Source organism: Virgibacillus litoralis (assembly GCF_017873675.1).
GTDB lineage: Bacteria > Bacillota > Bacilli > Bacillales > Amphibacillaceae > Lentibacillus > Lentibacillus litoralis.
Window position 1 is genome coordinate 57,672 of the sequence record NZ_JAGGKK010000004.1, and the last position, 115,343, is coordinate 173,014.

Genomic DNA, 115,343 nt, shown 5'->3' on the forward strand with positions numbered 1-115,343 from the left:
CTTTCATAAAGCAGCACACTATCTAGGAATAGATACCATAGTCGTACCCGTCAATAACACAACATTTAAAGTTGACACCAATGAAATGGAAAAGTAACATCAAATACAATCATGCTAATAGGATCGAGTGTCAATTATTCACACGGTGTTAGCGACCCCATTCCTGAATTGAGCTTGCTGGCCGAAAAATATGAAGTTTGGCTGCATGTTGATGCATGTATTGGTGGATTTTTATTAGCTTATTATAAAAAACTGGGACACCCTGTTATTGATTTTGATTTCAACCTTACTGGTGTTTCGTCCCTATCGGTTGACCTGCACAAGTATGCTTTCACACCAAAAGGAGCTTCGGTGATTTTATATCGGGATAAACAATTACGAAAATATCAATATTATACCTGCACCAATTGGAGTGGCTACCCCGTTGTTAATACAACCATTCAGTCGACCAAATCCGGTGGTCCTCTAGCTGCTTGCTGGGCAACATTTAAGTATATTGGTGACGATGGTTATAAAAAATTAGCCGAAACGATATGGCATGCGAAGCAGGAAATCACCCAGCATTTTACGATGCTAGATGATTTATATATTTTAGGAGATCCTGAAGCAAGCCTGTTAGCAATTGGTTCTGATACGATTGATATTTTTCAGTTGGCAGACGAGATGAAAAAATCAGGATGGTATATTCAAGTTCAGCCAGGTGATAGCAAGACACAGCCTTCCATCCACTTAACAATCACGCCTGTTAACCGAATAGATGATTTTTTCCAAGGGCTGAAGGAGGCAATTAATCAAGTAAAGTCCCATCCAAGAAAATCCCTGAAACATGACGTTTCCTCCCTGCTTAAGGATACCGATATAACTAATGAAACTATGGCAACCCTCTTGCATGCTGCAGGTGTAAAAGCAGACGGAAGTCTCCCAAGTGAAATGGCATCCATCAATGAACTACTCCATTTATTACCCCATGAAATTACAAGTGAAGCTTTCCTCTATATAACAAATGAATTATTCACACCAAATAAAACGTTTACTAAAGGAATCGAATAGCATGAATCGTTGGGTCCACCTTACCGGCTATTCGCTTCTCATATTCAGCTCACAAGTTTTATGGGTTACGTTCTCCCCCATTACAACTGATGTTGCAAAGGATATGGGTACAAGTGTAGGTAATGTGGGTACTTTAGCGGCATTATTCCCAATCATTTATATTATTGTTGCACTTCCGGCAGGGAGATGGCTTGACTCGCATTTTAGAATTGCATTAACTTTTGGGGCACTAACAATAGGGTTTGGCGCGCTTGCAAGGTTAGCTGACCCTACAAGTTATTTCTGGCAGCTTGGAATTCAGGTTGTTATGTCAATTGGTCAACCTTTCATCATTAATGCAATTTCAGCATATGCAAGCAGGTACTTCCCGGAGAAAAACCGTTCAATGGCAATATCTATTTCAAGTGTCGCTTTATTTTTTGGTGTGATATTTGCCATGTTATTTAGTCCAATATTATATGTTAATGGCGGGCTTACATTAGTTTTAACAATATTTGCAATCCCATCAGTACTAAGTATGGTTTGGGTATTGTATACACTAGCTGGCACAAAGACCTTTACAGTTACGATTAAAAAAGAAGATACACCCAAGCTTTCTGTTCTGCTGCGTGATAAATTCTTATGGACACTCAGTGGATTGCTGGCAATGGGGCTAGGAGTATTCGATGCATTAAGCACCTGGGTGGAGCCTATTTTTGAACAATATGGTATAACTGGAACAACTAGTGGTCCATTAATGGCATTAATGATTTTATCTGGAATAATAGGTTCTATTTTTATGCCTTCGTGGGTAGCCAAAAAAGATACTAAAAGAGCCTTCATAATAATGGCAGTAATCTTAAATGCAGCAACATTTTCAGCAATAATTATCTGGCAATGGGTACCATGGATTGCATTCTGGCTAATCGCTGACGGGTTTTTCCTGCTTGCTGGATTTCCAATTATAATGGATTGGACAGAGAAACAATTCAAGTCAAGCCAACAGGGTACAGCAATAGGTTTCGTAATGCTCACAAATCATGCTGGAGGCATTTTATTAATATACCTTGTAAAAGTACTTTTGTCGCCACCTTCATTAGCTTTAGGATTATTGGTTTTCATAAGTATATTGGGAATGTTATTAGCAGTAAAATTGCCAAAACGGCAGAAGCCAATGACAGATTTTCTTGAAAATAGCAAAAAGTAATTTAAAAAAATGAGGCTGCCATTTTCACTAATGGATAGCCTCTTTCACTTCATACTCACCAGTATTCGCCTGTGAACGAATGGTTTCTTCTATTGTCGTTTGGATACTCGCGGCAAGCTCCCCATGCTTTATGTCCTGATAATGACTTGGATAAATTGGTTCAGTGATAGTCATCGTGATTGTCGATGGCTTTATTTTCCCCTTATCCTCCTCCATCATTTGGTAGGTTCCATTTATTGCTACTGGAACAATCGGAACTTTTGCTTTTGTTGCCAGCCGTAAACTGCCCGATTTAAATTCATTCAGATTGCTTCCCCTGCTTCTTGTACCCTCGGGAAAAACAACAATCGAATGTCCACTTTTAAGATGTGTAATTCCTTGGTTAATTGCCTTAACTGCCTGGCGACGGTCACTTCGATCAATGAAAACACAATGAATCAATTCCATCCATGTGCTTACTATTGGAAGCTTTTTCGTCTCTTTTTTTGCAATAAATCCAATCGGCTTCCCTAAATAACCAATTAAAGCTAAGATATCAAATAATCCCTGATGATTGGCAACAAACAATACAGCTTCATCAGGCAGTTTTTCCTGCCCGTAAACATGAACGTCCGACTTCGTTTTTTGTATCACTTTTTGTGAAACCATCTTCGGTCCAGCAAATATTTTTTCTTTATTTAACTGATTACTCGATTGTGATGCGAGCTTTTTAGACCTGCGCAGTTTAAAGCCGCTCCCAATCACAATGAATATAGCATATATGTATATTTTAAAGCTACGTACCATTTATAATCCCCCTCATATCAACAACTTAATTATACCGTCGAATTACGGAAGCGCAAGGGGCAACTGCAAAATACAAAAGCGCAAGCGCCTGTTCAGCGCCGTATGGACTGCGCTCAGCTCTGCGGGTGGGTCGACGTTGCCACGCAAAGCGGCGGTCTTAGTCGATCTTCCTTTTCCCTGAGATTAGATGAACTTTACTTATCGCCAATGATGGCGAAAGTAAAGATGAATCTTATGCTTGGAAAGCGAAAAGGATACACGAAGAGCGTAAGCTGCCCCACAGGACGTGGGGTAGTTCGACGTTGCCACAGGATGTGGTGGTTTTAGTCGAACTTCCTTTATTTCTTATCGTAAACACGGGGAGGGAAGTCCACTAGGCGCTAGGCGCTGGCCGGTGAGAACGCCACGTCCTGTGGCGTCACCGGCACTAGTACGTCCTGTACGTCGGAGCTGGACATGGCTGATTCGGGAGTCCAGTTATTCACAGCACTCAAAATTTATAGTTTCCTAAACAAAAAAAAGAGACCGACCAAAGTCAGTCTCTCATAAGCTATTTACTTACCAATAAATTGTTGTGTCCAATAGTTTCCTTGCTCTACATATCCTACTCCAATGTGCGTGAAGTCAGAATTCATAATATTTTTACGGTGACCTTCACTGTTCATCCAGCCATTCACTACTTCTTGTGGAGTGCGTTGACCTTTTGCAATGTTTTCACCAGCTGTTTGATATGAAATCCCAAATTGTTTCATCATATCAAAAGGAGAACCGTAAGTTGGACTATTGTGTGAGAAGTAGTTGTTTGTCGACATATCACTAGATTTCTCACGCGCAACCTTACTTAATTCTGTATCAACCTTAAGTGCTTCAAGGCCCTGGGCAGTACGCTCTTTATTTGTTAGTTCAACCACTTGTTGTTCAAATTCATTTAACTGTTGTGATTGTGTTTGTTCTTGTTTCTCTGGTTGTTTAGTAGTTTCTTGCTGTTTTGGTGCTGGAGCTTCTGTTTGCTCAGTTGGTTGCTCTTGTTTCTCAGGTTGTGCTTGTTCTTGCTTATCTGGCTGTTCAGGTTGTTCTTGCTTTTGTTCTTGTTTGTTTTCCTGCGGTTGTTCTTTTTTAGGTTCAGGTTTTTCTTGTTTTTGCTCTTCTTTATTTGATTGTTCGTCTTGCTGTTTTTGTTGCTTTTCTATTTTATTCCATTCAACTTGGAAATCCTTAAAGTAGTTGTTTAATAGATTATTTAAGTTCTCTTTTGAGAATTGCTGTCCATTAATAGAGTAAAATACTTTATTTGATTTATCCTCCGATTGACCTGCGCTTGCAGATGCATCTGCAGAGGTTTGAAAAGCTCCACCGAATAGTAATGCTGCGGATAATGTTGTTACAATTATTTTGTTAAACATGTGTTTTACACCTCTCCTGTGGTTTTTTGTGTTGCAAAATAATCATACCACGTGTTTCTTGTAATAATTTTGGAAGCTATTGCCATACTGACTGAAAAGACTTCTATTTTTATAAACAATCCTATGATTATAGATTTAAAGATAGGTTACTTCCTAGATTATTAGGAAAAAGTTAAAACTACAGGAAAAAATTACTTATTAATCCCTATTGACACCCTTGAAATCCAAGCTGTTATATTACAAAGGACAACATTTTGTAATCGTATTGTTACTTGATTTATTTTACAGTTTTCTCTGTTGTACTGGCTTTTAAAGGCAATATATGTAAGTTCTTTATCTACCCCCAAAAACTATGATAAAGTATAGAAATGATATAGAGAAAAACTGTCATCATTGGAGGAGCTTATATGTTATCTAATGCAGAGATTGGAATCGATTTAGGTACTGCAAATATACTTATTTATTCAAAGACTAAAGGGATTGTCTTGAACGAGCCATCTGTTGTGGCTATTGATATGAATACGAAACAGGTCGTAGCTGTCGGATCAGAAGCAAAAGAAATGGTAGGTAAAACCCCACAGAACATCGTCCCAATAAGACCATTAAGAGATGGTGTTATCGCTGACTATGATGTGACTGCACAAATGCTTAAAGAATTTTTGAAAAAAGTAAGCAAAAAAATGGGGCTATCCATGCGTAAACCAACTGTTGTTGTATGCACTCCATCAGGAAGTACAACAGTAGAACGACGCGCCATTCATAATGCCGTTACAAGCTATGGTGCAAAGCATGTTCATTTAATAGAGGAACCGGTTGCTGCTGCAATTGGGGCTGATTTACCTGTTGATGAACCAATAGCAAATGTTATTGTTGACATTGGCGGCGGCACATCTGAAGTTGGCATCATTTCATTTGGTGGTGTTGTTTCATGTAATTCCATCCGCATCGGTGGAGACAAGATGGACGAAGAAATAACCCATTTCATTCGAAAAAAATACAATATTTTAATCGGTGAGCGTACTGCCGAAAATATTAAAATGGATATCGGCCATGCACATGAGGAACATACCGAGGAAAAAATGGAAGTACGTGGTCGAGACATGGTAACCGGTTTACCGAAAACCGTAACTGTTTCTTCAAAAGAAGTATATTCTGCATTAAAAGAATCTCTTCAGCAAATCCTGGAAACAATTCGTGCAACACTGGAAGAATGTCCACCAGAATTAAGCGGGGATATTGTTGACCGCGGAATTGTGCTAACCGGAGGCGGTGCCCTACTAAATGGTATGAAAGATTGGTTAGCAGACGAAATAATTGTACCTGTCCATATTGCACCAAATCCACTGGAATCAGTTGCAATTGGAACAGGACGTGCACTCAAAATGATAACAAAATTACAAAAAGCAGCAAAATAATGCTAATAAAAGCCGTGTACCAGCAATGGGCACGGTTTTTTTTGAGCAATTAAGAGAGTCGATTTACCCTCCCCTCCTTCTGTCGATTCACGTGGCTCTTCTGTTGATTCATGCCCCGCTTCTGTTGATTCGCGCCCCCCTTCTGTTGATTCATGCTCCTCTTCTGCTGATTCACGCCTTTCTTCTGTTGATTCATCCCCCTCTTCTGCTGATTCACGCCTTTCTTCTGTTGATTCATCCCCCTCTCCTGCTGATTCATGCCCTCCTTCTGTTGATTCGAGCACTTCTTCTGCAGATTCACTCCCTCCTTCTGTTGATTCAACCTCCTCTTCTGCTGATTCTCGCCCTCCTTCTGTTGATTCGAGCACTTTTTCTGCAGATTCTCGCGCCTTTTCTGACACTTTTCCATCAAAATACTAGATAACTATTTACAAATTTTTCTGAATATAATACTATATAGATAGTGAATCATGTAAAAACGTCTCCGCGTTTATGACACATGATCGTAAAGCACGAATTAAATGATGCTGCCTAATCTGTTTACAGTTCTATTCCAGTTCTTATTCAACAGGTAAAAGCCAGTTCGAATTGACTTACAGGGTAGTCTGTAGTCATTTTGGAGTGGCTTATTTTATTTAAGGAAGGAGTGAGCAAATGGCTGGAGCGCTTGAAAATATCAAGGTTCTGGATTTGTCACGTGTGCTTGCTGGCCCATACTGTACAATGATTCTTGGTGACCTTGGTGCAGAGGTTATAAAAGTAGAAGCACCCGGCGGAAGTGACGAAACGCGCAAATGGGGTCCTCCCTTTCAGAATGGTGTTAGCGCTTATTACCTTAGTGCCAATCGCAACAAAAAAAGTATAACTGTCGATTTAAAGTCGGATGAAGGTATTGACGTTATTAAAAAGCTCGTAAATGAAAGCGATGTCATCATTAATAACTTTAAATCCGGGAAAATGAAGCAATTTGGTTTGGACTACGAAACACTCGCAAAAATTAACCCTGGTATTGTATTTTGCTCCATTACAGGATTTGGTGAAACCGGACCCTACCAGGATATGCCGGGATATGACTTTATTATTCAGGCGATGAGTGGTCTTATGAGCATTACTGGTGATAAAGAATCAGGTCCGCAAAAAATGGGGGTAGCAATTACTGATATTTTAACAGGGTTATATGCTTGTATAGGAATTCAGGGCGCACTGCTCGAGCGTACACAATCAGGTGAAGGACAAAAATTGGACATTTCTCTTTATGACTCTGCCGTCAGTGCTCTCGTAAATATTGGCAGTAATTACTTAATGGCTGAAAAAATTCCAACTGCGCTTGGGAATCATCATGCTAATATTGTGCCCTACCAGACTTTTAAAACAACTGATGGTGAAATGGTCATTGCAGTTGGGAACGACAACCAGTTCAAGAGACTTTGCGATATCTTAGGGAAACCGGAATATGCATCAGATAAGCGATTTCAAACAAATCCTGATCGTGTTGAAAACCGGCAAGATCTGGTTCCATTGTTACAGGATGTTTTTTCAACCAAACCAACAGCATACTGGCAGGAAAATTGCGAAAAAAATAATATCCCATGTGGACCTATCCAGACAATTGATCAAGTAGCAAATGACCCGCAGCTTCATGAACGGGATATGTTTATTAATAGTGTTCATCCGACTGCAGGAGCTATTCGAATGATTGGGAGTCCGCTGAAATTTTCGCGAACACCTTTTCAGCTGAAACACCACCCACCAGATGCTGGTGAACATACTGATGAAATCTTAACTCAATTAGGAATATCAAAAACGAACAATTAGGAGATGATTAGATGGATTTTAATTTTTCAGAAGAACAAACAATGCTGCGTACTACGGTAAGAAACTTTGTTGATAAAGAGATAATGCCTAATATTGCTGACTGGGACCGCGAAGGAAAATTCGATCCCTCGATCATGAAAAAGCTGGCCGACCTTGGATTAATGGGTGTTTGTATTCCAGAAAGATACGGCGGCAGTGGGATGGATTATAATTCACTGGCAATTGTCTGTGAGGAACTGGAGCGTGGCGATACAGCATTTCGCACTTCAGTTTCCGTCCATACCGGTCTTAACAGTATGTCCTTACTTCAATGGGGTACTGAACAACAAAAAGAAAAGTACTTAATTCCGCAAGCAAAAGGTGAACAGGTTGGCGCATTTGGGTTAACCGAACCTGGTGCTGGATCAGATGTTTCCGCATTACAGTCCACTGCTGTTAAAGATGGCGATCATTATATTTTAAACGGCCAAAAAACATGGATTTCCTTATGTGATACGGCTGATAATTTTCTGGTTTTTGCATATACCGACAAGGAAAGCAAGCATCATGGCATTTCTGCATTTATTGTTGAGCGAACATGGGAAGGTTTTTTCTCAAAAGCTACGAAAGGAAAGTTAGGTATTCGTGCAGGTAACACTGGGGAGCTTTTTTTTGACAATGTAAAGGTTCCAAAAGAAAACTTACTCGGTGAAGAAGGAGAAGGATTCAAAATAGCAATGGCATCACTTGATAACGGGCGATTTACTGTTGCTGCTGGTGCAGTCGGGCAAATAAGAGCATGTCTTGAGGCAAGTGTGAAATATTGCCATGAACGCGAAACATTTGGAAAACCAATCGGAAAACATCAGCTTGTTCAACGCATGATTGCCAATATGGAAGCAGGACTGCAAATGAGCAGCCTACTCGTTTATCGGGCAGGTGAGTTGAAAAACGAAGGAAAACGAAACACGCGCGAAACGTCAATTGCAAAATGGCAGGCATGTGATTTCGCCAACAAAGCAGCTGACGACGCCGTTCAGGTTCACGGGGCATACGGCTATTCAGATGAGTATCCTGTTGAACGTTACCTGCGTAACTCGAAAGCACCAGTTATTTATGAAGGAACCCGGGAAGTCCATACTCTAATGCAGGCAGATTATGTATTGGGTTATCGGCAGGATAAGCAGTTAAATAAGATGTTGCCAGCCTGGGAAGGAAAATAGTCTAAGGAGGGTCTCACATATGTTCGAAAATGAAACAAAAAGTATTTTTATTAATGGTAAATGGCGAAATGTAAATTCACAGCAAACGGATACTATATACAACCCCGCTACCCTAGAGCCCATAACAAAGGTGGCTTATGGTGGAGCAAACGAAACTGAAGAGGCAATCACTGCTGCATCAGAGGCGTTTCAGCTATGGCGTGAAATGACAGGTCGTGAACGGTCACGCATATTATACAAAGCGCATGAACTTATGCTTGAAGAAGTCGACCGATTAGGGGAAATTTTAACGACGGAGCAAGGTAAACCGATTAAAGAAGCAAAAGGTGAAGTTAAAGGAGCAGCAAGCTTTTTACTATGGTATGCCGAAGAAGCAAGTCGTGCATATGGAGAATGGATTCCTTCTTCTAATAAATCCAAGCGTCTGCTCGTTATTCCGCAACCTGTTGGCGTGGTCGGCGCCATCACACCGTGGAATTTCCCGGCATCCATGATAACCAGAAAAATAGCACCTGCATTAGCTGCTGGCTGTACAATTGTGCTTAAGCCAGCTCCAGAAACACCATTATCAGCCATCGAAATTGTCAAAATACTTGAGCGCGCAGGCATGCCAAATGGTGTTGTAAATTTAGTGACTGGAGATGCAGAAGCAATCGGGAATACGATGCTTACGAGTAAAGCAGTTCGTTTGATAACATTCACTGGTTCAACAGAAGTCGGAAAACATTTAATGCGGGAAAGTGCTGATCATGTTAAAAAACTATCACTTGAGCTTGGCGGTCATGCACCGATTATCGTTTTTGACGATGCAGATATTGATAAAGCAACTACCCTTGCATTAGCAAGCAAATTCCGAAATAATGGCCAAACGTGTATTTGCGCTAATCGGATATATGTTCATGACTCCGTTAAAGAAAGCTTTACACAAAAGCTTACTGAAAAAGTCGAAAAGCTCAAAATAGGTTACGGCCTTGCTGACGATACGGATCTTGGTCCATTAATTAATCAGCAAGCCTCCGTAAAGGTTCAGAAACATCTTGATGATGCGATTGAAAAAGGTGCAGCTATTGTTACAGGCGGTAATAAATGGTCCGGCGATATGGAAGGTTATTTCTATCAGCCTACTGTTCTATCAAACATTTCAGATGATATGCTCATTATGAACGAAGAAACATTTGGCCCTGTTATGCCAATTCAAACGTTCACGGATGAGGTAACCGCAATTCAAAATGCAAATAACACAGATTACGGATTAGCCGCCTATATTTTCACAGAAACGACAAGCCGTGCGATCCGGGTTTCTGAAAAGCTTGAATATGGAATTGTTGGTGTAAATGATGTATTTCCAGCAGTAGCTGAAGCCCCATTTGGCGGTATCAAGCAATCAGGTGTTGGGAAAGAAGGCGGACACTACGGTATGGATGAATTTTTGGAGAAGAAATATGTATCAATGGGGATAGAATAAAGTTGTACCCCCACCTTCCTTTGGTGGGGGTACTTTAGTTACCCAGGTAGTGCTCATACTGCTTATATAAATCATTTAATGCAGATGCCAGTGCATTCCCGGCTTTACCTAAGTAATGTTCTTTTACTTCCTCAACAGGCATTTCAATTCCATCCTGTAAGCTATGCCCTCTAAGTAATTGCTGCACAAATTGCCTTCCATGTTCCGTTGCCAGTGTACAATTAGCTGCTACAATCACGCCGTATTTTTTGTCAATTTCAGCAGTGATGGTCAATGTTTCATACATATTTTTTGCAGCCATTCCGGATGGCAACCTGGCATGGCCTGCTATAAAGACTGTATTCATAACAATTCAGATCCCTTCGAAATTATAAATCTGGCCCGCGATAACCTAATTGCCTCGAAATGGTCTGGGCAGATTGTTTTGTTTTATTTTTTAGTAGTTTTAGGTTGTCTCCTTGAAAATGACTTGATAACCCGCTAACAGCTAACGCGGCGATAACTTGGTTACGAGAATCGTAAATTGGATAGGAAATCCCTGTCGTATCTGCATCCTGCTCCCCAATACTGTATGCATATCCATCCTGGTAGATTGTTTCCAGTTGCTGCATTAATTGCTGTTTATCGATTGGAGTATGATCACCTAATCGGTATAGTTCTGAATCACTTAATATTTTTTCCTGCTGTTCACGTGGCATATTAGCAAGCAGCATCTTAGGACCAGACCCCACATACAGTGGTGAGCTTTTTCCAATTCTAGTATACAATCGCAAAGCTCTTGCACTGTCTACTTTTTCTATGTACGTCGCTTCATCCTGACTTGAGATAACCAAATGAATTACTTCATTAATTTCTTGTGCGAGTTCTTCCATATATGGTAAAGCAATCGTTCTTATCTCCAGTTGGTCTGACACAATTTGTCCCAATTCAAGTAATTTTAATCCCAATCGGTAGCGACCATCATGTTCGTTTTCCTTTGTTTTATATAAAAAATCACTGGATTCCAAAGCGGATAACAATCTGTATGCGGTTGGTTTTGGGATATCAGCCTTATTGGCAATCTCTTTCAATGTTAATTCTGGTGTTTCCACTGTAAAGTAATTTAGTAGTTTCAATGCCTTTATCACACTTTGATTCATGACCGAAGTCTCCTTGCTGCATCCTAATTTAATATATCGTATAAAGCAGTGAGGTTGCCTCATTTGATGTAGGACAACCTCAACAAACCTGTTAAATATTTACATGCTCTTTTTCTGTATTGCCTGTTTCAAGTATGTTCACATCTCTTTTTGCCATTTCCTTCATGTAAGTTTCACCAGGGACACATTGCTCTGGAGGGTATACACCTCGTTTAGAAATTGTACCATTACCAATCATTTGTGCAACTACCGAAATTGTATTGGCTGTAGCACGAGCCATTGCTGTTACATTACTTACTCTATCTTTATATGTCGTCATTTCGTACTCATATGTCTTTGGTCTTCCATCTTTTTCACCGGAAACTTTTATCCGTAATAATACTGCATCGTCCTTTTCCTTTAGATCGACAATTGGATCGAGAACTTTTAGCAATACCTCTCTTGGGTTAATTTGCTGTCCGTTGACATCTACCTGATAATCCATTCGTGTCAAATTAAGATCAACAAGTAATTTAAACTTCTCTGCATGCCCTGGATAACGGATTGTTTTGTATTCCAGCGTTTTTAAGTTCGGGTATGAGATTGATAATGTAGATGTCCCGCCAGATGTATGGAAAGCCTCCAATGGGCCGAATTTTTCAAAATATACACGTTCAACCTCAGTCAACGATGAAATTTCCTGCTTCACTCCATTTCGAACAATAAGGGATGGATCTGTATAATGATCAAATACACCTTCCATGGAAAATACATGATTATATTCAAATGGCGGCTCTGGTTTAAGCGGTATTCCACCTACATATAATTTTATTTCCTCTAATTTATCTAACTTACTTGCGCCATGACCAGATAGAATGTTAATCATACCTGGAGCAACCCCCAAGTCAGGTATTAAAGTCACTCCCGCAGCTTTTGCATCCTCTTTCATTGCCAAAACTTTATCAGTCATGTGGCCAATGTGACCACCCAAATCTACTGAATTTACTCCAACCTGGATTGCTGTTTTTGCAACAATTTCATTAAACGAATAAAACAAGGCGTTTATGATCACATCAAACTGGCGCATATAGTTAGCCAATTCTTGTTCATCGCTGGCATTTACCTGATAAGCTGTCAGTTTAGTAGATTTTAATTGATCACAAACCTGCTGAGCTCTCTCCAAATCAATATCCGCTAATCCTACAGCAGTTACACCTTCACTTCCTACTAAGTCTCGTGCAGCTTCTTTCCCCATTAATCCAGATCCTAATACACCTATTTTCATACATCCTTCACACTCCCTGTATAAGATTTTATATAGTTAATACCCACCTTATATAACCATTTCTGATCAGTCGCCTTCGCTTTTCTTTGTCTAGCTACGGCTTCTAGCGACTAGTGGACTTCCTTCTCCTCCTTACGATAAGTCAACGTCGATTCGCTTACGCTCTTCGCATTTCCTTTATCTCAGGGAAAAGGAAGATCGACTAAGACCGCCGCTTTGCACGGCAACGTCGACCCACCCGCGATGTGCGGGCGCATTCCATACGTCGCTGATCAGTCGCCTTCGCTTTTCTTCCTACTCAACGTCTATTTGAGCGCGCTGCAGTTTTCCACTAAAGTCCACATAGACTGCTTTCCATTCGGTGAATACATCGAGCGCTTGAACGCCAGAGTCACGGTGTCCGTTTCCTGTTCCTTTTGTCCCACCGAATGGCAAATGAATCTCCGCTCCTGTTGTACCAGCATTGACATATACGATTCCTGTATCAAGATCACGTTGTGCTTTAAATACGCGATTGACATCTCCTGTGAAGATTGAGCTTGATAACCCAAATTCCACGCCATTATTAACCTCGATTGCTTCTTCAAAACTTTTTACGGGTACTAATGAAACAACTGGCCCAAAGATTTCTTCTTGTGAAATACGCATATCAGCCGTGGCATCTGTGAACAATGTTGGAGCAAAATAGTGACCCTTTGCATGTTCACCTTCATCCATGACATAACCTCCAGCCAGCATTTTCGCTCCTTCATCTTTGCCTATCTGAATATATTTTTTAATTTTTTCAAGACCTGCTTTATTAATGATCGGTCCTACTTTTATTGACTCATCAAGACCATCACCGATTGTTAACTTTTCCATTTCAACAAGCAGACGCTCTTCCAGTCTTTCTTTAACATCCTCATGAACAATTACGCGGCTGCAAGCTGTGCAGCGCTGACCACTTGTTCCGAAAGCACTCCATAAAATACCTTCGACAGCAAGGTTAAGGTCCGCATCATCCATGACAATTACAGCATTCTTCCCACCCATTTCAAGTGAAACTTTTTTCAGCTGTTCCCCGCATTTACTTGCAATGCTTCGTCCAGTATCATTTGATCCGGTAAATGAAATAACACGAATATCATCATGGTTAACCATTGCATCACCAACTGCAGATCCCTTTCCAAAGACGACGTTTACAACACCTTTAGGTAACCCTGCCTCTTCAAAAATCTTTGCGAGCTCAAAAGCCATAATTGGTGTTTCTGTCGCCGGCTTCCAAACAACTGCATTACCAGAGACAATCGCAGGAAATGACTTCCAGGTGGCAATGGCAATTGGAAAGTTCCATGGTGTGATAATTCCAACAACACCAACCGGACAACGCTGACTCATCGCAAATTTATCCTTTAGTTCTGCAGGAGTCGTCTGTCCAAACATCCGACGGCCTTCTCCAGCCATGTAAAATGCCATATCAATTCCTTCTTGCACTTCGCCTCGTGCTTCTTCAATTACTTTTCCATTCTCCATTGTCAGTAATTGTGATAACCGTTCTTTACGTTCTTTCATGATGCTTCCAACACGGAACAGCACCTCCGCACGTTGTGGTGCCGGAACTTGTGCCCATTCCTTTTGAGCCTTTTTTGCAGCTTTAACAGCAGTGTTCACATCCTCACTGCCTGATAAAGGTACGTTAACAACTGTTTCTCCATTTGCCGGATTAATAACCTCAGTCGATTCTTTAACATCAATCCACTCACCATTGATAAAGTTTTTAAGTCTTTCTGCCTTAAGTAATGTTTCAGCCATAATAAATACCTCCTAAAAATTGGTGTGTAATCTATTTTGCAGCACGATCACGAATTTGCGTAATCGTGGATGAAACTGAAATCTGTTCTTTGTCAGTCAAAATCTCAATCACTGCTGGTCTGTTTTTTTCTAAGGCCAATTCAAAAGCTTCAGCAAACGCCTCTATTGTTGTAACCTGATAACCGTCAGCACCAACACTAATTGCTAAATTCTTAAAGGAAACAGTCCCTAAATCAGTACCAACCACTTTCTTCGGGTAATGAATTTCCTGGTGCATGCGAATGGTTCCATACATGTTATTATTAAAAACAAGACATATGACTGGAATATTATTTCTAACTGCTGTTTCCAGCTCCTGAACGGTCATCATAAAACCACCATCACCAGATAAAGAAACAACTGTTTTTTCCGGAAAGGCCAATTTCGCCCCAAGTGCTGCTGGCATTCCATACCCCATCGCTCCAGATGTTGGCCCTACATACGTATGTTTTTCGGTAAATGGATAAAATGCATGCAGCCAACCTGCAAAATTACCAGCATCATTTGTTAATAAAGCATCTTTGGGCAACTTTTTTTCCATCAACGCAATAATATGTTTATTAATCACATCATTATGAGAAACATTTAAACTACTAACCTCCTCATGTGCTTGACGACGTTCTTTCACCCAATTACCCCATGCACAGTTGACAGCTATATTACCTAACACTTGTAATGCTTCGCCGACATCAGCTACGATTCCTGCATCTGGTGCGTAAACCTTACCGATTGTGTCATAACTTATATCAATATGGATAAGTTGTTTGTCTGCTGTAATAATCTGATAGTCCTGTGTCGTTACTTCTGAAAGGCGGGTGCCGAGCGCAATAATCAGATCTGCCTGCTCTACTGTTTGCAGCACTTTTTTATTGGTCCCAAGCCCAAGATGCCCCACATATAATGGATGATTATTAGGGAAAACATCTTGCCTTCTAAATGCTGCCAATACAGGAATTGTATACTTTTCTGCAAAAGCTACCAGAACTTCTTCCGCCTGCGAGCTTTTCACTCCACCTCCAGCTATAATCAATGGTTTTTTTGCTGATGAAAGTAATTCTTCAACACGATTAATCTCATGTTGTGCTGGTACTGGTGATGGATTAACGGTTACAGGTCCAAATTGCATTGAAGCTTCAACAGGGAGAACATCCTCCGGCAGCGAAATAACTACTGGTCCCGGTCTTCCTGTTTGAGCAATTCGAAATGCCCGTTGAACAATCTCAGGCATGCGCTTTGCATCATTAACCTCGACTGCCCACTTGGCAATATGCTGAAAATAACGGTCTAGATCAACTTCCTGAAATCCCTCTCTGCCTCTAAACTTGCTATGTACCTGTCCCAGAAATACAACCATTGGAGTTGAGTCCTGGTATGCAGTGTGAACTCCAATTGATAGGTTAGCTGCTCCAACGCCACGTGTAGCAAGCACAATACCAGGTTTTAAGGTTGATTTTGCATACCCTTCAGCCATAAATGCTGCTCCACTTTCATGTCTTGCGGCTATAACACGTATGCTCTCTTCATCATGTAATGCATCTAACACAGGCAAATAACTTTCACCAGGAACGCAGAACACATTTGAAATACCCTCTATTTTCAGGCATTCCACAATCGCTTGAGCTGCTGTTTGGGTTTTCGTTTGTCGGATTGCATCTCCCGTACTTTTCACTTTTGGGTCACCTCCTTAAAATCTAATCTTTGAATCCTTCCAATTACATCATCTAAACGTTCGATAGTAACTGTTAGCGCCACTCTGATAAAGCCTTCACCACGTGAGCCGAACGCGTTTCCAGGTGTTACGATAACTCCTGCTTCCTCAAGCAACTTGTTAGCAAAAGACATCGACGAAAAGCCATCAGGAACCTTTGCCCAAAGGAAAATGGTGCCGTTCGGCTTTTCTGCATAGATACCAAGTTCCTGCAAGGCTTTGTGTAATTTTTCCATTCGTTCCTGATAAATCTTGTTATTCTTGGCTACTTCGGAAAAATCACTCTTCAACGCAGTGGCAGCAGCTTTTTGTATAGGGAGAAACTGACACGTATCAATGTTGCTTTTAAACGTTGATAACGCCTTAATAATTTCTTTATTTCCAACCATGTATCCAATACGCCAGCCAGTCATATTAAAACTTTTTGACAACGACCCGAATTCAACAGCATTTTCTTTAGCACCATAAACCTGCATCACACTAGGCGACTTGTAGCCGTTGTAGGTAACCATGTCATAGGCAGCATCATGAACGAGCAAAAGGTTATTTTTTTCAGCAAATGTAATCGCTTTCAAAAATGTGTTATAACCTACAGTTGCTGCTGTTGGGTTACTTGGGTAATTTAAAAGCATTAATTTTGCCCGTTTTACTGCAGCACTCTCAACCTGGTCATATAATGGAATATAGTCATTGTGTATATCCAATGGTAGTGAGACACTTTCTCCTCCTGCTAAATGAACAGCTGTCCGATAAACAGGATAACCAGGATTCGGAACTAATACAGTGTCATTATGGTTTAGGGTAGCTTGCATTAGGTTTGCTATTCCTTCCTTTGAACCGATTACAGCCATAACCTCCGTGTCTGGATCTAGGTCAACATTATACTGCTTCTTATAAAAATCAGCCACTGCCTCTTTGTACTCAACGCATCCGCTATATGTCGAATAACGGTGATTATCAGAAATCCTGGACTCCTCAGTCAATCTATCAATCACAAAATTTGGTGTCGGCAGATCAGGCGCACCAATCCCTAAATCAATTACATCTACTCCACTTGCTTCCATTTCCTTTTTCTTTCGTTGAAATTCAGAAAATAAATAGGGCGGCAAATTCTTTACTTTGTCAGAAACAAAGCTCATTCTTTCCCCTCCATATTTCATATAGTAAAACGTTATTTCATATCTAATTTAAGTATAAATCAGTATTTTAAAATTTGCAATTGTTTTTAATATACAGAATTTAAATGATTCAAAAGTCTTGTTCATTTTTCAATCCGATAATTAATAGATATAAGTTTGAAACCCCCATATTCATTGTTATTATGAAGGTAGGAACAAAAAGTGCAAGCGCCTGTTCAGCGCGTATGGACTAGACTGACTCAAAATTTTATTGTTTCCTAGACAGTTAGAAAACTTGGCTTATCACCAAGCTTTAACTGCTGAAAAATTCCTGAACAAATGAGGTATGATAATATGAACACGGAGAAAACGTATGCGACCAATTTAGACCAAAAAGATAACTTAAAAGATTTTCGTAAGGAGTTCTACACATCAAATGGAAGAATTTATTTTGATGGTAATTCATTGGGACTCTTATCAAAGCGAGCTGAGCAAGCGGTAGATGACGCAGTTAACGCGTGGAAAAAATACGCGATAGATGGATGGACTGAGGGAGAACATCCCTGGTTTTATTTATCCGAAAAATTAGGATCCATGACCGCTCCTTTAGTTGGCGCTAAAAAGGATGAAGTAATTGTTACAGGCTCCACAACGACAAATATGCATCAGCTTGTTGCAAGCTTTTATAAACCGAATAACAAGAAAACTAAAATACTTGCAGATGAGTTGAATTTCCCATCTGATATATATGCCCTGAAAAGTCAATTGAAACTAAAAGGGTACGATCCAGATGAACACCTTATTCAAGTGAAAAGCAGTAATGGTAATACACTTGAGACAGAAGATATCATAAAAGCCATGGCTGATGATGTAGCTTTAATTGTACTGCCAGGAGTTCTCTACCGAAGCGGGCAAATTCTTGATATGGAAAGGCTAACGCAGGAAGCACATAAGCGCAATATTATAATCGGCTTTGATTTGTGTCATTCAATCGGAGCGATACCACACCAACTATCCGAGTGGGACGTTGATTTTGCATTCTGGTGTACCTATAAACATTTAAATGCTGGTCCGGGAAGTGTTGCCGGTCTATATGTTAATCAAAAACATTTCGGCAATGAACCAGGACTTGCTGGCTGGTTCAGTTCTGCAAAAGAAAAACAATTCGATATGGAGCATACTTTGACACCAGCTAATGACGCAGGCGCCTATCAAATTGGTACACCACACTTATTAAGTGCTGCTCCATTACTTGGATCTCTGGAAATGTTTAATGAAGCAGGCATTAAACAGATTCGTCAAAAATCGCTTGAGCTTACAAATTATTTAATGGAACTAATCGACAGTGAATTATCCGATTATAATTTTACAGTAGCTAATCCGGCAGATGAGGTTACACGTGGCGGCCATGTTTTCCTTGAGCACAAAGAAGCTGCGCGGATCTGCAAAGCATTGAAAGCCGATGGCGTCGTACCGGATTTTCGGACACCAAATGGTATTCGCCTTGCTCCGGTTGCTTTATATAATACATTTGAAGAAGTGTGGGAAACTGTTCATATTCTCAAACAGATTATGAAGGAAGAACGCTATAAAAGGTATGAAAACAAACGGGGGGTTATCGCATAATGACGGAATCAAAGTGGATTGATATCTCACAGCCTTTAACAAATGAGATGGCACACTTTCCAGGAGACACGCCATTAGACTATTCACTTACCTATTCAATAGAACAAACTGGATCAGTGAATGTCGGGCAAATGACAGGAAGCTTACACACGGGAACACATATTGATGCACCTTTTCACTATGATTCAAAGGGAATAACAATAGATGATCTTGACATAAATCTAGCGATCGGAAAAGCAAAAGTAATTGATGTTAGTGATGTTGAAAAAATTACAGCCGAAACATTGCAGGGTTTTGATTTCAACGGTATCTCGAGAGTGTTGCTGCATACCTCTCTGCCAAATAATCCAAACCGCTTCCCAGATAAAATGCCGGATTTAGACCCTGGTGCAGCTCCTCTTTTAAAGGAAAAAGGCGTAAAGCTAATCGGTGTGGATATGCCTTCAGTTGATGCTCCAGATAGTAAAGATTTGGCCACACATCATGCATTATATAATAATGGGATTTTTATTTTGGAAAATCTCATGCTCGACCATGTAGTACCAGGAGATTACGAGCTAATTGCTATCCCACTCGCTATTACAGGTGCTGATGCTAGTCCAGTCCGCGCTGTATTAAGGTCACTTAGTTAAAGGAGGAGATTTTTTGAGCGATAACAAGTTCACAAATGAAGAGGGAATTCATACTGATTTTATGGAAGATATGAACTATGGTGATTACTTGCAGCTAACACAGTTACTGTCTAGCCAGAAACGTTTATCCGGTCATCATGATGAAATGTTATTTATCATCATTCATCATGTGAGTGAGCTCTGGCTTAAATTAATTATTCACGAAACAAAAGCTGCTGTCACCTCGATCCAGAAAAATGACCTGCAATCCTCGTTTAAAATGCTTGCACGTGTTTCTAAAATACAGGAACAAATTATCCAGGCTTGGGATGTGCTATCAACATTAACGCCTGCCGAATACATGGAATTCCGTGACAAACTTGGCAATGCATCCGGTTTCCAATCCTATCAATATCGTTTGGTTGAATTTGTACTAGGCTATAAAACACCACATGTCCTTAAGATTTACAAAAAGGAACCAGAGATCCATGCAATATTGGAAGATGCCTACTATAAACCGGGGCTTTATGACGTTTCAATTCAGGCATTAGCACGTAATGGTTTTGATATTAATCCAGAAGTACTTAATCGCGATTTTTCCGAAACATATGAAAAAGATAATTCAGTTGAACAGGCCTGGATGGAAGTATATCAAAATGTATCCGACCATTGGGAGCTCTATCAGCTTGCAGAAAAATTGGTCGATGTTGAAGATTGGTTCCAGCAATGGCGCTTTCGCCATATGAAAACGGTCGAACGAATTATTGGACATAAAACGGGAACAGGCGGTTCTTCCGGAGTCGGTTACCTAAAACAAGTATTGGATCACTACTTCTTTCCTGAATTGTGGGATTTAAGAACTAAAATATAAATCTTTATCTATTTTTTTATTGCGCAAAGATTAAATAATGATATAATACTGTACAACATTAAAGAAAAGGGAGGCAAAAAATGAATTCAGAAAGAGATCAATGGTCATCCAGACTTGGCTTTATTTTATCATCAACAGGCGCGGCAATAGGTCTTGGGGCAATATGGAAATTCCCCTATATGACCGGAATGAATGGTGGCGGCGCCTTTTTTCTACTTTTTATTGCGTTTACAGTTATCATCGGCCTTCCTTTATTAATTTCTGAATTTATAATAGGACGAGGGGCACAAAAAGAAGCTATTAGCGCTTTTAAAAAACTTGCACCTAAAAGTGGCTGGTCAATAATTGGTCGTTTGGGCGTATTTGGATCATTTGTCCTTATGTCGTTTTACAGTGTCGTAGGTGGATGGGTACTTATTTATAGTGCATTATCCATCCCCGGTTTAATAATCAAAGAGAACGCCAACTATGAGCAATTATTTGGTATGATTACAGGAAATCCTTTGATAACGATTCTAGGTTTAGGATTATTTTTAATCATAAATATTGTTGTTATTACATTTGGTATCAAAGGCGGTATTGAAAAGGCAAGTAAAATATTAATGCCATTATTGTTCATCTTTTTTATAATATTAGTCATTCGCTCCGTCACATTTGAAGGAGCTTCGGAAGGATTAAGATTCTTTCTCCAGCCTGACTTTTCCAAAATCACCGGCGAAAGTGTTTTATACGCATTAGGGCAATCCTTCTTCTCCTTAGCGGTAGGTTTCTCGGTAATGGTTACGTATAGTTCCTACTTGGGTAAAGATGTTAGCTTACCGTTTTCAGCAGGGTCTGTATCAATTATGAACATTTTTGTTTCCCTGTTAGCTGGTTTAGCCATCTTCCCTGTTGTCTTCTCATTTGGACTTGAGCCAACAGAGGGTCCGGGGTTATTATTCATGGTTTTACCTGAAGCATTCGCTCAAATGCCTTTCGGAGAGATATTTTTAAGCTTATTTTTATTATTATTCTTATTTGCTATATTAACGTCATCATTTAGTATGCTGGAGATTATTACGTCGGCTTTCACTGCCAATAAACAACGTTCACGTAAAAAGGTAGCATGGATTGCTGGTTTGATAGTCTTCATTGCAGGAATACCAGCTGCACTGTCGTCGAGCATCCTGGCCAATTTTAAAATTTTCAACCTGACAGTATTCGATGCAAGTGATTTTCTCGTGAGTAATATATTATTGCCTGGTGGGTGTTTATTAATTGCATTGTTTATTGGATTTAAGATGGATAAAACGCTGATGAGGCGAGAGTTCAATGAAAGCAATAATTTGTCACCAAATATGTATCAGCTATGGTTCCAAATCATGCGATGGTTAGTGCCTATTACTATTGTGATTGTATTCTTAGGTTCATTGGGAATACTATGATGAAAAGATGCCGAATATGGCATCTTTTTTCATGGCTCTTTTGTTGTTGCTGATAGCATTCAAAGGGCCTTTGTTGAACAACCCATTTATTAACGGAATGAGGATCCGCCTCGCTCTTCTGAGAGCACTTTTTCTGCTATTTAACGGAACGAGGATCCGCTTCGATTGTTTGACGGATCCTCGTTCCGTTATTTGCTAGAAAACCCTCGTTTTAAGCATGGGAGTGAATCCTCATTCCGCTATTTGTCATTTTTGCCCTCAATTTCGGCTGATTTCCTGCTGTTAGCGGAATGAGGATCCGCTTCGATTGTTTGACGGATCCTCGTTCCGTTATTTGCTTGTAAGCCCTCGTAGCATGGGGTGGATACTCATTTCGAGTGGTAATACTTCATCCTTCTATTGTATTATCCTTCCAGTTTGAGTACAAAAATACCACATACCCCTAAAACTTTTAAACAGCTTTATTCATAAATGATTAGTAAAATGAATTAAGGGGAATTTTAAAAATAGGAGGAATAAAAATGACAAATCAAATTATTATTGTCGGCGGTGTTGGTGGAGGAGCAACAGCTGCAGCACAAATTCGCCGCGTTGACAAGGAATCAGAAATCATACTTTTTGATAAAGGAAATTACGTAGCTTTCTCTAACTGTGGAATGCCCTATTACATCGGTGGTACCGTTGATGAACGTGATGATTTACTAGTTGATAATCATGAATTTGCTAAAAAGTACGATATAAATCTCAAAACAGATTCAGAAGTTATCTCCATTAATCGTGAACAAAAGCAAATTGAATATAAAAATAATGGAAAAATCCAACACGAAACCTACAACAAGCTGATTCTTTCACCTGGAGCTTCTGCTATTGAACCCGACCTAAAAGGATTAAACCCTAAACAGACATTTACGTTGCATACCATTCCAGATATGGACGACATCTACGCATTTATTCATCAACACAAGCCACGCACCTGTGCGATTATAGGCGCCGGTTTCGTTGGTCTTGAAATGGTAGAGAACCTAAAAGCATTGAACATAGAATGTACTGTGGTTGACCGCTCCAAACAAGTAATGAAGCTAGTAGACGAAGACATGGCAACAATAATCCAAGACCACTTAAAAGCTAAAGGAGTTAACCTTATCTTGAAGGATGGTCTTGATTCATTTACCAATAATGGCTCAACTTTACACTTAAACAGTGGAAAAAGTATTCAGGCCGACATGACCATTTTAGCAGTTGGTATAAAACCGAATACCAAAATTGCTGAGGACAGTTCACTGGATATTGGTGAAACTGGGGCAATAAAAGTAAATAAATACATGCAAACAAATGACCCTGATATATATGCTTTAGGCGATGTCGTTGAAACGCAAGATTATCTGACTGACACGCCACGCCATGTAGCACTGGCTTGGCCAGCACACAGACAGGCATTTATTATCGCAAACCATTTGCAGAATAATGATGTGGCCTATAAAGGGACACAAGGTTCAGCTATTTTTAAAGTCTTTGATTTGAGCGTTGCAGTATCTGGATATAGTAGTAATGCACTTAATAAACTAGATATCCCATTTAAAGAAGTAACCCATGAATCGTTGTCACATGCAGGTTATTATCCCGGAGCTGAGAAAGTTAGCATGAAAATACTATTTGAAGAAAATAACGGTCAAATTCTTGGAGCGCAAGTCATTGGTGAAGATGGCGTTCATAAACGTCTAGCTGTAATTGCTACAGCAATGAAAGGTAAAATATCAGTTGCAGATTTGGCAGAACTGGAGCTTGGTTACGCACCACCATACTCGTCACCAAAAGATCCTATAAATATAATTGGATACAAGGCAAGTAGTATGCTGAATAAATAAAAAATTAAGCACCAGGAAAATTCCTGGTGCTTTTGAAAATTATATTAGTTATTTTTTGATTTATTGGCTTTTTCTTGTGCCTTTTCAGCCTTTTTCTCAGCTTTTTCTTGTGCCTTTTTAGCTTTTTTCTCGGCTTTTTCTTCCGCTTTTTCTAATTTCTTAGCTGCTTTCTCCTGTTTCTTTTCGGATTTCTTGGCAGCTTTCTCCTGAGCTTTTTCTAGTTTCTTAGCTGCTTTTTCTTCTGCTTTTTCAGCTTTTTCTTGTGCCTTCTCTAGTTTCTTAGCTGCTTTTTCTTCTGCTTTTGCTAACTTCTCAGCAGCTTTTTCTGTTTCATTATCGTCGTTCTCCACTTCAGATGCTACAACTGTTAACTCGGATTCAGGTTCAGTAGTATCCTCTTCTGACTCCTCTTCTGACTCTTCCGCATTACCAGAACGTTTTTCAATCTTTTCTGCTAGTCTTGCAAAAGATTTTTGGATGTTTTTCAGAATTGCAGCTTGTGCATTCGGATTATCGATTTTCAGAAGTACAGCTGATAGAGCATCAATGTTATTTGCAAGATTAATTCTTACTTCATCTGTTTCTTCATCTGCCTCTAATTCTGTGTCATCATCAGCAACGACATCATCTGTTTCCGTAGTATCCTCTTCTGGTGTATCGCCCTCGGTTGTAGTACCTTCTTCAGTTTCTGTTCCGTCTTCTTCTGTACCTTCTTCAGCTGACGTATCGCTATCTGAATCTGCATCAGTCTCACTATCAGCAGTTTCACCAGAACCTTCAGAACTATCTAGCATATCTTCTGCCTCTTGCTGTGTTGCCGCTGCTTTTTCCAGTAATTCAGCCGCTTCTTCTGTTTTTCCAGCTTTAATAAGTTCATTTGCTTCAGCAATACGCTCAGCAGCAAACTCAGCTAGCAACTGGCTTTCCTTATAATCATCAAGCGTAATAGCTAATTGAATATTCTCTTTTACTGCTTTAATAAAATAGAAGAAGTCCCCAGGAATTAGATTTGGTGCATCAGCTTCCTCTTCACTTCCATCTTCTTCATTTGTACCTTCTTCTGTATCTTCTTCCGTTCCTTCATCTGTTTCACCATCTGCTTCTTTAACAGTAAGTTTGTCGTCTACACTCGCAAACGCCATACCAGGTCCAGCTGTTAATGCAAATGCTGCAACTAGCATCGCACTTAATACAATCTTAATAAATTTTTCGGATAATTGCATGAATCTATTCCTCCTTTATTTAACTTAATACATCTTTCGACTTTCTATAAGGGTTTATGTATGTTCTTGTAATATTTTTGTAAAAATAATGAAATGTGCCTATAATAAAATATGTATAAAGTCCCATAAACTGCAAGAATTCCTATTAGAGAATATTAGGGAATTTGGTATTTGTAAAAGGAATTCTTATGATTAGCTACTAAAAAACTCCCGAAAGTATATTTTTACCTTCAGGAGTAATTTCTACAGATCTTCTTCAAACCGATAAACTAATCTATATTTATCTTCATCTAAAACTTCACTAACATGAACCCGGACGCCATGACCAAAAACTATTTCATTCTCTGTCATTGCAACAATCATTGCCTTTGTATTAGTTTGATTATCCAGATAAATGTCACCCACAACAGGCTTCATCTCACTATCTTTTTCTGCTAGAAACTCTGGAGATTCATCTTCTTGTTGTTGTTCTTCAGATACAAGCGCTTTATCATAATATGCTATGTCTTCACTGTCTTCCGCTTTACCTGGTACCATAACAACATATTCACTATGTTTTACCCCATTATCTCTAGTTGTTACTACATTTCCATCTTCTACATTATCGACCTTTTCGATTTCATTAAGTGAGTAATGATCCAGAAAATCTGGTGCAGGTTTAATAATTAAAATATAATCCCCTGGTTCAGGCTTTCTATTTTGATCAACTGTGTAGCGTTTACCATAAAAAATAAACGTATCCTTATGTTTTGGTTTATACGGATGTATTTCGCTCGCTTTGGATAGTATCTGCTGCATATCTTTTAAACGATATAAGTGGACAGATTGTTTGAACATCGGCTTTACCGAGTACACTTTATGAAGTTCATTTTTGTAATAAACAAACTGACCCTTCCTTACCTGAAATAACTTCACTATAAGTTAACCTCCTTTTGTATATATTATTACATACTTATTTTCCCTTAATACTAACTAAATTAAACATAAATCAAGAAAACCCAAATGCATTTTTGCCTGATAGAAATTTCTTAAGCTACTTTATTGTTTTTCAGATAGCCTGTTAATAGTGTTGCAATAGTGAGTCCGGCCATTATAGCATACATCAAAGCACCATGGTGCAAGTTAAATAAGTTACTAACAAATGCATCTCCAGTAATCATCTCACCAGCAGTCCAAGCAAGAATACCAGCTCCAATATATGCTATCCACGGATGTTTTTCAAGAACTCGTACAATTAATTTCGAGCCGAAAATCATGATCGGAATGCTAATTGCAACACCTAGTGCAATCATACCAATATGTCCATGCGCTGCACCTGCAACTGCTACAACATTATCAAGGCTCATAACAGCGTCAGCCACGATAATTGTACCTACAGCTTTCATCATAGTACCTGACAACTTAATATTAGCTTCAGGCTCATCATCAACCAGTACATGATACGCAATCCATAATAAGAGTGCTCCTCCAATTGAATGTACATACGGGATCTGTAATAAGTATACAATTAAGATTGCAAATAATATGCGTAAGAATACTGCCCCACCAGTACCGATGAATATTGCCTTATTCTGTTGATGTTTTGGTAACCCCTTTGTCGCCATAGCGATTACAATCGCATTATCACCGGATAATACGATATCAATTGCAATAATCTTAAACAAAGCTATTATCGATTCAGATGTGAATTCAATTCCTAACAAGGTTGCTGCCACCTTTCTACAAGACCGATTATATTATACTATTTTATGTATAATTGTAAAGCGGACTAAGAAGAGATTTCATATGGCAATTTGGAGTATATAAATGAGTAGTTATCTTCCGTTTGCATAAGAAAGATTTTAATAACTTTTTATCTTACGTTCTCATCCATATGAACAAAAGGCAAGTCTGTGTCAACCTCTCCTAAAATACGTTTTGTTGTAATTGTTTCACCACGTAACCATGCTGCGAAGTCAAAGACAACAGGTTCCCGATCACCACCTAAAGCGAACCAGGCCTTTAAGCTTTTCGGGAAATATGCTGCAGTATGAATTGTTCCCGACCAGTTTTTATATTGATTAGAAAAAACACCCTTATCTGTATCGTTCAACATACGAAATGCCTGATAAGCATCTGTAGCATTCTGTTGTTGTTTCTTAATTGCATTCATTCGTTTGTACGAATCATCCAAGTGATGACGATTTTCATCCTTCATTATTTCAAAATGATTTGTGCAAACATTTGATTGACGTACTTCCACCCCTCTTGGTGTTGCTTCAACTACAAACGTTTGCTCGTTTTTATCCAGTACAATGTAGCTAAAAGAGTGACGATGCGGAATTTCCTTGAGCATTGAAACTGCCTGATTTACATCCGCACAGCTTTCCAAAATAAGCCGTCCAATCATATTACAAATAAACCCATCACCAGGCTTTTTGCGGTGCATAAAATTATAGCCCAAAGCAAGGCCTTTTTCATTCATCCCATCCATGCGACCAGTTATCCGCTGCGAAGGACCAATTAGAGCATAGCCATAATCACTTGGCTGAAATATAGTGTACCGTCCTTCATACGTTTTTGGATGATAATCATAATTGCGAACCATATAATCATTCCCTGTAAAAATGGAACACCCACTTTTTACGTATTCCAGCCTGTATCCACCAAAGTCCTGAAGAATATCTTGCATATCCCACTCAAGTGCATCCTGCATGCCTAGCAGTTCATCCCAGATCCCTGGAGCAAATCTTTTTATTGCTTGCTTTACTTCATTTATATCAATTAAAAATCGTGGTTTACGCACCCTCCATTGCTTCTTGCGATTTTTAACGGTTAATGAATTTTTCAAAAGTTCTCCCTGTTTATATCCGAAATCATAATGTGTGCCTTTAAATTGCAAAATATCACTATATATTCTTTTCAAAAATAACCCCAATCATGAAACCTAATTCATTTAATTACGTATGTATATATGTAACATATCACAACATAGGAGCTGAAATCATGATAGGAATCTTAACAACTACTATTTTATCATTCATATTATATGTGGTACTAGCTGGTATTCTTATAACACAGAATAACAAATCAAAAGTAGTCACCAGTAAAATTGCAGGAATCATATTTGTTGTCCTTTTTATAATCGGTGGAATTATGAACTATGTTATTCTGCTGCCACTTACCGTACCAAATATGGTGATTTCCAATATTGCAATAGCAGGTGCAGGAATCTTTTTGGTATACGGAATGACTTCCAGCAAAATACAAAAGAAAGCGAAAGGAACGTATGAATCTGTATTAGGGCTAGTCATTATCCTTGCTGTATTGGCTGTTCCAACTTTAATCGTATTAGGAATTCTAACGCTGGATGACACGTATGAGTCAATTGAAAAAGAAGATGTAGAAGAAGCAAAGCCGTTGGATGAGGATGCTACCCCAATTGCGGTATCACCTGAGTTCGCGCGTAATAAAATCCAAAAATCCATGGGTGTCGTACCTAACACTCAGTTTTACGATCTGGGTAAATTACAAGTCCAAAAGATTGACGATCAAATTATGTTTGTTGCTCCCCTTGAGTTCACTGGTTTTTGGAAGTATTTCCGCGGAAAAGAAACGGAAGGCTTTTTCACAATATCTGCAACCAACATCAATGCTCAGCCAGAGTTTATCGATAGTAACATGAAGTACACCAATTCCAGTTACTTTAATCATAATGTTCAACGTACTATATATGGAGCTTATCCAAACTATATTCCAGGAGGGGAAGCCCAAATTGAAGTAGATGAAGATGGTAAACCATGGTATGTTCAAACATTATATCAACCAATTGGTTTAACCAATAAGCCTAATATGCAAAAATTGCAAGTAGCCATCGTTGACCCTGTAACGAGTGAAATAAGTAAATACAAAGTAGAGGAAGCACCGGAATTTATTGATGGATCAGTTAGTTCTGAAGTCGCAACAGATCAAAATGAGTATTTCGGAAAGTATGTTCACGGATGGTTAAATTCCCTCTTTGGTAAGAAAGATGTAAGAATTCCGAATGAATCAGGGACCGAAAGCAGTGTAACTCCTATTTTTGATGAACAAGGAGATATGTATTACTTTACCGATATGGCATCACCAAGGGAAAATATCGATTCTGCATTAGGTTATACACTAATAAATGCTCGCACAGGTTCACTAACTTATTATAACGGCGAGAAAAACAATGGGATTATGGATAGTAAAGGTGCTAAGGAAATCGTAAACAAACAATATCCGGAAAAGAACTGGACTGGATCTATGCCGATACTCTATAACATTGATGGAAATCCAACATGGGTTGTTAATGTTCTTGATCCAAATGGGCTATTCAAGCAGTATGCTTATATCAAAGCAGATGACGCTGACTTTGTTGTGTTTGGCGAAGCGGCAAGAGAAACATTAGAGTCATATCGACTCCAGCTCGCTCAAGACCCAAGTAATGTGGAAGCATCTGATGAAACAGCTCTTGAGACAATCCGTGGTGAGGTTAATCGTGTACTTGTAACGACACAGGAAACAGGTCAAGTTATTCAGTTCTTATTAAAAAATGACAAGACTATCTATACCGTTAATGCTGGGAAAGCACCACTATCCTTATTCCTGCAAGAAGGAGATAACGTAAAACTCGAAGCCAACATAAGGGATAATGGAACTGGTATTGTTGATTCAATAGAAATTGAGCAATTGATGGAGTAAGGAAGTTTATATTTCTTTAAATGCATTAAATGAGGCTAAGACAAAAGTGTTTTAGTATAGAAAACTTGGCTTATCGCCAAGCCTTAATGGCGAAAGCCTTATGCAGTAAGAAAGGATTTATACTTTCTTATCTGCCAAAGTAAAATCCGAACTATGATTCGAAAATTCTTGAAATAGAATTCGAATCAGTTCGGATTTTTTGTTGCTGATTAGAGGCTGAGGTGTTCCCTGTGGCTAAGAAGCAATGTCACAAGAAGCATTGAATAATTTACGAGATAAAGTAAGCAAAACCCAGCGGAGGAAATACACGGAGACTCCTGTGGGAGCTGAGGCCTAGATGAGACTGCGCAGCGACGTAGGAGCAAGGAGGCTCATCAGCCGCCCACGGAAAGCGAAGTGTATTTCCGGAGCGGCATAATAGCAATCAAACTTTTTAAAATGTATTTCGTAATATACATCAACTACGTATTAGATCCAACCATTAATAATCAACGTTCTAAACATCCTATCCTTTTATTAGCCGTATTTAAAGTGGAAAGGTTCAGTTATGCCCCGGCCACATCTTTTATTTCTCTTGCATTTCTTCAACTAACACCGAAAGTTCTTCCCAGCGTTCCATTTTTGCTTGTAGCTTATCTTCAGCTTCCTGCTGCTGCTCATAGAACTTTTGTACTTTTTCAAGGTCACTTCCTGCGTTATTAATACCTTCCTGGATTTCCTCAATTTCAGCTTCCAATTCGGTTATCTCATCCTCAATTGTTTCCCATTCCTTCTGATCTTTATAGGACATCTTTTTCCGATTCTGTTGCTTTCTAGGCTTTTCCTTAACATAAGCAGACGATTGTGACTCTTTTTGTTCTGTTTCATGCTCCAAAAACTCGCTGTAATTCCCCTGATAACGCTCAATGGATTCATTATTTTTAAACACCAGTAAATGATCAACAACTCGATCCAAAAAATACCGATCGTGGGAAACAGTAATTACAACACCAGGGAATTGATCCAAATATTCCTCAAGTACGCCTAACGTTTGGGTATCCAAATCATTTGTTGGCTCATCTAGAAACAATACATTAGGCTCGGTCATAAGTACTTTCAATAAATAAAGGCGCCGTTTCTCCCCGCCGGAAAGTCTGCTAATGTATGTCCATTGCTCGGAACGTGAGAATAAGAACCTTTCTAGCATCTGTTCGGCAGTAATTTCTTCACCGCCTTTTGTATGAACTACTTGTGCAACTTCCTTAATATAATCAATCACCCGCATACTCGTATCGAGTTCTTCTTCACCCTGGGTATAATAGCCAATTTTTACTGTTTCTCCAATTTCGACTTCTCCCTTATCAGGGTGGACGCGTTCAGCCATAATATTCAGTAACGTTGTTTTTCCGGAACCATTCGGCCCAATAATACCAAGGCGTTCTCCAGGAACAACCAGATAATCAAAGTCATGTATTAGTTCTTTGCCTTCATATGATTTTTCTATCCCCTGCACTTCAATGACCTTTTTGCCCAGACGCGTAGAGCCAACTTGGAATGAAACATTTTGTTTACTAGTATTAAAGTTCTTTTCCTGCATGTCATTCACACGTTCAATACGTGCCTTTTGCTTGGTCCCTCGTGCTTTAGGTCCACGTTTCAGCCAGGCAAGCTCTCTCCTCAGAGTATTTTGGTGTTTTAACTGATCACTAGCCTCAAGGGCCTCGCGCTCTGCTTTTTTCTCCAGAAATAATTCATAATTTCCTTCATATACATATAGATTGCCGTTATCGAGCTCATAGATATGATTTGTCACACGGTTTAAAAAGTAACGATCATGGGTGACAAGCAACAATGCTCCTTTATACGTAACTAAAAACTTCTCGAGCCACTCTACTGTTTCATTATCCAGGTGGTTTGTCGGCTCATCCAAAATCAATAAATCTGCAGGCTGAATAAGTGCTTTGGCAATAGCCACGCGCTTTTTCTGCCCACCGGATAATTCAGTAACATTTTTATGAAAGTCAGTAATTCCTAGCTTTGTCAGAACTGTTTTGGCAGAAGTATTAGCCTCCCATGCTTCCTGTTCATCCATTTGCTGTTGCATTTTGAGCAGACGAGACTGTGCCTTTTCACTAGCTGAGTCTTGTTCCAAGGCCTGAAGAGCTGTTTCATATTCTCGCATAACCTTCATTATTGTTGATTCACCATAGTAAATTTGTTCAATTACTGTCAGATTTGGATCGAGTTCCGGGTCCTGTGCCAAGTACTCAATTTGGTAATCTTTTGCATGTTTAATCGTCCCTTTTTCAGGTGTATCTATTCCTGCAATAACCTTTAAAAAAGTCGACTTACCAGTGCCGTTTACACCAATCAGCCCAATCCGGTCATTTTTTATAATTGTACATGTAACGTCCTTAAACAATAATTTATCGCCATATGATTTATATAAATTTTCGATAGTGAGCATAACATTACCTTCCTATTGTTGAATCCTCGTCACCTTTACGGTCTTTTAATATCTTCTTCATAAAAATAATGATTAAAAATAATAGCCACGATGTTCCCATATAAAATATTACCTTGCTTACCTGGTCCATTTCTTGGAAAAAGAAAGCCATACCTATCCAAATAACACCTAACCCTAAGATTTGGTACCCTAAAAATTTAATATCTATCTCCCCTTACAAAGATATTCAGATGCTGGCTGTCAGTCAACTTCAATTTCCTTCACAACATTTGCTGTCTCAATTGCCGCTACTGCTGCATCTGCACCTTTATTTCCTGCTTTTGTACCTGCACGCTCAATAGCCTGTTCAATTGTTTCGGTCGTTAATACACCAAAAATCACAGGCTTACCAGATTGAACTGATGCATTTGATACGCCTTTTGCTGCTTCATTGCATACATAATCAAAATGTGGAGTGGAGCCCCGAATTACAGTACCTAGCGTTATAACTGCATCATAATTATTATTCATCGCCATCTTTTGGGCAACTAAAGGGATTTCAAATGCACCCGGAACCCAAGCGACATCAATATTTTCTTCATGTACACCATGTCTTTGAAGCGTCCCAACAGCCCCGTCCAGTAACTTACTTGTTATAAAATCATTGAAACGTGCGACAACTATACCTATCTTCAAATCTGTACCTACTAGCTTTCCTTCAAACGTTTTCCCCATTATAATCATCTCCTTTAGTTATTATGAAAGTTGAATAAGTGGCCCATTTTATCAAATTTTGTATGCATGTATCGTTCATTTTCTTTTCGAGTACCCGTTTGGATTGGAATACGCGCACCGATTTCTATTCCATACGACGAAAGTGCAGTCATTTTTTTCGGATTGTTGGTTAACAAATCCACCTTTTTCACACCTAAGTCCTTTAAAATCTGTGCACTTAAATCATATTCCCGTAAGTCTGGTGCAAATCCTAATTGTTCATTTGCCTCAACCGTATCCATTCCAGCATCCTGCAGCTGATATGCTTTAAGTTTATTAATTAGCCCGATTCCCCGGCCTTCCTGGCGCATATACACTAAAACACCTGCACCTTTTTCATTAATCTTATTCAAGGCTTCATGTAATTGTGGTCCGCAATCACAACGGTAAGAACCAAATATATCACCAGTTAAACATTCTGAATGAACTCTCGCCATCACCGGCTCTTCAGAATGAATATCACCTTTAACAAGCGCAACATGCTCTTTATCATCCAGATCATTTGTATAGCCGTATACTTTAAACATCCCAAATTCAGTAGGCAGAATTGTTTCAACAGCACGAGTTACATGAACTTCATTCTGCTTTCGGAAAGCCTTCAAGTCTTCAATTGTGATGAATTTAAGATCAAATTTTTCAGCCATTTGCTTCAAATCAGGTACACGTGCCATTGTTCCATCATCATTGATAATTTCACAAATCACACCTGAAGGAAACGACCCACTTAACGCTGCTAAATCAACCGATGCTTCTGTATGACCAGAACGGGTCAATACGCCACCATCCTTCGCAACAAGTGGAAATACATGCCCAGGCTGTTTAAAATCAGCCGCTTTTGTTTCTGGATCCAGCAAAGCTCTAATTGTCTTGGATCGTTCTGCCGCACTAATACCGGTTGTTGTATCGACATGATCAATACTTACAGTAAAAGCAGTTCCAAATGGGTCACTACTCTGGCTTGTCATCATAGGCAAGTTGATTTTTTTAGCTAAATCCGCTTTGATTGATGTACATACTAACCCTTTTGCATGGGTGATCATAAAATTGATTACTTCTGGTGTAGCCTTTTCAGATAAGGCAACAAGATCTCCCTCATTTTCTCTATCCTCATCATCAACTACGATTACTGGTTTTCCTGCTTGCAGATCTTTTAACGCTTCCTCTATTTTGTTAAACATAGTCTCCACTTCCTTCGCTTAAATAAGTCCATTTCTATTTAGGAATGCTTGATTAAAACCATCTTTATGATCGTTCAATTGATGATTAAGTAAATTTTGCACATGTTTTGCGAGCATATCACATTCAATATTCACCACATCGCCCTCGTCTTTTTCCCCTAATACAGTTTCTTCTACAGTATGCGGGATAAGCGATATCGTAAATGTACTTTGCCCAACGTCAAATACAGTCAAGCTAATACCATCTACAGCAACAGAACCCTTCATCATAAAATATTTCACTAGTTCTTCCGGTATCTCTATATCATAATAAATAGCATTTTCCTGCTTTTGCTTCCGGGTAATTTTCCCCGTGCCATCAACATGGCCAGATACAAAGTGTCCACCAAAACGTCCATTAGCAGCCATTGACCTCTCCAGGTTAACATTTGATCCTTCTGTTAACGCATTTAACGAAGTAGATTTTATCGTTTCCGGCATAACATCGACTTGAAAATTAGTTGAAGAATAATTCGTGACCGTTAAACAGATTCCATTTACTGAAATACTGTCGCCAATATGAACATCTTCCATAATTTTGGTTGAACTTAACGTCATTTCCACTGACTGCTCTGAAACACGTTTCATTTTTTCAACGGTGCCCATCTCTTCAATTATTCCTGTAAACATCTGCTTCTTCCTTTCCGAGTTCCGCAATAATTTTTATATCCTTATCAATCATTTCTACATCCTTAATATCCAAGGAAAATGTATCTGCCATCGATTGAAATCCATTGCCTTCAATGGATGTTGGAGCTGTTTTACCACCAATAAGCTTCGGCGCGATGTAAGTTATCAATTGATTAATTCGCCGTTCTTCCAAAAAAGAACCATTAACCGTAGCTCCACCTTCCACAAACAATGACATTATTCCTTTAGATCCTAGATCATATAGTACATTTTCGATAGTTAATTGCTCCATTCGAACAATGACAACTCCGTTTTTCTCCTTAAATGGTGCCACTTCTTTCTCCGTGACATCCTTCCCGGTAAAAAGCCATGTATCTGCTTCTTGATCATTTATAACAGCAGCATCTAATGGTGTGCGGAGTGATGTATCCAGAATAACTCGTGTTGGATTCTTCCCATCGTTTGGGATACGCGTTGTAAGACTCGGATTATCAGCAATAACAGTTTCCACACCAACAAGAATTGCATCATGTGTATGGCGATAGTGATGTACATCGAGTCTTGCCGCTTCTCCAGTTATCCATTTGCTGTCACCAGTTACAGTGGCCGTTTTGCCATCTAAACTAACAGCGGACTTCATTGTGACATAAGGAGTTTTGGTATTTGTATAATGAAAAAAAACACTGTTTATTTCTGCAGCTTCTTTTTCCAAGACACCAAGCTCCACTTCTATGCCGGCTGCCTGCAGCTTTTCAATCCCGCGTCCAGCTACTTTTTCATTCGGATCTGTAACAGCAATGACTGCCCGACTAATTTCTTTATTAACAATAAGATCGGCACAGGGTGGTGTTCTGCCATGGTGACTGCAAGGTTCAAGTGTGACATAAATCGTCGCACCTTTTGCCTTATCACCAGCCATGTTCAGCGCATGCGCTTCTGCATGAGCTTCACCCGCTTTTAGATGTGCACCAAACCCTAGCATTTCTCCATTTTTGACAACTACAGAGCCCACTGGAGGATTAGGACTTGTTTGACCAGATACTGTCTTTGCAAGGTTTAAAGCAATATTCATATAATATTCATCGTTCATGTCTAGATCCTCCCTATAATAACCATTTAAAAATGCCTCTGAATAAGCTTCAGAGGCAAAAGGGTAGAATTTTTTAGTATAGCGCATCTTCAAAATGTTTGACTAAAAATGAATACAATTAGAAAACTTGGCTTTTCGCCAAGTCTTAATGGCGAAAGTCTAAGTTGCACTTATGCAGTAAGAAAGGATTTATACTTTCTTAATTGTCACATAAGATTGCCTAATCATTTTTAGTAAAACATGCGAACTACCTGAAAAATTCCTTCTCCCATCCAGACTATAACTGTCGGCTCTGGAGTTTCACCAGATCCACCGCTTGGTTTTAGCAATTCTAACAGCTAAGGACCGCACGGGTCACGGACTAAGAAGTATGCACTTCATCACCGCCGATTGGGAATTTCACCCGACCCCGAAGGAATATTACGTATTTGGTTCATAAATAGTATAGCACTGAACATTTTGGAAATGCAAAAATATAGCTTATGGTATGCCTCTTACTATTACAATCGAATGCGAGCAGCAAAAAGTGTCATGAAAATCATGACACTTTTTTGGTCTGAGATTCGATTATAGGAGTAGAACAACTTAACTTTCATTTATACGTTTTTTTCGTACGCTGTAACCATATAATACAACTCCACTTAACAGCACAATGGCTCCGATTAATAGAAAGTTATACATTGATGTGGCCGTATCTGGTAGGACCTGACCTGCACCTGAAGTTATGGTTTCTTCAGATATGCTTGTCATAGAAAATGTGAATTCAAATTTACTGCTTAACCCTTGAAATTCATTCCCAAGTTTATAAGGCATTAATATTTTAAATCTGATCACTTCTGAATCGCCATTAGATAAGTTACGTTGCTCCAGCGTATTAAAATCTTTCAACATACCATCGAATAATACAGATGATTCGTCTTTAACGGTAAGAAGTAATTCATCGTACAGTTTTTCAGATCCATCAATAAATTTGTTTGTATATTTATACTCAAACCCCTGGTTACCATCGTTTGACACGTTTAATTTTTTCACAGCATAATCACCAGGCTTCATATTATTGAGATTAAATAATATACTGCTGGGGCTAGTTGCTAAATCAATTTCTACACGTTCATTCGCATTACCTTTAGAAGCATAACTATTTATTGGAAAAATCAAAACCAAAGCTATCGTAAGAAACACTATTACCACTTTACTATTTCTCATAAAATCCCCCCAGCCAATGTTAACAATATTTCACATCAGTCATTTATTACTTCTATCTCCACCGGACATCTGAGTTGCTTCGAATATTAAGTCAAGATTTATACGCTCACCTTGGAATTTATTTTGTTCAATAAAAAGACTATCAGGATATTTTTTATCTTTGTTCACAAAGCTTATTTCAATGTCGATACTCACATTAGCACCGGAGTCCAATGCTGTTCCTTCCGACCCCATAATAACTTTATCTGAATTTAAGTCAGCAAGAGTTCCATTGAATACTTTTGTTTCACCTTGTTTAACTAATACATTAAACTGTTCTAAAAAATCCCCCATCGTGTTCACACCATTATCTGGTAACTTTTGATTTGTCTCATCTGTCCAACTTCCTTCTACGACCATCGAACTCAATAAAATTTCTTTAATTGCCAATGATCCGTTGTTTTTTAAAGTTATGGTTTTATTAAAGGACTCTCCAGGTTCCAAATTGCTGAATTCAAATGACGTCTTTTCTTGTCCTGTTAAGGCCAAATCCAACGTTCCTGCAGTAAACGTGTTATCAATTTTTTCTACGTCATTAAACGCTGCGAATGTTCCAGATCCTACTAATGTTAACCCTAGTGCTCCTGCTAAAATAACTGTGCCCATCTTCTTCTTAATATTCATTTCTTATTCCTCCTAAAATTTTTGCCCGCATGGGTATGTTTATTTTTGTAGATCTTCTAATTGTAAATTCAGCGATTTTGTTCTTGATTCAATTTCTTTAATCGTTGCACGAAAGGTTAGAAATGCATAACCCAGTAACAACAATCCCGGTACGATTAAGAGAATTGCCACTCCGATTGGTGAACCAGCATGATTAACTAAGTAGCCTGCATACGGAACGGTGAACCCAGTGTATTTTGAAACTACTTTCTCTGGAGAAACTAGGCTCATGTCAGCATTTTCGTTATTGTCCCCTTTCGTTCTATATAGGGTTACTCCGTCTTTCTTAACAGCTTCAACAACTCGATGTGTTACAAGATTCTTATCTGCTTGTTTAAAGGTGATGATGTCACCTTTTATAATTGCATTTGTGTTGTTGACCCGCTTCACTAAGATGATTGAACCTGTACTAAATTCAGGATCCATTGACCCGGAGAGCACTGTCTTAAACTGATAACCGAAAAGTTGTGGTTCATCACCAGAAATCCTGGATGAAATAACTATTAAAGTCATGGCGATTAACGTTAAAATCAGAAGTGTTGAGATTAAATTGCTTATTCGCTTTATCGTATTCTTTTTCCTCATCTTTTCTTACTCCTCTCCATGCTTCCCCCCAATAGATCAGTCTGCGTTCTTCTCATCATAAAAATCGGTAGTATTCTCTGTATTTGCTTGGTTATTTGGTCCTTGTCCGGCGTCCTCTGCATCAGTATTTTTTGATTTCTCTGTATGTTCTACGCCTTCATCAACTGCTTTTTTGCCCGTGTTATTATTTATTTGTTCACTGGCAGATTTATTGCTTTGTTCTGCCTGCGTATACGAGGCTATACAACTATTGATATCGTCTTGCGTTATTGTAATTGCCTTATTACCCCATATTTCCATCAATGGTCCATCAGGGGTTTCATTATTTGGATCCCCGTGGCCTGGTCGTTGATATGCCTTAAACTTATATTTTCCTGGTTCCAAATCACTAAGATTATCAGGTTCAAATTTTAATATGGTTGATTCACCACTTTTTAATGGTTGTATCACACCTGTATAAACAACATCTCCAAGTCTATTTTTGTTAGGGTCTTTTTCTTGATGATAATGAACATCATACTCTGATTCTCCATTCATATCACCGCCACCACCGTTTATAATACCTGATAATAATCCGGATACATCTCGTTCACAAAAACCATACTCAGCATTATCACCTGAAAACTTCAATGAACTTTTATCCCAATATTCTTCTTCCGGAGGCGGATCTTTTACATCATCCTGCTCCCAGTTAACGTGCAATTTTCCATTAATTTCTTCGATGTCATTAAAACTTGCGTTCGTATGAGTATTGAAATAAGTTCCTGCTATTAGAATGCAGCACCAAATTATAAATAGTTGTATGACAGTAGCAGTTTTATTATTGCTAGTAAGATGTTTCCTCGTCCGTTTTTTCCTCATTGGTCTCCCACCTTTCACAATGTTCTTTTTAATGAACGATTATATTAAAAAAATTTGACCTTGTTCCTACCTGATGGTCTAGTATTTACTATGTAAATATAACAAATCGTTCTATATAATGAACTTTAAATGAAGTATAATTCAAATTACCTAGATTGAAAAACCTCAAATTCATCCATATATTACGATTACGAGCATCTATGTATTTAAAACGCGCATTTTACTCCTCTTTTCTTATTATTTCGTATCTTTTAAAGAACGTTATTTATTTTATATCGAACGAATTTAACAAGAAAGGTAATAATCAAAAAATCAAAGCCCACCAGGTTGCTGGTGATTATTATGGAGAGATTTCACTTAATTATGACGAACCGCTGGAGGTTGATGGCCTGCTTGGGTGTATTGAAGAATACAAAGCGAAGGGGGAGGAGGTCTCCTATTATCATTAAGGCTTTTTTTCTTCAAGCTGGCGATCCCCCCGTAGAGAGGGGTTGTATGAACGAGGAGGCTCTGGGTCCCATCTTGGCACTGCGATCACTCGACCATTGAAGACATTTACGCCAACTGAACGAACTCACGCCGTGTATGGTTGTGGAAAGCGAGCACATTTCCCATTCCTTAACCGAACTGCATATGTTCCGTTACGCTAGTGGTAATGTAAACCAGAAAGTGTTTGTGTTTTTTTCGGAAATCACTCCGATTTGTCCGCCATGCCGGTCTATTATTTCTTTAGCTATAGCAAGCCCAAGACCGCTTCCACCTGTTTTACGGCTTCTGGATGTATCTAGTCTATAAAATCGTTCAAATATATTTTCCCGTTCAGATTCTGGGATAAATGCACTTGGACCACTTACTACAATTCGATAAACAGAATTTTGCTGTTCGCCAAGTACATGAATTCCACCCTCACCATTGTAATACTGGATTGCGTTTTCTAACAGGTTACTTATAATTTGCTGAATACCTTCCTCATGAATATGTAACTTACATGAAGAAACATTTACAGATAAGCCAATATCTTTTTCCTCCATTTGCAACTGAAACATTGCAACACACTGATTAATCAGATTAGCAATATCGACTTCTCTACTATGGGAATAGGTTTGGGAAGTTACATAATCCCATTCCTTAAGTTGTTCCAACTGCTCTATCATAACTGTGAGACGTTGTGACTCCTGATACAACGCCTTGTAAAGATCCTGATTCCCTTGAATATCGCCTCGTTCCAATGACTGAAGATATCCATTTAAATTAGTTAAAGGCGTACGAAATTCATGTGATAGATCAGATACAAGCTTTTGGCGGTGTTGTTCGTTTGTATGCAGTTGTTGAATAAGAGCATTAAATTGTACAGCAAGCTCGCCTACTTCATCCTGGGATGTCACCTCAACAGGATCTGGATAATTGCCTTTTTTTAATTGCTTAGTGGATTCTATTAAGCTGCGAATTGGTCTGATTAGTTTTTTTGTCATATAAAAATGCAATAAACTCCCCGTAACAATCGCTGTAATGATAAAGATCCACAGGTAATTAAATAGCGTTGCATTGAATTGCTGCTGGCGTTGTTCCTCCAACCCACCCATGGCGTCCACTAAAAAACAAGCAGTATTATAAGTTGCCAGTCCACTCACGACAATTGCAGAAGCAACAACAAGGAAATTTAACGCAGATAAACGCCATAAGAATCCTTTAGGAAGTTTTGATATAATCCGTTTACGTATTGACAAACTTATACCCCATTCCCCGAACAGTCTGGATACGCTTGGGTTTGGATGTGTTATCCTCAATCTTTTCCCTCAGTTTTTTGATATGCGCATCAATCGTGCGATCCAGCACAGTATGATCAGCATATGGATATATTTGCATGACTAATTGTTCACGGCTAAGCACCATGTTCGGATTTTGCATTAAAAAATAAAGAAGATTAAATTCATATTTCGTTAGCTTAATGAATTTATCGTAAAGAAGTACTTCACCTTTTCTGGGCTTAATACATAACCCGTCATATACAATTTTTTGGCAAAATTGACCTGTACGTCGCAATACTGCTTCGACGTGTGCCATGAGTTCATTCGGATCGAAAGGCTTCGTGACATAATCATCTGCTCCCATTTTCAGCCCATCAATCTTATCTTCAATCTTCGCTTTTGCTGAAAGCATTATAATAGAAACCTCATTACGTTCCTGCGCACGTACCCATGCACAGAAATCTTCACCACTAACTTTAGGCAACATTAAATCAAGAATTACCAAACAAGGATGGTGTTTTAGAAATACACTTTTTGCTTCCTCACCATCAGCGGCTTCTACTACATCATAATCATTTTTTTCCAAATGTATTTTTATTAGTTCACGAATCATCATATCGTCTTCAACGACTAAAATCGTTTGTTTCATGTTGAACACCTCTTTTCTATTTTAAACTAAAAAGAGGATCTATTTCATCTTTTCAAACTCCTGGACCATTAATTCATAATTCATAGCACCTAATGCCTTATACTGAATCCTTCCGTTCGAATCAATCATGTATGAAGTGGGAATAGGCTGTATTTGGTATCGATTTGCTACTTCTACTTTCTCGTCCATTAATATTGGAAATGTCAGTTCAAACTTTTCCACAAAATCGGTTACATCACTACTCGTGCTCTCTGTTTCAGTAAGATTAATCGCTAAAATTGTAATATCTTTATTTTGATGGAATTTCTCCATATCAGGCATCTCCGCGCGGCAAGGCGGACACCAAGTTGCCCAAAAGTTAACAAGAACTCGCTGACCACGATAATCAGATAGCTTTACTGTCTCTCCTTTTAACGTTTTCAGTTCAAAATCAGGTGCCATATTTCCTATTTCAAGTCCTACTTTATTGTTACTTTCACTTTCTCCACTAGCACTTTCTTCTTTAGTGTCTTCCTCTACAACGTAATCTCCACTATCTGCCGTTTCTTCAGAGCTGTTTAGTAGATCGTATACCGCCCAGGCAAGCATCCCGGTAATTATGAGAATTACTATTATTTTTTTCATAATTATACCTCCAATTTTCATCCTAAATTAGAAAACCACGTATCCTGAACAAGCCTGCATAGAAAAAATTGAAATACGTGTCATTCGCATTCGCCAAGCTAAATTGTCAAACCCTAAGCAGCACCATTATGAAACGTTCCTTCTATTGTGATAAGTTAACAGTGCCAAGCTTATGACAACAGTAGCTATTAAGAACCAACGATCCATCATATAGCCAAATAATGTTGTAAAAGGCAGTATAAAGGATAGAAGCAATTGCCCCAAACTCCACCCGACAAAGAAACCGCCTGCTGCTGAAAGTGATGATATTTTCTCGTGCACGAATACATAAATAAAAGTCAATACTATGAGTAAGAGCAAATGCCCCCATGCTAAAGTACTGTCATTCCACATAATATCGATAAATTCATATACAAACGATGCCCCTAAGAAAACTGGAACAAATGATGCCAGTAAAGGAATTGTATCGGTATTCTTCCGTTTTGCCTTATAACCAACATTTATTATCAGAAATAAAACTGCCACGTAAAAGGCGTGTGAATTACTAGGGTACGCTAGTATGGCGAGTGGATCTTCGACAAATACAGATAAGTTTAAAAGGACCTTTCCAATCCATATAAAAATGACAAAATTAATAAGTAATGATATTATTTCTTCCAATTGTTGCTTTTTCTTTGTTTTCGTTAATGGGCTAATTATGTAAAAAAACAATAGACCAGATAGAACACTTATTACAATAATCGCAACGTTAGTTAACACCCAAGCTGATGGCATAGTATGACCTCCATGTTCCATTTCGTTATTTATTATAAAGAAGTTATGTGAAAGTTTGATGAAAAATTTAATTTTCTTATTCAAATAAATCAGTTTATGAAATTAACCCAACTATTTAAGCAATACATACATCTGCTATAATACTGTTAAAATAACAAAGATATAAGGAGTGATTCAGATGCAGCTACCAAAAGGTAAGTCCAATTGCATTACCGATGTCATAGGTGTGCAGGTTGGACATGTAACTTTGTACGAGAAACTGAATGAACAAGATACAGTTTGTACTGGTGTTACTGCTATCTTGCCCCATAAGGGTAATATTTTTTCAAACAAGATACGTGCAGCAAGCTCGGTTATTAATGGATATGGAAAAACTGCAGGCCTTGTCCAAGTCGAGGAGTTAGGCTTAATTGAATCACCAATTATGCTTACGAATACGCTCAGTGTAGGAACTGTCTGGCAAGGAACTCTCCAGCATATGCTCAATGAAAATAAAGAAATCGGTGACTCAACAAGTTCACTCAATATCGTTGTTGGTGAATGTAATGACAGCTACTTGAATTCAATTCGACTGCAATCCGTGAAGCCTGAGCACGCGATTCAAGCCATAGAGAGCGCTACCAGTAATCCTGTTGAAGAAGGTGCAGTTGGCGCAGGGAAAGGAATGGTGTGCTTCGGATATAAAGGCGGAATCGGCACAGCATCACGACTTGTAGATACGTACACTGTTGGCTGTCTCGTATTAAGCAATTTTGGCAAACGGGATGATGCCTTATTTGCAGACTTCGGAAGTAGCGTGAAACTGGATACACCTGACGGATCAATTATGATGGTTATAGCAACCGATGCACCGCTATATGACCGGCAGCTGAAACGGCTTGCCAAACGATGTGCAGCGGGACTGGGCAGAACTGGAAGCCATATTGACAATGGCAGCGGCGATATAGCAATTGCTTTTTCCACAGCGAATACATATAATCATAACGCTACTGTACAGCTTGAGTCGATGTCATTTTTACGTGATGATCACCCTATTATGAATAAACTTTTTCAAGCAGTAATTGAAGTGACTGAGGAAGCTGTTATTAGTTCACTGAAAAATGCCGATACAACGGATGGACGAAATGGGCGAGTTGTGGAGAAAGCGCCACTCGGTTTGTAAACTTTATCGGTTCTATGTCGAACTTTATCTATTCCGTGTCGATGTTTATCTATTGCGAGTCGACTATTATCGTTTTGTTGTCGAACTTTATCGATTCCGCATTTGGCATTCGCTAGCCTCTAGCCACACTTATGCATTAAGAAAGAGGCTCTTTTATAAAAGAACCTCTTTGATTAATGCTTTCTTCATGGATTCAGCTGAATAAGTTTCTGGTAATGTCAGCATAACGAATTTATTGTTAAAGCGATTAATTTCATTTAGTTTGTCGTCAATGGTATCTGCTCCTTTTTCCCCCTGAATGTGTTTCGTTGCGCCAATCATTTCATTTATTTGAGAAATAATAGGACGCTCACTTGTTGGTGCATAATTCACGTCATCACATTTTTTCAAATATGTTTCTACAACTTTTTCAGCAAATCCCTCAGCCAATAGATTTTCACGTATTCCTTCTTTCACTAGTGAAGAAAACTGACTAAATTCTTTTTTTCTGAGACTTCCTATAATAAAGTTATAACGTGTGCTGTTATTCATAACGATGCAGTATTTTTTTCGATTATAATAAAACAAATGTGCATGCCATGAATACAGTGGTTCGTTGTCTACTATCTGTTCTTTAGATGTTTTTATTTTTAATTCATCGGCTAACTTTTTCGTACATTGAATTTGTAAAATATGAAACACACCTCCTATGGAATACTATTTTGATTTTGCAAAAAATGACCCTGGAACATCTGCTTCAAACCGCATTAACTTACCTGACGTAGGGTGATTGAAGGACAATACCTTCGCATGAAGGCCAAGCCTCCTGATTTCATTCGTTTTGGAGCCATATTTTTTATCACCTACAACTGGATTCCCCAGATCCTGCATATGAACGCGGATTTGATTTTTTCGCCCGGTTTCAAGTTGTACTTCAACTAGTGAGAAATTTTTGTTCGATTGGATTACATTGTAATGTGTAATTGCATGTTGTCCGTCATTTTTATTGGGGCTGGAATATACCAGATGTGTACTGCTTTCTTTCAGCCACGATGATATGTAGCCTTTCGCTTTTTTTACTTCCCCTTCGACAAGTGCAACATATGTACGTTCTTTAACATTTTCCTTCCAGGCATCCTGCAAGGTCCGCTTAACCTTCTCATTCTTAGCAAACATCATAACCCCTGATGTATCTTTATCAAGGCGATGCACGACGAAGATTCGGTTTTTAGGATCTTCACGGCGCACATACTCCATCAATTGATGGTGCGCAGTTCGTTCCTTTTCTTTTTGGGTAGCAATGGAAAGTAATCCAGCTTCTTTGTTGATGACGATGATATCTTCATCTTCATGGACAATACTCATACCAATTAATGCACTCTCTTTAACGGAAGCCTTATTTTTTAAAATAGTAACGGATTGTCCTGGGTGAAGTGCATAATTATACTGTGTTTCCATATGCTCATCGACTGTTACCTGACCGCGCGCTAGAATTGACTTAACTGAGTTCCGACTGCGGCTGGGCATGACTTTTATCAAAAATTTTAAAAGCTCAATAGGCTCCTCCACTGTGTATACAAGTGATTTTTCGTCTTTCGTGGTTTGCTGGTTTTTTGGCATGTACATATGCTCCTCTATGTAATTATCTAATCTTCATCCTTTACATCCGGATCTTCCGGAAGTGGTTCATTCAGGTAATCTTGAATCATTTTTTTATAATTATCCATTTGCTCTAGATGTGTACTAAATTGTTCTTTGTTAATAAGGTATCTATCCCCATCATAAACAGAGCGTATACGACCTTGCAGTACAAACGTTTTAACTTTTGATTCTTCAATTGATAAATATTCAGCTGTTTCCTGGATAGTTAAGTACATATTATTGGTTCCCTTTTCAGTGATTTTATTTTTGATTAATCTTATCATAGGAAATATTGAGCCCATTCAGCCAATCAAAAATGGCTTCCTTTGCATCATTTTGTTCAAATGTATGCCATTCATCATCAATTCCAAGTTCAATAACTTTGTCTTTAAAATTTCGAAATGGCTTTCTACGGTTCAGTACATTAATCAATTTCTCAGCTACAGCGGCTTCATGCTCTTCTGCAAATCTAACCATTGAATCATATGCTTCCGTTGACGTAATTTGTGGAATTGGTAAAAGATTGTCCGTTGCGTCCTCGTCATCCCAGTCAATTTCTGGTTCTCCTGTTAATGATTCAGGAGCATCCATTAGAACTTGTCCGTTTTTTATATCCAATGCATAATTAATTTCAAGGTCGTTATGCAAATACGCATCAATTAACTCGTTGATTAAATCCATAATCTCTCCTGCTAACCAGCCAGCACATCGTGATACTCAGGTGTTTTCTCTATTTTATTTTTTGTATATGAGCATGTTGGGTCAATTTTCTTTCCCTCTTCTCTAGCATACGTAACAACTTTATCAACTAACTTCCCTGCTACACCTTGTCCACGAAGCTCATCAGACACATATGTATGGTCAACAACCAATACGTTGTCACCTGATGGCTCAAAAGTTATTTCACCTAATGGATTTTGTTCATCTTCTCCTACATAAAATTTGCTTTCACCTTTTTTAATTGTAGTCATTAATTAGCCTCCTCTGAGTTATGTTCTTGTGATACCGATGGCTTCCTTTTTTTAAAATTATTAAATAGCACTTCTACCTTATTAAATGCCCATTGCAGTGCTAAACCTTGTATTGCAATCCCTATTATGGATATTCCTGTTAAAATCCAAATTGAAACCTGACCCTCGATTTCAAAGACACGATGACCGAAAAAAAGTAAATACCCCAATATTACATACAATGCATCATAGTATGCGACAATCGAGCTCTCCAAGTTCCAAATAATGAAGGATGCTGCAATTAATAATGATAGTAATATTGATACAATTAGTGATTTGGATTGAATAGTAAGCTTTTCGGCATATGGCACAATGTAGTACTTGGCAATAGTTTTGATCCGAAATAAATAGATAACTCTTACCACCCTGGCAACCTGGAAAAACTGATCGAATGGGATAATTGCTATCAGAAGAAATGGATTTTGTTTGATGAAGTCCCACTTCTTCTTTGCAGTCAGTAATCGAAAGAAGAAGTCAATAAAAAAGACACCCCATACAATCCAATTGATTGTTGAACTGTATGTGTTTTCAGTCCATAGTGTAATGATTGTAAGCATAACGAGCAGAATCATAATACTCTCATATGCTATTTTCGCCATTTTCTGCATAACATATCCCTCTTCAAATTTCCTCTTAACCTATTATATTAGAAAAAGCAAAGAAGTGTAACCCTGACAACTTTTTAATGACACACCTCGGGCTATCATAGAAAAAAACTTCGATAAACCTCCAGCAAAAACTGGATATTTATCGAAGCAGAAGTTTAACGCATGTTGAAACTGGAATATAAACCGAATCAGAATTGCTGTATCGCTCGCCTAAACCTAATTGCTGGCATTTTTTGTAATGCTTAAAACCAATTTCCGAAACTTCCAGTGTCTTGCAAATAGTATCTAAAGGATATTGACCCTGAAGAGCATCAATTGCTTGATACTTTTCTTCAATACTATAGTGAGACATGCTAATAAACTTTTTTAGTATGTCTAATTCTGTTGATAATTCCTTAATTAATTTATCCGGTGATGCTGAACTTTGCTCTTTTTGAGGATGACCAATATTCCGATCGAATGCGGAGGCACCTTCCATTTGGTATTTCTTAATCCAAACATAAATATTATCTCTATGACGAATTCCTAAATCGTTCAACACTGCTTGAACAGGCTCATCTTTTTCAAGTACACGCCGAACTGCTTCAAGTTTAGTTTTCTTTGTATACCGCTGATATTTCGCCTGCTTTCCCATAGCTCAACCTCCATACTGTATATGTACTTTGTTCATATACTCATTGTAGCGCGTATGGTATGCAAATAATTGTGTAGCTACTAATGATTAACCAAGCCATGGAACAGTAACGATAATCATGACGATAAAGATTAACATTAAATAATTCACGGAATATAAAAACATTTTATTGGCCCAATTTAAATCGTCCTTGGTAAAAAAACCGCTAATCCCAAGTATGAGCCACCCAATATTTAATATTGTAGCTATAACTATAAACGTTGTCCCTAGTGAAGCAAGATAAAATGGTAACGGAAGTAAACAGGCAATGTAAATAACTGTTTGCCGTTTAGTAATAGCGAGTCCATGTACCACTGGAAGCATTGCTACGCCCGCAGCCTTATATTCGTCATATTTTCGTATGGCAATGACAAATGTATGGGGGATTTGCCAGATAAATAAGATAAGAAACATAATGATTGGAACGGTATGATTAGCAGGCTCTAATGCAGCCCAGCCGATTAAAGGTGTTACTGCGCCAGAAACACTTCCAATTAAAGTATTAAGCGTATATTTACGTTTCGACCATATTGTATACAGAAACACATATATAAACCAGCCAACAAAAGCATATAAAGCTGCTTCTATCGTTGTGAACAGTAGCAAGATTAAACCAACTACTGAAAAAATAATTCCCAGTGTCAAAACAGCTTTTAACGATAGGTTCCCAGTTACTGTAGGGCGATTCTTTGTTCTTTCCATAATCGTATCAATGTCAACATCGTACCAGTTATTAAGGATAAGTGCGCCAGCCATCACGGATGTACTGCCCGCCATTATTAATAGGAACACATCCCAATTTGCAGTAAAAGTCGAGTTAGTAAAATAAAGAGCGAGCCAGAACCCAGCAAAGACTGGGAGCACATTGAAAATTAACACTACCGCCTTAAAAAGTTCTTTTAAATCAGACAGAAAAGTATTGGGATTTTGTTGAGGCGATATAACAGTTTCTTCATCTTTCTTCATTTACAGTTTCCTCCCAAGCCTTCAATTACATCTAATCCATTTTAACATGTATCATAACCAATCACATGGATGAAAACTAGAATTTTAAAAACAGACAGGAATTCTGTCTGTTTCAGTTTTCCAGTATTAAACTTTTTTTGTATTATCTATTACGCATTTTTTTGCAGGTTAATGCACAGCTGCTGATAGGCGTCCGATTCGTGATTTAACCCTTTGTCCCGATAGACTTTAGATAACCATTGAAGTGGTTTTGGCTGAGTTGGTTTTAGTTCCATTTCCCAGCTAAAACATTCAATCGCCTTATCCAGTAGATTAAATTCATAATACAACTCTCCAAGTGTTTGCATTTGGTCCAGATCATCACTTAGCCTTTCCATGGTATCGATTTTTCTGATAATCTCCAGACTCCCATGATTTTCTTTAAAAGGTTTTAGTAATTCTTGAATATACGCTACTTCATGGTTTTCCAGTAACGAGACAACGTATTTATTAAGAAGTTTTTCTGCTTTTTCAGGGGAGGCGTTAATAACTGACTCTAATATAGTATTGAGCATTTCTGGATGTGAAGAATATGTTCTTGAATCAAGATGTTCAAGCAATTCTCCAAAGGTTTGAATCTGATCATTACTTAGTTTAAATTCACGATCCTGCATCATATGGAAAACTTTTTCGATTTGATGGGTTTTTACATATTTATTAAATAGATCTTGCTGTAATGGGAGGAAAGCTGGTAACTGGCTGTCTAAACGTTCTAAAATGGATTCTGATTCATTTTTGTTTAAATGCTGTTCCAGTAAGTTTGCAAGAGAATTGTAGTAGTCAGTTTCAGGGGATATAGATAATTTGTAACAATACAAGGCAATCATATCAGTCCATCGAGACTCTTTTTCCAAATGGTCGATTAGCTGCTGAAACCGCTGATTATCATCTTTTTGGGAGTAGAGCGTTTTTTCAGCAAAGATTAAGTCCTTCACTAACAGATCATCTGATTGGCTGTTATACTGGTCTTCATATTTTTGTAAAATAAGATCATTAGAAACCTGTGTCACGAAACTGTGCTTCGGTGCAAAATCCATTAAAATACGGATGATCCGGTATCCCAGGAACCCTTGGCCGTTACGGCGATAAACATAAAATATTGATTTAATTTCTTCAAACAGATGTTTTTTTGGAATAAAAGATTCAAAGAAGGTGAGAATAAAAGCTTTTTCTTGCGGAGTATAGTTTGTTTCGAGTTTCTTTAGCAATGGCTTAAAACCGATAATTTTACATGGATGATTGGATGTAAGCAGCATGTTGATAAACGGGTGTGGGGCGTTGTAAACAATACCTCTGGTAAATGCTCGCTCAATGAATGATTGTCGACGCAGTCGCTTTGCTTTTGCTGCAGTTAGGAAATTGTTTTTATAAAAGAACAAGTAATACATCTCATTGTTCTCACTTATAGCTTCAATAATTTCACTTTGCATATATAACGAAATTCTTTCTGGCTGCACTCGGATCTGTTTCTGCTGATCATAAATTAAAAATTGATCCCTATCCATATCGCACACTCCCCTAATCGCTTTTTCCAATTATAACATACGAAGAGATTGAGGGACAGGTTGAGGGACATAGGGGACGGGTTCATCGTCCCAGGTTGTTGACACTTCAATCATACCGCAACAACTTAAAGGCGACCATCCTTTAGGATAATCGCCTGTTAATTTACTTTTTGCCATCGTTTAATTTTTCGACTTCTTCAGGGCTTGCCATTTTTGTTGAGCCTTTATATCGAGTTCCTACATCTCGGTCTGATTCGACTCGTCCGCTTTGCTTCAACTTTTTTTCTTGACGGTCTTTTCCCATTTTCAAGCACCTCCTATACTTAAAATGAGAATAGTAAAGAAGATTTATTCATCCCTACTTAGAATATTATTTAGCGCACAAAAATCAGTACCGTTTTCTCCTTCTATTCTCTGAAATCATCTCAGAAGCGACGTCATACATTCTCTCAACACCCTTTTCGGAAGCTTCAAAGTTATATGCATTTTGTTCAACAATTCCAATATTATTTGCTTCTTTTGCAGCATCAATGTTTGCACCCATAAAAATAAATTCCCAGTTGTATTTATCCTGTTGGTGTTTTATCAGTTCTTTAACTTTTTTATAGGAAAACTCATTGCTCGCATTTTCCATACCATCAGTTGTAATAACAACTATAACATTGTCTGGTTTCTGCTCTTCATGGGTTCTCGATAACCTGTAACCCACATCCAAAATTGTCTTTCCCACTGCATCCAATAACGCTGTCGTCCCTCTTACATAATACTCGCTATCTGTAATACTTACACTATCAGCATCAACACCATTCCATAATACTTCATACTTGTCATCAAACAGAACTGAAGTTAAAATTGTTTCCCCCTCGAGTTGGCACTGCTTATCAATGAAAGCATTAAACCCACCAATAGTATCACTTTCAAGCCCTGCCATTGACCCACTTCTATCCAACAGGAAAATAATTTCTGTTACATTCCTATTCATACTTATCATCTCCTCAAATTTTTAATCTGTTATAATATTAACTGAGATTATCCGTGTTTTGGTCGCTTAACAAGCGACATATTTGGGAGGTGGACAATGTGCTTGATGAAAAGTTTTTTCTGGAAATGCAGAAGTATGTAGAGGATCATATAGATATAACTCCAGTTGATGTTTGTGAATCCTCTGAAAAGGTTGACTACAGTATTCATAAAGAAATAGAAATTGTTGAATTAGAAGACTTTATTGAAGATAACCGTAAGCCTACACTCAAAGAAGTATTGTTTAACTTAATTGATGAAAAAGATACTAGTGATGCTTACATCTATAAAAAGGCCGGAATTGATCGCAGGCATTTTTCAAAAATACGATCCAATCCAGAATATCAGGTTGGAAAAAATACTGTTATTGCCCTTGCTTTAGCTCTTGAGCTGAATAAAGAAAAAACCGACAAGCTACTAAGCTCTGCCGGCTACTCATTGTCTGAAAGTGACACCTACGATTTAGTTATTCAATTCTGTATTGAGAAAAAGGTATTCAATATCTACGATGTAAATCAGGCGTTAGACTATTTTAGTTTAAAACCATTAACGGGTTTGCACTCCTAGGAAGTAGAGAAATGACCTTATTTACGGAACATGGACATAAACCTACCCAAAGTTCCTTTAGGTTTTGTCATCGATTCTTCTAAACGTTTATTAAAATCATTTTGTGATCGCCATTCTTTTTTCTGTTCATCCCGCATATTTTGTATTTCTTTTTGTAAGTATTCGGTTTTTTCTTTTTCCTGTTGCAGCAATGTCTCATAGTGGTTATTCTGTTGTTCAGTTAATTTTTCAATTCGCGCAGTTCTTTGTGCTGAGTTTCCGATACCAGAACTTATAACATGATGATCTTGCTGGAGCTGGGAAACCGTAGTTTTAAGTTGAGACATATCATTTGTCAGCTGGACATTCATTTCACGTGTAGCCACTAGTTCATTGGCTAAAAACATTAAAGACTCTTTTAGCTGATCGAGATCTTGGGGTGAACTCCCAGGTGAATCAGGTACCGCTATCTCTGTTTCATTGAACCCATCTAATCTTAATTTTTGTTGATTTACAAGGTATGTAGCTATCTCGCCTAAGGGCTTGTCCGTATCGCGAATCGCTATAAGCGATTCGATGTCAGAACGAACGAAAATACGCCGGTCACCATCTTTGAAAAACTCATATCCATTTCGTTCTAAAACTTGGCCATACTTTCTAACAGTAGGTGTTGCGATTTCCAATTCATCTGCTACTTCCTTCGTGGTAAATGATCGTTCATTTGGCTGTATATCATGTCGCATATCGGATCTCCTTTCTAGTAGAATATGAAGTTTTTCGAAAAATCCAAAGGTATATCGCCTGGCGATACGTTGCACACACACGGCAAGCTAATATCTTGAAAGCATAATAAAGACTAACGCTATACTTAGCCGCTCCGACTCGCATATTTTGTCCATATCGCGTGCCGCTATAAGCGATACGAAGATATTGAACTTCCTATATATCATATATCGTCCTCAGATTCAACCAGATTTCTAGCAAATAAAGACTATAACTACTACTCTTTTGGAAGATAATAACCACTTATACTAACGTATATATCATGTATTAAATCAAATCTCCTTATCTATTAAATATGAAGGTTTTTCGAAAAATTTGCAAGTATATCGCCTAGCGATATGGAGGGACAATAGGGACAGGTTCATAGTCCCAGATGGTTAGTTTCGGGTGCATCTATCGTGTTATATATCGGATTACCTTATCTATTAAATTATGAAGTTTTCTAAGAACTTATGTACCATATCGCCCGGCGATACGACACATATAAAAAGAATCGACCAACAAGTCTCGTGAGGAAATTTTTGAAATCAATCTTGTTTTGTCCAAGTGTCTGCCCCCCTCCGGACTCAGTCTGTACAAAAGGATAGACTCTTCCATATCGCGTGTCGCTATAAGCGATACGAAACATATAAAAAATTCAACTAACAAGTTTCGTGAGGAAATTTTAGAAATCAACCTTATTTTTCAAAGAGTCTGACCCACTCAGAACTCATTCTTTACAGATAGATAAACTCATCCATATCGTTTCCCGCTATATGCGTTACCCCAGATGTTTACTTTCGAGTATATCTAATATTTTATATATCAGATTCCCTTATCTATTAAATTATGAGGTTTTGAAGAGTTTGTATTCATATCGGGCAGCGATACGACACACATAAAATGAGTCAATCAGTACGTTATTCTAGGAAATTTAGAAACAATTTAACTTTGTCCATGAGTCCAGATCTTCCTGCACCTTAGGTTTACAAGGGATAAACTCGTCCATATCGTGAGCCGCTATATGCGATACGGTAAGGGACAAGAGGGAAAGGGTCGTCGTCTCAGATGGTTAGTTTCGAGGGTAACTATCGTGTTATATATCGGATTTCCTTAATTATTTAATTTTGAGGTTTTCGAAGAGTTGAAGTATCATATCGCCCGGCGATACGACACATATAAAAAAGATCAACCAGCACTTTACTTGAGGAATTTTTAAAAGTCAGCCTTGTTTTATCCAAGAGTCTGACTTCCCCGCACCAAGGCATTACAAAAGAATAGACTCTTCCGTATCGCGGGTCGCTATAAGCGATACAATAAAGGCAAGAGTCACAAGTTAATAGTCCCAGATGGTTATTTTCGGGTGTATCTACCATGTTATATATCGGATTGCCTTATCTATCAATTTATAAGGTTTTCGAAGAGCTTATATATCATATCGCCCGGCGATGCGATACAACTTTACTAACACATTTTCTGAGGAATTTTAGAAATCAATCTTGTTTTATCCAAGAGTCTATCTTTTGTATCGCATGCCGCTATAAGCAATACGGAGGAACAGGAGAGAAATGTTCATCGTCCCAAATTGTTGTTTTGGAATGTGATATCCCCTTCCCACATGTCCCTTCTATTTTCCACAGCATTTTTTATACTTTTTGCCACTTCCACATATACATGGTTCATTACGACCCACTTTGGTATTCTTTCTTATTGGGATCACATTTGACTCCTTATCACTTCCGGAGGGTTCAGGATGTAAATGCTCATGTTCTATTGGAGATAAATCCCTAGGTGCATTGCCTTTTAAAACCCACATAGGAGTGTTGTTATGTAATTCCATTAACTTCCGCATTAACTGATTCACAAAAGCAGCAGAAGGCATTTCAAGTTTACTTTCTAAAAATTGGATCAACATCTCTAGCTTATTATCTTTCTTAATCATATACATAATTTGTATAGCAATTTCATTCAATTCATCATTTGGTAGATCATAGTAATCTGTAAGAAATTGAGTGAAATTGTTCATAGCCTGGGATCTGTCTACATATCCCATTTCCCCCGCAGCCATCAACTGTTTCTTAGTAAAAGGATAATAATTCATATCTTGTCTTTTTTCCTGTTCCGTTATTATCTCCTCGGCATTTAAAACTTTTTGATGCTTTAGCCCAAAACTGGAAAATGAAAGTTGACGGTAATAGTTTTTGGAATGGGAGATTACATTGATAAATTCTGATACCGCTACCTTTTGCCCTGTTAATTCTGCTACCTTATCGATTACAGCATATAAATCCATAACACCATAATAATAAAGTAGCCCTTGGGTTAAGCGTATCCATTCAGTATTGCGCTCTACAATATTTTGAATTTCATTTCCATCAAGTTGGTCAAAAACAGTTATCAACTCCGAAGGCATGGACAGAACATACTGATTCTTATGAACACCGGGAAATAAAATACCATAGTCTCTTAGCGACTCTACCTTTCTGAACGGAAAAGTATTATCTACAATGGTTGCCCCTGAATTATTTCTAGCTTCCTTAATAATATCGTAGCGTTCTTTATCCAGTATGTATAAGACATGCTCAAACTGTGATGGTATTAACTGAACTAACTCTCTGGCTAGTTCTCCCTTTTTCAAGGTACTTAAATTTTTAAGATCGAGATTTTTACGAACTTGATCCAGCTCATGCTTCTTTAAATTTACTAATGTATCAGTAAGTGTGCATGGAGCCTCAATATTCTTCCAAACTTCTTTTTGCCTTTTATCTTCACGCTCTCTTCCATGAGCCTGCATACTTTCTAGGGCTTTCAGTAAAGTTTTGCCCACCTTATCATCACTCATTTAAAATCTCCTCTCAAGGGACAAATTAACAATTTGGCCCATCGTCCCAATGCCCAGCCATTATTTCTGCTCCATAACAATTCTTTTAACCTTCTATCCATTTATTTATTACTTCGGATTTTTAATGCCGACTCTTTTTCATTCACTGCCATATGTTCACTTAAAATCATGTTCAGCTTCTCTTTCATTTCACCTGTGGTAACAATACAGCTTATAAAACGGACTTTTGTCTTAATCCTCAATTCATACGTATCATTAACCTCTTTTGAGGCACCATAGTATCTATGGTTCAAATCAATCGGAAGAAATTGAAACGACTTTACTTTTTTCCAAGCAACAAAGCGACTTCCACAAAGTACACCGTCACCAATTATTGCAAATAAGTTTAGAAAACTATATGAATTAATAAGAAGAATGGTCATTAATGGATAGAGAGACCAATTAATCCCATTTAAAAACACTCCTAAGAAAAACATGACAATCACAAACACGAGATTAAGAGAGTAAACAATGATTCCTATCTTTTGTTTAGAATATATCGGGAAATTCACTACTTTTTGAGGGTATTTTCTAATGGATGCAATCTCTTCATTCGTTGTAGGTAAAATAATGTCTTGCCTCATTTTTATCATGACTTGAATAAACTTGTAGCTATAGTACCCAATAACAATTAAAAGTAATATATCAATAATAAACTTCAATCAAATCACCTCTTTGCTATGAAGGGACAAGAGGGACAGGTTCATCGTCCCAGATTGTTGTTTTGAAAGGGATATAGCCCCTGCCCCCATGTCTCAATGTCATTCAATCAGTATATTCAAAAACATCTTCTTACTTTTTAATTCTTCACCGCCTTTGATAACCATTTCTCCATTAACCGATAAATTCCGTTTCATATACTCATCATTCTAAGAATCGAGTGAAGCAAATATCTTTTCATATGTTGTTCTAAATTATCTGTGCAGCTTTTAAAGTAGTCATTTCCATAAGCTTCTAAGAGGGGGCTCATTAATGTACTAATTTCCAGATAATTTACAGTAAGTTTTTCTCACTCTGAGCCCCTGTCATCTCAGCATTCTTTCGTTCAAAGTTATCGAGCAATGCTCGCACTTCATCTGTTGACTCTGTACTCATTAATTGATTTCTCAACTCACCAGCCCCTGGAATCCCACGGACATATACCTTGAAAAATCGACGAAGTGGCTTGATCTGCCTTTGTTCTAGTTTTGAATATTTATCATGAAAATCCAGATGCAACCTTAAGAGATCGAGTAATTCCTCACTACTATGATCTTTTGGCTGCTTCTCAAAAGCAAATGGATTTTTAAAAATACCACGCCCGATCATAACCCCATCGACACCATACTTGCGAGCGAGCTTCAAGCCAGTTTGTCGGTCAGGAATATCCCCATTGATTGTCAAAAGCGTATCTGGTGCCACCTCGTCGCGAAGTTTCTTAATCTCCGGGATTAGTTCCCAGTGAGCATCTACATCACTCATTTCCTTTTTTGTACGCAGATGAATAGAAAGATTAACAATATCTTGTTTCAAAATGTGTGTTAGCCAATCGTGCCATTCGTCTACATCAGTGTAACCAAGTCTGGTCTTCACACTTACGGGCAATCCTCCCGCTTTTGCTGCTTGTATTATATCTGCAGCAACTTCTGGACGACGGATTAGGCCACATCCCTTCCCCTTCTTTGCCACATTATGCACAGGGCAACCCATATTGATATCTACGCCCCTAAATCCTTGTTTCGCCATACCAATACTCATTTGCCGAAAGTATTCAGGCTTATCTCCCCATATATGAGCTACAATTGGTTGTTCATCCTCTGTAAAAGTCAAACGCCCACGCACACTCTGGATTCCCTCTGGGTGACAATAACTATCTGTATTTGTAAACTCTGTAAAAAACACATCAGGTCTGGCTGCCGCGCTTACTACATGACGAAACACAACATCCGTCACATCTTCCATTGGTGCCAATATAAAAAACGGTCGTGGTAAATCACGCCAAAAATTATTTACCATATCATAATTCAATCCTCTCACTATGAAATACTAGTTTAAACCCATATGCCCAAAATAAAAAAAGCAAAAAAGTTTTTGTTCTTTTATACTTATATCATGCTTAAGCACTTTATATCAAACTGAGAGAAATATTAGTTTTTACAAGGTATTGATATTTTAACTAGATACTCGACACTGTCTATAAACTTGTACTCAAAAATTTCAAATATACCTATGTAACATAAAAAATCAGCAAAAAATAAAGAGCCACAAATAAGGCTCTTCATTAAGGAGGTTAAATTCATTTTCCAGGTTTATAGCGTATTATGGTTTAGTAATAGAAGGATGCACCGACGATAATTAAAAGGATAAATAGTACGACAATTAAAACAAAGCTGTCATTATATCCACATTTACTCATAAAGAGTCACCCCCTTGAAAAGTAGATAATACATATTACTCAAACTTTTACTTTTCGATTGGGCATAAACCATATCACTAAGTTTATTTAATTTATTTTGGTTCAATATCGAACCCTTCATGAAAATCGGCAGATAGATTTTATTTCAAATCTAATTGAACTACACATTCCACATGCCCTGTCTGTGGAAACATATCAACTGGCTGAACTTCTTGTGTAGCGTATCCTCTATCCTCCAGCACACGTAAATCCCGTGCTAATGTTGATGGATTACAGGATACATACACAATTCGCTTGGGCTTCATTTCAGTCATTGCTTTAAGAAGCTCTTCGTCACAGCCTTTTCGTGGTGGGTCGACGACGATCACATCCGGATTTAACCCTTGCATTTTCCACCATGGCATGACTTTTTCTGCTTCACCAACATAGAATTCTGCGTTTGTAATTCCGTTTAGCTTAGCGTTCTTTTTGGCATCGCTGATTGCTTCTGGCACAACTTCGACACCGTATACCTTTCTCGCTTTTTGGGCCATAAATAACGAGATCGTTCCAATACCGCAATAAGCATCGATTACAGTATCCTTCGTTCCAATATCAGCATATTCCAGTGCCTTATCGTAGAGTTTCTTGGTTTGTGTTGGGTTCACCTGGTAAAATGATTTTGCTGAGATGGCAAAGGTGATTTCACCAATTTTGTCGTGAATATATTCATCACCCCAGATTACTTTTGACTCATCCCCCATGATGACATTGGTCCTTTTATGATTAACATTATGAACGACAGATTTTATATGGGGAAACTCACTAGTAAGTTCCTTTACCAGCTCATCTTGATGCGGCAATTTATCTGTCCGCGTTACAAGTACGACCATAATATCCTTCGTCTCTTCACCTGTTCGGACCATGATATGGCGAAGTACCCCTTTATGATCTTGCTCGTTATAAGCTTGGATGCCAAGTCTATTGGCAATGTCTCTTACAGTCTTCACAACGTCATTTATCACTTCATTATGCGTCACACATGTTTCCGTATTTTCGATAATTCGGTGGCTGCGTTTTTGATAAAATCCAGTTATGAGTTCACCGTTTTTTTCGCCAACTGGAATTTGCACTTTGTTCCGATAGTGTAATGGATCATCCATACCGATAATTGGTAATACTTGCACATGTTCAAGGTGTGCAATTTTTTTCATCGCATTCTTCACTTGGTTTTGTTTCATCTCAAGCTGCAGTGAATAACTCATATGCTGGAGACCGCAACCATTACAATGAACATGGCAGACAGGTTCGATCCGATCTGGACTCTCTTTTGTTAGTTCAAGTAATTTTCCGAAACCAAAATTTTTGTTTGCTTTAACAACTTTTACTTTCCCTTCTTCTCCTGGTAGGGCCTCTGGAACAAACAATGGATAGCCGTTAATTTTTCCGACACCATTCCCTTCATGGGTGAGATCCTCGAAGTTAAGTGTAATTGTTTCATTCTTTTCCACTGGAGCATTTTGTTTAGCCATTGGTACCTTCCTTTACGTTCTTGTATGTGATTATTATCTTATCATAACCTGATTGACTATTTACATTATAAAACCCTTGATGTCTTCGGTATACATCAAGGGCTTAGCATCTAACTTTTCTGTGATTCTACAAATTTATCTGGTACAAAAAACTCAATATGCTGTTGGAGATTCTTAAATTCTCCTGGAAGCATTCCACCAAATTCACCGTCTATATTTAACTGCATTTTTTCATCCGTATCGACTTTTACTTCTTTTGCCTTCACGTAAATTACATGGCTGTCTTCAAGGTGTGCACCGCGAAGTGCCAGGCTTGCAATTCGAATAAACTCAGCCAAATTAGCTTTTTTCAAAATAAGCAAATCAAAATATCCATCGTCAAGCTTGGCATCTGGAGCAAGCTTCTCAAAGCCTGCAACCGAATTGGAGTTTGAAATTAGAAACAACATAATTTCTTCATCAACAATATTTCCGTCATATTCTATTTTTGCTCGTATCGGCTTCAGGGAAGGAAGCATCTCAATTCCCTTCATATAATAGGCCATCTGACCAAGCATTGTTTTCAATTTACTAGGAACTTCATAGGTTAACTCAGTAAGTTTACCGCCACCTGCTATATTCATGAAGTATTGATCGTTTACGCGACCAATATCCAGCAGCATCGATTGATCAGACAAGATAACATCAACTGCTTTTTTGATATCGCGAGGGATACACAATGCCCTGGCAAAATCATTTGTCGTTCCCATTGGGATAATCCCAAGCTTTGGGCGATATTCTTGTTCAGCCATTCCGTTTATAACTTCATTAATAGTACCGTCTCCGCCTGCAGCTACAATTAAGTCAAAGCCCCGTTTAACAGCAGTTCTCGCTGCGTTTATAGCATCACCTTCACTAGTTGTAGCGTGTGTGGATGTTTCATACCCAGCAACTTCAAAACGCTCTAATACTGGTGCTAATTCTTTTTTAAATGCTTCACGACCTGATGTTGGATTATAAATGATCCGGGCTGTCTTCATTGTGGATCCCTCCCCCCTGCTGTTTCATACTAATCTATATTTTACATCAACATTTATCATAGCCCTTTTTAGCAATTTTGAAAAGGGGTTTAACAGAATATTATAGACTACTGTCACCCATTTGACAGTAGTCTATATGTAAATCGTATTACCTTTTATCCATTTCAGCTGCAAGAATTTTGTTGACCATAGGCGGATTTGCCTGTCCTTTGGTAGCTTTCATTACCTGACCAACGAGGAATCCCTTCGCACGTTCTTTTCCGTTTTTGTAGTCGATGATTGACTGCTCATTTTCATCGAGAATTTTTGTGATGATTTCGGTTAACTGACCTTCATCGGAAATTTGTACAAGACCTTTCTCTTTAACAATCTTTTCCGGGTCGCCGCCATTTTCAACTAACTCCGCGAAAACTTTCTTGGCGATTTTTGATGAAATCGTTCCGTCTTCTATAAGCTTGATCATTTTAGCTAGTGATTCTGGTGTTAAGGCAAGTTCATTTAATTCTTTTGAATGTTTATTCATATAACCTGACACTTCGCCCATCAGCCAATTTGATGCTTGTTTAATATCAGCATTATGATCCACTGTTACCTGGAAGAAATCGGACATTTCCTTGGAATTCGTTAACACTTCAGCATCATATTCCGGTAATCCAAGCTCATCTATATAGCGCTTTTTACGTGCGCCTGGAAGTTCGGGAATCTCCTTTCGAATCCGTTCTTTCCATGCTTCATCAATATATAATGGTACAAGGTCTGGCTCCGGAAAATAACGATAATCATCCGAACCTTCCTTAACACGCATTAGGACTGTTTCTTTTGATTTCTCATCATAACGGCGTGTTTCCTGTAAAATTTCACCACCAGCTAAAAGAACCTTTTCCTGACGCTTTTCTTCAAATTCCAATCCTTTTTGTACAAAGTTAAAGGAGTTTAGGTTTTTCAATTCTGATTTTGTGCCGAATTCTTCCTGCCCTATTGGACGGATAGATAAGTTGGCATCACACCTTAGTGACCCTTCTTCCATTTTACAGTCGGAGACACCGGTATATTGAATAATGTTTTTCAATTTTTCCAGGTATGCATACGCCTCTTCTGGTGATTGCATATCTGGCTCGGACACAATTTCTACTAACGGGGTGCCCTGACGGTTAAAGTCAACCAGTGAATAGCCGTCATCCTGGTGATTTAATTTACCTGCATCCTCTTCAATATGAAGACGAGTAATTCCAATTCGTTTCTTTTCTCCATTTACTTCAATTTCAATCCAGCCGTTTTCGCCAATTGGCTTATCAAACTGGGAAATCTGGTATGCTTTTGGATTGTCCGGATAAAAATAGTTCTTACGGTCGAATTTTGTATCTGTTGCAATTTCACAATTTAGTGCAAGTGCAGCCTTCATAGCAAAATTCACCACTTCTTCATTTAATACGGGAAGAACACCGGGATACCCAAGATCAATTGGATTAACATTTGAATTCGGCTCTGCGCCAAATGCATTAGGACTTGGACTGAAAATTTTGGAGTCTGTTTTTAACTCAACGTGTACTTCTAGACCAATAACTGTTTCGAAATTCATTATTTTGCACCTCCCAGTTGAGGTCGTTTTGTGTGATGGTCTGTTGCTTGTTCATATGCATACGCTGCACGATAAACGGTACTCTCGTCAAAATGCTTTCCTATAATTTGTAAGCCAAAAGGAAGTCCTTTTTCCGAAAATCCACATGGTACAGAAATTCCGGGAACACCAGCAAGGTTTACCGGTATGGTCAGAATATCGTTTGCGTACATTGTTAATGGATCATCAACTTTTTCACCAATTTTAAAGGCAGGTGTTGGTGTTGTTGGTCCAATTACAACATCATAGTCTTCAAAAATCTTATCAAAATCATTTTTGATTAATGTACGAACTTTTTGTGCTTTCTTATAATATGCATCATAGTAGCCTGAGCTTAATGCAAATGTTCCGAGCATTATACGGCGTTTCACTTCTTCTCCAAACCCTTCACTACGGGAATTCTTGAACATATCAATCATATTATTGGAATTCTCAGAGCGCACACCATATCGTACACCATCGAAGCGTGCAAGGTTTGCAGATGCTTCTGATGATGCTAATAAATAATAGGTTGCAACTGCATATTTAGAATGTGGTAATGATACTTCTTCCCACTCAGCGCCTAGGGATTCGTAAACTTTCAACGCATTCATGACAGATTCTTTAACCTCAGGCTCAACACCTTCAGCAAGATATTCTTTTGGTACAGCGATTTTTAGTCCTTTCACATCACCGGTCAGTGCCTTGGTGTATTCAGGAACATCAATATCAGCGCTGGTTGAATCCATTTTGTCATGTCCTGAAATAACTTCCAGTACTCGTGCATTATCTTCAACGTTCCGTGTGATTGGGCCGATTTGATCCAAAGACGATGCAAATGCCACCAATCCAAAACGCGATACTCTTCCATATGTAGGCTTTAACCCAACAACTCCACAAAATGCGGCAGGCTGACGGATTGAACCACCTGTGTCAGAACCTAAAGAAAACAACACTTCTCCTGCTGCTACAGATGCTGCTGATCCGCCACTTGAACCACCTGGAACATGATCAGTATTCCATGGGTTGCGAGTTGGCATATAGCTCGAATTTTCATTTGATGAGCCCATCGCGAATTCATCCATATTCAGCTTACCAATTGTTACAGCCTTTTCATTGTTCAGCTTCTCAACAACATTTGCATTGTAAAGCGGGTCACCAAAGTTTTTCAAAAATTGACTCCCACATGTTGTACGCAATCCTTTGGTTACAATATTATCCTTAATACCGCTTGGGATACCAAATAAACGCGCTGTTTCATCCGGGGCAGCATCCAATTGCTTTGCCTGACTGCGTGCATGCTCTTCATCCAATGTCAAAAAGGCCTGTACCTGATCATCGACCTCATTAATACGGTCATACGACGTATCAACCAAATCTTCTACTGAAATTTCTTTATTATGTAGCATTGTTTCTAATTCTTTTATGCTATGGTCAAATAGCGACATGCTGTTCCCTCCTACTCCAAAATCGATGGTACACGAAAATAACCATTCTGCTTATCAGGAGCATTCTTTAATGCATCCTCTTTTGAAATCCATTCTTTAGGCTCGTCCTTACGAAGAACATTTTTCAAATCCATTACATGTGTCGTAGGCTCCACACCATCTGTATCCAATTCATTTAATTGTTCGGCATAATCTATTATTGAACTGAGCTGGTCCGTAAACAGATCTGCCTCATCTTCTGTAACTGCAAGTCTTGCTAAGTGGGCAACATGCTTTACTTGATCCTTTGAAATATCTGCCATAAATGACACCTCCATGAAAGGTTGTTTTTATTATTTTAATCGATTTTTTATTTTAAAAGACACTATTGATAATAGCAGAAACCGTCTTGTGTAATCAACTAAACAGAAAAACCACTTCCCTCATTAAGGAGGAAAGTGGTTTTTGAATTAATCAATTATTCGTTAAATGTTGCTTCAGCTTTATCAAAATCAGCTTCAATCTCTGGTGAAGGCTTTCCTAATTTACTAACTAATACAGCAACAATTAAGTTGAGGATGAAACCAGGAACGATTTCATAAAGGTCGAATATTCCACCTTCTAGGAATTCACCCCAAACGATAACGGTAACAGCACCAACAATAATACCTGCTAATGCGCCGTTTCGAGTAAACTTCTTCCAGAATAGTGCTAGTATTACAGTTGGCCCAAATGCTGCACCAAATCCAGCCCATGCATAACTCACGAGTTCTAGTACAGAACTATCTGGATTCATAGCAATTAGTGCTGCGATTAAAGCAATTCCAAGTGTAGCAAATCTGCCAATCCATACAAGTTCTTTGTCAGAAGCATCACGACGGAAAAGAGCTCTGTAAACATCTTCCGCAACAGCAGATGATGATACTAACAACTGCGAGTCAATTGTACTCATAATAGCTGAAAGGATCGCAGCTAATAAGATACCCGCAATAATTGGGTTAAATAAAATTTGAGAAAATGCGATGAAGATTTTTTCTGGATCTTCAAGCATTTGGAATCCATTTTCAGTAATTACGCTAATCCCAAATTCAGATAAAACGCCAACGTCTTGTGTGTGAATAAATGCTAATCCGACAAAACCTGTAAATATTGCGCCATAAAGTCCAAGGATCATCCATGTCGTTCCAATAAAACGTGCTTTTGGAACATCCTTATGTGAACGCAATGCCATAAAGCGGACAAGTATATGTGGTTGGCCAAAATAACCAAGTCCCCAAGCTAGAGAAGATATAATTGCCATAATACCAACTCCTTGCACCATTGTTAAATGGTCAGGGTTGATTTGTCCTACTGCATTTACTGCAGTGCTCCAGCCACCCATTTCATTAAGGGCAACAATTGGAACTAGAATTAGTGCTAGAAACATTAGAATACCTTGAATAAAGTCAGTCCAAGTAACGGCTAAGAAACCACCTAATAATGTATATGAAACAACTACTAATGTACCTATCCATAATGCTGAATTGTAAGATAAACCAAATGATGCTTCAAATAATTTCGCTCCGGCCACCATTCCTGATGAAGTATAAAAAGTGAAGAATAATAAAATGACTAAAGCAGAGATAACGCGTAGTACGTGAGACTTGTCTTTAAAGCGATTCTCTAAGAAGTCTGGAACTGTAATAGAGTCATTGGAAACCTCTGTATAAATACGTAGACGTTTCGCAACAAATTGCCAGTTTAAGTAAGCACCTATTGCCAACCCGACTGCAATCCACGCTGATCCCATTCCTGATGCATAAACAGCACCCGGCAGACCTAGTAGTAACCATCCACTCATATCCGAGGCACCGGCACTTAATGCTGCGACTCCTGGTCCAAGTGAACGTCCGCCTAATACATAGTCAGATAAATCGTTTGTCATACGGTACATTACAATACCAATAACAAGCATACCTATTAAATAAACAATAAACGTAATCAGTGTTTCAAGACCCATCTACTTTTTCCTCCCTTCTGTGAACATTGTAATAATTGATAGTAAAATCAAAATCGGCATAGGTATAAATAACCAAAGCCACGATGCACCCGAAATAGCGTATTCCATTGGCGCACTCCCCTTTCTGAATTTTTTAAATTATGCTACATTTCAATAATAGCACAAATATAATACTTTCACACCACAAAATTTTTTACAACAGTGCTAGGTTAATTCTAAACCTTTAGATAATTGTGTTATTTTTTAATGCGTTGCTATTATAGGACTTATAGAGCATTTTAAAATGTGAAAAAATTACAGATTCTTGGATTGCTAAATACATATTTTTTCTTAAATAGAGGATATTTTGGAATATATTGGAATGAATAAGCTGATCTTGCCATGAGGCGATGTTCTTTTTTTGAGGTTAATTTTTGATATCCTTTCTGCCGATGTTTGAGCTCATTCTGTTGATGTTTCTTGCTCTTCTGTTGATGTTCTCGCTCTTCTGTTGATGTTCCCTGTTCTTCTGTCGATGTTCCCTGTTCTTCTGTCGATGTTCCCTGCTCTTCTGTCGATGTTCCCTGCTCTTCTGTCGATGTTCCCTGCTCTTCTGTCGATGTTCCCTGCTCTTCTGTTGATGTTCCCGGCTCTTCTGTTGATGTTCATGCTCGTTCTGTTGATGTTCCTGCTCTTCTGTCGATGTTCTTGCTCGTTCTGTTGATGTTCTCGCTCTTCTGTTGATGTTCTCGCTCTTCTGTTGATGTTCATGCTCTTCTGTTGATGTTCCTGCTCTTCTGTCGATGTTCCCTGCTCTTCTGTCGATGTTTCCGCTCTTCTGTTGATGTTCATGCTCGTTCTGTTGATGTTCCGCTCGTTCTGTTGATGTACCCACCGATTCCCTGCTCGTTCTGTTAATGTATTGTTTTTCTAATAGATATTCCTTGTCTTATGCAAATATGTTCAAATTCTTTTCAAAACAAAAAAAGACCTGAAATAGTTTCCACACTATTTCAGGCAAGTTCATCATATAGTAATAGGGTAAAAAAATTACTTGCTAGCTCTTCATAATTTAGAAGAGACTTGAATCATGGCTAATTGAAAATACACTTGGTTCCAGGTCTGATGCTAATTCCGCTGGCTCTTGTGAGAATAGAAAGCCTGCTACTAGAAGTGTACCTAATGATACTGTTGCAATTAGTTTTTTCATTTATCTCCCCTCCTTTACAGATTAATCAATTCTTCATAGGTGACATTTGCTAATTTATAATATTTAACAGAATCTTTATACTTGTTTAACCTCTCAAAATGTCTGCCGAGCATCTTGGCGTAATCAACTAAATTAGCAAAGTCCTTATGCTTTTGTAGGTACGGAATAAATTCATTGATTACCAGCGTTTCAAATTTCTCATTATCTTGCCTAATAGCATAGTTATAGGAATTAATAACATAATAATGAATTTTAAATGATTCTTTATTTTTCATGCTATCTAATAATTCAATTCCTTTATCAATCATTTCTCTTGTTTTATCAAAATCATATATTGAATAATATTCCTTAATTAATGATGTAACTGCGGTCAATCTAGCATTAAGTTCAACTTCAGGGTCATTTAGCACCTCAACATAGTAGTGAATCGCCTGTTTTCTATCCCCTTTTGTAGAATGTAAATACCCTAGGTTCTGATTTGTCAGTTGGATGATCTGTCTATTCTTGCTCAATTCACCTAAGTGTTTAGCTAAATTATGGTTCTTAATCGACTTATCATACATTCTTATTCTTCGGTATGAAATTCCCAATACGATATGACATTGGGCACACCTTATAAAGTTATATTGTTTACGAAAAATATCAATAGCTTTATCAGAGTATTCAATTGCCTCAAGTGTATTATGCAATTTACTATGTGTGACAGCTATTGTATATAGTAAATCTGCTATCTTTTCTTCAGATAATTCAAGCTGATTCAATTTTTCTTCAGCAATCTTGTACATTCGCATTGCCTGATTAAATTCATTTTTAGCTGTATTATAATTACCTTTAAACTTATACCAATAAAATAGATGCAAACTATCAAATGTTCCAGACATATCTGCTAGTCTATTAATTTGAGTTAATGCCTCTTCAAATTCACCCAGGATTAAAAAATACCTTATCTTATGAATCTCAAACATTATTAGACTGTCTGAATGATGTTCATACATTAAACTGTTTAATTCTTTGTATGTATTTATTATTTTCTCTTTGTCATTAACCTCAAACAGCATTTCATACCACTGCTGGCACTTGTCCCTAATTGTTTCATCTGTTTCGTTGTTCAGTTGAATTCCAAGTCGAGTGCACAATAGGCTTATTACGTTTGAACTTGCCTCTGTTTTTTGATTCTCTATTTTTGATAAGTATGCAAACGAGACAATTCCCTCAGCTAGTTCTGCTTGAGTCATTTCCTGTTTAATGCGGTGTAATTTGATATATGGACCTATTTCCATCTTTATACCCACCTCACTAGCTGAATTTAAACTCAAATTATTTAAAGTTTCTATATTTCTATAATAACATATTTTCAAATAATTCATATTGGGAAAGTTGAGGGGTTTATATGGCAATAAACACCCATGAAACTTGCTAACTTTCCTCAAATTAGGAAAGTTTGATATAAAAAGCCCTTTTTTGCACATTTACGCGCAAAAAAGGGCTTTGTCGAAATTTGTAAGTCTAATTACTTAGAACATTTCTGATGTCGTTTTACCTTGCATGTGGTGGATTAGGTAATCCGGACCACCGGCTTTTGAGTCTGTACCTGACATGTTGAAACCACCAAATGGCTGGTATCCAACAATTGCGGCTGTACAGCCACGGTTGAAGTAAAGATTTCCGACATGGAAGTCTTCACGTGCCTTCTCCTGGTGAACGCGGTTGTTGGTGATTACTGCACCAGTTAGACCGTATTCAGTGTTATTAGCAATTTCGATTGCTTCATCAAAGTCTTTTGCTTTTGTTAATCCAACAACTGGTCCGAAGATTTCTTCTTGCATAATGCGTGCTTCAGGATCAAGGTCAGCAAATACAGTTGGATTTACGAACCAGCCTTTGCTATCATCGCCATCTCCACCAGCAAGAAGTTTTCCTTCTTTTTTGCCAACTTCAATATAACTCATTATTTTGTCATATGCACCCTGGTCAATTACAGGTCCCATAAAGTGTGAGTTGTCATGTGGATCACCAGCAGACTTCTCTTTTGTTAATGCTGCTACGCGGTCTTTCACTTGATCATATACATCTTCATGTATTACAGCACGTGAGCATGCTGAACATTTTTGGCCAGAGAAGCCAAATGCTGATTGAACAATCGATTGTGCTGCTAGTTCAAGATCCGCTTCATTATCCACAACGATTGTATCTTTTCCGCCCATTTCAATAATGGTACGTTTCAGCCATTTTTGGCCTGGCTGTACTTTAGCGGCACGTTCAAAGATACGGGTACCAACATCGCGAGAACCAGTAAAGCTAATGAAACGTGTCCGTGGATGATCTACAAGATAGTCACCTACTTCACTACCCGGTCCAGGAATATAGTTGATCACACCTGCAGGCATCCCTGCTTCTTCAAGTACTTCCATCAATTTATATGCAATAACAGGGGTTGTGCTAGCCGGTTTCAATAATACAGTGTTACCTGAAACCATCGAAGCAACAGTTGTACCTGCCATAATTGCGAAAAGGAAATTCCATGGTGAAATTACCACGCCAACGCCTAATGGGATGTAATTGTATTGGTTATATTCGATTGGGCGACTATTAATTTCAACGCCATCTTTAAATTTGAGCATCTGACGGCCGTAATATTCCATGAAGTCAATTGCTTCAGCTGTATCAGCATCCGCTTCCTTCCATGGCTTTCCACCTTCTTTTACTAAGTGCGCAGTGAATTCATGCTTACGGCGTCTAACAATTGCCGCTGAACGAAAAAGAATATCTGCACGAAATTTTGGATCTGACTTTCTCCATGTTTCAAATGTCGTGTCAGCAACTTTCATTGCCTGTTCAGCCAGTTCCTGATTAGCTTTTGATACATAACCCACAACTTCATCTTTATTTGCTGGGTTTACTGATACGATCTTATCATCTGTTGTAATGCGTTCCCCACCAATGATTAATGGGTATTCTTTACCAAGATCAGCTTCAATCTTTTTAAGTGCTTCTAGCATTGCACTTCTATTTTCTTCTACGGTAAAGTCTGTAAAAGGTTCATGCTTGTAAGGTACTACCATGAAAAAACCTCCTTAAAAATTCTCTTTTACTCCATGATTGCGTTTTCATATCGACATAAAGCGAGGGATGGAGCTATCCCATCCCTCATTTTAACCGAATAGCCCAAACAGTTCAACGAATCCAGTTTATTTATTTAGAAACATTGACTTATGATTAAAGGAGTTTTTATCAAAACATGCTTCACTTTCTTAGAACCCCTTATACTTCGGAGTCCAAGCCATAGTTGCATTTGTACAGTAAAAAAATATTATACTTTTTTACTTATCAAAAATATGGACAGTTGGTTCGTCTGCTCCTGCTTCCCGGTATATAATACTCTCCATTTTATCGTTCGATTTAATCTTGACTTCAAGATCATAATAGTCCGAAAACATTTCTTTAACTAATTGATACGTGTACTGTGTAAAGCCTATGACTTCTCCTTTTCCATAAAACTCCAGCGGGATTTCAAGTGTAAGCTTCTTTAATTCTTCATTCTTGTAGAAGCCTTCACCGATAACGCCCACATAGTTCGGGAAAAATTCTTCAATCCTAGTACCAAAGTTTTGTACTAATTGTTGATGATCATAATATTTTTCTTTACCTTCATCAGAAGGGAAAAGAATATTTTCTTCATTAACTGTTTCCCATTCTCCAATCGTCATGTCACTGCCCTTTACACCTGTTTTGGCAACATAACTTCCGGATACAGGTGAGCCTTGGTCTTCCTCTCTGTATAGGGTGATAAGAATTGGTATATCAGCTAAGTTATCCATTTTCCGTACGCGTTCAAGAACTGTTTGTGCGATTTCTTTTCCTTTTTTTAGCATCGTTGACTTTGGTATTTCATGATGGTAACTCGGCCCGCCATCTTCTGTTTGAAATGTATACTCTGATTTCATTGCAATACCAATGGACATTCCAACTAGTTCAACTGAATTATCTTCATTTTTTTTCAGAAAGTTCTGCTCCAGAATATGGGTTAGATATTTTGGATTTTCTTCTTGCTGTTTTTTAGAAGGCCATGATTGTTGCGAGGCGGATTCATCATCTTTATTAGATTTGTCATATTTAATTGGTGGGTTAAGTGCCAAAGTATTCTCATGTCTGATTTCTTCGATCTTACTCTTAGGTGCATTCGGAAAACTTTCTTTATAGTTTGCGATTGTGACCGCTAACTGTTGTTCTGTCATTTCTCGCTCAAGCCAGTTGTACATCATATCCTCTTCTAGATATTGACCTTCTTCAAAAAAGTACTTTTCCGGATCATAATATTCCTTCGAAAGGCGTCTTAATCCTTGTTCCATCTCATCAATATCCAGCCGATTACCCATCTGATTAACGATAACTCCACGGGATGCACTTGGTCGATACGGTAATATTGTTCGGTATTCCTCTTTAGAGAACTGATTGCTTGAGACGATGGATGTATTTTCTTCTGATTCATCCTCTTGTTTAACAACCTCATCATCATTGATGCTTGGGCTACAGCTCGTTAAGACCAGTAGGGTACCTAACAACCAAACAATAAATTTTTTCAAAGCGCTCCACTCCTTAACTATCTAGGACATCTCTAAGTTGCTCTTCGTTCCAGATCGAAATCTCGAGCTTCTGGGCTTTTTCTAATTTCGATCCGGCTTCTTCCCCCGCTATGACAATGTCCGTCTTTTTGCTCACACTACCAGTCACAGATCCGCCTAGTTGTTCGATAGCATTTTTTGCTTCTGATCGTGTGAATAACTCCATCTTGCCTGTAAGAACTACCGTTTTTCCGGAAAAAGGTGTATCTTCAGCAATATCTTGTTTCTTTGGCCCTTTGTACTCCATATTTACTTCTAATGTATTTAACTCATGGAGGAGATCTCTGACTTCTTCTTCGGCAAAATAACGGACAATTGAGTCAGCCATTACTTCGCCCATTTCATTAATTTCAATGATATCATCAAACGTCGCTTGTTGTAAGGCTTCCATTGTCCCAAAATGGGCTGCAAGTGTCTTTGCTGCTTTCGAACCAACGAAACGAATTCCTAATCCAAAAAGCAAACGTTCCAGCGAGTTATCTTTTGATGCCTCGATTGCTTTTAATAAATTATCAACCGATTTCTCACCCATCCGTTCCAATTCCAGCAGGTCAGCCCGCTCCAAACGATAAAGATCAGCAATCGTTTGAATCAATTCTTCCTGGAATAGTTGAATGATTACCTTCTCCCCTAGGCCATCAATATTCATTGCATTCCGGGAGACAAAATGGATTAGTCCTTCTTTTAACTGTGCAGGACAGTTTGGATTAATACAGCGTAATGCTACTTCCTCTTCCAAGCGAACGAGTTCACTACCACATGCAGGACATTCATCCGGCATATGAAATTCCTGTTCATGACCTGTTCGCTTATCCTCCACAGAACGAATAACTTCTGGAATAATATCTCCAGCTTTTTTTATAACAACAGTGTCACCGATGCGAATGTCCTTTTCACGAATTAAGTCTTCGTTATGCAGCGATGCCCGTTTCACAGTTGTTCCAGCCACTTTTACTGGTTCCAATATTGCCGTAGGGGTGACCACACCAGTTCGTCCAACACTTAATTCAATATCATGAAGAGTTGTTACTGCCTCTTCTGCAGGAAATTTATACGCAATCGCCCAACGTGGACTTTTCGCTGTAAATCCAAGTTCCTCTTGCTGTGTCAGATTATCAACTTTTATCACGATACCATCAATTTCATAATTTAAATTTGGCCGCTCATTTTCCCAATGCTCTACATATTCAATAACTTCTTCGATGGTTTCGCACTTTTTCCATTCCGGATTTGTCTTAAATCCTAGCTTCTTTAAATAATCAAGCCGTTCACTATGGGATTCCAATGTACCTGCATCCCACTCTCCAACGCCATATAAAAATATATCCAGATTCCTTTTTGCTGCAATCTTTGGGTCAAGTTGCCGCAGTGAACCTGCTGCAGCATTCCTTGGGTTGGCAAATGGTTCCTCTTCTTTTTCTTCGCGTTCGTTATTTAATGCAATAAATGATTTATGTGGCATAAATGCTTCCCCACGTACTTCGATTGTTTCTTTTTCTTTAATCTTAAGGGGAATACTGCCTATCGTTTTAAGATTACTTGTAATATCCTCACCAATTGTTCCATCACCACGAGTGGCACCGCGAACAAACCTACCATCTTCATATAATAATGAAATGGCAAGTCCATCTATTTTCAGCTCACATACATAAGCTATAGCGTCAACCGTTCCCTGGCTGGCACGTCGGGCGAAATCACGCAAATCAGTCGCATTAAAGGCGTTACCCAAGCTCAGCATTGGCACATTATGCCGTACCTTTTGAAAAGCATCTAACGGTTCACCGCCAATACGCTGTGTAGGTGATTCAGGTGAAGTTAGTTCAGGAAATTCTTCCTCCAAATTACGCAATTCCTGCATTTTTTGATCATATTCTGCATCAGGTACACTTGGATTATCAAGTACATGATATTCATAGTTGTATTGATGAAGAACTTCTGTCAGCTCATTAATTTTCTCTTGTGCTTGTTGTTTATCCATTACCAAGCACCTCCTTATTCTTTCGTAATTGGAGCAAATTTGGCTAACACACGTTTGATTCCTGTTGGCGCTGGAAAGGCGATATCCATTTCCATTGCTTCTCCTTCACCTTGAACCTTAACAACAGTACCAACACCCCACTTATTATGTTTCGCTTTGTCACCAGGACCCCATGATTCGCTTTCGGCACCAGTCGTATGCTGCATTTTTTCGGCATGTCGTTTAACAGGCGAAGGTTTATCTGGTGATTTCGAAATAGAACCATACATCGTAGCACGAGCCTGCTCAATCCCGTCTATGAGTTCTTCCGGAATTTCATTAATAAAACGGCTAATGGGATTCATATTTGTGCGGCCGTACAAGGTACGCATTTTGGCATGTGTTAAGTATAACTGTTGTTCAGCTCGTGTGATTCCAACATATGCTAAACGACGTTCTTCTTCCATCTCATCATTATCAAACATCGATCTGCTGTGTGGAAACACATTCTCCTCCAAACCGATTAAAAAGACGACAGGGAATTCCAAGCCTTTCGCAGCATGCAATGTCATTAAGGTAATCTTTTCTTCATTTTCGGAGTCTTCATCATCATCAACACGATCTAAATCAGCAATCAATGCTAAGTCAGTCAAAAATGCAACAAGTGTCTTATCATCACTTACCTTTTCGAAATCCTGTGTTACGGTTTTGAATTCTTCCAGGTTTTCAATACGACTTTGTGATTCGATTGTTCGTTCATTTTTCAAAGCCTGTTCATAGCCTGTACGTTGTAAGATTGCTTCAACCATATCTGTCGCTGTTAAAAATTCCTGTTGCTGTGTTAGTGTTTTAATCAAATTACCAAATTCCGCTAGTGCATTTGCAGCTTTTTTTGGCACTCCGGTGAAATCAACTTCTTTTACCGCTTGATAAAATGATATATCATGCTGCGCGGAATAGGCACGCAATCTTTCTACCGAAGTTTTTCCAATACCCCGTTTTGGTGCGTTAACCACACGTTCAAAGCTCAAATCATCATCAGGATTTGTAATCAGCCGCAAGTAAGCAACCATATCCTTAATTTCTTTCCGATCATAGAACTTTGTTCCGCCCACCATTTGATAGGCAATATTCGACTTCATAAAAGTATCCTCAACAGCACGCGATTGAGCATTTGTTCGGTATAATATCGATATATCATTCGGTGAAAAGCCTTCTTCACGTATTAATTCCTGGATTTTATCCGTTACAAATAATGCTTCCTCTTGTTCGGTTGCACCTTGAAAATAATGAATATTCTTGCCTTCTGCATTCTCAGTCCAAAGATTCTTCGGTTTCCGTCCTGAATTATGCTCAATTACTTTATTCGCTGCAGAAAGAATTGATTTAGTCGAACGGTAATTTTGCTCAAGAAAAACAGTTCTTGCTGACGGATAGTCTTTTTCAAATGACAAGATATTTGCAATGTCAGCTCCACGCCAGCCATAAATAGACTGATCAGAATCCCCAACAACACAAAGGTTCTGAAAACGATTTGCCAGCTGCTGTACTAAATAGTATTGGGCATGATTCGTATCCTGATACTCATCCACATGAATGTACTGAAATCTGCGCTGGTAATATTCTAATACTTCCGGAATCCTTTTGAATAAATGGATTGTCTGCATTATCAAATCATCAAAATCGAGTGATTGATTTTTTTGCAGGGTCTTCTGATATTTGTCGTATACCTGCGAAACTTGCCGCTCAAAAAAGTCACCGACATTCTTGCTGTATTCCTCTGGTGTTATTAATTCATTTTTTGCTGAACTAATCGATCCTAGCATTGCACGCGGTTCGAATTTTTTCGGGTCAATATTAAGGTCTTTTAGTATTTGTTTGATAACTGATAATTGGTCGCTGCTATCAAGTATAGTGAAGTTACGGCTATACCCTATCCGATCAATATCTTTTCGTAAAATACGTACACACATCGAGTGGAAGGTTGATACCCAAATCTGACCACTTCCCATCCCAACAAGTTTATGTACACGGTCCTTCATTTCGCGTGCTGCTTTATTTGTAAATGTTATCGCCAGGACACTTTTTGGCGATACTTCTTTTTCACGAAGCAAATAGGCTATGCGGTGTGTAAGCACTCGTGTTTTGCCGCTTCCCGCTCCCGCCATAATAAGTAATGGTCCGTCTGTATGTTTAACAGCCTCTTGCTGTTCCTTGTTTAATCCACTTAGTAAGTCACCCATCATTTGACTCACAATGACACCACCTTAATCCATATCGTTAACTGCTTTAACAGTCTTCAATGCTTTTTTTATATCTGTATAAATACTGTTTCCTACTACTATTGTATCTGCGTTTTCTTTCATTTCACGGGCCTGGAAGTTGTTTTCAATGCCTCCACCGTAAAAGAGCTTCGTGTTACTCAATTGTTCCTTCACTTTTTTCACAAGTGACGGATCGCCATACGTACCACTGTATTCCATATAGAAAATCGGTAAATGAAAGACATGTTCAGCCATGTACGCATATGCTGTCACATCGTCCTCGTCTGGCATTTCACAGTTTGTTTTCGAAAAGGCCTTGGCTTCCTGATTTAAAATACAATAACCCTCTACAAACATTTCATTCCAGTCCATAATATCCTTATATTCTTTAATTGCTTGATGCTGCAAATCCATCATCCACTTTTTCTCGGTACTGTTAATGACCATCGGAATGAAATAGTAGTCAAATCCCGGTGTAATAGCATCCATGTTGGATATTTCTAAAACACATGGAACTGTATGCCTGCGAACTCGTGAGAGCAAATCCAGCACTCCATCCAATGTAACATTATCAGTTCCTCCAACAATAACTGCGTCTGTACCAGATTCACAGATCATATCCAAGTGCTCGTCCGATATTTCTTTAGCAGGATCCAGTTTAAATAAATGCTTCCACGTGTTCAATGTATAATTCAACGTTAAAATCCTCCATATTCAAAAATTGGATCAGTTCATTCACCGTTATATTATTTCATTCTTAAAGTATACCAAAAATCAGGCAAGGAAATTAGGATAAAATTTAATGTTTTTCTGGTTTTTTAAGAAGGAGGCTAATAATGAGGAATATAAGGTATAAGTGTGGCTTTCTAACCACGCAGTGATAATACGCTGAAGCGTTGCCCTAAGGTGCGCGAAGAGTATTGCCGGAGCGGTATCATAGCACACTATGTCGCAGTCGTTCATTAGAGAAAAATGACGCTACCTCAACGAGATAGCGACATTTGTTATTCTTCCTCGTTCATAATGCGATCCAAAACCAGCTGATAGCCATCACTGCCAAAGTTAATACATCGCCGAACACGTGATATAGTTGCAGTTGAGGCATTCGTTTCATTTTCGATAACATTGTATGTGTGACCTTCTGTTAACATTTTTGCAACTTGCAAACGCTGAGCAATTGAATGTATTTCCGACATTGTTGCAATATCATCAAAAAATTTATAGCATTCCTCACGATCCTTAAGTGAAAGAATAGCATCAAACATTTGATCTAACTGTTTTCCGCGTAGTTTATCGATTTGCACAACGAAACCCCCTGTTTCATACTAATTCGAAATACTTACAGATTGATCGATTCCCGGACTTGACGGGATTACGTTGACCCATGTTTTACCTTGAACAAATTCAACTGGCTGACCATCCTTTACAGGGATTATTCGCCCGTCACGATTCTCCCATTGTACCTCTTTAACCTTTCCTTTATGAATAAGATACCCGTTGCCGCCTGAAGTCATATCGATTGCACGACGACCTGCGTCATCAATAACCTCATGATATGTCTCCACAATGAATATATTGTCAACCTGTATTGGTTCTTCAGAATTCAATTCGACCGTTTTCTTCCGATCGCTGTATCGTGTATATTTTTCATTTTTTTCATCATATTCATATTCGACAATTTCCATTGGGTTGTCTGAATACACGATTTCAACATGGTTTGCTTCATCACCTGAAATGTTTTTCGTTTCATCCTCGGATAAGAACGGTAGTGGCTTGTATGAATGTTTAACATCATATCCTTTTTGTGATGCTACGTCGTACACAGCTCCAAATTGCAAATACGAATTATGCGGTGCCCGACGAAAAGATTCCCGTTTGAACAAGTGGCCGTCATTATCGTAAATAGCGCCATCCAAGTGTTCAATACCGCGCTTTTTAATCATATCATTTACAAAGTTTGCTGCCCCGTGATAAATATATAATGCGTCATACCTATCTGCCATTTCAAAATAATACTCACGCGCACTTCTCACCGGACCCACAACTTCTGGCTTTTCGCTTTGAAACATAGCTAGAAAACGAGTGATTTTTCCTTCTGCCAAAAATTCAAACACTACATCCGCACTGGAAAGACCCGTTTGAGGACGTGCTTTAGTGTGATTATTTATCATAACACTGACTATACGATCATTTACTTTTTGATCTGTCTTAATTCCTGTTAGTGGGAATGTATTTGATTTTTCAGCTTCCTTAGGATCCGGTAACTGATCTTTCTCTTCTACTGCATTTTCTTTTGCCCCATTATCTTCAGCTTCCTGCTTTTCGTCTGAACAAGCTGCTAGTAAGACGAACATTAACAATAACAGGAAGTAAAATAGTGCCTTCTTCATATCCCCACCTCTTTCAACTAAAATACTTATACTTTTACTACATTATACGCTATCGCATGTTAGCTGGGAAGAGGACTTCTCGTTTCTTAACGTCCATAATTCCTTGTTGTGTTATGCGAATGTATGGAAGGTGGGTAGAAGACAGGAATAAAATCGAATATATTGGGTCAGTAAAATGATAGCCAAATTCTTTCAACAAGCTTTTTAACTGCTTTTCTTTTTCCATTAATTCCTTCATTTCCCCGGCAAACATACTTCCAGCCAACCGAAGCGGCAATTCAAAGATAATTTCACCTTGATGCACTAATACAATTCCTCCACCAAGTTCTTTAATGCGTTCCCAAGCAATGAGCATATCAGGTTTACTTTTACCAATAAAAACAAGATCACCTGTTGTCGAGAAGGAGCTTGCCAATGCACCTAATTGATTTGTAAATCCCCTAATCGCAGTATTAACACGCCATTTTCCTTTTCGATCTATTAATAAAAGAAATGCGTCATCGTATTTGTCTGATATTACATCAAGTGTTACGTCAGTTTCAATAGGATATGGATTAATAATTACTTCATTTACCATCTTCAGGCCTATTGGCACAGAAAATTGCAAGTCCTCCATGGTTAAATCCCAATCAAACGTAAGTGGTTCTATTTCATATTTTCGCCAGTTAATTCTGGAAGTGGTGTTCTGTTCCTCATTATCTTTTAAAATCCATTCGCCCTTTGCTAAAACACTTATTGGGTGCGGGTTTGATTTTTCTTTAATAATGTTAATGTTTGCAATTCGGCCTGGCGCAATACTCCCTAGCTCCTCATTCAACCCATAATGCTTAGCGACATTAAATGATGCCATACAATATGCATCAGCAACAGGGATGCCCTTTTCGATAGCAATTTCTATACAAACATTCATTACTCCATTTTCATAGAATGAAGGGGTTGCTCCATCAGTTGTCATGGTAATATTATCAAAGGTTTGCAGGTTCTCTGCAAGGATTTCATCTATCAATTTTGGCAAGTCAGGGCGGATGGATGAATATCGCAGGCCGACCTGATAGCCAAGCTCCAAACGTTTAATCGCTTCTTGCCCAGTCATTGCTTCATGTTCTGCTGACATACCCAGCAATTTCATCTTCGTTAACGTTTTTTCAGAAGCACCAGGCAAATGGCCTTCCATTGGCTTACCTATTCTTTTCGCTTCTTGAATCCAGTATAGCAGACGATCATCACCTGCAAGAAGACTTGGCCATGATGTCAATTCTCCACCTTGCAGGACTGATTCATGCTCCAACCAGGATAGTACATTTTCCGTACTGAAAAGCTCTTCCTCATCTTGCAATGCAGTTTGTGAATCGAATCTGGCCCACCAATACATTGAAATAGGCAGCTTATTAAACTCCTCTAATATAGAAAACGCTTTCTTTTTATCTAACAAAAAATTCCACATTAAGTTGTCGTTTATCAAAGTAGTTGTGCCATATTTAGCCGCGTGAAAAGCAAGAGACTCCGGGTTATACAGCTGGTATGGATGTGCATGCGGCTCCATGTATCCAGGTACAAGAAATAATCCTTCACAGTCTATCACTTCAGTAGTTAAATTATTTTCAGGAAGTTTATCACCAACATAGACAATGCGATCGTTAAATATCCAAATGTTAGCACGTAACCATTGCTTCGTATAAGTGTTTAAATATGTTCCATTTTTTAAAAGAGTTGTTGGCGCAACTTTTCCATCAAGAACAGCAACATGTTCTCTCAGTTCACGGTTTCTCCAGTAATATCCATTTTGTAGCATATAGCAACGCTCCAATATATAATTTTTTCCATCTTAACATATTTTTCGCTTTAGTACTGTAAAGTTTTTGTATATTAAATTGAAAGTTTTGTGACATAGAGAGGGGGTGAGGGTGAATTAAAGCCCAAGCGCGTAGTTTGCTATCTTGGGCTCATTCCATTATTACTTATTTTTTTCCGATATCTCTTCGGTAAAAAAATTCCTTTGATAAGGCAAGAGAATCTAAACATTTATATGAAACTTCTACCGCGTTTGATAAATTCGAACCTTTTGCCCCTACTAACAAAACTCTTCCACCATCTGAAACAAGTCCAGAGTCTGTTTTCCTTGTTCCTGCCTGAATAATAAATCCGCCTTCGCATGGCTGCAATTCAGTTAACGGAATTCCCTTTTTATATGAAGCTGGATAGCCCTTTGCTGCAACTACAACTCCTGTACAGCTTTTTTCTTCCCATTGGAGAATTGGATCTTTTCCATTCATTATATCCAGGAAAACTTGCAGGAGATCATTTGTTAATAACGGTAGTACTACTTGGGTTTCCGGATCACCGAAGCGCGTATTAAACTCGATTACTTTTGGTCCATTCTCAGTCATCATCAAACCTGCATACAGAATTCCAGTGAAAGGTCGTCCCTCATCCATTAAACCAGCAGCTGTTTTTTGAAGAATCTTATCTACTGTATAATCCAAGGTTTCTTGTGAAATATCCTGGACAGGAGCGTATGCACCCATACCACCGGTGTTTGGGCCTTGATCACCGTCATTTGCTCGTTTGTGGTCACGAGCTGGAATCATCGGATACACGCTATTTTCATGGACAAATGCCATTAGCGAGAATTCCTTCCCGATTAGGCATTCTTCAATTACTATTGTTGCCCCCGCTTCAGCAAAAGTCTTGTTAACCAGCATCTCGTTAACAGCTTCAATTGCTTCCTGTTTGGTTTCAGCGACAACAACCCCCTTGCCAGCTGCTAGTCCATCCGCTTTAATTACAATCGGTGCACCTTTTGTTTCAATATATTTTTTCGCATCGCAAGCATCAGTAAAACTAGCATGTTCAGCTGTTGGTATATCATATTTTTGCATAAATGATTTCGCAAAACGCTTACTACCTTCTAACAAAGCTGCCTCCTTTGTCGGAGCGAAAATAGACAGATTTTCTTCCTGAAATCGATTAGCAATCCCTGCCAGTAATGGGTTCTCTGGTCCGACAATCGTGAGGTCGATAGCATTTTCTTTTGCAAATTCAACTAGACGATCGATATCCATTTCTGAAATATTAACACATGTGGCTAATTCAGCAATTCCTCCATTACCTGGAGCCGCATATAACTGAGTGATATTATTATTTTCGGCTAAATTAATCACTATACTGTGCTCACGTCCACCTCGTCCAACAACTAATATATTCATTAATAACACCCTTCACGTTTAATGTTTAAAATGCCGCATCCCTGTATACACCATGGAAATTCCGTATTTGTTACACATATCAATCGAGTCCTGATCACGCTTAGATCCTCCTGGCTGAATAACTGCTGTTATACCAGCTTTTGCTGCTATCTCAACTGTATCTGGCATTGGGAAAAATGCATCAGATGCCATTACTGCACCTTTCGCCTTCTCTTTAGCCTGTTCAAGCGCAATACCTGCAGCACCAACGCGATTCATTTGCCCTGCACCAACACCAACCGTTTGCATTCCGTTAGCTAGAACGATAGCATTTGATTTAACATGCTTTACGGCTTTCCAGGCAAATAACAGATCCTTGATTTCAGCCTCAGAAGGCTTTTTATCCGTTGGAATTGTAAGGTCTCTCTGTTCGACTTCTGCGTCATCATTACTTTGAATTAACACACCGCCTTTTACCGTTGTCAGCTTGTGATAGGTTGACTGCTCATTAACCATTTCCAATTCAAGCAATCTTATATTTTTCTTTTTCGTTAATACAGCTAGTGCTTCGTCGGTAAATTCCGGCGCAATAACAATTTCCAGAAAAATCTCGCTCAATCGAGTTGCTAGCTCAACATCAATTTTACGGTTGCAAGCAACAATCCCGCCAAAAATTGAAACAGAATCAGCCTCATATGCCTTGGAGAAAGCCTGATTAATTCCTTCTGCAACACCAATTCCGCATGGATTCATATGCTTCACGGCCACTGCAGTGGGACTCCCGTATTCACCAATTATTTCAAGGGCTGCATTTGCGTCCTGTATATTGTTATAGGAAAGTTCTTTTCCATGTAATTGTTTTGCTGAAGCCAGACTCATTGCGGATTCAGTTGGGTTTTTATAAAATGCGGCTGTTTGATGTGGGTTTTCTCCATAACGTAAGGTCTGCGCCTTTTCATATGTAACGGTATAATTCTCAGGAAAAGCATCCTCGGTAAAATAACTAGCAATCATTGAATCATATTGCGCTGTATGGCGGAATACTTTTGCAGCCAGCTTTTTCCGTTCAGTTTTGTCTAACCTATTTTCCTGTAATGATTTCAGAGTGTTATCGTAGTCATTTGGATCGACAACAACCGTTACATCAGCAAAACTTTTTGCAGCAGCACGTAACATTGTAGGTCCGCCAATATCAATGTTTTCAATGACTTCTTCCTCTGTTACACCCGATTGATCAAACGTTTGTTTAAATGGATAAAGGTTAACCACTACCACATCAATTGGATGAACACCGCTTTCTGCAAGTTGCTTCTGATGATCAGCATTGTCGCGCTTAGCAAGTAATCCAGCATGAATAATCGGATGCAATGTTTTCACACGGCCACCAAGCATTTCCGGGAAACTTGTTACATCTTCTACTGCAGTAGCCTGAATACCTGCTTCAGTTAATTTATTCAGCGTACCACCTGTTGAAATAATTTCATAATCTAAATCAACTAGTCCTTTGGCAAAATTGGTGATATTAGTTTTATCAGAAACGCTAATAAGTGCTCGTTTTTTCATATGGATACTCCTCACTGTTTGGATATTATGTTTGTTGTGGGTGCTCCTCGCTCGAGTTCTAGTGCTGCTCGCTCGAGTTTCGGTGCTGCTCGCTCGAGTTCCGGTGCTGCTCGATCGAGTTCCGGTGCTGCTCGCTCGAGTTTCGGTGCTGCTCGCTCGAGTTCCGGTGCTGCTCGCTCGAGTTCTAGTGCTGCTCGCTCGAGTTCTAGTGCTGCTCGCTCGAGTTCTAGTGCTGCTTGCTCGAGTTCTAGTGCTGCTCGCTCGAGTTCTGGTGCTGCTCGCTCGAGTTTCGGTGCTCCTCGCTCGAGTTTTGATGCTGCTCGCTCGAGTTTCCGTGCTGCTCACTCGAGTTTCCGTGCTGCTCGCTCGAGTTTAGGTGCTCCTCGCACGAGTTTGGGTGCTCCTCGCACGAGTTCTAGTGCTACTCGCTCGAGTTCTGGTGCTGCTCGCTCGAGTTTCGATGCTCCTCGCTCGAGTTTCGGTGCTCCTCGCTCGAGTTTCAGTGCTGCTCGCTCGAGTTTGGGTGCTGCTCGCTCGAGTTTCGGTGCTCCTCGCTCGAGTTCTAGTGCTGCTCGCTCGAGTTCCGGTGCTGCTCGCTCGAGTTCCGGTGCTGCTCGCTCGAGTTTCGGTGCTCCTCGCGCGAGTATGACGGCTGCTCGCTCGAGTTTACATCCTTACTTCATCAGCCGATTGATAACTATCGGATACAACCTGTGCTCCACTTGCTGAATTCTCTCTTTTAACGTTTCCTCTGTATCATCGCTGAAAACTTCTACCGGTTCCTGTGCAATTACTGTCCCAGTATCGATTCCTTCATCAATATAGTGAACAGTTACACCAGTAGTGCTGACACCTGCCTGGTAAGCTTGGCCAATAGCGTCTTTTCCAGGGAAATATGGAAGCAATGACGGATGAATATTAATTATCTTAGTTTCATAGGCGTTTAATAGAGTTGGTCCAACAATCCGCATATATCCCGCTAAAAATATCCATGAGATGTTTGCTTGTTGGAGCCTGCGTACAACTTCCTTCTCGTAATTCGATTTTGACGCATACTTCTTTGGGTCAAAAACGAATGTCGGGACACCGAAATTCTCAGCTTTCTCAAGTACACTGGCACTAGGTTTATCACAAACAAGTAGCGAAATATCACACTGAAGGTCGCTTCTTTCCATGATTGCCTGAAAATTACTGCCTGCACCTGACGCGAATACAGCAGCTCTTATTTTATTCATGATGTAAAATGCACCCCTTCGTTTGATGTAACCGTTCCTATGATGGATGCTGTTTCACCTTGTTCCTGTAGACAATTTAATACGTCATCAACATCTTCCTGGGCAATGACGATTGCCATACCAATGCCCATGTTAAATACGCTGTACATATCCTTATCAGGAATGTCACCCTGCTTTTGCAAAAAAGAAAATATCGCGGGACGTTGCCAGCTTGAAAGATTAATCTCAACCCCATGCCCCTGAGGCAACATGCGTGGCAGATTTTCGTGAAAACCTCCACCTGTAATATGTGAGATTCCTTTGATTGATACTTCTTTCATAATAGCAGAAACTGCCTTTGCATAAATCCTGGTAGGAGTTAACAGTGTATCTCCTAGTGACTCTGACAGTCCTTCATATGATTTCGTTAAATCAAGATCCTCTACCAGCTTTCTTACTAATGAATAGCCATTCGAGTGAATTCCACTTGACGCCAATCCAATAATGGCATCACCAGCCGTAATTTCGTCCCCCGTAATTAAACGGGACTTTTCAGCAATACCTACTGTAAACCCAGCCAAGTCATATTCATCATCACTATACATACCGGGCATTTCAGCAGTCTCACCACCAATTAAGGCTGCACCTGCGTCCACACACCCATTGGAAATTCCTGCAACGATTTGCTCGATCATTTCGGGGTTATTTTTACCGCATGCTATATAATCAAGAAAAAATAATGGCTGTGCACCTTGGGCAACGATATCATTGACACACATAGCAACAAGATCTTCGCCAACTGTATCATGCTTTCCTAATTGGAAGGCCAGTTTCAGCTTGGTTCCGACGCCATCGGTCCCTGAAACCATAACAGGTTCGTTGTAATTGAATGAGGACAGCTCAAACAAACCAGCAAACGCCCCAATACCGCCCAGTACTTCAGGTCGGATGGTTTTGGCTACATGCTTTTTCATTCGTTCAACAGCTTCATATCCCTTATTAACATCGACTCCAGCATTTTTATAAACGTTTGACATGTTTGACACATCCTCCAGTAAAAATTGTTAACACCTCGTATAAGAAATTTCAGTTTGCCCATCTTCTTTTACAGGATAATTTCCTGTCATACATGCAGCACAAATTCCTTGATGGAGTGTTTTATCCTTTATAATTGCTTTTTCTAATCCATCAATCGATAAATAAGATATACTTTCTGAACCAATTATTTCACAAATTTCATCAATGGAGTTGTTCGCAGCAATTAATTCTTTTCGTGTTGACATATCAATACCGTAATAGCACGGGTTTTGAATAGAAGGTGAAGCAATTCGAACGTGAACCTCTTTGGCGCCAGCGTCTTTCAGCATTTGGACAATTCGTCTGCTTGTCGTTCCCCGAACAATTGAATCATCTATCATCACAATCCGTTTTCCTTCGACAATTCCACGGACTGGTGCAAGCTTCAGTTTCACACCTTGTTCACGAAGCTCCTGGGAGGGCTGGATAAACGTTCTTCCCACATAACGGTTTTTGATAATTCCCATCTCATAAGGAAGTCCGCTCTCTTCAGCAAAGCCAATCGCAGCAGAGATGCTGGAATCCGGGACACCAATTACCATATCTGCCTCAGCAGGCGACTCCTTGGCAAGTTCTATTCCCATCCGCTTTCTGGAAGCATGGACATTTACTTCATTTAAGTCACTATCTGGTCTCGATAAATAAACATACTCCATCGCACACATTCTTCGTTGCTCACGCATTGCAAAACGGGTTGATTCTATCCCTTTATCACTAATTGTTACAAGCTCTCCCGGTAAAACTTCACGGATAAAAGTAGCTCCAATTTGGTCGAATGCACACGTTTCAGATGCAACAACATAGGCATCTCCGAGTTTCCCAATGGATAAAGGCCTGATGCCGCTTGGGTCAAGCGCAGCAAACATTTTATCTTCTTTTAAAATTAAATAAGCATAAGCCCCAACAACTTTATTAAGCGCACTGGATATAGATTTCTCATTCGTTTCCATACCATTTCGCCTGATTAAATGAGCAAGTACTTCTGTGTCGGAAGAGGTTTGTAAAATACTCCCCTCGTCCTCAAGCTCTCCCCGCAGTTTTTGTTCGTTCATGAGATTCCCGTTATGTGCTAAAGCCATACTGCCAGTCTGCGAACGGAATAGTAATGGCTGAACATTTTCTATTCCCTTTCCACCTTGTGTGGAGTAACGAACATGCCCAACAGCCACATTCCCCGTCAGTTCGGAAAACTTCGCATGCTTGAATACGTCGTTGACTAAGCCTAATCCTTTATGGGCTTTTAATTCCATGCCATCATTTACAACAATCCCAGCGCCTTCCTGTCCGCGATGCTGCATCGAATGCAGTCCATAATACGTAAGTTCTGCTGCCTTTTCATGACCCCAAATTCCAAATACGCCGCATTCTTCGTTTATGCCTTTGATTTCAGCAAGCATGGAATAGCTCCTTTCCATAATTCATGAAGTGCTCTAGCATCTTCCTCAATAACAACCTTGTCTTTGGTCCGGACGAAAAATTCATTATTAGCCGTTACAGAGCCAATCTCTGTTGCATGGTCGATTATGTTTTCAAATTGCCCTTTATCTTCAGCTTTGACAGTTACTAGAAATCTCGATTGTGACTCGCTGAATAATGCAGCAGTTGGATTCCCAGAGACTTCCACATCTGCTCCGAGCCCTTTTCCGCTAAAAGTACCTTCAGCTAGCGCTACGCCTAATCCACCTTCAGCCAAATCATGGGCTGATTGAACAACGCCCTGCCGAATAGCTTTCAATAACTGCTTCTGTCGTTCCGCTTCTATTTGCAAATCAATTGATGGAGCTTTTCCCTCGTATTTTCCTTGGATAATATTCTGCAGCTCACTGCCGCCAAACTCTGCCTTTGTTTCACCAATTAAATAAATGACATCCCCAGCTTCCTGGTAAAAGCTTGGTGTAAGATGTTCTAGCGATTCAATTAGTCCAACCATCCCAACGACCGGTGTCGGAAAAATTGAATTTCCTTTTGACTGGTTATATAATGACACATTCCCGCTAATGACTGGTGTATTAAGAATGCGGGAAGCTTCACTCATCCCCTCAACACTCTTTTCCATTTGCCAAAAGACTTCCGGATTAGTTGGGTTCCCAAAATTTAAACCATCCGTTAAGCCTAATGGATGAGCTCCTGAGCAAACTAAGTTCCGCGTCGCCTCTGCAACTGCAATTTTCCCGCCAGTTTCTGGATCAAGGTAAATATAACGAGAATTACAATCGGTCGTAATCGCCAAGGCTTTATCTGTTCCTTTAATACGTACAACAGCTGCATCCGATCCAGGCATTACAACTGTATTCGTTTGAACCATTGAGTCGTATTGGTCATATACAGATTCCTTGCTTGCGATAGTAGGCTGCTGCAGAAGTTGTTTTAACATTTCAGCATGATTTTCAACTTTGGGAATTTCGTTTTCCATTTCCTGAAATGCTTTCACATATGCTGCTTCCTTTGACGGCATTTGATAAACTGGAGCTTCCTCTGCAAGTGCATCAACTGGAATATCTGCAACAAGTGAGCCATGCTGTTTAAGGCGAAATACCTTTTCCTTGATAACCTCACCAACTGCAGTTGCCTCAAGTCCGTATTTTTCGAATATATCAATAATTTCCTGTTCACGTCCCTGCTTCACAACAAGCAGCATCCGTTCCTGGGATTCAGAAAGCATTAATTCATATGCATTCATATTTTGCTCGCGCTGCGGTACAAGGTCCAAATTCATTTCCAATCCAGTACCAGCCTTACTCGCCATTTCGCTTGCCGACGATGTAAGTCCTGCCGCTCCCATATCCTGCATTCCTACCAATGCGTCAGAATGAATAACTTCCAGGCATGCCTCAATTAATAGCTTTTCCATAAACGGATCGCCAACCTGTACTGCCGGACGATCTTTATCCGAATCCTCAGCCAAGTCACCTGAAGCAAATGTCGCGCCATGGATGCCATCTCTTCCTGTTGCTGCACCAGCATAAATTACTGTATTCCCAACACCTGTTGCGATGCCCTTTTGGATTTCATCATGATTTATCAATCCGATACACATTGCATTTACAAGCGGATTATCCTCATAGCTATCATCAAACTGCACCTCTCCACCAACTGTTGGGACACCGACACAGTTGCCATAACCTGCGATGCCATGAACGACTTCCTGGAACAGGTACTTAACACGGTCCGTTGTCAAATTGCCAAAGCGCAATGAGTTCATCAAAGCAATCGGCCTTGCTCCCATTGAAAATACATCTCGGATAATACCGCCAACTCCAGTGGCAGCACCTTGATATGGTTCAACTGCTGATGGGTGATTATGGCTTTCTATTTTAAAAACTACCGCCTGATTATCCCCGATATCGATGACGCCAGCACCTTCACCAGGACCTTGCAGAACATGTGGACCCTTAGTTGGGAATTTACTTAACAGTGGCTTTGATGTTTTATAGCTGCAATGTTCAGACCACATAACGGAAAATATTCCAGTCTCGGTAAAGTTCGGTCTATGTTTCAGAATATTTTTTACCATGTCATACTCTTGGTTACTTAACCCCATATCCAGGTATAACTGTTCCTGTTCGATTTTCTCCGGGCTGATATCACCTGTTAACAACATAGGATTCCCTCCAATTTTTGACGACTGACTGAAATAATTTAAGTCCATCATCACTGCCAAGCAGCTCTTCAACGGCCCGCTCCGGATGTGGCATCATGCCAAGAACATTGCCTTGTTCATTAATAATTCCAGCAATATCTGCAACCGATCCATTTGGATTATTTTCATACGTGAAGACGATTTGATCATTTGCTTTTAAATCGGCTAATGTCTGTTCATTGCAAAAATAGTTTCCTTCACCATGAGCAATTGGAAAACGAACGATTTCTCCCTTAGCGTATTCCGTAGTAAACTGGGTTTGATTGTTCGCCACAGCCAATGGCTCCTGATGGCACATGAATGCCAGATTCTTGTTGCGGAGCATCGCCCCTGGCAAAAGCCCTGCTTCAAGTAAAATTTGGAATCCATTACACACGCCTAAAACCGGCTTGCCTTTTTCAGCATGTGCTTTAATCTGCTTCATCACATTTGAAGTTGAAGCAACCGCACCTGATCGAAGGTAGTCTCCATACGAAAATCCACCAGGTAAAAGAACTCCGTCATAGTTTTCGAGATTGCTATTTTCATACCAGACTAAATCAGCATCTTCTTTCAGAACATCTTTTGCAGCATGATACATATCACGATCACAATTCGACCCCGGAAAAACGATTACAGCAAACTTCACGATTGGACAGCCTCCTCCACATTAAAGCGATAATCTTCAATTACCGGATTTGCCAAAAGTTTGTCGCACATTGCTTTGACACGTGCCTCAATATCCGCATCGTCCTCCATGGTCAATTCAATGTACTTACCTACCCGGGCTTCCTCTACTTCCGGAAAACCTAACGAATGTAACGATGTTTGAATTGCCTTTCCTTGAGGATCGAGTACACCTTGTTTTAACGTGACGTGCACCGTAACTTTTTTCATGATTTTGCCTCCAATCGACGATAAATTTCCTGATAAACTTCGAGCAAATCACCAGTACCTTGGCGAAATACATCCTTATCCAATTTTTCATGTGTAGTACTATCCCAAAGTCTGCATGTATCTGGTGAAATTTCATCTGCAAGCACAATACAGCCACTTGCTAAGCGTCCAAATTCAAGTTTAAAATCTACCAATTCAACATCTATTTCCTTGAATACTGCAGTTAACTGCTCGTTTATTTCCAAAGCTTTCTCTTTAATTTCCTGTAATTCACTGGATGTGACATCACTTAAGAAAAGCGCATGCTCATCATTAATTAACGGGTCCCCCAATGCGTCATCTTTATAAAAAAGTTCAATAATCGGCGGGTTAAACACTGTTCTCTCTTCAATCCCCAGACGCTTTGTAATGCTTCCTGTTGCCAGGTTACGTACAACTACTTCCAATGGAATGATTTCGGTTTGATGGACAAGCTGTTCTGTTTCACTTAATCTTTCAATAAAATGAGTCTGAATATTTTTGTCATGAAGAATTGGAAAAATAAGTGACGATATATCATTGTTCAATTGCCCTTTGCCTGTAAACGACGCCTTCTTCTCTCCATTAAAAGCTGTTGCATCGTTTTTGTAAGCCAGCACTAGTTGTCCCGGTTTATCCTTTGCCTGGTAGACACGCTTTGCTTTACCCTCGTATAACAGATCAGCTTTCATCATTTCACCTCAAGTCCAATTCGGTTGAAAATTGCATCCACATTTTTAAGGTGGTACGTATAGTCAAAACAATCGTCGATCTCAGCTTGTGACAGCTTCGTACTAATCTGTTCGTCAGCCTCAACCAGCTTTTTAAAATGAGTTTCTGTCTCCCATGCATGCATTGCCTTTGGCTGTATAATGTCATAAGCAGCTTCGCGGGCCATACCTTTTTCAATTAATGCCAGAAGCACACGCTGTGAAAAAATAACACCATGTGTTTTATCGATGTTTCGCTTCATGTTTTCCGGGAAAACAGTTAGCTTTTTAACAATGTTGGAAAAACGATTCAGCATATAGTTCAAAGCGATTGTTGCATCTGGTAAAATAACGCGCTCTGCTGAAGAATGGGAAATATCGCGTTCATGCCATAATGAAACATTTTCGAATGCAGTTACCATTTGCCCACGCAGAACCCTGGCCATCCCGGTCATGTTTTCTGATCCAATTGGGTTACGTTTATGCGGCATTGCAGAAGATCCCTTTTGGCCTTTAGCAAAGAACTCTTCAACCTCACGTGTTTCTGTCTTCTGCAGGCCACGGATTTCAGTTGCAAATTTCTCGATTGAAGTCGCAGCAAGTGTGAGTGCAGATACATATGCAGCATGACGATCACGCTGTAATGTCTGCGTTGATACTGGCGCTGGAGTCAGCCCAAGTTTTTCACAGACATATTGCTCAACGAATGGATCAATGTTTGCATACGTTCCAACTGCGCCTGATAGTTTCCCGAACTCTACACCTTTTGCAGCCATTTCAAAGCGCTCCAAATTCCGTGTCATCTCCTCATACCAAAGAGCCAATTTCAAGCCAAATGTTGTAGGCTCAGCGTGGACGCCATGTGTTCTTCCCATCATGACAGTATGTTTATGTTCGATAGCCTTGTTTTTCAGTATTTCAATAAATGCATGAAGGTCTTTTCGGATGATTTCATTTGCTTGTTTCAATTGATAGGATAGTGCCGTATCAACTACATCTGTAGAAGTTAAGCCATAATGGACCCATTTGCGTTCATCACCGAGTGTTTCGGACACAGCACGCGTAAATGCAACCACATCATGTCGTGTTTCCTGTTCAATTTCATAAATCCGTTCAAGGTTAAATGATGCATGTTGACGAATCTTTTTCACATCCTCAGCTGGAATAACCCCTAACTCGCTCCAGGCCTCACATGCTAAAATTTCTACCTCAAGCCATGCGTTGAACTTATTTTCCTCTGTCCAGATTGCACCCATTTCTTCTCGTGTATAACGTTCAATCATTGTTTTGCCTCCTCGTATGCAGTAAGTCTTGCATGGACGTCTTCCTGTGTTTTTGCAATAAACGTAATGTGCCCCATTTTACGTTTGGCCTTCACTCCTTCTTTCCCGTATAAATGAACAAAGCCGTTATTCAATCCAGGCAACATTCGTAAAACATCATTCATATCGCCACCAAGTATATTTACCATTCCAGCAGGCTGCAGCAATGTAATTGGCATTAAGCCCAACCCGCAGATCGCTCGAATATGCTGCTGAAATTGTGAAATATTGCATGCCTCAATTGTGTAGTGTCCAGAATTGTGCGGTCTTGGTGCCATTTCATTTAGAAAAACACCTTCATCCTTAACGAACATTTCAAGCGCAAATGTACCGACAATGTTCATTTTTTCAGCAAGTACTTTTGCAGCATCGACAGCTTTTTCATTAACGGTTTCACTAATCAGCGCCGGGACTGTTGTTTGATATAGAATGTGGTCTTGATGTTTATTCTCTGCAATTGGGAAAAAAGTAATATCACCTGACTTTGTACGGGTGAAAACGACTGAAATCTCCTTATCAAACGGTATCCACTGTTCGATAATGCATGTACTATTTTGATCAGCAAACGCACAAGCCGCTGGAATATCGTCTGTTGAATTTAATTTAAGTTGTCCTTTGCCATCGTAACCGCCGCTACATGTTTTAATTACCGCTGGAAATGACATATTTTTCAAAGCTATATTCGTATCTTCACCATTTGAGACTATTGAAAAATCAGGTACTGGCAGGTTTGCATCTTTCATGATTGATTTCTCTTTTTCCCGGTTTTGGGTGACTTCCAAAGGGTATGCTCCTTGTGGCAGCTTACCTTGCCGCTCGATATATCCCGCAGCATCAAGATCAACATTTTCAAATTCATATGTCACAACATCACTTAGTTCTGATAACTTCTTAATACCATTCATATCATCGAAGGGTGCAGTGATTTGCTGATCTGCTACCTGAGCAGTCGGACAGTTTGGTGTCGGATCAAGGACTGCAATTTTATATCCCATATATTTTGCTGCAATTGCCATCATACGCCCAAGCTGGCCTCCGCCGATGATTCCGATTGTTTGAGATGGGAGGATTACCTTATTCTTTTGCAAGATCTTCCCTCATTTCTGCTACATTTGCTTGTAATTCTTTGCGGTACTTCTCCAGTCTTTCCGCTACCTTCTCTTCAAAAGACCCAATAATTTGGGCGGCAATAATTCCTGCGTTTTTCGCACCTGAATCGCCAATTGCAACCGTTGCAGTTGGCACCCCTCCAGGCATCTGCACGATAGAAAGAAGAGAATCCAGACCATTAAGTGCTTTACTTTGGATAGGAACACCAATAACAGGTAACGTTGTTTGAGCTGCTAGCATTCCAGGTAAATGCGCTGCACCACCTGCTCCAGCAATAATTACCTTCAAACCACGCTCGCGTGCGAATTTGGCATACGTAAACATTTCATCTGGCGTACGATGAGCTGAAATCACATCCTTTTCATATGGAATGCCGAGCTTACTCAACATATCGCAGGCATGCTGCATTGTTTGCCAATCTGATATACTTCCCATTATCACTCCAACTTGAACCATTAAATCCCTCTTTCCCTGTAAATAAAAAAGTCTATTCCTCTCCCTCAAATACATGAGAGAAGATGAATAGACTTTTTTCACGACATCTTAAAACGGACCGTTGCTATACAACGATTCATCCTCCCTCATAGTCCAGCATTTATGGTGCTTGGTAGAAACTTTTGAGCCATATTCTCAAAAATATATGAGGAACCGTATTTATTTGTTGGTTTCAGCATATCAAACCAGCTGCTAAAATGTCAATAAAATATCGAACAATAGTTAATAAATATTATTTAATGTTCGGATTCTATTAATAACTATCTATCTTATGAGCTTACCATTTTTCCTCCGTTAACATGAATAACCTGACCAGAAACATAAGAGGAATCTTCAGAAGCAAGATATACATATGCAGGCGCAAGTTCATACGGTTGACCAGCTCGTTTCATAGGTACATCAGTGCCAAATGTCGTTGCAATGTACTCAGCTGAAAAGCTTGACGGTATTAGCGGTGTCCAAATCGGTCCAGGTGCCACCGCATTTACACGGATTCCCTGGCCAATAATATTTTGTGATAAAGCACGCGTGAAGCCAACGATTGCACCTTTTGTGGCACTGTAGTCTATTAACTTCTCATTTCCCTCATAGGCTACAACAGACGTGGTGTTTATAATTGTATTTCCTTCGCTTAAGTATGGCAGAGAAGCTTTTGTCATGTAAAAGAACGCATAGATATTCGTCTGAAATGTTGCATCCCATTGTTCTGTTGATACATCTAGCAAACTATCCTGAGGGAACTGTACACCATGATTATTGACTAGAATATCTATTTTGCCAAAATGGTCGATTGTCTGTTGCACTACGCTCTGGCAATGCTTCTGATCACGTAAGTCGCCTACAATTAAAAGACACCGTTGTCCAAGCTGCTCAATTCGCCGTTTTGTACGGTAAGCGTCCCCATCTTCATAATGGTAGTAGTATGCAATAACGATATTTGCGCCTTCCTTTGCGTAGGCTATAGCGGCAGCTGCTCCAATTCCGCTGTCTCCACCAGTTATAATGGCAACCTTACCCGTTAATTTATTAGCGCCAGTATAGTCAGGATCCTCTACAATCGGTTCAGGCACCATAAGTGACTCGATACCTGGCTGTTGTTCCTGATGTTGAGGCGGAAAGGAATTTCGATCTTGTTGATTGTTCATTGAAAGCACTCCTCCAAATTAATAGGACATTTGCTGTACTGTATTCTGTTCTGGAGGCAGGTGTTCGCTGAATCACCCTTTTGTATAACTAATATCGAATGAGCGACACAAAAAGTGGCATTAAAAAGCTATTTCCTTAGAAAACTTGTCTTATCGCTTATTTGCACTTATGCAGTAAGAAAAAAGCAGAAACTACCTTAAAAAATAAATAATAAGTTGACACTTTTTCCATTCGAAAATCGATTATAGTTATAGAAGAATAATAGAACAGGCTGCAACCTGTTCTATTATCTGCTTATTATTCTTTTAGTTCTTCATCATTTTGCTTTGGAGGCTGCTGTTCCTCCTGTGGTTTCGCTTCACCTGGATAGTTCTTTTTCTGATTAAATAGCCGGCCTTTTCGTACTTGTTTAACCCAGAAACCACCGTTAATCTGTTTTGGTTCATATGAAATAATAAATGCTTTAGGATCTATTGTCTTAATTGTTTCATATAGTATCAGCTCATATTTTCTTGGGGTCAGAATTTGCATTGCAAGACGATCGCCTTCCATCCCATAGGCAAACCAGCTTGTCACGCCATACCCTTTATCCCGTAACTTTCTTGTGAATTCAATATTCGGATCGGAAGAGATAACATTAACGGTAATATAGCCTAATGCAAGCTTTTCCTCAATTTTTGTACCGACAATTACGCCAATCCCAAAACCAAGCGCATACGCAATCAGGTTTTGTATTTCATTTAAATTATCCAATACCAGTCCAAGTCCAACTACATAAATAACCACTTCGAACATGCTAACAAATGCAGCTATATACCGCCGACCTTTTAGTGTCAGGATCATTCGAATAGTTGATAACGATACATACACTATATTTATGATGAGAATGATTGCCACCATGATATATGCATTTTCCAGCAACATAAACCCTCCTAGATCTCTTACTGCAGAAATACGTTCACTTTCATAATACTCACCTAACGCCCAGCTAATGCATACATTATAAAGTAATTCTATCCAACTTAAACGAGGTGTCTTAATGGATCCTTTTAAACAAATGTCTGATTGGCGAAAGAACATGGATCATTTTTTTGGTGATCAATTCTGGAATGAATTTGAAGGGGTTATAAAACCTACTATTCCACAGATTAATATTTATCAGTATGACCATGAACTTATTTGCATTGTTAATATCCCAGGTCTAATCGACTTAAACAAAGTTGATATCTTTGTAGATTATGCAAGACTGGAACTTAAAGGTGCTATAGACATTTCCTATACAGGAGGCACTGTGGTCAAAGAAGAAATACTTCAAGGTGTGTTCGAACGTGAGATAACGTTACCATTCCCTGTACGAAAAGATAAAATAAGCGCAACATATAAAGACGGCTTAGTATTTATTCAGCTGCATAGACTCATATCGGACGAAAGCGGTCGGAATAAAGTGAACGTTCAAATAGTAGAGGGAGATTAGACTTTGTTCGGTCCAAATACACGCTTTTCAACCGATGAATTCTTACCTCTTAACCTCTTATTAAGTGTGTTTTTCCAACTATAAGCTAATAATTCACATGAAGCAAGTTCATCAGCTGCTTTTAAATCTTCTTTGTTAAAATGCATGACTTCATTACAGGCAGCAATTGTCCACTGAGGATACGGCCGATCGATTAATTCAAGCTCCAATCCCGCTTCAGCATATCCTTCCTGCAGCACTCGAAAATACCAGCCTGTTCTTCCACTATTTTGTATACGTAATGCAAAATCAATTATACGAAAACGACGGGCTGGCTTCCAGCAGGGCTGCCGTGGTTGTGCAACCTGAATAATGCTTTCACCAAATTGGTACGTATCACCTATGCAAACAGTGAATTCATTTGCATTATTTAGTGACAAATTTTCACCCATTGCACCAATTCCAATCGAATGTGATTCTAAATCCTTCTGCCAATAGGAATAATGTTCTTTCGGATAAGCAAAAACAGCTTTTTCTGGACCGCCATGGTTTTTCTTGTCCGCTACCTCATCTTCAGCAAAACCAGTATCTCCAAGCCATATTTTTCCATCTAATTCACACTTAAACATGCCAGTCTCCCAAGGCATATCCATACGATTTTCTGCATGAGCATCCCCTAAACGCTTTACTTTTCCAGTTAATAATTTATCTACATAAGGTCTAGTCATAGCGTCCCGTCACCTCTTTCTTTCTACATTGTATCTTTAATGATGGGAAAATGAAAATAGCACGGAACCATAATTTGGATTTAAATAATTCAGTTGGTATGGTTTGAAGGGATATGCTTGATTTCCACGAACAAACTTGCGAGAATTCTTGTTCGTGACTCTCTGCAAGGATCACTATCCCTTTTTTAACAGGAGTCTCAAAAATTTCTACCTAACCACACCAGTGAAAAAGCTCAAGCACATTAGAATTCATATTTGTCATCCCTTATCAACCGTAAATCTGTTATATCAACCTGAAAGACGGTATATCAACTCCAATTGTCAGTTATCAACTTGAAATATGCTATATCAACCCAATTTGTGTTATATCAACCTAAAATACAGTATATCAACCCCAATTGCAGGATATCGACTAAATTCACTGAATATCAACCCAAACAGGGGTACGAACGAAAAGCTTAATGTTCATTTGCGGAATGTGAGTTGCAGCTCTGCTACCAACGGTTCCCTTCTTGCTATTCCACATAGAAAAAGCGGTTTAATTAAGGGTACAATTAGGTGTTGTACTCCGTAACTAAACCACTTAAATCAGGATTCCATACTATTTTTTAATTCATTTCCACTACTTTGTCTCTCAATTCCGCTTTGTTTATTTTCCCTACGTGGGTTTTGGGCAGTTCATCCAGCAGCACAAATTTCTTAGGTACTTTATATTTGGTCAATTTTTTTTCACAGTACATTTTTAATTCTGTTTCAGTTACCTTTTCAGTGGGCACAACAAATGCTACAACGATTTCTCCCCACTTTTCATCAGGTAATCCGAGAACTGCAGCTTCACTTATAGTTTCATTAGATTCCAGCCAATGCTCTACTTCCAAAGGGTAGACATTCTCTCCCCCGGTAATAATCATATCTTTCTTGCGCCCTACAATATACACATAGCCTTCTTCGTCCTGTCTTGCCAGATCTCCAGTATACACCCAGCCATCAATTATCGTCCGGTCTGTTTGTTCCTGCTTATTCCAATAATATTCGAACGAATGATTTCCACGTATTAGGAGTTCACCAACATCACATCCATCAACTTTATCCCCATTTTCTGTAATAATCTTTATATCATTGAAAAGCATGGATTTCCCAACTGACCCCACCTTTCGTTCCGTTTCTGCAGGATCTATATAAAAATTATTTGGTCCCGCTTCTGTTAAGCCATAACCCTCCTTAAATGGAATTCCTTTTTCACGAAAAGCCTTGTAAATTTCGTGAGGACATGGTGCACCACCAGAAAGGAATACTTTCATTTTCGGAAAATCTGCTTGCTGGAATGCTTTAGTACGAATCATCATGTGATACATTGTTGGTACACATAATACGATCGTACATTCATATGTAATTACATCATTGACTGCTGTAGATGCTTCAAATTCTGGTGAAATGACAACCTTTCCGCCAACAAGTATTAGTGGTAATGATAGTGCGTTTAGTCCACCTGTATGAAACATCGGCAGGCAAGTTAATGTTATGTCTTCATTTGTTAAATTCCAGCTGATTATGGTGTTCATTGCATTCCACAAGATTGACCGATGTGACAAAACAGCCCCTTTTGGCTTACCAGTCGTTCCACCCGTGTAAATCATGGCTAGTGCGTCCGTTTCATCTGGTTCATGTACCTCTGATAAAGTGCTGGATGTCTGCAAGTGATCGATATAATTATTATTATCTATTTCTATTAATATACTATCTATTTCAACCTGAGTTAAATTGCCCTGAAATTGTGGATCAATACCTATAAACTTTGGTGAACAATCCTGGACTACGTAACGTAATTCATCATTTGATAGCCGCCAATTCAATGGTACAAATACTGTTCCAATTTTCATACAAGCAAATATGAAATCAAAATAACTAATATGGTTAGGGGCTAACAATGCAACTCTATCACCCTTTTGAATATCACGTTCGATAAAATATTGTGCTAATCGCTCCGCTCGTTCATTGAGCTGTTTATATGTCCAGGTGTCATTTGTTTTTGCATCAACGACGGCCTTTTTTTCAGGAAATAAATCCACCCGACTCTGAAACCAATCTAATGCACAATGCATTACTACCCCTCCATTGCATCTCTAAGTATATTATAGTAAGTATAGAAGGTTGGAGTTACATGATGGTTACAGTTAAAACCTCTTTGTGAATGCTGTAAGAAAAGATTTATATCTTCTGCTTACTGCGAAAAAGAGCGTTCCAATAATGGAACACCCCTCTGTCTTACATCATAATTCCACCATCAACGTGCAGTACATGGCCATTAACATAATCTGCTTCATTTGAAGAAAGGAACAAGTAGGCGTTAGCTATATCCTCTGGACGCCCTAATCGTCCCATTGGAATTTGTTCCTTCATTTGATTAATCACTTTATCTGGCACGCCAGCAACCATACCGGTTTCCGTGAACCCTGGAGCAACTGCATTGACATTTACCCCTTTTCTTGCAAGCTCTTTTGCCCACGTCTTAGTCATGCCAATTATTCCAGATTTAGCTGCCGCATAGTTAGTCTGCCCGACATTTCCATAGGTGCCTGATACGGAAGAAGTATTGACTATTTTTCCTTTTCCCTGCGCAGTCATGGACGGCAGGACAGCCTGCGTACAATGGAACACACCATTCAGATTTACATCAATTACTTGCTGAAATTGTTCTGGTGTCATTTTTGAAAGCATCGCATCTCTTGTAATTCCAGCATTATTGATTAATATATCAACCTTTCCATATGTCGATAATACTTCATCGACCATCGCATCAACACTTTCTCGATCAGCTACATTTACTTGAACGAATGTACATTTCATACCTTCTGATTGAAGTTCACCTTCTCGCTCTTTACCACTAGCTTCATCAAAGTCAGCAATAACAACCTGCGCCCCTTCGTTTGCAAAAGTTCTTGCTGCCTGTAAGCCGATGCCGTTTGCTGCACCTGTAATAATGGCTACTTTATCTTGTAATCTATTCATCTTTCTACGTCCTTTCTGCTATACATTAGCCTTTTGTTTAAAAAAGTGGCTTATCGCCGTAAAAATGGCGAAAGCCTTAATTGCATTTATGCAGTAAAAAAGTATTTATACCTTCTTACTGGTTAAAAAGAAGTCTTCCATGAGCTCCAAAAGGTTATCAAGATCATCAATCAGTGGTGAATGTCCGCTTCCGGTTAGTTCTTTGTAAATTGCTTTTTCTCCGTAATCCTCGATAAGCTCATCTGTCATTTGTTTTGTAACAACAAGGTCTTCATCACCCCAAGCAATTATTACCGGGATACTTATATTCTTGATTTTGTCCTGACCTTCCGTAAGCCCGTTATGAACACTGCTTAGATTGAAGATATTTAATACTTGGTATGTCTCAGCCAGATTCCGCTGTGTTGTCATATCAGCTAAATATTTTTCATACCTTGCTTGATCAGGCTTATCTTTTCGGTAAATTAACATATCCCACGTTTGCTTAAGTAAATCAAAGTTCTTTGTGTCATATGCATTTTGAACAACTTTCGTTTTACCATCCTGCTTAACTTGCTCCAAGGTTTCAAGCCGATTTGATGTTACTGGCAATCCATCTGCTCCAGTTTCAAAGTAAGCATATCCTCGTGAAGATGCGGAGGCTAGTAAAAATAGATGTGTCGCATAATCAGGATAATCAGCACAAAACTGCTGGGCAACCGCTCCTCCAAGCGACCATCCTACAAGTGAAAAGTCCCGCAATCCAATTTCATCAACAAACAGTTTTAAGTCATTCGAGAAATCCATTATCGTTTCTATCGGCTTGTTGTAGGATGATTCACCAAACCCACGCAAATCTACTGCATATACTTTAAAGTCTGGTGATAGATTTTCAATCACCAAGTCCCAATGAACCGATGATGTCATATTCCCATGAATCAGTAATACGTTTTTACCCCCGCCTTCTCGCTCACGATATGCGATTTCTTCACCATTAGACAATGAAATTTTGTTCAACAATACGTTTGACATAAGACTAGCCTCCCTTTATTTTCCCCATTGAATCACATTGGCTCCCCAAGCATAACCAATTCCAGCAGAAACAAGTACTATGATATCACCATCCTTAAGCATATCACGGTCTTCTGCAAGCTCAAGTGAAATAATTTGATCCATTTGGCCGATATGCCCATAATCTTCAAGATAAATAGATTTACTATAGTCAACACCAAGCTGATCCAACACGTATGTATGCGCAGATCTCTTCATGTGCAGCATCGCAACATAGTCAATATCATCTTTTGTATGACCGCTTTTGTCCAGTGCCTTCTCGATGCACGTTATAAAGTTATCCATTGATTTTTGTTCCAGCCGTTTTTTCATTCCTGGTGGATCCAATACATCCAGCTGATATAACCCTGCATCTAGGGTTTCTTTTGTAATTGGATTTTTCGTACCACCTGTTGTAACAACTACATCCTCAGAAAAAGAACCATCCGTAATCATATGGGTTCCAAGGAGCTGGTTTTCAGTGTGATTCTTTTGTAAGATCATTGCGCCACCACCAGCTCCAAGGTTGAACATGAATCGGGTACGAGGATTCTGATAGTTAATAAAATCGACATTCCGGTATCCACCAGCTAACAAGACGGTATTTATATCTGGATCAGCTAACATCATATCTTTAGCCAGCTTTAGTGCCATTATCGTTGTCCCGCACCTTAATGCCGTATCAAATGCCCATGCATTAACTGCGCCAACCTCATGCTGCAGCTTTATTCCAGCAGTCCATAAGGGATATTCTTTATGTTCTTCCCCAATATAGACCACAACGTCAATTTCCTTAGGGTTCAAATTCACTTTAGCTAATGCATTTTTAGCAGCAAATATCCCCATTGCACATGTATGATCATCTTCGCCAGGAACAGGTTTTTCTCTAATTCCCATTTTTTCTTCAATAACTTCAATTGGGAGTCCGGACTGTTTAGCTAAATCTGCTGATGTAAGCTTCTTTTCAGGAATGTACACCCCTGTACTTAAAACACCTACTGTTTCCATATCCGACACCTCATTTTTTAGACAATCCTTTAGTTACTCGATTAGAAAACTTGGATTGTATTGTTCCGGCAATACCTAACGGGAAGAAAATAACAGCTAAAATATAAACTATCCCATATAAAATAATCCAGCGTTCGAAAATCCAATGCACGTCAGCTAAGTCGGACAGCCAGTGGTGAGCAAATTCTACCAATCCCGCACCAATCAGTGGACCAACAAGCGTTCCAACCCCACCGATTATTGTCATTAATAAGGCATCCAGCGTAACGTCTATTGCAAATACACTTGTATCAATAAACCGCAATGACAATATATATAATACCCCGGCAAAACTTGCAATCACCCCAGCTATTACACTAACAATCACTTTGTAATGAAGTACCTGAAATCCTAATGACTCTGTACGGTTTTCATTTTCTCTAATAGCCACCAGTACTTTACCTAATGGTGACTTCGTAAATCGCCTCAGTCCAAAAAAGAGTACTACAAGTGAAATGAGACAAATCATATACATCGTTCCCGAGTCTCGAAGGAACTCTGGCAATCTAAACGTGAACCCTTCTCCGCCACCGGTCAAACTGGTCCATTTTTCGGCAGCTACCAGAAAAAGGCCAGCCAGTGCCAAAGTCAGCATGGCATAAAAGTGACTTTTAAGCCGAAGGGTGAGTATACCGACGATAAAACTGACAATCGCAGCGATAATTATCGCAACTAAAATCCCAGCAGCTAAAGAAAGCAGTGTTGAATCGTTTAGGTCCATCACTATTGCAGCTGAATACGCACCAATCCCAAAAAACATTGCATGACCGAATGAGATAATACCGGTGTAACCTAAAAGTAAATCATAACTCATCGCAAATATACCAAAGATAAAGATCTGCATAACCATAAATAGCATACTGCGTCCTGTAAATATGAATGGGACAATAATTAATAACAAAGCAATGGCTATATAAATCCAGGTACTCTTTTCAATATGTCGTAAATTCATTGATTATCTCACCCCTTCACCTTAAATAATCCTTCTGGTCTAAAGATAAGTACTGCTGTCATCAGCAGCATATTTACCGCTAATGATAAAGCTGGTACATAATAAGCCATAAATGCTTGCGTCAGCCCTACTAAAATAGCTGCAAATAAAGATCCTTTAAAACTGCCCATTCCGCCTATTACAACTACAATAAATGCTAATATCCCAAACTCAAGACCCATTTCTGCATATATAACCCCTGAATATGGCGCCATAAGCATTCCACTCAGCGCCGCCATCGCTGCACCAACCATGAAAACAGCCATAAATACAAATTGGATATTTATTCCGAGTGATTGTACCATTTCTTTATTCATGACCCCCGCTCGAACAATTAATCCAATTCGCGTACGTTTTAAAATAAATGTAGTGAGCGCAAATATAAATATTCCGACTGCTATGATAAATAATCGATATTTAATGAGGATGATATCACCCATCATAAAGCTCCCATCAAGAAATGCCGGGGGGACTGCGGATTTTTGCTCTGGTCCAAAAACGACCTTAATCAATTCACCAAGCACGAGCATAAGCCCTAATGTAATCAGAATCTGTTGAATGTGATTACCGTAAACCGGTCTGATGATTAAAAACTCCGTGATTGCTCCCAAAATCAGCCCCGTTACAATAGCAGCAGCAATGCCAAGCATAAAACTTCCGGTTAGATTGTAGACCCATACACCGCTGAATGCACCCCAAACAAATAAACCACCATGTGCAAAGTTTAAAACATCCATTAAACCAAAGATCAGTGTAAGTCCTGCCGCGAGAAGGAAAACCAGCATACCAGTCGCAAGTCCATTGATTGCCAAACTAACTATTAAATCCATACCTTCCCCTCCCTATGCAATACCTAGATATTTTTTCATTAATGCTTTGTCATTTTTTAATTCATCCATCTGGCCATTATGAATTGTTTGCCCATCATCAATAATATAAAAACGATCGCCAATTTTACTTGCCATTAGAAAATTCTGTTCCACCAGCAAAATGGTCGTTCGTTCCTTCATTTCCTGAATCGATTCCATTACTTTTTCCACAATTATCGGGGCGAGTCCTTTACTAGGTTCATCAATTAGTAACAATTCATTTTCATTTACATATGCTCTCGCAATTGCGAGCATTTGCTTTTGTCCTCCACTTAATTGTCCACCTGGTTTTTTCCAGAACTCTTTAAGATCCGGAAATAGTTCAAGAACCCATTCCATGCGCTCTGTTGTCTCTTCATCTTCTGTTTTGATAGCAACTTTTAAGTTTTCCCCCACGGTCAGATTATCAAATATTCCTTGATCTTCAGGAACATAGCCAATACCTTGCTGGGCTATTGAATGTGTTTTTAACTGCCCAATTTGTTTGTCATTATAGATAATCGATCCTTTCGAAGCCTGATTTAATCCCATAATCGTCCGTAAAGTAGTTGTCTTGCCGGCACCATTTCTGCCAAGCAGTACGGTTACTTCACCTTTTGGTACCGCAAATGAAATGTCATGTAATATGTGGTATTGCTGTATGTATGCTTCAACCTGTTGTAGCTCAAGCAAGCTGCTCATCGTACATGCCTCCTAGATATGCTGACTGAACCGTTTCATTCTCAATTATCTCTTCAGGTGTTCCCTTTGCTAATAGCTCCCCATGAAATAACACAAGTACTTCATCAGATAAGTCCATAATCATGTCAATTTTATGTTCAATTAGCACAATTGTCCGATCTTCATCTTCCTTAATCTTTTTAATCACTTCGATAATTGCCGGAACCTCTTCAAGAGACATCCCCGCTGTAGGTTCATCAAGCAAAAGGACCTCTGTATCCAATGCCAGCAGCATCGCCATTTCAAGTTTTCTTTTTTCACCATGTGCGAGGTTCACAGCACGTAAATCAGCTTTTGTTTCCAGGAATACTCTTTCAAGAAGCTCCATTGCCTTTTCTTCAAATTGTTTGTAATACTTGAAATGTGCAATCATTTGATAACGAACCTTTGCTTGGGATTGCACCGCTAATCGAACATTTTCAAGTACTGTCAGATTAGGAAAAACATTTGTAATTTGAAAGGACCTTCCTATTCCAAGACGAGTTCGCTTAGTCGTTGATAGTTTTGTAATATCTTGATCCTTATAAAGAATTTGACCATTTGTTGGAGATAATTGGCCACTCAGCAGGTTAAACAACGTCGTTTTCCCCGCACCATTTGGGCCAATAATGGAGGTGAACTTCTTTTCGGGGATTTGTACGGAAATATGGTCAACAGCTGTATGGCCACCAAATGCTATAGCCAAATCTTTTGTTTCCAATATTGCGGTCATTGTTTGTTCCTCCCTGTAAAGTTAATGGTGGAACAGCCCCCGCCACATTAGGCAAGGGGATGTTCCAAGTTTGGTCAGTTAATTATTTTTAATTGGTGGTGCAGTTTCCTCTGGGGATAAGACTCTCTCTAGTACTGGTATTGGATAATCATGCTCATCACTTTCTTCTAACGTGACAGCATATAATGATTGTAATGCCTGGTGATCTTCTGGACGGAATGTCATCGTTCCTTTAGGCGATTCGAAGCTCATCCCTTCCATTGTCTCTATCAGTTTATCTGCCGATGTATCTCCTTCTGAGTTCTTAAGCGCCTCCACAACTGATATTGCCGCACTCATACCTCCAGGTGTAAATAAATCTGGTACTTCACCATCAAAACGTTCCTTATGTTCATTTACCAGCCAATCATTTACTTCATTATCAGGTAATGAGTGATGGTATACCGTAAACCCTGCCATCCCAACCAAAGGCTCCATTGTTGGCAATGTAGCGATATCTGCTACACCAGTCGAGATTTTTATACCTTGTTCCTGTACTTTCATGTCAGCTATCTGATTCCAAGGTGTATTTGCCCCTGCCCAGATAACATATAAATAATCTGGCTCTGATTCTATAACTTTTTGAATATTCGCTGTGAAATCTGTAGCTGCAGGATCCGCATATTCTTCATGACTTATTTCTGCACCCAGATCAGTTGCCGCTTCCTTAAATGCTGCAACTCCGTCCTGCCCAAATGCAGAATCAGGAGCAAGTGTCGCAATTTTCACCCCTTCATCAGCAATTGCTGCTGCACCTGCAACAGCATCCTGAGATGAATTACGACCTGTTCTAAAAATATAATCGTTGTACTCTGAACCTGTAATACTGTCCGCAACAGCTGGTTCCACAACCATAATTGTTTCATATTCTTCTGCCAGTGGTGTCACTGCTAAGGTATCACCAGAACTCGATGATCCAACAAGGAAATCCACATTTTCATCCTCCAGCAGACCAATTGCTTTTTGACGGGCAACTTTCGGATCTGTTTCAGTATCCTCAAAGACTACTTCAATTTTTTTACCTGCAACTTCCATTGTTCCGTCAGTTGCATAGTCAAGTCCTAGCTCAAATCCCTTTCTGGTTTGCTTCCCATAAGCTTCCAGTGCACCAGTTAATGAAGCAAGAACTCCAATTTTAACGGTTTCAACTGTTGCTTCCCCTTCTGTATCACTTCCATTAGATGAATTTTCGCTTTCACCAGAAGCATCTTCATCCCCACATGCTGTCACAAATACAGCAATTAACAGCATGATAAACAGAAACCCAGTTATACGTTTTACATTCATTACTTGTTTCCCCCTTTTTAAATGGTTGTTTCACTTGCAGTTATCATAAACAATTTAAGTTACATAGAAGTAACAACTCTACTATTCCTCCAGCCAGCGAATTACCGTAGCTGCCCATGTATACCCGGTTCCAGCGGAGACTGCTACAGCAATATCCCCTTTTTTAAGTAATCCTTTTCCCTCAGCAATGTGAAGTCCATAACAGGGATCCAGCGCTGACATGTGCCCGAAATGGTCTAAATAAACAGCCTGGTTCTCGTCTAACCCCAATTTATTCAGTAATTCATGAAACATCGACTTTTTTGTATGGAGCGGCAATAGAACTTTTAAATCTTCGAGCTTTACACCACTTCTTTCTAAGGCTGTTTCAATTACTTTTATAAAATTTGGTATCGATACTGGATCAAGACGTTGTTTCATGCTTAACGAATCTGGGACGTCGATATAATGAGATTTATCATCAACAACCTTTTGACTGACTGGATGTACAGATCCTGAACCAGGAACTAAAACGTCCTTACTAAATGAACCATCTGTGATAATCGACGAACCTAAGATTTCACTTTCAGCAGCGTCCCTTGATACTAAAGCTGCAGCTCCACCATCAGCAAAATTAAACATAAAACGCGAACGTGGATTATCATGATTGATAATCATCGACTCTTTGGAGCCACCGGCAAGCAGTATGTTATTAATGTAAGGATCAGAATTTATCATATCCTTAGCAACTTTAAGTGCTAACGGAAAACAAGAGCTTACATTCATCATTTCAAATGAATAGGCATTTATTGCTCCTAACTCATACTGAATCCTGGAGGACGCTGTCCAAACCTGATAATCTTTAAAAGGACTCCCAAAATAAATAACGACATCAATAGACTCTGGTTTTATATCTTCCAGGACCTTTTTCCCGGCAGCAATCGCTAAATCTGATGCATGCATATTAGACGAAGCCACTCTTTTTTCCACTAGACCAAATTTTTCAATTATAATATTTTCCGGTATTTCTGTTTTAACAGCCAGTTCAGCTGCAGTCTCTATTATGTCCGGTGTGAATATGCTGGTTGCTTTTATACCTGCCATTATCCCTGCTCCTTTTTCGGAAGCTTCATAACCCCGTTACCATCCAGCACGGTGCTCCCGCTCTGATTTCGACAAGTTGTCTGTAGGGTTAACAATCTTGAATCTTCGTCTATTTTGACTACTTCTGCATAAGCGGTTATGGTGTCACCTATATATACTGGTTTGGTAAAGGTCAATGATTGTGATACATAGATGCTGCCCGGACCTGGTAAGTGCATACCTAATAGCCTTGATAACATGCTGGCGGTCAGTAAACCATGACTAATTCTTCCACCAAAAAATGTATTCTCAGCATATTCCTGATCGGTATGAATTGGGTTATAATCTCCACTAAGTCCAGCAAACATAATAAAGTCTGTTTCGGTTACTGTTCTGGAAAATTGCGCTGACTGGCCTATTTCAAAATTCATGCAAGATTTCACCCCTATTCCAAATAGCACGTAATGCCTTCTTATCTATTTTTCCAGTAGCATTTTTAGGAAGTTCATCCAGTTCAATTATTTTTTTGGGGATTTTATATTTTCCTAATTTACTAGAACAATGGTCTTTGACCTCATCAGGAATTACCGAGTGATTCCGATTGAAAGACAAGAATGCAATAGGTACTTCCCCCCATTTTTCGTCCTGAACGCCAATCACAGCAGTCTCACTCACTTGAGCTAACTCCTTTATTACCTGCTCAATCTCCAATGGATAAATATTTTCACCACCGGAAATGATCATATCCTTCTTTCTTCCAGCAACATATATAAATCCTTCTTCATCACGACGAACTAAATCTCCGGAATAAAGCCATCCATCACGAAGTGCCTTATCTGTTTCATCAGGAAGCCCCCAATATTCCTTCATAACATTTGGACCTTTAATCAAAAGCTCTCCTATTTCACCATTAGGTACTGACTCGCCATCCTCATTAATAATCGATATATCTGTAAACATTACTGGCTTTCCAATAGATCCTGCTTTTCTTTTATAATCTTCTTTTGATATCATAAATATAGTGGGTGCTGTTTCTGTCATGCCAAAGCCTTGCCCAAAAGGATGGCCATGGTCAATGTATGCGTTTATTAGTTCTTTAGGACATGGTGCACCACCACTGTAAAACCAGCGCACCAATTCAAAATTGGCAGTTTTGAACTCCTTACTTTTTCTAATCGCATCATGTATGGCAGGAACTCCCATGACAATCGTTACCTGATGATCCTCAATAGATTGTATTGCACTGTCCGGTTCGAATTTTTCAGGTATGATAATTGTTCCGCCAGCAAGTAAAGTCGGAAAGGCAAATAAACCTATACCCCCTATATGAAATAGCGGGAGAAGAATAATAGATTTATCATCAGATGTAATATCTATTGCCAGTTGATTATTTACAGCATTCCAATACATATTCCCCTGCGTTAAAACGGCTCCTTTGGGACGTCCTGTTGTTCCAGACGTATAACAGATAATAAATGGATCGCTTGATAGATGAGATGATTTACTAATTTCTTCATAACTAAGTTTGCTCATGTCAGATTCATCAAATGAGAAAGCGTTTTCAAAATTAACATGATCCCTTATATCGTTGTATAAAATCTCAGTTTCACTCTCATATATGATTGTTCCCGCTCCACTGTCCTTAATTTGAAATGCTAGTTCAGGTGCGGAGAGACGAATATTTAAAGGAACGGCGATTAACCCCAAATGAGCAATAGCTAAATATGTAACCATATACTCTTCACGGTTTTGTGATAGGATAGCTACTCGATCACCCTGACTTAGCAGCAATTTATGTTTAAGTATCGAAGCCATTTTATAGATGTCTTGCGAAAGCTCATGATAGGTTCTTTCTTCCTTCACACCAATCATCGCTACCCTATCAGGTGTTATCTCAGCTCGTTTATGAATCCAATATGAGATGCTACTCATTCTTACTTCACCTCCTTTGCGTTTAATCCATTAAAAATTAATTCCATGGCATCATCAAAAACGTGTGTGGGAACGACTTCTTCATCCCAATACACCCAGCGCATACCGATGAACTGTCCTATCCCCATCAGACAATAGCTGACAGTTTCAGCATCCAGCGGCTTGCATTCCCCGTTACTCACGGCTTCATTAATAGATTGAACAAAGCCCTTTGCCAACTTTTCGTAATACCAGCGATAAAGATCCTTATCGACCAGGACAGATTGCTGAATGATACTATAAAGATTTCGATGATTGATAACCCATTCAAAAAAGGCTAAGTAACCTTTCCGCTGCTTTTCCTTAAATGCAGATGCTTCTTCCATTGCTACTTTTATATGATGTCGCAGATTCGAACTTAACTGATAAACCAACTCATCGTATATTGCTTTTTTGGTTTGAAAATAATTATAGAAAGTTCCTTGGGCAACACCAGCACGCAAAGTGATTTCAACTATTGATGTTTCAAAATAGCCTTGCTCGCCGATAATTTCTTCAGCTGTATCGAGTATTTTTTGTCTAGTAATCATCCCCTTCTTTGTTAATTGATTATTTTCAGTAATTGACATGTGAATCACCTCTCAGTTTTTGATTATACGGAAATTTCTAAAAATTATCAAGTGTTTTTAGTAAACTTTTTAGGAAGAATTACATCGCAGCGGAATATGCTAGCTTTACGTGTCGGCACAGGAAAGACTCGATAAAAGGTTACCGGAATTTAAGGACTTTATCTTTTTTAGCGGACACAGAAGCCCTTAGTTTACATATATCATGGTTAATAGAGAGCATGTGTGCTTAATAAGGTCGCTGGTGTACAGCCTCAAATTTGCTATATAAAAACACATCTCTTATTCCATTTTCGCGACAGATGGTGACTGCGTATTCGGCAGCCATGTTGGATTCTTAACTGCAAATAAAACTCCCTTGATTCTGCTGTTATCAAGGGAGTTTTATCAGTATGCTTTTAGCTCTTCTGATTCGATAATCATATTGTACATTTCTCTAGTTGGCTCCATCGGTTCGATTCCAAGTTCTTCCTCTAAAGTAGATGCACATTTTTCATACCATTTGATCGCTTGAGGGCGGTTATTATTCTGATAATAACTATACATTAGAAGGCGATATGCCTCTTCCCATGTATTATCAATTGCTAAAATCTTTTCGCACCAGTCAATACATGCATTGAATTCACGGAGTCTCACTGATACTTGAGCCATTTTTTCCGAACCACGGAGATAGATTAATTGCAGCCGTTCTCGTTCATTTACGCACCAGTCCGTAAACCGGAGATCTGCCAAATACTCGCCTTCATACAATGCTATGGCCTTAGCCAATTTTTCCTTGGCATGCTTTGGGTCGCTCTCTTCAATTCCGCGTAGTACTCCTTCTTCAAATATAATACTATCTAATTTGTATCCTGAATCCGGGTTCAATCCATATGCACTGCCTTTTCGTTTTATAAAAAAGGATTCCTCACGAGCCTTTCGCATTGGTTCCAATGCTTTTAATAATGCATTCAGAGTAACTTTAAATGTTTTATTTGCACCATTCTCATCCTGGTCTGGCCACAGTTTTTGCAGAATTTCCTCTTTGGAAATAAGCTTATCCCTGCTCGTTATAAATAACTCAAAAAGCTCCTTGGCCTTTCCGCGCTGCCAATCACTGTTTTCAACCTGCTTATTTCCTAGCCAAACCTTTAAATGACCAAACGTTTGAATTGTTAACGTATAGCCTGGATGACTTTTTATTGTTTCATCAAGCCCAAGTTCATATAGCAATCTTGAAACAAGCGCGGGTTCTATATCAAGCTTTTTAGCCTTTAACAGCAAAGGAGCAATGTTCTGAACATCAGTTGGGCCAAAAGTAGTTCTTTTTTTAAGGAAAAAATCATATTCTTCTGTTTGCAATTCTTTCAGAAAGAATCCCATTTCTTGTTTGAACCTTTCATCATTTTCCTGTTTAAAAGCGATAAATGTATTCCAGAATCTGCTTACCAAGTTGCCATAACGATCACCACATGATTTAAATTCTCTGTGAACTTCCACCATAACTTGTGACGCTTTTTCTAAATCATTGTTATAAATTTCAGTAACTCCAATACCTAACTTAATCATTGCGCTAAGCCAGCGATCCTTAACTTTTTCGGTCTCACGCAACCCTTTATTTGCTGTGTCAATAGCTTGATCGTATTGTTGCTTTTTTCCGTAAAGTATTGCTAAACCCATATATGGCTCCGCTTTACCTCGTGATACGTTAATTTTCTCCATAATATCCAAGGCGGTCTCATAACAATTAATTGCCAAATCAGAATCATAGTGATCCGACAACTGAACAGCATGGCCCATTCGCATCCATCCACATGCCTCTACAAACGGAGATTGGATATTCAATCCTAACTGTATGCCATCACTCGCCAGTTTTTTACTCGATTCAGCTTCACCCATAAATGCCTCAATAATCGATAGCAAAATATCTGTTTCACGATGAGACTGCGGTAAATGTTTTGTTGTTTTTGCGTTTTGTTTTCGTTGGATTAGAATCTCTCTCGCTTTTGCAAGTCTACCAGTTCGCAAGTAGATTCGCGCTTGTAAGTTCCCTTCTTCTAATGGCAGATTTAATTCTTTTGCGCGATCAAACCAAGACTCTGCTTTCATTGCCTGACCGGCATTTATTAGGTTTTCAGCCATTAACTGATAGAGTCTTGCCATCTCTTCTTTGCTTGCATTTGACTTCTCTCGCATCTGAATAGCCTGATTCACATAACGTTCTGCAATGTCGGGCTGAATGGTATCCAGATATATTCGCGCCATCCCTTCGAGTGCAATGCCGGCAATATAATAATCTTCTTTACACCGTTCCAGAATTTGTTTATAGTTCTGCTCAGCTTCCGCATAGGATGACCGGTAACGCTCAATTTCACCCTGATAGAAATATAGAATCAGATCTTTTTCTTTAAAATTCTCCGGAAGCTCGGATAATACCTCGTATAAATGCTGTAATCTCCCTGTTCGAAGCAATTTTGATCCTTGTTTTTGCAGGATGGAAGCAATCGCACTAAATGCCTGTATTTGTCGATAATGGTGTAAAGCTGTTTCCATATAAAAAATTTTTTCATAGTATTGTGCCGCTCGTTTATGTAAATCTTTGAATTCGCCTGGATACGTTTTCTGCAGACGATTTTCTAAAAAAGCCTTGAATAAGGCGTGGTAGCGATAATGACTCCCTTCACCCTCTACAATAAACAAATTCTGTTCAACCAGCCCTGCCAGAATTTCCTCTGAACCGTTAATTTGTAACACATAATCACTAACATCAGGTGTTAACACATCAATAATGCTCGATTGTAATAAGAATTGTTGCATAATTAGTGATTGTTTTGATAATACTTCAGACGCCAAGTAGTCGAATAAATCCTGCAGCGATTGCTGACGATTTTGAAAGATATTATCCATCGATGACTCTGTTTGCATATGCTGGATAAACATACTAAATGCTATTGCCCATCCTTCCGTTAACTGATGAATTTTTTGTAAATCTTCTGATACGAGGCTAACTTGATATATGTCTTCTAGAACATGATGCATTTCATCAGATGAAAGAACTAAATCATTTTGTGGAATATCAAGCAAGTCGCCCTTTATCTTTAATTTCGGTATGATATCCCATTTCGGTTTAGTTCTGCTGGACAATACGATATGCATATTTTCCGGAACATGATCAAGAAGCTGTTTTATCCATTGCTCGATTTCATTCGAATTTTTTACATGATGGAAGTCGTCCAAAATTAATGTAACCTGTTTTTTCATTTCAATAATCTCATTAATAAAGGATGAAGTCAGTGACCATATCTGCTCGTCATTAATGTAATTGTCCAACTTCTCAATTTCATTTAGAATTGATTTGCCAAACAACGGATATTTTAACTTAACTGCGTGAATTAATTTATTTATGAAAGGAAGGATGTCGTCATCGTTTTGGGAAATTGAATACCAGCATGCACCAGGACTAATGTCATGCACAAATAAAGCCAATGCAGTACTTTTTCCATATCCTGCGCCAGCATGCAATAATGTGAGTGGATACTTATTCGCATTGATAAGTTTTCGATTCACTTTTGCGCGCCTAACAAATCTATCTTTTATTGGTGGTGGACTAAGCTGACTTTGTATGATTGGTATTTTCACCATAGAACCCATACCTTCTTTCAAAATTTCAGTCTCCCCTTATTTTAACATATGATTTAAGATTCAAAATAATTTCTTTAGCTTCCTTGTTTGTGATATATTTTACTTATGTAACAAATTTTAGAAAATTTGGCTTATCGTAAAAATAAAAATATGGTTAGAAAGTCATATCGACACAGACATAGACAAGGGGATCATAATGAAAAAACATCTATTTTGGATTATACCATCCATTATTATTGCAATTGGCATTTTCAGTGTTTTTTATCAAAATATTACAAACGCGTCAGAACCTCCAGATGAAGGCTGGAGCAGAGCATTACAAATTGGGACGACAACTGTAAATAACGGACTTCCAGTTCAAAAGACTAAGGACGATAAGCTTATCCTTCAGACTTATGAAGAAGGTCAGCTTTTGACTAAGACGTTAAATACTAATTTTGAAGTAGTTAATGAAAATTCGTATGATATTCCGTTTGACAAATGGACACAAGTGTTTATTCAAGAAAATAATCTGATTTACCATGATTACAAACACATTTATGACCAGAAAGGTAACATAATCGTTTCCGATGCTAAACGATTCTATCCATTGAAAGACACCATTCTTTACACAAAAGACAATACATTATATAAGCTTAATCAAGTTGATAAGACTTCAAATAAGTTGATGGATTTAAAAAATGGTACAGATGAGATCACTCCATTCGAGGGAAAACAGGGACTTTACTTCATGACAGAAACTTCCATTAATAATAATGTTGAGATTAACGTTTATGCAGTTAAAGCTGAAGGAATTGAACAAATCCACCATGAAAAATTCACAATTACTTTTGGACAGATTATCAACCATATCGATTTTGCCATTAATGACCAAGAATTGACATATACATTTGAAACACAGCAAAAACAATCCCAGGGACCACCACAATTTTATACGTACTATAAGCAAGTAACCATAGGTAGCAATGAGAAGTTTCCACTAGAGCAATTGAAGTTCAATGACCCTGCTGGTAACGGGAATCTTAGTGAAGTTGGTAGTATTAACGTCTCATATCGCGACGGCAATCCCCATTTTATTTTTAAGGCTAGCGGCTACACTCAGACAAAATTCAAAGAAAATAATGCATTCAATATCTATTCAGCGTCCATGTCAGATAATGGAGATGTCGAAGTCTTTCGTAAAAGTAATACACCTGCTGTATCAGGAAATCCACAATGGCTGGACGAATCTACAGTTATATGGCTTGACTTGAAAGGAGAAAGCAATGATATAAACGTTTCCTCCAGCAAACCTGCAATTATTGATATGGCTCCTGGGCTAACTATGGATGACTGGATTAGGGGACTCGGCAAAACACTAGGTATGATGTCCATGACGGTAATCACCCTATCTATTTCAAGCATCTGGTTTATTTGGCCAGTTGTATTTATTGTAATTATCCAATTTGCTCAAAGTAAAAAATTGGACGAAGATCCGCCTTGGATATTTTACACAGGGATAGTTATTTACATGCTGGCAGTCTTCATTTTTAAGGAGTATATTTTTGTTCAGTCCATCTACTTAAATGCACCCGATTACCTGACGTTCAACGGCAGCACCAACATATTTATCTTGTTATTCGCTGTAATTGCATTCATCGCAGCACAATCAACAAAGAAAACAAGGGACTGGAAAGCATCGGCCAGGATATCCTGTTTTGTTGGGGCACACATCTTAATGCTGCTGTCATT

General features: G+C 38.9%; 106 protein-coding genes and 2 riboswitches (2 of these 108 cut by a window edge). Of the genes, 18 read left to right on the forward strand and 88 right to left on the reverse strand.

Annotated elements, in window-relative coordinates; all coding sequences use genetic code 11:
* The 3 genes in view from J2Z82_RS19530 to J2Z82_RS05250 are tightly spaced (at most 14 nt apart) and all read left to right on the forward strand, a layout consistent with a single transcriptional unit that may run on beyond the window.
* On the forward strand, positions 1-97 hold the final stretch of the coding sequence (locus J2Z82_RS19530) for a pyridoxal-dependent decarboxylase (protein ID WP_209479735.1). 386 nt of this gene lie to the left of the window's left edge; 97 of the gene's 483 nt are visible here — the last part of the coding sequence; its start codon lies off the left edge, out of view; the stop codon is at positions 95-97.
* A gap of 14 nt (positions 98-111) precedes the next feature.
* Entirely contained in the window at positions 112-1,050 is a 939-nt protein-coding gene (locus J2Z82_RS05245) for a pyridoxal-dependent decarboxylase (RefSeq protein ID WP_209479736.1), read from the forward strand.
* Between the two features lies 1 nt (position 1,051).
* Positions 1,052-2,236 carry an MFS transporter gene (locus tag J2Z82_RS05250; protein WP_209479737.1) on the forward strand — a complete coding sequence of 395 codons (1,185 nt, stop codon included), beginning with the start codon at positions 1,052-1,054 and terminating at the stop codon, positions 2,234-2,236.
* 27 nt (positions 2,237-2,263) lie between these two features.
* On the opposite strand, the gene J2Z82_RS05255 is transcribed toward J2Z82_RS05250, so the two are convergent.
* Both J2Z82_RS05255 and J2Z82_RS05260 read right to left on the reverse strand, forming a co-directional pair.
* The gene (locus tag J2Z82_RS05255) at positions 2,264-3,022 is read right to left on the reverse strand and encodes a lysophospholipid acyltransferase family protein (protein ID WP_209479738.1); all 759 of its coding nucleotides are present in this window, start codon (positions 3,020-3,022) and stop codon (positions 2,264-2,266) included.
* A 554-nt stretch (positions 3,023-3,576) separates the two neighbouring features.
* Entirely contained in the window at positions 3,577-4,425 is an 849-nt protein-coding gene (locus J2Z82_RS05260; protein ID WP_209479739.1) for a CAP domain-containing protein, read from the reverse strand.
* A gap of 407 nt (positions 4,426-4,832) precedes the next feature.
* On the opposite strand from J2Z82_RS05260, the gene mreBH reads away from it, so the two are divergent.
* Complete coding sequence (gene mreBH / locus J2Z82_RS05265; RefSeq protein WP_209479740.1) at positions 4,833-5,840, forward strand: rod-share determining protein MreBH; 1,008 nt, start codon at positions 4,833-4,835, stop codon at positions 5,838-5,840.
* Between the two features lie 2 nt (positions 5,841-5,842).
* Here mreBH and J2Z82_RS05270 read toward each other — a convergent pair whose 3' ends face one another.
* A complete protein-coding gene (locus J2Z82_RS05270; RefSeq protein ID WP_209479741.1) occupies positions 5,843-6,241 on the reverse strand; it encodes a hypothetical protein in 399 nt (132 codons plus the stop codon).
* Between the two features lie 253 nt (positions 6,242-6,494).
* Between J2Z82_RS05270 and J2Z82_RS05275 the strand changes: the two genes are divergently transcribed.
* The 3 genes from J2Z82_RS05275 to J2Z82_RS05285 are packed head-to-tail and all read left to right on the forward strand — an operon-like array spanning position 6,495 to position 10,322.
* Positions 6,495-7,655, forward strand: a complete 1,161-nt coding sequence (locus J2Z82_RS05275) for a CaiB/BaiF CoA transferase family protein (protein WP_209479742.1) — start codon at positions 6,495-6,497, stop codon at positions 7,653-7,655.
* Positions 7,656-7,666: 11 nt separating this feature from the next.
* Positions 7,667-8,857 (forward strand): acyl-CoA dehydrogenase family protein, encoded by a 1,191-nt coding sequence (locus J2Z82_RS05280; protein WP_209479743.1) that lies wholly within the window; start codon positions 7,667-7,669, stop codon positions 8,855-8,857.
* Positions 8,858-8,876: 19 nt separating this feature from the next.
* The gene (locus tag J2Z82_RS05285) at positions 8,877-10,322 is read left to right on the forward strand and encodes an NAD-dependent succinate-semialdehyde dehydrogenase (protein ID WP_209479744.1); all 1,446 of its coding nucleotides are present in this window, start codon (positions 8,877-8,879) and stop codon (positions 10,320-10,322) included.
* A 34-nt stretch (positions 10,323-10,356) separates the two neighbouring features.
* On the opposite strand, the gene J2Z82_RS05290 is transcribed toward J2Z82_RS05285, so the two are convergent.
* The 6 genes from J2Z82_RS05290 to J2Z82_RS05315 form a co-directional block, all read right to left on the reverse strand.
* On the reverse strand, positions 10,357-10,668 hold the full coding sequence (locus J2Z82_RS05290) for a DUF3870 domain-containing protein (protein ID WP_209479745.1): 312 nt from the start codon (positions 10,666-10,668) through the stop codon (positions 10,357-10,359).
* A gap of 22 nt (positions 10,669-10,690) precedes the next feature.
* On the reverse strand, positions 10,691-11,461 hold the full coding sequence (locus J2Z82_RS05295) for an IclR family transcriptional regulator (protein WP_209479746.1): 771 nt from the start codon (positions 11,459-11,461) through the stop codon (positions 10,691-10,693).
* Positions 11,462-11,552: 91 nt separating this feature from the next.
* Complete coding sequence (locus J2Z82_RS05300) at positions 11,553-12,725, reverse strand: saccharopine dehydrogenase family protein (RefSeq protein WP_209479747.1); 1,173 nt, start codon at positions 12,723-12,725, stop codon at positions 11,553-11,555.
* Positions 12,726-13,019: 294 nt separating this feature from the next.
* A complete protein-coding gene (locus tag J2Z82_RS05305; protein WP_209479748.1) occupies positions 13,020-14,516 on the reverse strand; it encodes an aldehyde dehydrogenase family protein in 1,497 nt (498 codons plus the stop codon).
* A gap of 31 nt (positions 14,517-14,547) precedes the next feature.
* The gene (locus tag J2Z82_RS05310) at positions 14,548-16,203 is read right to left on the reverse strand and encodes a thiamine pyrophosphate-binding protein (protein WP_209479868.1); all 1,656 of its coding nucleotides are present in this window, start codon (positions 16,201-16,203) and stop codon (positions 14,548-14,550) included.
* A gap of 17 nt (positions 16,204-16,220) precedes the next feature.
* The gene (locus tag J2Z82_RS05315; RefSeq protein WP_209479749.1) at positions 16,221-17,402 is read right to left on the reverse strand and encodes an aminotransferase class I/II-fold pyridoxal phosphate-dependent enzyme; all 1,182 of its coding nucleotides are present in this window, start codon (positions 17,400-17,402) and stop codon (positions 16,221-16,223) included.
* A gap of 333 nt (positions 17,403-17,735) precedes the next feature.
* Here J2Z82_RS05315 and kynU point away from each other — a divergent pair, with 333 nt between their 5' ends.
* The 5 genes from kynU (at position 17,736) to J2Z82_RS05340 (ending at position 23,778) form a co-directional block, all read left to right on the forward strand.
* A complete protein-coding gene (gene kynU, locus J2Z82_RS05320; protein ID WP_209479750.1) occupies positions 17,736-19,007 on the forward strand; it encodes a kynureninase in 1,272 nt (423 codons plus the stop codon).
* Complete coding sequence (kynB, locus tag J2Z82_RS05325) at positions 19,007-19,639, forward strand: arylformamidase (protein WP_209479751.1); 633 nt, start codon at positions 19,007-19,009, stop codon at positions 19,637-19,639. Before kynU ends, kynB begins: the two co-directional genes overlap by 1 nt.
* A 13-nt stretch (positions 19,640-19,652) precedes the next feature.
* A complete protein-coding gene (gene kynA, locus J2Z82_RS05330; RefSeq protein WP_245251121.1) occupies positions 19,653-20,489 on the forward strand; it encodes a tryptophan 2,3-dioxygenase in 837 nt (278 codons plus the stop codon).
* Positions 20,490-20,569: 80 nt separating this feature from the next.
* Entirely contained in the window at positions 20,570-21,913 is a 1,344-nt protein-coding gene (locus J2Z82_RS05335; protein WP_209479752.1) for a sodium-dependent transporter, read from the forward strand.
* Positions 21,914-22,434: 521 nt separating this feature from the next.
* A complete protein-coding gene (locus J2Z82_RS05340; RefSeq protein ID WP_209479753.1) occupies positions 22,435-23,778 on the forward strand; it encodes a CoA-disulfide reductase in 1,344 nt (447 codons plus the stop codon).
* 44 nt (positions 23,779-23,822) lie between these two features.
* Here the strand turns inward: J2Z82_RS05340 and J2Z82_RS05345 are convergent, their stop codons facing one another.
* The 4 genes from J2Z82_RS05345 to J2Z82_RS05360 form a co-directional block, all read right to left on the reverse strand.
* Entirely contained in the window at positions 23,823-25,001 is a 1,179-nt protein-coding gene (locus tag J2Z82_RS05345) for a DUF5667 domain-containing protein (protein WP_209479754.1), read from the reverse strand.
* Positions 25,002-25,244: 243 nt separating this feature from the next.
* Positions 25,245-25,916, reverse strand: coding sequence for a hypothetical protein (locus J2Z82_RS05350; RefSeq protein WP_209479755.1), 672 nt, complete (start codon positions 25,914-25,916; stop codon positions 25,245-25,247).
* A 113-nt stretch (positions 25,917-26,029) separates the two neighbouring features.
* On the reverse strand, positions 26,030-26,695 hold the full coding sequence (locus tag J2Z82_RS05355; RefSeq protein WP_209479870.1) for a TerC family protein: 666 nt from the start codon (positions 26,693-26,695) through the stop codon (positions 26,030-26,032).
* Positions 26,696-26,853: 158 nt separating this feature from the next.
* The gene (locus tag J2Z82_RS05360) at positions 26,854-27,906 is read right to left on the reverse strand and encodes a C45 family autoproteolytic acyltransferase/hydrolase (protein WP_209479756.1); all 1,053 of its coding nucleotides are present in this window, start codon (positions 27,904-27,906) and stop codon (positions 26,854-26,856) included.
* An 80-nt stretch (positions 27,907-27,986) separates the two neighbouring features.
* Here J2Z82_RS05360 and J2Z82_RS05365 point away from each other — a divergent pair, with 80 nt between their 5' ends.
* Complete coding sequence (locus J2Z82_RS05365) at positions 27,987-29,705, forward strand: ECF transporter S component (protein WP_209479757.1); 1,719 nt, start codon at positions 27,987-27,989, stop codon at positions 29,703-29,705.
* A 565-nt stretch (positions 29,706-30,270) separates the two neighbouring features.
* On the opposite strand, the gene J2Z82_RS05370 is transcribed toward J2Z82_RS05365, so the two are convergent.
* The 9 genes from J2Z82_RS05370 to tapA all read right to left on the reverse strand — a co-directional run bounded on the left by J2Z82_RS05370 (position 30,271) and on the right by tapA (position 39,195).
* Entirely contained in the window at positions 30,271-32,151 is a 1,881-nt protein-coding gene (locus J2Z82_RS05370) for an ABC-F family ATP-binding cassette domain-containing protein (RefSeq protein WP_209479758.1), read from the reverse strand.
* A gap of 240 nt (positions 32,152-32,391) precedes the next feature.
* Positions 32,392-32,865, reverse strand: coding sequence for a 6,7-dimethyl-8-ribityllumazine synthase (ribH, locus tag J2Z82_RS05375; protein WP_209479759.1), 474 nt, complete (start codon positions 32,863-32,865; stop codon positions 32,392-32,394).
* A 14-nt stretch (positions 32,866-32,879) separates the two neighbouring features.
* Positions 32,880-34,082, reverse strand: a complete 1,203-nt coding sequence (locus tag J2Z82_RS05380; protein ID WP_209479760.1) for a bifunctional 3,4-dihydroxy-2-butanone-4-phosphate synthase/GTP cyclohydrolase II — start codon at positions 34,080-34,082, stop codon at positions 32,880-32,882.
* An 18-nt stretch (positions 34,083-34,100) separates the two neighbouring features.
* Positions 34,101-34,751: a riboflavin synthase gene (gene ribE, locus J2Z82_RS05385; protein WP_209479761.1), complete on the reverse strand. Its 651-nt coding sequence runs from the start codon at positions 34,749-34,751 to the stop codon at positions 34,101-34,103.
* Positions 34,732-35,841 carry a bifunctional diaminohydroxyphosphoribosylaminopyrimidine deaminase/5-amino-6-(5-phosphoribosylamino)uracil reductase RibD gene (gene ribD / locus J2Z82_RS05390; protein ID WP_209479762.1) on the reverse strand — a complete coding sequence of 370 codons (1,110 nt, stop codon included), beginning with the start codon at positions 35,839-35,841 and terminating at the stop codon, positions 34,732-34,734. Before ribD ends, ribE begins: the two co-directional genes overlap by 20 nt.
* Before the next feature lie 256 nt (positions 35,842-36,097).
* Positions 36,098-36,262: riboswitch (FMN riboswitch) on the reverse strand.
* A gap of 164 nt (positions 36,263-36,426) precedes the next feature.
* Positions 36,427-37,047 carry an LPXTG cell wall anchor domain-containing protein gene (locus tag J2Z82_RS05395; RefSeq protein WP_209479763.1) on the reverse strand — a complete coding sequence of 207 codons (621 nt, stop codon included), beginning with the start codon at positions 37,045-37,047 and terminating at the stop codon, positions 36,427-36,429.
* Between the two features lie 39 nt (positions 37,048-37,086).
* Positions 37,087-37,710: a TasA family protein gene (locus tag J2Z82_RS05400; RefSeq protein WP_209479764.1), complete on the reverse strand. Its 624-nt coding sequence runs from the start codon at positions 37,708-37,710 to the stop codon at positions 37,087-37,089.
* A 39-nt stretch (positions 37,711-37,749) separates the two neighbouring features.
* Complete coding sequence (gene sipW / locus J2Z82_RS05405) at positions 37,750-38,334, reverse strand: signal peptidase I SipW (protein WP_209479765.1); 585 nt, start codon at positions 38,332-38,334, stop codon at positions 37,750-37,752.
* Positions 38,335-38,370: 36 nt separating this feature from the next.
* A complete protein-coding gene (tapA, locus tag J2Z82_RS05410) occupies positions 38,371-39,195 on the reverse strand; it encodes an amyloid fiber anchoring/assembly protein TapA (RefSeq protein ID WP_209479766.1) in 825 nt (274 codons plus the stop codon).
* Between the two features lie 200 nt (positions 39,196-39,395).
* On the opposite strand from tapA, the gene J2Z82_RS05415 reads away from it, so the two are divergent.
* A complete protein-coding gene (locus tag J2Z82_RS05415) occupies positions 39,396-39,644 on the forward strand; it encodes a hypothetical protein (protein WP_209479767.1) in 249 nt (82 codons plus the stop codon).
* A gap of 192 nt (positions 39,645-39,836) precedes the next feature.
* Here the strand turns inward: J2Z82_RS05415 and J2Z82_RS05420 are convergent, their stop codons facing one another.
* The 4 genes from J2Z82_RS05420 to J2Z82_RS05435 form a co-directional block, all read right to left on the reverse strand.
* Positions 39,837-40,922 carry a sensor histidine kinase gene (locus tag J2Z82_RS05420; RefSeq protein WP_245251124.1) on the reverse strand — a complete coding sequence of 362 codons (1,086 nt, stop codon included), beginning with the start codon at positions 40,920-40,922 and terminating at the stop codon, positions 39,837-39,839.
* Entirely contained in the window at positions 40,909-41,592 is a 684-nt protein-coding gene (locus tag J2Z82_RS05425) for a response regulator transcription factor (protein WP_209479768.1), read from the reverse strand. The genes J2Z82_RS05420 and J2Z82_RS05425 overlap by 14 nt, the downstream gene beginning before the upstream one ends.
* A 39-nt stretch (positions 41,593-41,631) precedes the next feature.
* The gene (locus J2Z82_RS05430) at positions 41,632-42,216 is read right to left on the reverse strand and encodes a peroxiredoxin family protein (RefSeq protein WP_209479769.1); all 585 of its coding nucleotides are present in this window, start codon (positions 42,214-42,216) and stop codon (positions 41,632-41,634) included.
* 126 nt (positions 42,217-42,342) lie between these two features.
* Complete coding sequence (locus J2Z82_RS05435; protein ID WP_209479770.1) at positions 42,343-42,990, reverse strand: hypothetical protein; 648 nt, start codon at positions 42,988-42,990, stop codon at positions 42,343-42,345.
* 178 nt (positions 42,991-43,168) lie between these two features.
* On the opposite strand from J2Z82_RS05435, the gene J2Z82_RS05440 reads away from it, so the two are divergent.
* Positions 43,169-44,152 carry a DmpA family aminopeptidase gene (locus J2Z82_RS05440; protein ID WP_209479771.1) on the forward strand — a complete coding sequence of 328 codons (984 nt, stop codon included), beginning with the start codon at positions 43,169-43,171 and terminating at the stop codon, positions 44,150-44,152.
* 153 nt (positions 44,153-44,305) lie between these two features.
* Here the strand turns inward: J2Z82_RS05440 and J2Z82_RS05445 are convergent, their stop codons facing one another.
* From J2Z82_RS05445 to J2Z82_RS05495, 11 genes are all read right to left on the reverse strand, one after another.
* Entirely contained in the window at positions 44,306-44,833 is a 528-nt protein-coding gene (locus J2Z82_RS05445) for a DUF6933 domain-containing protein (protein ID WP_209479772.1), read from the reverse strand.
* A gap of 15 nt (positions 44,834-44,848) precedes the next feature.
* A complete protein-coding gene (locus J2Z82_RS05450) occupies positions 44,849-45,751 on the reverse strand; it encodes an RluA family pseudouridine synthase (RefSeq protein ID WP_209479773.1) in 903 nt (300 codons plus the stop codon).
* A 26-nt stretch (positions 45,752-45,777) separates the two neighbouring features.
* Positions 45,778-46,008, reverse strand: coding sequence for an excisionase family DNA-binding protein (locus tag J2Z82_RS05455; RefSeq protein WP_209479774.1), 231 nt, complete (start codon positions 46,006-46,008; stop codon positions 45,778-45,780).
* Positions 46,009-46,033: 25 nt separating this feature from the next.
* On the reverse strand, positions 46,034-46,453 hold the full coding sequence (locus J2Z82_RS05460) for a UPF0158 family protein (RefSeq protein WP_209479775.1): 420 nt from the start codon (positions 46,451-46,453) through the stop codon (positions 46,034-46,036).
* An 11-nt stretch (positions 46,454-46,464) separates the two neighbouring features.
* Positions 46,465-46,743: a GNAT family N-acetyltransferase gene (locus J2Z82_RS05465; protein WP_209479776.1), complete on the reverse strand. Its 279-nt coding sequence runs from the start codon at positions 46,741-46,743 to the stop codon at positions 46,465-46,467.
* Positions 46,743-47,390, reverse strand: coding sequence for a transporter (locus J2Z82_RS05470; protein WP_209479777.1), 648 nt, complete (start codon positions 47,388-47,390; stop codon positions 46,743-46,745). The genes J2Z82_RS05465 and J2Z82_RS05470 overlap by 1 nt, the downstream gene beginning before the upstream one ends.
* 139 nt (positions 47,391-47,529) lie before the next feature.
* Complete coding sequence (locus tag J2Z82_RS05475) at positions 47,530-48,024, reverse strand: transposase (protein ID WP_209479778.1); 495 nt, start codon at positions 48,022-48,024, stop codon at positions 47,530-47,532.
* Positions 48,025-48,111: 87 nt separating this feature from the next.
* The gene (gene cyoE, locus J2Z82_RS05480) at positions 48,112-49,029 is read right to left on the reverse strand and encodes a heme o synthase (RefSeq protein WP_209479779.1); all 918 of its coding nucleotides are present in this window, start codon (positions 49,027-49,029) and stop codon (positions 48,112-48,114) included.
* Between the two features lie 149 nt (positions 49,030-49,178).
* Positions 49,179-50,573, reverse strand: a complete 1,395-nt coding sequence (locus J2Z82_RS05485) for a hypothetical protein (RefSeq protein WP_209479780.1) — start codon at positions 50,571-50,573, stop codon at positions 49,179-49,181.
* Positions 50,574-50,736: 163 nt separating this feature from the next.
* Positions 50,737-50,877 (reverse strand): YpzI family protein, encoded by a 141-nt coding sequence (locus J2Z82_RS05490; RefSeq protein ID WP_209479781.1) that lies wholly within the window; start codon positions 50,875-50,877, stop codon positions 50,737-50,739.
* 84 nt (positions 50,878-50,961) lie between these two features.
* The gene (locus J2Z82_RS05495; protein ID WP_209479782.1) at positions 50,962-51,555 is read right to left on the reverse strand and encodes a vWA domain-containing protein; all 594 of its coding nucleotides are present in this window, start codon (positions 51,553-51,555) and stop codon (positions 50,962-50,964) included.
* Positions 51,556-51,653: 98 nt separating this feature from the next.
* Between J2Z82_RS05495 and J2Z82_RS05500 the strand changes: the two genes are divergently transcribed.
* Positions 51,654-52,160 (forward strand): hypothetical protein, encoded by a 507-nt coding sequence (locus J2Z82_RS05500; protein ID WP_209479783.1) that lies wholly within the window; start codon positions 51,654-51,656, stop codon positions 52,158-52,160.
* Positions 52,161-52,177: 17 nt separating this feature from the next.
* Here J2Z82_RS05500 and J2Z82_RS05505 read toward each other — a convergent pair whose 3' ends face one another.
* The 36 genes from J2Z82_RS05505 to J2Z82_RS05680 form a co-directional block, all read right to left on the reverse strand.
* On the reverse strand, positions 52,178-52,882 hold the full coding sequence (locus J2Z82_RS05505; protein WP_209479784.1) for an SH3 domain-containing protein: 705 nt from the start codon (positions 52,880-52,882) through the stop codon (positions 52,178-52,180).
* A 1,646-nt stretch (positions 52,883-54,528) separates the two neighbouring features.
* Positions 54,529-55,743, reverse strand: a complete 1,215-nt coding sequence (locus J2Z82_RS05510; protein WP_209479785.1) for an SEC-C metal-binding domain-containing protein — start codon at positions 55,741-55,743, stop codon at positions 54,529-54,531.
* A gap of 101 nt (positions 55,744-55,844) precedes the next feature.
* Positions 55,845-56,444: a hypothetical protein gene (locus J2Z82_RS05515; protein WP_209479786.1), complete on the reverse strand. Its 600-nt coding sequence runs from the start codon at positions 56,442-56,444 to the stop codon at positions 55,845-55,847.
* A gap of 331 nt (positions 56,445-56,775) precedes the next feature.
* A complete protein-coding gene (locus J2Z82_RS05520) occupies positions 56,776-57,777 on the reverse strand; it encodes a tRNA dihydrouridine synthase (protein WP_209479787.1) in 1,002 nt (333 codons plus the stop codon).
* A gap of 310 nt (positions 57,778-58,087) precedes the next feature.
* Positions 58,088-58,177: a YjcZ family sporulation protein gene (locus tag J2Z82_RS05525; protein ID WP_092494359.1), complete on the reverse strand. Its 90-nt coding sequence runs from the start codon at positions 58,175-58,177 to the stop codon at positions 58,088-58,090.
* A gap of 140 nt (positions 58,178-58,317) precedes the next feature.
* On the reverse strand, positions 58,318-59,688 hold the full coding sequence (gene rlmD, locus J2Z82_RS05530) for a 23S rRNA (uracil(1939)-C(5))-methyltransferase RlmD (RefSeq protein WP_209479788.1): 1,371 nt from the start codon (positions 59,686-59,688) through the stop codon (positions 58,318-58,320).
* Between the two features lie 110 nt (positions 59,689-59,798).
* Positions 59,799-60,707, reverse strand: a complete 909-nt coding sequence (locus J2Z82_RS05535; RefSeq protein ID WP_209479789.1) for a diacylglycerol kinase — start codon at positions 60,705-60,707, stop codon at positions 59,799-59,801.
* 148 nt (positions 60,708-60,855) lie between these two features.
* Positions 60,856-62,286 carry an Asp-tRNA(Asn)/Glu-tRNA(Gln) amidotransferase subunit GatB gene (gatB, locus tag J2Z82_RS05540; protein ID WP_209479790.1) on the reverse strand — a complete coding sequence of 477 codons (1,431 nt, stop codon included), beginning with the start codon at positions 62,284-62,286 and terminating at the stop codon, positions 60,856-60,858.
* Positions 62,286-63,752 carry an Asp-tRNA(Asn)/Glu-tRNA(Gln) amidotransferase subunit GatA gene (gene gatA, locus J2Z82_RS05545; RefSeq protein WP_209479791.1) on the reverse strand — a complete coding sequence of 489 codons (1,467 nt, stop codon included), beginning with the start codon at positions 63,750-63,752 and terminating at the stop codon, positions 62,286-62,288. Before gatA ends, gatB begins: the two co-directional genes overlap by 1 nt.
* A gap of 11 nt (positions 63,753-63,763) precedes the next feature.
* Positions 63,764-64,054, reverse strand: coding sequence for an Asp-tRNA(Asn)/Glu-tRNA(Gln) amidotransferase subunit GatC (gatC, locus tag J2Z82_RS05550; protein ID WP_209479792.1), 291 nt, complete (start codon positions 64,052-64,054; stop codon positions 63,764-63,766).
* 155 nt (positions 64,055-64,209) lie between these two features.
* Positions 64,210-65,730, reverse strand: coding sequence for a sodium/proline symporter PutP (gene putP / locus J2Z82_RS05555; RefSeq protein ID WP_209479793.1), 1,521 nt, complete (start codon positions 65,728-65,730; stop codon positions 64,210-64,212).
* 406 nt (positions 65,731-66,136) lie between these two features.
* A complete protein-coding gene (locus J2Z82_RS05560; RefSeq protein ID WP_209479794.1) occupies positions 66,137-66,604 on the reverse strand; it encodes a splicing factor U2AF large subunit in 468 nt (155 codons plus the stop codon).
* Positions 66,605-66,781: 177 nt separating this feature from the next.
* Positions 66,782-66,919 carry a hypothetical protein gene (locus J2Z82_RS05565; RefSeq protein WP_209479795.1) on the reverse strand — a complete coding sequence of 46 codons (138 nt, stop codon included), beginning with the start codon at positions 66,917-66,919 and terminating at the stop codon, positions 66,782-66,784.
* A 14-nt stretch (positions 66,920-66,933) separates the two neighbouring features.
* The gene (locus J2Z82_RS05570) at positions 66,934-68,199 is read right to left on the reverse strand and encodes a helix-turn-helix domain-containing protein (protein WP_209479796.1); all 1,266 of its coding nucleotides are present in this window, start codon (positions 68,197-68,199) and stop codon (positions 66,934-66,936) included.
* A gap of 234 nt (positions 68,200-68,433) precedes the next feature.
* Positions 68,434-69,981: an L-glutamate gamma-semialdehyde dehydrogenase gene (gene pruA / locus J2Z82_RS05575; protein ID WP_209479797.1), complete on the reverse strand. Its 1,548-nt coding sequence runs from the start codon at positions 69,979-69,981 to the stop codon at positions 68,434-68,436.
* A gap of 258 nt (positions 69,982-70,239) precedes the next feature.
* Positions 70,240-71,502 carry a CamS family sex pheromone protein gene (locus J2Z82_RS05580; protein WP_209479798.1) on the reverse strand — a complete coding sequence of 421 codons (1,263 nt, stop codon included), beginning with the start codon at positions 71,500-71,502 and terminating at the stop codon, positions 70,240-70,242.
* Positions 71,503-71,515: 13 nt separating this feature from the next.
* Positions 71,516-73,519, reverse strand: coding sequence for an NAD-dependent DNA ligase LigA (ligA, locus tag J2Z82_RS05585; RefSeq protein WP_209479799.1), 2,004 nt, complete (start codon positions 73,517-73,519; stop codon positions 71,516-71,518).
* 14 nt (positions 73,520-73,533) lie between these two features.
* Entirely contained in the window at positions 73,534-75,744 is a 2,211-nt protein-coding gene (gene pcrA, locus J2Z82_RS05590) for a DNA helicase PcrA (RefSeq protein ID WP_245251131.1), read from the reverse strand.
* A gap of 21 nt (positions 75,745-75,765) precedes the next feature.
* Entirely contained in the window at positions 75,766-76,458 is a 693-nt protein-coding gene (pcrB, locus tag J2Z82_RS05595; protein WP_245251125.1) for a heptaprenylglyceryl phosphate synthase, read from the reverse strand.
* A gap of 308 nt (positions 76,459-76,766) precedes the next feature.
* Positions 76,767-77,066, reverse strand: coding sequence for a YerC/YecD family TrpR-related protein (locus tag J2Z82_RS05600; RefSeq protein WP_209479801.1), 300 nt, complete (start codon positions 77,064-77,066; stop codon positions 76,767-76,769).
* 21 nt (positions 77,067-77,087) lie between these two features.
* Positions 77,088-78,152 carry a DUF3048 domain-containing protein gene (locus J2Z82_RS05605; protein ID WP_209479802.1) on the reverse strand — a complete coding sequence of 355 codons (1,065 nt, stop codon included), beginning with the start codon at positions 78,150-78,152 and terminating at the stop codon, positions 77,088-77,090.
* 49 nt (positions 78,153-78,201) lie between these two features.
* Positions 78,202-79,944: an adenine deaminase C-terminal domain-containing protein gene (locus J2Z82_RS05610; protein ID WP_209479803.1), complete on the reverse strand. Its 1,743-nt coding sequence runs from the start codon at positions 79,942-79,944 to the stop codon at positions 78,202-78,204.
* Positions 79,945-80,110: 166 nt separating this feature from the next.
* Positions 80,111-81,358 (reverse strand): phosphoribosylamine--glycine ligase, encoded by a 1,248-nt coding sequence (gene purD / locus J2Z82_RS05615; protein WP_209479804.1) that lies wholly within the window; start codon positions 81,356-81,358, stop codon positions 80,111-80,113.
* 18 nt (positions 81,359-81,376) lie between these two features.
* On the reverse strand, positions 81,377-82,900 hold the full coding sequence (purH, locus tag J2Z82_RS05620) for a bifunctional phosphoribosylaminoimidazolecarboxamide formyltransferase/IMP cyclohydrolase (RefSeq protein WP_209479805.1): 1,524 nt from the start codon (positions 82,898-82,900) through the stop codon (positions 81,377-81,379).
* Positions 82,901-83,574: 674 nt separating this feature from the next.
* On the reverse strand, positions 83,575-84,135 hold the full coding sequence (gene purN, locus J2Z82_RS05625) for a phosphoribosylglycinamide formyltransferase (RefSeq protein ID WP_209479806.1): 561 nt from the start codon (positions 84,133-84,135) through the stop codon (positions 83,575-83,577).
* Positions 84,132-85,151: a phosphoribosylformylglycinamidine cyclo-ligase gene (gene purM / locus J2Z82_RS05630; RefSeq protein WP_209479807.1), complete on the reverse strand. Its 1,020-nt coding sequence runs from the start codon at positions 85,149-85,151 to the stop codon at positions 84,132-84,134. Before purM ends, purN begins: the two co-directional genes overlap by 4 nt.
* 27 nt (positions 85,152-85,178) lie before the next feature.
* Complete coding sequence (gene purF, locus J2Z82_RS05635; protein ID WP_209479808.1) at positions 85,179-86,588, reverse strand: amidophosphoribosyltransferase; 1,410 nt, start codon at positions 86,586-86,588, stop codon at positions 85,179-85,181.
* Positions 86,564-88,792: a phosphoribosylformylglycinamidine synthase subunit PurL gene (gene purL / locus J2Z82_RS05640; RefSeq protein ID WP_209479809.1), complete on the reverse strand. Its 2,229-nt coding sequence runs from the start codon at positions 88,790-88,792 to the stop codon at positions 86,564-86,566. The genes purF and purL overlap by 25 nt, the downstream gene beginning before the upstream one ends.
* Positions 88,776-89,459, reverse strand: a complete 684-nt coding sequence (purQ, locus tag J2Z82_RS05645) for a phosphoribosylformylglycinamidine synthase subunit PurQ (protein WP_209479810.1) — start codon at positions 89,457-89,459, stop codon at positions 88,776-88,778. Before purQ ends, purL begins: the two co-directional genes overlap by 17 nt.
* Positions 89,456-89,707: a phosphoribosylformylglycinamidine synthase subunit PurS gene (gene purS, locus J2Z82_RS05650; protein WP_092494385.1), complete on the reverse strand. Its 252-nt coding sequence runs from the start codon at positions 89,705-89,707 to the stop codon at positions 89,456-89,458. Before purS ends, purQ begins: the two co-directional genes overlap by 4 nt.
* Positions 89,704-90,417: a phosphoribosylaminoimidazolesuccinocarboxamide synthase gene (gene purC, locus J2Z82_RS05655; RefSeq protein WP_280922970.1), complete on the reverse strand. Its 714-nt coding sequence runs from the start codon at positions 90,415-90,417 to the stop codon at positions 89,704-89,706. The genes purS and purC overlap by 4 nt, the downstream gene beginning before the upstream one ends.
* A complete protein-coding gene (gene purB / locus J2Z82_RS05660; RefSeq protein WP_209479812.1) occupies positions 90,417-91,718 on the reverse strand; it encodes an adenylosuccinate lyase in 1,302 nt (433 codons plus the stop codon). Before purB ends, purC begins: the two co-directional genes overlap by 1 nt.
* Complete coding sequence (gene purK, locus J2Z82_RS05665; RefSeq protein WP_209479813.1) at positions 91,715-92,845, reverse strand: 5-(carboxyamino)imidazole ribonucleotide synthase; 1,131 nt, start codon at positions 92,843-92,845, stop codon at positions 91,715-91,717. Before purK ends, purB begins: the two co-directional genes overlap by 4 nt.
* On the reverse strand, positions 92,832-93,323 hold the full coding sequence (purE, locus tag J2Z82_RS05670; RefSeq protein ID WP_209479814.1) for a 5-(carboxyamino)imidazole ribonucleotide mutase: 492 nt from the start codon (positions 93,321-93,323) through the stop codon (positions 92,832-92,834). The genes purK and purE overlap by 14 nt, the downstream gene beginning before the upstream one ends.
* 108 nt (positions 93,324-93,431) lie before the next feature.
* A riboswitch (purine riboswitch) is annotated at positions 93,432-93,531 on the reverse strand.
* Positions 93,532-93,631: 100 nt separating this feature from the next.
* Positions 93,632-94,507, reverse strand: a complete 876-nt coding sequence (locus J2Z82_RS05675; RefSeq protein WP_209479815.1) for an SDR family oxidoreductase — start codon at positions 94,505-94,507, stop codon at positions 93,632-93,634.
* 298 nt (positions 94,508-94,805) lie between these two features.
* Positions 94,806-95,429 (reverse strand): DUF2179 domain-containing protein, encoded by a 624-nt coding sequence (locus J2Z82_RS05680; protein ID WP_245251126.1) that lies wholly within the window; start codon positions 95,427-95,429, stop codon positions 94,806-94,808.
* A 118-nt stretch (positions 95,430-95,547) separates the two neighbouring features.
* On the opposite strand from J2Z82_RS05680, the gene J2Z82_RS05685 reads away from it, so the two are divergent.
* The gene (locus J2Z82_RS05685; RefSeq protein WP_209479816.1) at positions 95,548-95,982 is read left to right on the forward strand and encodes an Hsp20/alpha crystallin family protein; all 435 of its coding nucleotides are present in this window, start codon (positions 95,548-95,550) and stop codon (positions 95,980-95,982) included.
* Here the strand turns inward: J2Z82_RS05685 and J2Z82_RS05690 are convergent.
* From J2Z82_RS05690 to J2Z82_RS05760, 15 genes are all read right to left on the reverse strand, one after another.
* Entirely contained in the window at positions 95,979-96,689 is a 711-nt protein-coding gene (locus J2Z82_RS05690) for an MOSC domain-containing protein (protein ID WP_209479817.1), read from the reverse strand. The genes J2Z82_RS05685 and J2Z82_RS05690 overlap by 4 nt on opposite strands.
* A 608-nt stretch (positions 96,690-97,297) precedes the next feature.
* A complete protein-coding gene (locus J2Z82_RS05695) occupies positions 97,298-98,791 on the reverse strand; it encodes a class I adenylate-forming enzyme family protein (protein ID WP_209479818.1) in 1,494 nt (497 codons plus the stop codon).
* Between the two features lie 163 nt (positions 98,792-98,954).
* Complete coding sequence (gene fabG / locus J2Z82_RS05700) at positions 98,955-99,698, reverse strand: 3-oxoacyl-ACP reductase FabG (RefSeq protein ID WP_209479819.1); 744 nt, start codon at positions 99,696-99,698, stop codon at positions 98,955-98,957.
* 105 nt (positions 99,699-99,803) lie between these two features.
* A complete protein-coding gene (gene phaZ, locus J2Z82_RS05705) occupies positions 99,804-100,709 on the reverse strand; it encodes an intracellular short-chain-length polyhydroxyalkanoate depolymerase (RefSeq protein WP_209479820.1) in 906 nt (301 codons plus the stop codon).
* Positions 100,710-100,724: 15 nt separating this feature from the next.
* Positions 100,725-101,735: a 3-oxoacyl-ACP synthase gene (locus J2Z82_RS05710; RefSeq protein ID WP_209479821.1), complete on the reverse strand. Its 1,011-nt coding sequence runs from the start codon at positions 101,733-101,735 to the stop codon at positions 100,725-100,727.
* Positions 101,736-101,745: 10 nt separating this feature from the next.
* Complete coding sequence (locus J2Z82_RS05715; protein WP_209479822.1) at positions 101,746-102,726, reverse strand: branched-chain amino acid ABC transporter permease; 981 nt, start codon at positions 102,724-102,726, stop codon at positions 101,746-101,748.
* 8 nt (positions 102,727-102,734) lie between these two features.
* Entirely contained in the window at positions 102,735-103,595 is an 861-nt protein-coding gene (locus J2Z82_RS05720; protein WP_209479823.1) for a branched-chain amino acid ABC transporter permease, read from the reverse strand.
* 12 nt (positions 103,596-103,607) lie between these two features.
* Positions 103,608-104,315 (reverse strand): ABC transporter ATP-binding protein, encoded by a 708-nt coding sequence (locus tag J2Z82_RS05725; RefSeq protein WP_209479824.1) that lies wholly within the window; start codon positions 104,313-104,315, stop codon positions 103,608-103,610.
* The gene (locus J2Z82_RS05730; RefSeq protein WP_209479825.1) at positions 104,299-105,066 is read right to left on the reverse strand and encodes an ABC transporter ATP-binding protein; all 768 of its coding nucleotides are present in this window, start codon (positions 105,064-105,066) and stop codon (positions 104,299-104,301) included. The genes J2Z82_RS05725 and J2Z82_RS05730 overlap by 17 nt, the downstream gene beginning before the upstream one ends.
* A gap of 78 nt (positions 105,067-105,144) precedes the next feature.
* Complete coding sequence (locus J2Z82_RS05735) at positions 105,145-106,392, reverse strand: substrate-binding domain-containing protein (protein WP_209479826.1); 1,248 nt, start codon at positions 106,390-106,392, stop codon at positions 105,145-105,147.
* An 81-nt stretch (positions 106,393-106,473) separates the two neighbouring features.
* Entirely contained in the window at positions 106,474-107,478 is a 1,005-nt protein-coding gene (locus J2Z82_RS05740) for a 3-oxoacyl-ACP synthase (RefSeq protein WP_209479873.1), read from the reverse strand.
* Positions 107,475-107,885, reverse strand: a complete 411-nt coding sequence (locus J2Z82_RS05745; protein ID WP_209479827.1) for a MaoC family dehydratase — start codon at positions 107,883-107,885, stop codon at positions 107,475-107,477. The genes J2Z82_RS05740 and J2Z82_RS05745 overlap by 4 nt, the downstream gene beginning before the upstream one ends.
* The gene (menE, locus tag J2Z82_RS05750) at positions 107,875-109,386 is read right to left on the reverse strand and encodes an o-succinylbenzoate--CoA ligase (RefSeq protein WP_209479828.1); all 1,512 of its coding nucleotides are present in this window, start codon (positions 109,384-109,386) and stop codon (positions 107,875-107,877) included. Before menE ends, J2Z82_RS05745 begins: the two co-directional genes overlap by 11 nt.
* 2 nt (positions 109,387-109,388) lie before the next feature.
* On the reverse strand, positions 109,389-109,988 hold the full coding sequence (locus tag J2Z82_RS05755; RefSeq protein ID WP_390313531.1) for a TetR/AcrR family transcriptional regulator: 600 nt from the start codon (positions 109,986-109,988) through the stop codon (positions 109,389-109,391).
* Between the two features lie 390 nt (positions 109,989-110,378).
* The gene (locus tag J2Z82_RS05760; protein WP_245251128.1) at positions 110,379-113,633 is read right to left on the reverse strand and encodes an AfsR/SARP family transcriptional regulator; all 3,255 of its coding nucleotides are present in this window, start codon (positions 113,631-113,633) and stop codon (positions 110,379-110,381) included.
* A gap of 175 nt (positions 113,634-113,808) precedes the next feature.
* Between J2Z82_RS05760 and J2Z82_RS05765 the strand changes: the two genes are divergently transcribed.
* Positions 113,809-115,343, forward strand: the 5' portion of a protein-coding gene (locus J2Z82_RS05765) for a hypothetical protein (protein WP_209479830.1). 22 nt of this gene lie beyond the right edge of the window; only the first 1,535 of its 1,557 coding nucleotides appear in the window; it begins with the start codon at positions 113,809-113,811; its stop codon lies off the right edge, out of view.

Excerpts from the sequence above, each read along its gene's own strand:
- J2Z82_RS05245 (WP_209479736.1), top strand. The coding sequence starts at position 112 with ATGCTAATAGGATCGAGTGTCAATTATTCACACGGTGTTAGCGACCCC.
- J2Z82_RS05250 (WP_209479737.1), top strand. The coding sequence starts at position 1,052 with ATGAATCGTTGGGTCCACCTTACCGGCTATTCGCTTCTCATATTCAGC.
- J2Z82_RS05255 (WP_209479738.1), bottom strand. The coding sequence starts at position 3,022 with ATGGTACGTAGCTTTAAAATATACATATATGCTATATTCATTGTGATT.
- J2Z82_RS05260 (WP_209479739.1), bottom strand. The coding sequence starts at position 4,425 with ATGTTTAACAAAATAATTGTAACAACATTATCCGCAGCATTACTATTC.
- mreBH (WP_209479740.1), top strand. The coding sequence starts at position 4,833 with ATGTTATCTAATGCAGAGATTGGAATCGATTTAGGTACTGCAAATATA.
- J2Z82_RS05275 (WP_209479742.1), top strand. The coding sequence starts at position 6,495 with ATGGCTGGAGCGCTTGAAAATATCAAGGTTCTGGATTTGTCACGTGTG.
- J2Z82_RS05280 (WP_209479743.1), top strand. The coding sequence starts at position 7,667 with ATGGATTTTAATTTTTCAGAAGAACAAACAATGCTGCGTACTACGGTA.
- J2Z82_RS05285 (WP_209479744.1), top strand. The coding sequence starts at position 8,877 with ATGTTCGAAAATGAAACAAAAAGTATTTTTATTAATGGTAAATGGCGA.
- J2Z82_RS05290 (WP_209479745.1), bottom strand. The coding sequence starts at position 10,668 with ATGAATACAGTCTTTATAGCAGGCCATGCCAGGTTGCCATCCGGAATG.
- J2Z82_RS05295 (WP_209479746.1), bottom strand. The coding sequence starts at position 11,461 with ATGAATCAAAGTGTGATAAAGGCATTGAAACTACTAAATTACTTTACA.
- J2Z82_RS05300 (WP_209479747.1), bottom strand. The coding sequence starts at position 12,725 with ATGAAAATAGGTGTATTAGGATCTGGATTAATGGGGAAAGAAGCTGCA.
- J2Z82_RS05305 (WP_209479748.1), bottom strand. The coding sequence starts at position 14,516 with ATGGCTGAAACATTACTTAAGGCAGAAAGACTTAAAAACTTTATCAAT.
- J2Z82_RS05315 (WP_209479749.1), bottom strand. The coding sequence starts at position 17,402 with ATGAGCTTTGTTTCTGACAAAGTAAAGAATTTGCCGCCCTATTTATTT.
- kynU (WP_209479750.1), top strand. The coding sequence starts at position 17,736 with ATGAACACGGAGAAAACGTATGCGACCAATTTAGACCAAAAAGATAAC.
- kynB (WP_209479751.1), top strand. The coding sequence starts at position 19,007 with ATGACGGAATCAAAGTGGATTGATATCTCACAGCCTTTAACAAATGAG.
- J2Z82_RS05335 (WP_209479752.1), top strand. The coding sequence starts at position 20,570 with ATGAATTCAGAAAGAGATCAATGGTCATCCAGACTTGGCTTTATTTTA.
- J2Z82_RS05340 (WP_209479753.1), top strand. The coding sequence starts at position 22,435 with ATGACAAATCAAATTATTATTGTCGGCGGTGTTGGTGGAGGAGCAACA.
- J2Z82_RS05345 (WP_209479754.1), bottom strand. The coding sequence starts at position 25,001 with ATGCAATTATCCGAAAAATTTATTAAGATTGTATTAAGTGCGATGCTA.
- J2Z82_RS05365 (WP_209479757.1), top strand. The coding sequence starts at position 27,987 with ATGATAGGAATCTTAACAACTACTATTTTATCATTCATATTATATGTG.
- J2Z82_RS05370 (WP_209479758.1), bottom strand. The coding sequence starts at position 32,151 with ATGCTCACTATCGAAAATTTATATAAATCATATGGCGATAAATTATTG.
- ribH (WP_209479759.1), bottom strand. The coding sequence starts at position 32,865 with ATGGGGAAAACGTTTGAAGGAAAGCTAGTAGGTACAGATTTGAAGATA.
- J2Z82_RS05380 (WP_209479760.1), bottom strand. The coding sequence starts at position 34,082 with ATGTTTAACAAAATAGAGGAAGCGTTAAAAGATCTGCAAGCAGGAAAA.
- ribE (WP_209479761.1), bottom strand. The coding sequence starts at position 34,751 with ATGTTTACAGGAATAATTGAAGAGATGGGCACCGTTGAAAAAATGAAA.
- ribD (WP_209479762.1), bottom strand. The coding sequence starts at position 35,841 with ATGAACGATGAATATTATATGAATATTGCTTTAAACCTTGCAAAGACA.
- J2Z82_RS05395 (WP_209479763.1), bottom strand. The coding sequence starts at position 37,047 with ATGAGAAATAGTAAAGTGGTAATAGTGTTTCTTACGATAGCTTTGGTT.
- J2Z82_RS05400 (WP_209479764.1), bottom strand. The coding sequence starts at position 37,710 with ATGAATATTAAGAAGAAGATGGGCACAGTTATTTTAGCAGGAGCACTA.
- sipW (WP_209479765.1), bottom strand. The coding sequence starts at position 38,334 with ATGAGGAAAAAGAATACGATAAAGCGAATAAGCAATTTAATCTCAACA.
- tapA (WP_209479766.1), bottom strand. The coding sequence starts at position 39,195 with ATGAGGAAAAAACGGACGAGGAAACATCTTACTAGCAATAATAAAACT.
- J2Z82_RS05415 (WP_209479767.1), top strand. The coding sequence starts at position 39,396 with ATGTATTTAAAACGCGCATTTTACTCCTCTTTTCTTATTATTTCGTAT.
- J2Z82_RS05425 (WP_209479768.1), bottom strand. The coding sequence starts at position 41,592 with ATGAAACAAACGATTTTAGTCGTTGAAGACGATATGATGATTCGTGAA.
- J2Z82_RS05430 (WP_209479769.1), bottom strand. The coding sequence starts at position 42,216 with ATGAAAAAAATAATAGTAATTCTCATAATTACCGGGATGCTTGCCTGG.
- J2Z82_RS05435 (WP_209479770.1), bottom strand. The coding sequence starts at position 42,990 with ATGCCATCAGCTTGGGTGTTAACTAACGTTGCGATTATTGTAATAAGT.
- J2Z82_RS05440 (WP_209479771.1), top strand. The coding sequence starts at position 43,169 with ATGCAGCTACCAAAAGGTAAGTCCAATTGCATTACCGATGTCATAGGT.
- J2Z82_RS05450 (WP_209479773.1), bottom strand. The coding sequence starts at position 45,751 with ATGCCAAAAAACCAGCAAACCACGAAAGACGAAAAATCACTTGTATAC.
- J2Z82_RS05455 (WP_209479774.1), bottom strand. The coding sequence starts at position 46,008 with ATGTACTTAACTATCCAGGAAACAGCTGAATATTTATCAATTGAAGAA.
- J2Z82_RS05460 (WP_209479775.1), bottom strand. The coding sequence starts at position 46,453 with ATGGATTTAATCAACGAGTTAATTGATGCGTATTTGCATAACGACCTT.
- J2Z82_RS05465 (WP_209479776.1), bottom strand. The coding sequence starts at position 46,743 with ATGACTACAATTAAAAAAGGTGAAAGCAAATTTTATGTAGGAGAAGAT.
- J2Z82_RS05470 (WP_209479777.1), bottom strand. The coding sequence starts at position 47,390 with ATGCAGAAAATGGCGAAAATAGCATATGAGAGTATTATGATTCTGCTC.
- J2Z82_RS05475 (WP_209479778.1), bottom strand. The coding sequence starts at position 48,024 with ATGGGAAAGCAGGCGAAATATCAGCGGTATACAAAGAAAACTAAACTT.
- cyoE (WP_209479779.1), bottom strand. The coding sequence starts at position 49,029 with ATGAAGAAAGATGAAGAAACTGTTATATCGCCTCAACAAAATCCCAAT.
- J2Z82_RS05485 (WP_209479780.1), bottom strand. The coding sequence starts at position 50,573 with ATGGATAGGGATCAATTTTTAATTTATGATCAGCAGAAACAGATCCGA.
- J2Z82_RS05490 (WP_209479781.1), bottom strand. The coding sequence starts at position 50,877 with ATGGGAAAAGACCGTCAAGAAAAAAAGTTGAAGCAAAGCGGACGAGTC.
- J2Z82_RS05495 (WP_209479782.1), bottom strand. The coding sequence starts at position 51,555 with ATGAATAGGAATGTAACAGAAATTATTTTCCTGTTGGATAGAAGTGGG.
- J2Z82_RS05505 (WP_209479784.1), bottom strand. The coding sequence starts at position 52,882 with ATGCGACATGATATACAGCCAAATGAACGATCATTTACCACGAAGGAA.
- J2Z82_RS05510 (WP_209479785.1), bottom strand. The coding sequence starts at position 55,743 with ATGAGTGATGATAAGGTGGGCAAAACTTTACTGAAAGCCCTAGAAAGT.
- J2Z82_RS05520 (WP_209479787.1), bottom strand. The coding sequence starts at position 57,777 with ATGGTAAATAATTTTTGGCGTGATTTACCACGACCGTTTTTTATATTG.
- J2Z82_RS05525 (WP_092494359.1), bottom strand. The coding sequence starts at position 58,177 with ATGAGTAAATGTGGATATAATGACAGCTTTGTTTTAATTGTCGTACTA.
- rlmD (WP_209479788.1), bottom strand. The coding sequence starts at position 59,688 with ATGGCTAAACAAAATGCTCCAGTGGAAAAGAATGAAACAATTACACTT.
- J2Z82_RS05535 (WP_209479789.1), bottom strand. The coding sequence starts at position 60,707 with ATGAAGACAGCCCGGATCATTTATAATCCAACATCAGGTCGTGAAGCA.
- gatB (WP_209479790.1), bottom strand. The coding sequence starts at position 62,286 with ATGAATTTCGAAACAGTTATTGGTCTAGAAGTACACGTTGAGTTAAAA.
- gatA (WP_209479791.1), bottom strand. The coding sequence starts at position 63,752 with ATGTCGCTATTTGACCATAGCATAAAAGAATTAGAAACAATGCTACAT.
- gatC (WP_209479792.1), bottom strand. The coding sequence starts at position 64,054 with ATGGCAGATATTTCAAAGGATCAAGTAAAGCATGTTGCCCACTTAGCA.
- putP (WP_209479793.1), bottom strand. The coding sequence starts at position 65,730 with ATGGGTCTTGAAACACTGATTACGTTTATTGTTTATTTAATAGGTATG.
- J2Z82_RS05565 (WP_209479795.1), bottom strand. The coding sequence starts at position 66,919 with ATGAAAAAACTAATTGCAACAGTATCATTAGGTACACTTCTAGTAGCA.
- J2Z82_RS05570 (WP_209479796.1), bottom strand. The coding sequence starts at position 68,199 with ATGGAAATAGGTCCATATATCAAATTACACCGCATTAAACAGGAAATG.
- pruA (WP_209479797.1), bottom strand. The coding sequence starts at position 69,981 with ATGGTAGTACCTTACAAGCATGAACCTTTTACAGACTTTACCGTAGAA.
- ligA (WP_209479799.1), bottom strand. The coding sequence starts at position 73,519 with ATGGATAAACAACAAGCACAAGAGAAAATTAATGAGCTGACAGAAGTT.
- pcrA (WP_245251131.1), bottom strand. The coding sequence starts at position 75,744 with ATGATGGGTGACTTACTAAGTGGATTAAACAAGGAACAGCAAGAGGCT.
- J2Z82_RS05605 (WP_209479802.1), bottom strand. The coding sequence starts at position 78,152 with ATGAAGAAGGCACTATTTTACTTCCTGTTATTGTTAATGTTCGTCTTA.
- J2Z82_RS05610 (WP_209479803.1), bottom strand. The coding sequence starts at position 79,944 with ATGCTACAAAATGGATATTACTGGAGAAACCGTGAACTGAGAGAACAT.
- purD (WP_209479804.1), bottom strand. The coding sequence starts at position 81,358 with ATGAATATATTAGTTGTTGGACGAGGTGGACGTGAGCACAGTATAGTG.
- purH (WP_209479805.1), bottom strand. The coding sequence starts at position 82,900 with ATGAAAAAACGAGCACTTATTAGCGTTTCTGATAAAACTAATATCACC.
- purN (WP_209479806.1), bottom strand. The coding sequence starts at position 84,135 with ATGAATAAAATAAGAGCTGCTGTATTCGCGTCAGGTGCAGGCAGTAAT.
- purM (WP_209479807.1), bottom strand. The coding sequence starts at position 85,151 with ATGTCAAACGTTTATAAAAATGCTGGAGTCGATGTTAATAAGGGATAT.
- purF (WP_209479808.1), bottom strand. The coding sequence starts at position 86,588 with ATGCTTGCTGAAATCAAAGGCATAAACGAAGAATGCGGCGTATTTGGA.
- purL (WP_209479809.1), bottom strand. The coding sequence starts at position 88,792 with ATGTTGTTAACAGGTGATATCAGCCCGGAGAAAATCGAACAGGAACAG.
- purS (WP_092494385.1), bottom strand. The coding sequence starts at position 89,707 with ATGAAAAAAGTTACGGTGCACGTCACGTTAAAACAAGGTGTACTCGAT.
- purC (WP_280922970.1), bottom strand. The coding sequence starts at position 90,417 with ATGAAAGCTGATCTGTTATACGAGGGTAAAGCAAAGCGTGTCTACCAG.
- purB (WP_209479812.1), bottom strand. The coding sequence starts at position 91,718 with ATGATTGAACGTTATACACGAGAAGAAATGGGTGCAATCTGGACAGAG.
- purE (WP_209479814.1), bottom strand. The coding sequence starts at position 93,323 with ATGGTTCAAGTTGGAGTGATAATGGGAAGTATATCAGATTGGCAAACA.
- J2Z82_RS05675 (WP_209479815.1), bottom strand. The coding sequence starts at position 94,507 with ATGAACAATCAACAAGATCGAAATTCCTTTCCGCCTCAACATCAGGAA.
- J2Z82_RS05685 (WP_209479816.1), top strand. The coding sequence starts at position 95,548 with ATGGATCCTTTTAAACAAATGTCTGATTGGCGAAAGAACATGGATCAT.
- J2Z82_RS05690 (WP_209479817.1), bottom strand. The coding sequence starts at position 96,689 with ATGACTAGACCTTATGTAGATAAATTATTAACTGGAAAAGTAAAGCGT.
- J2Z82_RS05695 (WP_209479818.1), bottom strand. The coding sequence starts at position 98,791 with ATGCATTGTGCATTAGATTGGTTTCAGAGTCGGGTGGATTTATTTCCT.
- fabG (WP_209479819.1), bottom strand. The coding sequence starts at position 99,698 with ATGAATAGATTACAAGATAAAGTAGCCATTATTACAGGTGCAGCAAAC.
- phaZ (WP_209479820.1), bottom strand. The coding sequence starts at position 100,709 with ATGTCAAACGTATTGTTGAACAAAATTTCATTGTCTAATGGTGAAGAA.
- J2Z82_RS05710 (WP_209479821.1), bottom strand. The coding sequence starts at position 101,735 with ATGGAAACAGTAGGTGTTTTAAGTACAGGGGTGTACATTCCTGAAAAG.
- J2Z82_RS05715 (WP_209479822.1), bottom strand. The coding sequence starts at position 102,726 with ATGAATTTACGACATATTGAAAAGAGTACCTGGATTTATATAGCCATT.
- J2Z82_RS05720 (WP_209479823.1), bottom strand. The coding sequence starts at position 103,595 with ATGGATTTAATAGTTAGTTTGGCAATCAATGGACTTGCGACTGGTATG.
- J2Z82_RS05725 (WP_209479824.1), bottom strand. The coding sequence starts at position 104,315 with ATGAGCAGCTTGCTTGAGCTACAACAGGTTGAAGCATACATACAGCAA.
- J2Z82_RS05730 (WP_209479825.1), bottom strand. The coding sequence starts at position 105,066 with ATGACCGCAATATTGGAAACAAAAGATTTGGCTATAGCATTTGGTGGC.
- J2Z82_RS05735 (WP_209479826.1), bottom strand. The coding sequence starts at position 106,392 with ATGAATGTAAAACGTATAACTGGGTTTCTGTTTATCATGCTGTTAATT.
- J2Z82_RS05745 (WP_209479827.1), bottom strand. The coding sequence starts at position 107,885 with ATGAATTTTGAAATAGGCCAGTCAGCGCAATTTTCCAGAACAGTAACC.
- menE (WP_209479828.1), bottom strand. The coding sequence starts at position 109,386 with ATGAGTAGCATCTCATATTGGATTCATAAACGAGCTGAGATAACACCT.